This window comes from Carboxylicivirga litoralis (genome assembly GCF_025499605.1).
Lineage (GTDB): Bacteria > Bacteroidota > Bacteroidia > Bacteroidales > Marinilabiliaceae > Carboxylicivirga > Carboxylicivirga litoralis.
In genome coordinates, this window is the sequence record NZ_JAFMVC010000003.1 from 115,344 (window position 1) to 230,686 (window position 115,343).

Below are 115,343 nucleotides of genomic sequence, written 5' to 3' on the forward strand. Positions count from 1 at the left end.
TATCGGAGAAGGATTTTCAGGCATTTAGTGATTTTATCTATAGTGAATATGGCATTAAGATGCCACCCGTTAAGCGCGTTATGCTGCAGGGACGTTTACTAAAACGTATTCGTGAGCTGAACATGAAATCATACAGCGAATACAAAGAGTATTTTTTTAGCAAAGACGGGCAAAAGAAAGAAATATTTAATTTTCTGAATGTAGTAACGACTAACAAAACAGATTTCTTTCGCGAACCGGTTCATTTCGATTTTCTACGGGATGAAGTGTTGCCTCAACATAATGGAAACGGTTTTTTTAAGGTGTGGAGCGCTGGTTGCTCAAGTGGTGAAGAACCTTACACGATATCTATCGTGTTGAATGAATACAAACGAATGTCGTCAGGTTTTAATTTCTCCATTCATGGTTCAGACATCTCAAACAAGGTGCTGACCAAAGCCGCCAAAGGTGTTTACGCCGAAAATAAAATAACCTTGCTTCCTCTTGAGATGAAGAAGCGCTATTTCCTGAAAAGCAAAGATCGACTGAACCCAACCGTTCGTGTGAAGCCCGAGTTGCAAAAGAACATCGTGCTGAAGCATGTTAATTTAATGGATGGTCATTACGATATGAATGAGACCTTTGATGTTATATTTTGTCGTAATGTGCTGATTTATTTCGATAGAGCTACACAAGAAAAAGTCATTGGGAAACTGTGTAACTATCTGAAACCCGGAGGGATCTTCTTTATTGGTCACTCCGAATCATTATCAGGAATGGATGTGCCGTTGGAGCATATAAAGCCAACAATTTTTAGAAAAGTATAATTAGTCCGGAATATAAAAATTTAATTATGAGCAATTTATCTGACAAGCAACTTTTACGAGAACTCAGGTTACGACTTGAAGAAAGGAAAAAGTTAGATAATGAGATGAAAGAACTGTCAAAAGACTTCCAAAGTGTAACAAAAAAGCTAAAGGAGTCGGAGGCATTAAAGAGCCATTTTATTTCAAATATCTCTAACGAAATAGTTAACCCATTTACATCTATCCTTGGTTTATCTAAGGCTATTCTGTCGGTTGAAAAGAACGACTGGAAAAAGGTGGTGTCGATGGTAGCTTTAATCCATAGCGAAGCGTTTAACCTCGATTTTCAGTTGCGTAATATTTTTGTTGCCGCTAAAATTGAAGCGGGTGAAATTGCTCCAAACATTACCAAAGTTAATATCCGCAGCCTGGTGCAAACTGTTGTTGATTCATTCAACATCATATCGCGCAAAATGGGCATCGATATTAAAATCGAATTTAATATTGAACACGGTTTTGGTAAGAATTTCTATTTCAAAACCGATTCAGAGAAGTTGAAGCTTATCTTAAGCAACTTGCTTAATAATGCTTTAAAATACAGTTATAAAGATAGCCAGGTGGTTCTAACAGTGTGGGTTGACGAAGATGTGCTTCATGCTGCTGTTAAAGACAATGGAACAGGTATTTCTGAAAAGAATCAGAAGATTATATTCGAGCGTTTCAAGCGTCTTGATTCTGGTATTAACTCAATCAACCGAGGACACGGACTTGGTTTGTCAATCACCAAAGCTCTATTAGATGTATTAGGCGGTGATATTGATATTAAGAGTAAAAAAGGTGAAGGTTCAGAGTTTTCAATAACACTTCCGGAGGCCCGCAATATCGTTGAAGGTTTTAGTGGCGACGGAAATGATGTGTTCTTTGATGACGATGATGAGATTTTTTAAGATGATGATAGATGGATAATAGATATTTGCAACATTTTCTATACCCCTCTTCATTGTTTGCAAGCAAAGACCCGTATGTTATCAAAACCATACTTGGTAGTTGTGTTGCCATCTGCCTGTGGGATAAGAAGCTGAAGATTGGTGGAATGAACCACTACATGCTTCCCAACTGGAATGGTAACGATTTAGCATCGCCAAAATATGGTAATATCGCCATTGATAAACTGGTAGAGCGCATGCTTTATTTAGGAAGTGATATTAAAGACATACAAGCCAAAATATTTGGCGGAGGTGAGTTGCTCGAATCAGCAACAGGTAACTCCAACATGATTGGAGAACGAAACATTCGGGTGGCGCGGTTAATGTTAGAAGAGAAAAAGATTCCGATTGTAGCGTCAAGCACAGGCGGAAGAAGGGGTAGGAAGATTATTTTTTTTAATGATACAGGCGAAGTACGCCATAAGTTTCTGGAAAAAAAGGTATATTAAACCTGTATTGAGCAGACCATGTGGTCTGTGTGTTGAGTGTGAAAAGAGTAGTTCTTTTATTAGTTGTTGAAAATGAAAGTTCTGCGTAGGAGGATGGCAAAAGTGAGAATGTGCTGTCTGAAGTGTGAAAGCGATTTAATAGGGAAATTGGGATTTCTGTTAATGAGTAAAGTTTTAACGCATGAAGAAAAAGATTCGAGTATTAGTAGTTGATGATTCTGCGGTTGTCAGGCAGAGCTTGTCTTCAATCCTTGAATCTGATCCGGGCATTGAAGTAATGGGAACGGCTGCCGATCCTATAATTGCGGTAAAGAAAATTCAGAAGGAGATTCCGGATGTGATTACACTGGATATTGAGATGCCGCGCATGGATGGATTGACCTTTCTGCGTAAAATTATGTCACAACATCCAATTCCCGTTGTCGTCATTTCCAGCTTAACAACCGAAGGTACCGAAGTGGCTATGAAAGCGCTCGAATACGGTGCCAGCGAAATAATAGGTAAACCGGCCATGAATGCGGCTCAGTTTATCAATGAATCAAAAATAATGCTTTGTGATGCTGTTAAAGCAGCTTCACAAGTAAAACTGAAGCGACGTAAGATTGCTACACCAGTGGCAACCACTGTTAAACCAAAATACTCTGCCGATGTTATTTTAAACAAGGCATCCAGCTTTAAACAAATTATTGATACTGAAAAAGTGGTTGTTTTGGGGGCTTCCACTGGAGGAACAGAAGCCATCCGTAATTTTCTGAAAGAATTACCAGCTAAAGTGCCAGGTATTGCAATTGTACAACACATGCCGGAAGGTTTTACAAAGTCGTTTGCCAACAGTTTGAATAATATTTGTGGGTTGGAAGTAAAAGAAGCGGAGAATGGCGATAAACTTTATCAGGGGCGCGTATTAATAGCACCAGGCAGTAAGCACATGCTGTTAAAGCGTGTTGGTAAAGAGTATATGGTGGAAGTGAAGGAAGGCCCGCTGGTTAACCGTCACCGCCCATCGGTCGATGTACTGTTTCGCTCTGCCGCCCGCTATGCCGGGAATAATGCTACTGGTATTTTACTTACCGGAATGGGTAACGATGGAGCCAAAGGATTGCTGGAGCTAAAAGAGTCGGGAGCGCACACCGTTGCTCAAGATGAAGCTTCTTCAGTTGTTTTTGGAATGCCGAAGGAAGCCATTAAGCTAAATGCAGCTGATAAAGTAATGCCGCTGGACAAAATGGCCAGTTATTTATTATCCCGCTTAGGATAATGGTAATAATTACTATTTTTATCGTTCGTCTATTTAAGAAAATTACATATGGCAAAGGTCAATATTAAGAATATCAAAAGCAGATATACTTTACGTGGGTTCATGCTAGGGATTATTATTTATATCCTAACCATAATATCAAGTACCAGTATTTTTGAACACCTTAACCAACCTGTTACTTTCTACAACCTCTACAGGTTTTTTCCGGGTTTGTGGTTTATTACTTTCTTACCGTTTATAACGGCTTTTGCAGGTTACGTTATAGCTGGTAATTTTGCTGTTTTTATCCGCAAGCAGCGCAAGCATATAAAGATTGAAGCGGCAAAAAGTGAGCAGGTACACGAATTTGTTGAAAACCTGCGACAAGATAACTTTGAATCTAAACTAAATATTGATAATCGTAATGATAAGTTAGGGCAGTCCTTGTTACGTCTTCGCGACTATTTGATTCAAAGTAAAAAAGACATTGAGCAACGCCGAATTGAAGAGGATCAGCGTACCTGGGTAACACAAGGATTAGCGCATTTTGGCGAGTTGCTGCGAAAAGAAAATGATAATATTGAGGACCTGAGTTATAATATCATCAGGTACCTGGTTGACTATATGAAAATCAATCAGGCGGGTTTCTATCTGTTGAATACGATTAATAACAAAGACCGTTATTTTGAGTTAACGGCTTGTGTTGCTTACGATAGAAAAAAATTTGCCGATAAACGTATAAATTGGGAAGAAGGACTAATTGGGCGTTGTGCACTTGAAAAAGAAACAATCCACCTAACCGATGTGCCCGATAACTATTTGAACATCACTTCAGGATTGGGAGATGCTAATCCGCGTTCAATATTGATTGTGCCCCTAAAAACAAATGACGAAATCTATGGAGTGCTTGAAATGGCATCCTTCAAAGATTTTGCTGAGTTTGAGGTAGAATTTGTAGAGAAGATAGCTGAGAGTATTGCATTAACGATTTCTTCGGTACAAAACACTATTCGTACAACTAAACTTCTGAAAGAAACGCAGAACCAGGCTGAACGAATGTTGCAGCAGGAAGAAGAGTTACGTCAGAATTTGGAAGAGATGCAAGCTACCCAGGAAGAGAGTGATCGTCGTGAGGTGGAAATGAAGGGTATTTTAGAAGCCATTGAACATGCCGCTATCAGCTCCGAATTTGAGACGGACGGCACACTTATCAATGTCAACCAAAATTTCTTAAGAACATTCCGTTATAATCCGGAGGAGATAGAGGGGCAGAATCTTAAGATTTTCTTCTTTAAAGACGATGCCGCCGAGATGGATCAAATACTGACTGACTTGCGTAATGGCCATAATTTTAAAGGTCGTGTGCGTCGCCGTACTAAAATGGGGGATGAAATTTACTTGTTAACAACCTATACTCCGGTTATTGATCACGAAGGCGAGATAATTAAAATTCTGAGTCTTGAAAACGATATTACCGAGCAGGTGAAGATGGAAGAAGAGCTGAAACATAGCAAAGATGAGTTAGGGGTGATGCTCGAAGAGGCGAAGAAAGAAATTACAGAGCAATTTAAAGAAGTTGAAGCAGTTAAAATACGTAACGAAAAAACTTTAGAAGGAGCGCTCGACTCTATTATTACCACGAATAAGGATGGTATTGTTGAATTCTTCAACGCTGCTGCAGAAAAGCTATGGGGCTATGAACGTAGCGAAGTACTAGGACAGCATGTTTCAATGTTGTTTTCAGAAACTACCGCTGCTAACGATGAGTTTATATCTGCTTTTGTAAATAGCGATAAGAGTAAGATAATTGGAGAGCGACGCGAAGCGCCAATTAAGAATAAAGTAGGAAGTGAAGAGCCTGTTTTATTCCTGCTTTCAGAAGCGCAGGTTGGTGAAGATCACTCGTATACAGCCTTTATTCAACAGGTAGAAGTAGAATTGTTTTAGATTATTTCTAAAGGCCACATCAATGGATTTCAAGCATTATTTACAAGTATTGAAAGACAATACGCCTTATGATTTTAGCAATTACTCTGATAATTCTATTAAAAGACGATTGCAAAAAGTAATACTGGATAATGGTTTGACGATTGATGAACTGCTTGATAAAACTCAAACTGATAAAGGTTTTGTAGAACGTTTGGTTGAAGATATTACGGTCAATACAACTGAGCTATTTCGCGATCCTGAGATATGGCCGCAGTTTTATGAAAAGCTGTATCCGGCTTTAAAAGGTAAAAAAACGTTTAATATCTGGCATGCTGGCTGTAGCTCTGGTATGGAAGTGTACTCTAATATGATCATCCTGAATGAGTTAGGGTTGTTGGAGCAAGCCAGGATTTTTGCAACTGATATTAGCCTTGGAATGGTACGTCAGTGTACAAATGGAAGTTATCGTTACGAATTCAATAAAAAGCAATTAAGCGACTTTGAAGACATCATTAAAAAGTCGCCTATTCAGGGAATATCCAAAATTGATTTTAACAAATACTTTGATTTCGATTTGGAGAATGACCGGATCAATATTAAAGATTTTCTCAAGAAAAAAGTAGAGATAAGACAGCACGATCTGGTGCAAGAAAAGGTGCCATTTTACAATAAGTTTGATGTGATTTTTTGTCGAAATGTATTGATTTATTTTAATGCAAACCTTCAGTCAAAAATCTATCAGATGTTTCATAATCAATTGTATCCAAAGGGGTCAATGATACTTGGTAATCATGAAAGTTTAACTGGGTTTTATAAAACTAAGTTCTCAAAAAACGGACCACTGTATACTAAAACCAATGTGTTTCATTTTAAATATCAATAGCATGGCATTGGGGTTTAACATCAGTGAATTAAGGGTTTTGTCTGAGCAGTTGAGCGAGAAGCTGAATTTGCCATTCAAGCAGATGACGCATTCGTTTTTTAAGCGTCGGCTTGGACAGTTCATTGAAATGAATGGCATTCGCAAAGTGGAACAGTTGATGGAACAATTGGATAATGAGGCGTTTGCTGATGAATTTTGTCATTACTTTTCCGTGGATACAACTGAATTATTCAGAGACGCTGGATTTTGGCGACATCTTAGGAAAATCATTAACGAACAATATACCGGAGCCAATTTTAAAGTTTGGTTTCCCCAAGTAAGTTCAGGTGAAGAATTGTATAGTTTGTTGATTCTGCTCGATGAATTGAAGTGTATTGATAAGGCAGAAATAACTGTGAATAGTACATCTGAGCTAGGTGTAGAAAGGATAAAAAAGGGACTCCTTGGTTCAAAAAAGATGGATGTTAACGCCTATAATTATAAGCGTTTTGAAGGTGTGAATAGTTTAGAGGATTACTTCAATGAATCGGAAGAAGGACCATGTATTGAAAGTTCTTTGCTTAAGAATGTAAGTTTTGGGCGAGTGGGTTTTGATACAGTACTGGATACTAAATGTGATTTCATAATCATGCGTAATTGCATGTTATATTACGCCCGAGATTATCATACAGAGGTTAAAAACATTATTGATTCAACCTTGCTTAGTGGTGGTTATTTATGTCTCGGTGTTAAAGAGCAACTGGCCACGCCTTTTGATGATCGTTTTGAATGCATCGATACAAAAGAAAAGATATATAAAAAGTTTAAATTTCTAAGAGACTAATGGTTAGACCAAAATATAAAGCCGTAGTAATTGGAGGTTCTGCCGGAAGCTTTTCGGTGGTATCTAAGTTGTTGTCGCAGCTTAGGGAAGATTTTCCGTTGCCGGTTATTATATGCTTGCACCGCTTAAAACATGTGCGCTCAGGTTTGGTCGAAAGTATTCGTTTAAAGTCAAAACTGGAGGTGATTGAACCCAATGACAAGGAACAGATTATGGCCGGTAAAGTTTATCTGGCACCGTCTAACTATCATATGTTTGTTGAATACGATGGTACGTTTTCCTTATCAACAGAAAAACCATTAAACCATAGTCGTCCATCCATTGATCATACACTTACTTCAGCTGCTTATGTCTATCGTAATAAATTAATTGGCATTGTGTTAACAGGTGCTAATAAAGATGGTGCAAAAGGAATGAAGGATATCGCCGACAAAAAAGGGTTGACCATTATTCAGGACCCAAAGACTTGCGAAATGGATACGATGCCCAAAAGTGTGGCGCGATTAATTAAACCCGACAAAGTATTGTCTCCCGATGAGATATCCACATTTTTAAACCAATTAGCTATTTAATTATATGAGAAAAAACAAACATATATTCCTGCTGGGAGCATTATTTTTCTTGTTTGCATTAGTTAAATATGCTTTCATGGGTGATGAGTTGCCAACTACCTTTATCGTATTTGAAATACTATCTTTTTTCGTTGTTCTATATATCATTTACTATCTTCTTAATTTTATTGAGATTTGCATGCACGGCTCGGATGATGCCAAAATGGACAAAGAATGTATAAGGCGTCAGGCCGAAATAAGCCGATTAGAAGCTAAGCTGAATCGTTTAGAGCTGGAAAAACTTGAAGACGAAACAGGTGATGGTGTTGAAAGTGAGTTGCTATTATCTAAGCTTAGAGGTAAAGTTAATAAGCTTAGCGCCGAAACGGTTGAAGAAATGATGAATGCAATAACGGAACGTTACGAAGTGATGGCAGCAGTAGGTTATTGCAGTAATGATGATAAGCAATTCGTACCAGTTAAGCTATATGGTATTGATGAGGAGATTACAATAGCGTCAATTGAATTGGAAGATGGATTGCATGCACAGGCTATTTCTGACAATAAAGCAATGGAAATTACTGATATTCCTGCCGATTATATTAAGGTTGGATCCGGATCGGGCAATGCCAAGCCATTGGTGTTGTATATTCTGCCCATAGTAAATGGAGATAGCGGTATTGTGTTGGAAGTAGCCGCATTTAAAAAGCTTGATTTAGTTGAAGTGTGGAATCAGTTGAACGAAGCACAGTAATTACAAGAGAAATACGAGATATGACTAAATTTTCAAAAAAAATAAAGCAATTAATTTCAATATCGGTCTTTAGCGAGCGCGACTGGTATTTGTTATTGCTAGGATTATTGTTCATACTGTTTTTGGTATGGTCAGGATTTATGTCGTTCGATGGATTGTATTTCTCTGCTCGAAACATTGCTGTGATCCACCGCTCGCTATTAGTGTGGGGCATCGATTTACTGGTTATCTCCATTCCAGTGGTTATTCTGGCCATTATTAACTATAATTCACAACAAAAGAAGAAACTTAGTAACGAGATTCATGATTTAAAGCAACAGCTGAATAAAAATATTTATTTGGCTGAAAAAATTGGTCGCGGTGAACTGGATGATATTGAATTAGTGGATGGTAAGCTATCTGAAACATTATACAACCTGGGAGCTAATCTGAAAAACACCAAGTCGAAAGAAGAAGCTTACAACTGGGTGTCAAAAGGGAAAGAGAAAATATCAGATATTTTACGAACTCACAATAAAGTCAACCTTCTGGCCGATGATGTCATCCGTGGTATTATTGAATACTCTGGTGGTTTGCAAGGTAGTTTGTACTTATTGAAGAATAATCAACTGGTTAATATTGCGACTTACGCGCATAATCGGAAGCGATTCGAAAGACAGATAGTGCCCATTGGTAAAGGATTGTTGGGTGATGTAGCTTATGAGAAGCAGATAATATATCGCACAGAAATCCCGGATGACTATTTTCATGTTACATCTGGTTTGTTAGGCGATCGAAAGCCTAAAAGTCTGCTGATCGTACCATTGTTGCAAGAGGAAGAATTACAAGGTGTTTTTGAAATTGGTTATTTGCAGGAAAGTCTTCCAAAGCACGTTATCAAATTTGCGGAGGAACTAAGTAGTGTGATCGGTCGTACGTTTTACAACCTGAAAATTAACGAACGAACGGAGCAGCTATTGAAGGAGTCGCAGGAGATGACCGTGACACTAAAAGAGAATGAGAAGCAGTTGCAACTGAATGCTGCTGAGATGTTAGAGGCTCAAGAAGAATTAGAGAAATCTAACAAATTACTAGAAGGCCATATACAGGAGGTTGAGCATGCACAGCAACGCCTTGAAGCATTATTAACCAATGCATCTGAGTTTATTTCTATTTATGATGAGAACCAGAAATTGGTCTTTGAGAGCCCGTCAGTTAAGCAAATTTTAGGCTATAGTCCGGAAGATGAAGTATCGGGTATGGATCCTGAGCTGATGACTCCACGCGGGTACAAAACCATCAATAATTTGTTTCAATACTTGTTGGTAACGCCGGGTGGCGAGCAAACAGCTCAATACACCTACCTGAAGAAAAGTGGAGAAAAGCTCTTTTTGGAAACGACCGGAAAGAACTTATTGCACGATCCGGCTATTAAAGGAATTATTTTCAATACGCAAGATATAACTGAACGGAAACGAGCTGAGAAAGAGGAACGCATGAAAAGTCGTATGCAGTCGCTTTCTGAGAATTCACCTGATATGATCATCCGTATTAATACTGGCGGTAAACTGGTTTATGTCAACCCAAAGGTGGCTGATTTTATTGGTGTTTCATCGAATGATTTGGTTAAGAAGCGTGTTACTGAATTAGATATTGATGAACGATTTAAACAGTATATGCTTGAATCGCTGAAGCAAATTCGTTCAGAGGAAAAACAAATTATCTCCGAAATTGAAGTGGAAGCTGCAGAACAGACACTTATTATGGAGATAAAGGCCATTCCTGAGTTGAACGAAGATAAAGATCTGGAATCGGTATTATTCGTAGCGCATGATATGACCGAGTTCAAAAAAATTGAACAGGAAATAAAAGAGAAGAATAAAAAGATATCCGATAGTATCAACTATGCACAGCGTATTCAAACTGCTATTTTGCCCGATACCAATGTGCTGCAGCAATTCTTCCCGCGATCGTTTATTTTCTATCGTCCAAAAGATGTGGTAAGTGGTGATTTTCCATGGATGTTTAAAAAAGGGAATCATTTCTATGTGGCTGCGGTTGACTGTACCGGGCATGGTGTTCCGGGAGCATTGTTGTCATTTATTGGTTACTTCCTGATGAATAACATTGTGAATGCAAGTGACAGTGTGACAGCGGCTGAATTACTTGATAAATTACACCTTGATGTGCGTCGCACACTGCGTCAGGATCAGGAAGGTTCCAACGGACGCGATGGAATGGATTTGGCGCTTGTTAAAATCGATTTGGAGTCAAATGAATTACAGTTTTCTGGTGCGCACAATCCATTGTATTACCTTAGCGATGGCGAGCTATCTGTTTATAAAGGCTCACGTAAAGGAATTGGTGGTAAACCATTAGCCAGAAAAGTGGAGAAAGACTTTGAAAACAACATTGTGCAATATAAGAAAGGCGATCAGTTCTTTATTTTCTCCGATGGATTACCTGATCAGGTGGGTGGACCAAAGGGGCGTAAGTATCAATCAAAACGTATTAGAGAGGCTTTAGAAGCTGAACCGAATCAAACAATGGCTCATTTTGAGCGTCATTTCTCCAACGATTTTTACAATTGGATGGGAGAGCTTAAGCAAGTAGATGATGTATTGTTAATAGGTATTGAGTTGTAGCCTGAGCTACAACTCAACATGTTCATTAGATTAGTTCTTTGGCAAGTTGTTTAATGTCAACACCTGAAAAATTACCGGAAGTCATAATCAATAAATTCGTATCTGTGTAATTCTGCTGTTTTAAGCAGTCAACTAATTCATTTGATTCAGTAATAACTTGCAAGCCTTTCTGGGCAAAGGCTGAGACCACATCTTCTTTATTAATTTCAGGTAGTTTTTTATGTTTTAATACCTCTGGATTGAAGAAAACGATAGCCGTATCTGCTTCAATCATCGTGTCTTTGTATTGAGGTAAGAAGTCTTTATTCAGACTGCTGAAGGTATGCAACTCCATCACGGCAATCAATTGCCTGTCTTCAAACTGCTGTTTCATGGCCGTAACGGTTGCTTTGAGCTTACTTGGTGAGTGGGCAAAATCAAGATAGATATTGCAATTATCATTTTTCTCAAGGAGTTGAAGGCGTTTGGCAGCCCCTTTAAAGCTTTGCATGGCCATTAAAAATGCCTCATCGTCAATGTCAAGTTGATTACATACCAGACGTGCTCCGTTAAGGTTCTGAAGGTTGTGGTTGCCGAATATTTCCATTGGGTAATCTTTTGTTCCCCATTGAACGACAGTTTGTCCGTTGATATTCTTGTTTTCGATAGTAGAATAAGGGATTGACTGAATATTATTTTGATTACGGGCTATAATTTCAAGTTCAACATCATCTTTAAAATAAATGAGCGTGCCTTCACTTTCAATGCTATCGGCAAATATCGTAAACTGGCTGATGTAGTTTTCCCATGTTGGGAATACATTCATATGATCCCAGGCAATACCGGTAAGCATCGCCACATGGGGCTTGTACCAATGAAATTTCGGTGTTAAGTCAATTGGAGATGATAGGTATTCGTCACCTTCAAAAACGGCAATTGGAGCCTCTTTAGTGAGTTTAACCATAGTGTCGAAACCTTCAAGTTGGGCACCAACCATGTAGTCAAAGTCCATATTCAACTTTTTAAGAACATGCATCACCATGGCTGTAGTGGTTGTTTTGCCGTGGCTACCTCCAATCACTACTCTTTTTTTATCTTTTGTCTGCTCGTAAAGGTATTCAGGGTAAGAATAAATTTTTAAGCCCAATTCTTGTGCTTTGAGTAATTCTGGATTATCCTTTCGTGCGTGCATACCTAAGATGATAGCATCGATATCCGAACCAATTAATTCGGGTTGCCAGCCTTCCTTTTGAGGCAATAAGCCATGCTTTTTCAAACGTGACTTGGAAGGTTCGAAAATTTCATCATCAGAACCACTTACGTTAAACCCTTTTAAATGGAGGGCGATGGCTAGGTTATGCATGGCACTTCCTCCTATTGCTATAAAATGAACTCTCATCTTCTTAACTTTTCCTGGATACAACCGATAAAAAATGTTTTCTTATACGTGAAGGTAAATGTAATTATTAAACCAAAAACAGAAGTTAAACTTGATGAATAATTACTTCCATATTAGTTTTAGTTATCTGAGTTCATAATTAGGTTAGTGATAAAGTCTTAAATATTTGATTGAAGATTAATGCTCAGCCATACAGTAATATAGGGTAATTCTTAATATTAAGAAAATGTTAATACTCGCTCTGTGTTATGGTTTCAAAAGCTGTTTTAAAGCATTTTGAGCTAAAAAAGAGGCAAAACCTTTATTCATTGTAAATTAAATGTTAACTTTGCGTTAACTCAATGGGGTTTTCGTACGTCATATTGATGCGAAAAAAGTATACACACAGGACTTTTGGGAATTAGTATAAACGTAAAAATTGGAGGCCTTATGAACAAGTTAGTATTAGTATTCCTAATGGTTTTCGGGGTTGTAGCTGTAGATGCACAATTAACTGAAAAAAACGGTAAATTTTACAATCAGAATAACGAATTATATTCAGGACTATATGTTGAATATTATGAATCTGGTAGTAAAAAGTTAGAGATGAATGTAGTGGAAGGGGAAAAACATGGGCTTACCACACTTTATTTCGAAAATGGGAAAACAAAAGAAATCCGTTCTTATTCAAGTAATGAGATGGATGGAACTTGGAGTACCTATGAACCAACTGGTGTAAAAACCGGTATTGCCAACTATAAAGAAGGAAAGAAACACGGTAAGTGGTTTATCTGGGATGAGAACGGTGTAAAGCGCTATGAAATGTCCTATAACGATGGAGCTAAAGATAGTACATGGACTATCTGGGATGAAACTGGTAAAGTAGTTGGAACAAAAAAGTATTAGTGTAGTTGACTAACAGCTATAAAAATAAAAGAGCGACCATATTGGTCGCTCTTTTATTTTATAATTAAATGTCTTCTACAAATCAGCCTCTAACTTGATGTCAAGGTTATTTGCTTTTTTAGTGTCAACCGAAACGACATCGTCGGTTTTGTATGATACGTAGTTGGTAGATACTGTATAGTTACCTTGTGTTATACCTGTAAACTCAAAGTTACCATCAAAATCAGTATATACAACTGTATTAAGTTCCTCCAAAACTACCTTAACTCCAACAAGGTTCTCACCTGTTGCAGCATCTGTAATTGTTCCAGAAATTGAGGTAGTTAATGTTGTAGCTGTTTCTTTAGAAATCTCTTCCTTCTCCGCATTACTATTTGAAACGCCTGCAAATAATAAAGCAACCAATATAATAACCTGTGTCTTCATAATCTTATTGAATTTGTTACTGACAAAAATAGAGCGTCTATGTTACCTAATCGTTAATTAGTTTTTATTGGATAATTAAGTGTCTGTTAAGTATTTATTACTTGAACTTTTAAATCGACTTCGATATATTGTATATAAACCTGACAATATGAGTCTTACCAAAAAGTTAACAGAAGTAATATCAGCTACCGGCGAATTATTTTTTCCTCCCATTTGTATATCATGCGGAACCCATTTATTTAAAAATGAAGTGGAGATTTGCCAGATGTGTATTCGTCGATTGCCTCGTACACATTTTGAAAACAGACCACACGATAATCAAATTTCCATTATGATGTGGGGACGCTGTAAAATCGAATTAGCCTTCGTATTGTTCTTTTATCGTAAAGGAGAACGTGTTCAATATTTGTTGCATGAAATTAAATATCGAGGCAATCAATTATTGGGAGAAGAGCTTGGTCGTCAATTAGGAGTGAGTATTAAAAAGTCGGATGTATGTGAATTTGACTTTATAGTGCCTATTCCCCTGCATCCTAAAAAACTAGCTAAGCGAGGATATAACCAGGCCGAAGTCATTGCAAAAGGCATATCCGAAATATTGAAAGTTCCCCTCGATGTTGATTCAGTAATCCGTAACATTCATACCTCATCACAGACACGTAAGGGACGATTTGAACGTTGGCAGAATGTGGAGGAAATTTTCAAGATGACAGATATGGAACGACTAAAAAACAAACATATTCTTTTAATAGATGATGTGATAACAACTGGTTCTACAATGGAAGCTTGTATTAATCAATTAACAACAATTGAAGGATTAAAAGTAAGTGTAGCATCAATTGCTTGTGCTGCCTTGTAGTAGTTTATTGAATGAATAATAAGCTGTTACAACAAAGTTATTATTGTATTGGCCTGGTTTTCGACTTATCCAGTGTGGACGAGGGTTGTAGATGTCGATATCGCCATCGTATGGAATGCGAATGCGATTGATAGAATAAAGCCAGCGAGCATTTATCCATAAGCGATCGGTAATATGATAGTTTAGGCCAAATACGGTCGCCCACTCTACATTCTGAAATGGAATCGGGTTAAAATTATCATCCTCATCAACAGGTATGCCGTCATATTCTTCTTCACTATTTAATAAAGCACCAACTGAAATGCCAGCTTCCCCGGAAAATTGCTTATAACGGTAACGGGCAACCAATGGAAACTGTATATACGACAGGGCTATTTTGTATTCGAATATACGTTTCTCAGCATCTTGTGGTTCATGGCTTCCCTTTTGGATATAGGCAATGTCTAATTGAATGTCCCATTGTTCAGATATTTGGCGGCTAACGAATGCACCCAGGTTCAAACCAACCTTGTTATAACCTACAAAGCTGTCACCATCAACCTGTGAAAAAGACATGCCAAGTAGTGGACCTGCTCTGAATTCCTGGGCGGTTGATGATAGAACAGGAAGTATGAATAATAGGGTTAGGATGTATTTAAGCATGAGTTTAGTTTGTTAGTAGTTTAATTAATTGAGGTATTCCTTCTGTGCCTTTTTCCTGAATAAAAGTGATATTTTTTGAAGGTGTAAAAGCAGGATGATGTGGGTCGATTATGTAAATAGGTGTCCTGGAAGGCACATAGTTGAGCAGGCCTGCTGCCGGGTACACATTTAACGAGGTGCCAACAACTACAAAAATATCAGCTTGGGCAGATATTTCGATGGCTGTTTCAATAGCAGGAACGGCTTCGCCAAACCAAACAATATGAGGTCGTAATTGTGACCCTTTTTCACAGGTGTCGCCCCAATTTAATTCCCAGCCTTCAAGGTCGTACACTAATGATTCATCTTTGGTGCTCCTTACCTTTTTAAGTTCACCATGTAAGTGAAGCACATCAGAACTACCTGCCTGCTCATGTAAGTCATCGATATTTTGAGTGATAATACTGACGTCGAAATGCTTTTCCAACTCCGCCAGACCAAAATGTCCGGCATTGGGTTGGCATTCGTAGAGCTGTTTGCGTCGCTGATTGTAAAAGTCAAGAACAAGATGAGGATTGCGAGCCCAACCTTCAGGACTGGCAACCTCTGTTACATCATGGTTTTCCCACAAACCATTATTATCTCTAAATGTTTTAATGCCACTCTCGGCGCTAATGCCAGCACCAGTTAGTACAACCAACTTCTTTTTGCTCATGAATCAATCGTTTATTCAATAGATAAAAGTAAATCAAATCGTTGACTATTCAAATACAAAAAAAGGCTCTGTAGGTAGTGTTCGGTGCTTGGAAATTACAAGTGAGAATTTTAACTGTCATTCATCGAACATCTTCAATCAAACATCACAAAATCGCTTATTTTTCTATCTTTGTAGACCGCGAAAAATTTAATAGAATTCCTTTAAATGATAGACCAGGTTACAGTAGATAAAGTGTTGGAGACAGCCAATAGTCAGATAGTTGAGGTGGTATCCGATTATGTAACCTTGCGCCGAAGAGGGATTAATTACCTCGGGAATTGTCCGTTTCATAATGAGAAGACACCTTCATTTACCGTTTCACCTCATAAGGGGATATTCAAATGTTTTGGTTGTGGTGAGGGAGGTAACGCGCTCAATTTTGTGATGAAACACGACCAGTTGTCGTTTGTTGATGCCATTAAATATCTGGGTAAGAAATTTAATATCCACATTGAAGAAGAGGAGTATTCGCCAGAACAGCTGAAGCAAAAGAATGAGCGCGAGAGTATGATGGTGCTCAGCGAGTTTGCCGGTCATTTTTTTGGGAAGAACCTAACAGAAACCGATGAAGGCAAGTCAGTTGGATTATCCTATTTCCGAAGCCGTGGTTTTCGCGACGATATCATTGAGAAGTTCCAGCTGGGATATTCGCCTGAGCAGCGCGATGCTTTCACTAAAGAAGCACTGAAGCAAGGCTATAAACTGGAGTATCTCGAAAAAACGGGTTTAACCATAGTGCGCGATAATTACCAGGCTGACCGTTTTCGTGGACGTGTCATGTTCCCCATTCATAGTTTGGCGGGAAAGGTCATCGCCTTTGGTGGACGAATACTTAAAAACGATAAGAAGACAGCCAAATATCTGAACTCGCCTGAATCGGACATCTACCATAAGAGCCGTGTTTTATACGGTATCTACCATGCCAAGCAAGAGATTACTCGTCAAGACCGTTGTTACCTGGTGGAAGGTTATACCGACGTCTTGTCGTTTCATCAGGCTGGTATTAATAATGTGGTGGCCTCATCGGGTACGGCTTTAACATCGGATCAGATTCGGTTAATTGCCCGTTTTACCAAGAACATCACCATTATTTATGATGGCGATCCGGCCGGATTAAAAGCCTCTTTACGGGGTATTGACCTGGTGCTGGCCGAAGGTATGAATGTGAAGATTCTGCTTCTGCCCGATGGTGAAGATCCGGATACTTTTGCCAAAGAACGTAACGAAGAACAGCTAACTCAATATATTGAAGAGCATCAGCAGGATTTTATCAAGTTTAAAACCTCGCTGTTGTTAGCCGATGCGCAGAATGATCCGATAAAGAAAGCACAACTTATTCAGGATATTGTGCGCAGTATTTCCATCATCCCCGATCGTATTACACAATCGGTGTATGTAAAAGAATGTAGTACGCTTTTGAAGGTTGATGAGCGGGTGTTAATGCAGGAGACTGGTAAACTGCAAAAGAAGAAACTGGAGGAAGAGTTTAGGCGAAATGCGCCCAGACCTTCGAACGAGCCACCACCTGAAATATTTAATCAGCCATCATCGGCACCAACTTCACAGCAAACGCCCAATGTAGCAGTTAATCCTCTAGAGCTGGAAGAGCGCGAAATACTGCGTTTTTTGGTTAAGTTTGGTGAACGACCTGTTAATCCTGATGAAGAACAGAAAGTGTCGGTTGGGCAATACATACTTCATGAGTTGAAGCAGGATGATTTGTTAAGCGCCAATCCATCGTATAACAAAATGATGGAGGCCTATGATGCAGCAATCGGAACTTCAGATATAACAGCGCTAAAGTTCTTTGTTAATAATTCTGATCCGGAGTTGAGTAAGCTGGCATCAGACTTAATTGGTAAAGAGCACGATTTGAGCAGGATTCACAGTAAGTTCGGGGTCGTAACTCACGCCGAAGAGAAACTACCTGAACTGGTGCCCAAGATTGTGATGGAACTGAAGTGGAAAAAGGTGAAACTGGTCATCAAAGAAAAGCGTCAGCAATTGCAGCAAATGGAAGCATCGGGTAATATGGATGGTTTGATGGAGCTGATGCAGGAACTAACCACCTGGCAGCAGGTATTGGCGCATATTTCGAAAGAACTAGGCGGACGAACAATTGTATAAAATTCTATAGATAAGCTATGCAAACACTTAATCACACTGATAAAGAAGTTATTGAAGCCATTATTTTAAAAGCCAATATTTGTTTTGTTGGCGTGGTTGATCCTGACAATAAACCATATGTATTGCCAATGAATTATGGCTATAAAGACAATGTGATTTACTTGCATTCGGCACCTGAAGGGCGTTTGATTGACATTGTTAATAATAACCCTAACATCTGTATCACTTTTTCCATTGATAACGAATTGGTTTTTCAACATCCGGAAGTAGCGTGCAGTTACCGCATGACATCCAAAAGTGTGGTAGCGATGGGGAAAGTACAATGGATTGAAGATATGGATGAGAAGCGTGAGGCATTGGATATTCTGATGAAAACCTATAGCGAGAAGGCGTTTAAATACAGTGATCCGGCGGTGCGCAACGTGAAGATATGGAAAGTGCCCATCGATGAAGTGTCTTGCAAGGAGTTTGGTGCTCCGCACGATGAATACAAGCTAAAACGCAATATGGAAGAACTCAAAAAGCATCCAGGTAAAAAGTAGGCTCGAATAGAAATAAACTTTGCCTTTGCCGGAAAAATAGCGAACTATTGTATATTAGTAACTGATTACTACATTTTAATGAATAACAGAATGCAACTCTCACACTATCTTCTTCTTATTGGGTTAGTATTATCAACAATTACCAGCGCTCAAACGAATACATTCAAAGATTATAAAGTCATCTATAATCAGGGATTTAGTAAAGAAAAATCGACCAATGACTTTAGTTTTTCCGATGCCTCTAAATGGCTAATAAGTAAAAATGGTAAAACAGGTAAATCATTAAAGTGTTTAGGTGCCGGCGACTATAATAGTATGCACGAGGGGCCGACTGTTGTGGCGGTTCTAAATGATTTTGAGCTAAGCGATTTTGTGATCGAGATGGATGTGGTACAGAATGGTAAAGACTTTAGTCTGCTCGATTTCTGTATTTTCTTTGGCATTAAAGACACCGAACATTATTGTTATGCTCAGGTTGCCAGCAAGGCTGACAAGAAGAGCCATAATGTATTTATGGTTGATGGCGACAAACCAAAGCGGGTTGGTTCTGTGAATGAGAAAGGCGTTATCTGGAAAATGAAAGAGTGGCAGCGCATTCGTATGGAGCGCACATCTGCTGATAAAATGGTGAAAGTATATTTTAACGATGAGTTGGTGTTGCAATGTGCCGATGATACTTTTGATGCGGGACATATTGGATTTGGTTCTACTAATAGCGCATTGAAGATTGATAACCTAAAAATAAGTGCAGTATCTTTTGAAACAAGGTCAAAGACCTTTTTTAAGTCTTCAAACTAAAACTTGTTATTTGTGATGCGTCGTGCTATTTCAATAAAATTGGTTGATACATTAAAGAATTCGTCTCTATACTCCCGCGATAGTTATCGCGGACTCACTACTCATATCTTATAAACTATGGCCCTTAATTATCTCTGGATTGCATTTTTTCTTATTGCCTTTATGGTTGGTTTGGTACGCCTCATTTTTTTTGGCGATGTTGATGTGTTTCCTGAGATGATGAATGCCACCTTTGATAGTGCCAAAACAGGTTTCAACATTTCATTAGGGTTGACTGGAGCATTAACACTTTGGATGGGACTGATGCGCATTGGCGAAAAAGGTGGAATGATAGCGGTTATGTCGCGTCTGATAGGGCCGTTTTTCAGTCGTCTGTTTCCTGAGTTGCCCAAAAATCATCCGGCTTATGGTAGTATGATGATGAATATCGCGGCGAATATGCTGGGGCTCGATAATGCAGCTACGCCGGTTGGATTGAAAGCCATGCAAGAGTTGCAATCCACCAATAAAAGCAACGATACGGCCTCTAATGCTCAAATCATGTTTTTGGTACTCAATACCAGTGGGCTGACTATTATACCGATTAGTGTGATGGCTATTCGTGCATCGGAATTAGCGTCTAATCCATCCGATATTTTTCTACCCATCTTATTGGCCACGTTCTTTAGTACGATTGTTGGTATTATTGCGGTTTCCGTTGTTCAGCGTATCAACTTGTTCGACAAAGTGATATTGGCTTATCTGGGAGGTTTTAGTGTGCTTATCGGAGGCTTTATCTACTACCTAACAAGTCTATCCAAAGATGAAGTAAATACAGTCTCTTTACTAGGTGCTAACCTCTTATTATTTTCAGTTATTATCACTTTTATTCTTATGGCCATCCGTAAAAAAGTAAACGTATACGATGCTTTTATTGATGGGGCCAAAGAAGGATTTAATATCGCTATAAAGATTATTCCATTTCTAGTGGCCATTTTGGTTGCTGTGGGTGTTTTTAGAGCTTCCGGCACCATGGATTTTCTCCTTGAAGGAGTCAGGGCTTTTTGTGTTTTTATTGGTGTTGATACACGCTTTGTCGATGCTCTACCTACTGCCTTTATGAAACCTTTAAGCGGTGGTGCGGCGCGTGGTATGATGGTAGAGGCGATTCATACCCATGGTGTAGACTCGTTTGCCGGTCGAATGGCCAGTACCATTCAGGGTTCAACTGATACCACTTTCTATGTACTGGCGGTTTATTTTGGATCGGTCGGTATTAAAAAAACGCGTCATGCCTTGTCGTGTGGTTTAATTGCTGATTTTGCCGGTATCATTGCTTCTATTTTGTTGGCTTACCTTTTCTTTGGGTAGTTATGTAACTATTCCTGGAACTACTATTCTATTACTGATGCTTTTGGAGTATATGGTATTTGTGTTATAAGCAATTGTTGAATCAAGGTTGATTTGAAAGCTTGGTTTAATTGTATAGTTTAGTGTTTAAGTTAATCTAATCCTCATATGAACATCTACAAACTTTTTGCAATACTCGCATTCATTCTACATGCAAGTACATTTTTCGCTCAGGATGAAAATAAAAGGCTTCAAATCTTAAATATTCATGTTGGTGTAGGTGCCAGCAACCTTATTAATGCTGAAGCGCCTCATAAAATCATTAACCTTGATGATAGTTACCATTTGGTGTATTCAAATGAACCGGGGCTTAATTATCAAACATGTTTCTGGAAGGATATTAAATACAGCTTTGTTGGAGGACTTAGTTTCGAATATGCTTTGAAGTCCGATTTATCATTGCTTGCAACGCTTAATTATGAAGGCAAAGGAATTGCAATTGATTATATGTTTGAAGAAAAGCAGTTGGAAACAGAGCCCATGTGGGTGAAAAAGGAGGATTATACCTTTGATATTGCAAATCATTATATCACGATGCCCATCGGACTTCGAAAGTACCTAAATCCCAGCAGTACTTTCTATATTCAGGGAGGGTGTTATTTGGCTTACTTACTTCAATCTACAGTAGATATTAGTATGGAAGGTGCCTATGTAAGTAGCATGCTCAATGAAAGTGTTGAATTAACAAATGTTGAGGCGCAGAATTCATATTATGGTATTGAGTTAAACGACGATGACTTCGATAAGGAGCTGACTAGTCAGTTTGATTATGGTGTCTTTGTTGGTGCAGGCATCAACTATCCTATTTCTGATAAATTGTATATTAATGCTGATTTATCATTCGGCATTGGGCTCAGGAATATTGATGGTGAAAACAACAATGATTATTCAGAAGTAGCAATGCCACTTACTACAGGTTATAGCTCATCAATTAGTTCGGCTAATTATTATGGATTAAACTCAAAAGCTAAAAATATTAGTGGAGGATTGACCGTCGGAATCGGTTTTAAATTGTAAAAACATGGAGACAAATTTCTTTTATAATATCTATAACAAAAAGTCAGATGAAGAACTTAAACAGGTTGTTCACAGCAATGGGCATACTGACGATGCTAAATTGTGTGCGGTAAAAATACTGGTTGAAAGAGGGCATAAGGAGAGTGAATTTTCAAATTTAAAGCATAGCTTGGAAGAGAAAATAACCCTTAAAAGAAGTGAGATTAACTACCGGGAGCGCTATGACACCGGCTTATCCAGATTTGGTGCTTTAGTTCTTGATGGAATTATTATAAGTGTAATAGGATGGTTTTTAAAGCTTTTCTATGTTCTGGATTCTGTACTTTTAATAGCATTTATTGGAATTGTTGAATTGATAATTCCCTATGCATATTCAATTGTTATGCATGGTTGCTGTGGGCAAACAATTGGTAAGATGGCTGCTAACGTTAAAGTTTTTGATAAGTCAGAAGAAAAGGCTGTTTCATACAAACAAGCACTGTATCGGGAAATTGTCCCTTTAGGATTAATTGGTTTACTACAGATTGTTTCATTATTTGGTTTACTGGATGATACAAACTTTGTTTTATACCTAACGTTTTTAGTTTTATCTGTTTCAATCGTATGGTCAATTATGGAGATTGTAACTATGCTTTTTGATACAAAGCGTCGGGCTCTGCATGATTATATTGCTGGTACGGTTGTTCTGAAAGTTCATTCGCGTAATTGATATAAAGACAAAAGCCACCTTCCGGTGGCTTTCTCATATCTCAATACTCTATGTTCAACTCTATTTTTGTAAGGCTTCAGCACCACCAACAATCTCCAATATTTCGGTGGTAATAGCACCTTGTCGAGCTTTGTTGTATTGCAACTGAAGCTCGCTAAGCATTTCGGTGGCATTATCGGTAGCCTTATGCATTGATGTCATGCGGGCACCATGCTCTGAGGCTAATGATTCCAGGATAACACGATAAAACATGGTTTTTAAGGCATCTGGTATTACCTTTTTAATAAACGTTGGTACATCAGGTTCAATGATGTAATCATGATTGCAATCCACTTTTCCATCACACTCTGGCAGTTCCATTGGTAAAAACTGTTCAGTTCTTAAAATTTGAACTGCTGCATTTTTATATTCGTTATATACCAACACGATTTTATCGTATTTTCTGATGCTAAATGCTTCCATTAATTCCTGAGCAATATGGCTAACGTTCTCAAAATTGACATCAGAATATAGCTCGTTATGGTCATTTATAACATTGTATCCATGTGCCTTCAGTATCTTTTGTGCCTGTTTGCCAATCGTCAGTATATCTACATTATCCAGAGCATTTTGAAGTTTAAAGTCTACTTTACAAAGTCGCTCAACCTCTTTTATCACATTCGCATTAAAAGCACCACACAGACCGCGATTTGATGAAACCGGCACTAACAATATCTTATTGTCTACCCGTTCTTCTGACCACTCCAATTCAAAGTCCTCTTCCAGTGAGCCGGATAATCGGTATATAATACCTGCTAAACGACCAACGTAAGGGCGAATGTATGAAATATCGTCCTGCGCTTTTTTAAACTTAGCCGCCGACACCATTTTCATAGCACTCGTCACCTGTCTGGTGGTTTTTACCGAATTAATGCGTATACGTATGTCCTTCAAGCTTGGCATAAGCGCTTACTCTTCAATTAAATATTTGTGAGCAACATCATTGGCAATGGCATCTAACTTAGCTGTAATTTCATCGTGATAGCTGCCTTTTTTTATTTCTTGCAACAATTCCGGATGCCCCATTTCCAGGCTTTCAACAAATTCTTTTTGCCACTCTTTCACTTTATCGGCTGGAACATCTTTTAATAAGCCTTTTGTTCCGCAATAAATAAGTGCTACCTGTTCTTCTACTTTTACAGGCTGATATTGTGGTTGTTTAAGAAGCTCTACGTTTTTACGCCCTTTATCCAACACCAGCATTGTTGCCGGGTCAAGGTCGGAACCAAATTTGGCGAATGCTTCCAGTTCTCGGTACTGAGCCTGGTCGAGTTTTAAAGTACCGGCTACCTTCTTCATTGGTTTAATCTGTGCGCTACCTCCTACTCGCGATACGGAGATACCCACGTTAATAGCGGGGCGAACGCCGGAGTTAAATAAATCACTCTCCAAAAAGATCTGACCATCAGTAATCGAAATCACGTTAGTAGGTATATAGGCCGATACATCACCAGCCTGTGTTTCAATAATAGGCAAGGCTGTTAATGAACCACCTCCTTTAACCAGTGGGCGAATTGATTCAGGTAAATCGTTCATTCGGGCAGCAATCTCATCCGACTCAATGATTTTGGCAGCGCGCTCCAATAAACGGCTGTGTAAGTAAAAAACATCTCCGGGATAGGCTTCACGGCCTGGCGGTCGACGCAGTAGCAAACTTACTTCACGATAAGAAACGGCTTGCTTTGATAAATCATCATAGATAATTAAGGCAGAGCGACCTGTGTCGCGGAAATATTCGCCGATGGCTGTCCCTGAGAATGGAGCATAAAACTGCATAGCTGACGGGTCGGCTGCAGGAGCAGATACTACGATTGTGTACTCCATAGCACCGTGCTTTTCAAGTGTATTTACAATTTGTGCAACTGTACTTCCTTTTTGTCCAACAGCTACATAAATACAGTAAACCGGTTCTCCATCGTCATAGAACGAACGCTGGTTAATGATGGTATCTATGGCAATGGCAGTTTTACCCGTTTGTCGGTCACCAATAATCAGCTCCCGCTGTCCACGACCAATTGGTGTCATGGCATCAACAGCTAATAAACCGGTTTGTAAAGGTTCTTTTACGGGTTGACGGTAAATTACCTGTGGAGCTTTACGCTCCAAAGGCATTTCATATGTTTGGCCTTGAATGGGACCTTTGCCATCGATGGGGGCACCCAGGGCATTAATAACACGTCCAACCATGCCTTTGCCTACATTAATAGAAGCAATTCGCCCGGTACGTTTAACTAAATCGCCTTCCTTCACGGCCTGAGAAGAGCCAAAAAGCACTACCCCAACATTATCCTGTTCAAGGTTAAGCACCACGCCCATGCATGATTCCAACTCAACCAATTCGTTAGCCATAACATTGGTGAGGCCAAAAACACGGGCAATACCATCACCCACCTGCAAAACAGTTCCTACTTCTTCGAGGTCGGTCGACGTTTGGAAGCCTGCGATCTGTTTTTTTAACAAATCCGATACTTCAGCCGGTTTTATCGTATCCATCCGCTTATTAATTTAGTACGTTTAACTAAGCAATTGCTTTTTAATTTGTTTCAACTTTGAGCTCATACTGGCATCGGCCATTTTACCATCAACTTTTAAGATGAATCCACCCAATAATTCGGGTTTTACCTTAATGGTCAACTCAATTGGTGATTTAAACTGGTCTTTTAAAAACTGATTGAGTGTTGCTTGTTGTTTGTTATCAAACTCAATAGCTGTAAATACAGTTACTTCTTTAATACCTTTCTCATTTTTGTACAGCCAGATAAATCGCCTGTTGATATCTTCAAGCAGAACTTCGCGGTTGTTGGCTATCAGTAAATCCAACAGATTTAAAGTGCTTTGCGCTACTTTCTTATCTAAAACAGAATGAAAGGCTTGCTTTTTTTGAGTCGGCTTAATAACAGGACTATTGAGTAAGTCAGTGAATCCTTCGGCATCTTTACAGTAGGACTGTAATAGGTTTACGTCCTCATAAATGCGCTCCAACTCTTTTTGCTCTTCGGCCAATTTAAATAGAGCCTTGGCATACCTGTCTGCTATTAAACTTCTGTTCATTCCCTTTTATTCAGAATGTTGTTCAACTTGATTTTTTAATTGTGAAAATCACTAATTAAAATTCACTTCCTGCAGATATTTGTCGATGATGGCCTGCTGCTTATCGGTTGTTTGTAATTCTTCTTCCAATAACTTGCCAGCTATATCAACAGAGAATTCTGCCACTTTTTCTTTCAATTGAAGGATGGCCTCATTTTTTTCACGCTCAATCTGAAGTCGGGCCGATGCAATTATCTTGTCCGCTTCTTCCTGTGCCTTGTTTCTGGCATCATCCAACATTGATTGTTTTAATTCCCGAGCTTGTTTGATCAGTGTGTCACGCTCAGCCTTGGCATCGTTCATTATCTGAACCTTGGTAGCATTTAAATCTTCTACCTCAGCTTTGGCTTTTTCGGCTGCTGCTAATGCATATTCAATCGTCTCTTCACGAGATTTAACGGCTTGCAATATTGGTTTCCAGGCGTAACGCTTTAAAATGAAAACCAGCAGACCAAATGTTAGCGCTGACCAAAAGACTAAACCGGGATCTGGAGTTAACAATCCCATAATTGTGTCTTTTTATCCTTTCATCAAAGCAACTACAATCGCAAATAAGGCAGCACCTTCAATAAGGGCAGCAGCAATAATCATCGCCGTCTGAATTTTAGAACTAATTTCTGGCTGACGTCCCATTGCTTCCATGGCGCTCTGAGCAATTCGACCAATACCATATCCGGCTCCAATAATGATTAAGCCTAATCCGATTGTGGTTAATGATAAACCTTCCATTGTATTACCTTTTATAAATTAATTTTAATGTTCCTCGTTATGCACTGCCATGCCTATAAATAAGGCAGATAATAGTGTAAATATATAAGCTTGCAATACTGCAACTAGTAATTCCAACATAAACATCATTAGAGCCATCGGCACTGAAACGAAGCTGATATATGCACTTTTCATCACAAAAATGAGCGAGAACAGACTTAAAATGATGATGTGCCCTGCGGTGATGTTAGCTAATAAACGAATCATCAGGGCGAATGGTTTTGTGAATAAACCAATAAACTCGATCACAGATAGTAGTATTCGTATTGGCACCGGTACACCTGGCATCCAGAAAATATGACCCCAATAACTTTTCGAGCCACTAAAGTTGGTGACCAAAAAGGTGATTAATGCTAATACCATTGTCAGCGATATATTACCGGTGAGATTACTTCCTCCCGGGAAGAATGGTATTAAGCCAATCAGGTTATTTATCCAGATGAAAAAGAAGAGTGTTAGCAAAAATGGTAAAAACTTATCTGCTTTACCCTTTTCAATCTGGGCATAGGCAATGTCATCACGTACAAATAAAATTAGGGGCTCAACAAATGATTGTACACCTTTAGGAGCAGCTGGAGCTCCTTTGTATCGTTTTGCAGCTGTGGTAAATAACCAAATGATTAGAACAATACTTAACCACATAGATGCCACATTACGTGTAATGGATAAGTCGATTGGTTTTTCGTTTAGTATTTCGTGGTGCTCATCGTATTTGATACTTCCTGCTGCATCGGTTTTGTATATCTTACCGTGATACAATTTATAATACGACTGTCCTTTTTGTACTACTTCTTCGCCATGATGAAAAGCAGATGACATAAAAACATGTAGGCCATCGTCGATTAAAATAACAGGAAGAGGTAATGTAATGTGCCTTTCTTCTCCATCGCTTTTATACGAAATAACGTGCCATTCATGTGCATCTGCAATGTGATGCATAATCATCTCCATTGGGTCAAACTCATTTTCAGAACTTTGGCCAGCTGTGTTGGCGGCAAAGGTGGTTTGAGTAAAGGCCCAAAAGCCTATTAATACAATAATGAGTCGAATATTCTGCATCGAGTTATTGTGTGCTGTTTTACTTTTCTTATTTCATCAAACGAATCTTAATAGCTAAGTCTACGATTAGTAGTGCGAAATAGTTCATTAAAAACAATAGTATTTCTCTTTTGTTTTCGCCGGAAGTGGGATTTAGAAAAAGAAATAAATATCCAATAATAAAAATGAGCTTTAATAGTATTAAAATGAGGGATATAAAGCCGCTTTTTTCCGGGTGCCTTTTTTGAATGACAACGGATAGAAAATAAAAAAGAAGGTAAAGCCCGGTTAAAAAAATGAGTCCGGAACTTACCTTCTCAAATGATATCTGTAGCCATTTGCGGCACATCCATGAAGCACTTCCTAAGAAAAGAGCAACAATTATGTATGCAAATGATGAACGTATTGTTGTGATTTCGGTATTACTTTTTGGCATCTGTGTTGCCTGCAACTGTCGGCGTTACTTTATCATCCATTTTGCAAGTTCCTGTAAATATGGCACCTGGTTCAATAGATAATTTGCTTGTTTTAACATCGCCATGCAACTTGCTCGAGGCTTTTAATGATAGAAGTTCTGTTACGTTTAATTTGCCATCAAAATTACCGTAAATGTCACAATTGGTACATTTTACTTCGCCAGTAACCTGGCCGTTTTGCCCAATAAGAACTTTACCTTTTGATACTATATTACCTTCAATGGAACCATCTATTTTAATGTCGCCATTGGTTTCAATGTCCCCTTTGATTTTAGTACCCGGACCAATCATGTTGGGTAACTTATTTTCAGGTTCGAAGTTTTTAGCCATTTTCGAATTGTTAGTTTTAAGAATAAAGCAAATATACAATAGTTCATTAGTTTTTAGGCAGAAGTAGGAAAGTAAATTTCAGAATACATGAGTAAATGTACTCTTCATTTTATTTCACTAAATGAAGATGGTGTTTGTGTAAGGTGCAGAGTGTTAGTTATTGACTAATACTTTGAGTTTTTGTAATTGTCGTTCTTTATTAACTTGTCTTAACCCTCGCGCAGTAGAAGTAAAATAGGTATGGTCGGCAATGAAATCATGTTGTAATCGGTTCCATTCATCCAATGTCATTGTACCGTTGTGTTGGTTTAGCTCTTTAAATAAGTTGTCTGAAATAGAAATGAAATCAGCTCTTCCTAAATAGTCGAGGTCGGCGTCTTTAAGTATTTTCTCCAAATAGTTTTTTGGGCGATGGCCAACGCGTGTCACGTTTATTAGTTCGATCACCTGGTCAATTTGATAATCGTGGTATTGGTAGGTTGGAAGTACTTCTTTGGCAAAACGTATACTGTTATCTTCATGATTATGGTATTCGACAATAAAACCTATGTCGTGCAGAAGCGCTGCCGTTTTCAGAAGCAATAAATCTTCAGAGCTGACTTTTTCTCCTCTGGCAATGATTTCTACTTGTGTTAATACGTCTTGTGTGTGGGCTTTGTTATGATAAAACATGCCATCTTCCAGCTCGGTTTCAAGTTTATTGAGGATGAATTCTTCCAGGTCGCCAAAGCGTATGTGCTGAAGTTTAATTTCAAATTTCTTATTGGGGAAAATGCCATTTTCGTCAGTTGCTAAGTCGGCTTTAATGCGCTTAACGAAGTACATGTCGGTTTCACCTTTGTATTTAATAGGCATTTTACCTCGGTAATCACAGTCAAAAAAGTCTTTAATTAGTTCGTAGGTGACGCCGGTTATATTTATCATACCAGCTGTGCCAGAACTCTCCATACGAGAAGCAATGTTAACTGTATCGCCCCAGATATCGAATGAAACATTTTTGCGACCAATTTCTCCCGATATAACCGGTCCTGTATGAATGCCAATTCTTAATTCCCAAAAACCCAGTTCTCTATCTTGTTGCATTTTACTGTCGTACATGAATTTTTGCATTTCCAATCCAGCCAGCACCACCTCTACCGGGTTGGTTCGGTTAATAGTAGGGATGCCGCCGGCGCACATATAGGCATCGCCAATGGTTTTAATTTTTTCGATATTGTACTTTTCAACCACGCCATCAAAAAAGAAAAAGAAGCGATCCAGCTCATCAATAAGCGTCTCCGGGTTAATGTGCTCAACAATTTTTGTAAAGCCTTGAATGTCGGCAAAAAGTACAGTTACCTTTTTGTATTTACGCGAGCGGATTCGGGCTTGTGCTTTAACGGTTTGTGCATTAACACCAATATTTTTTTCTTTTGCCTTTTGTTTTATTTTAAAGGCTTTTCTGAATTCCTCTTCAATATTATGGGTTATCTTTCTAATGCGCTGTTTAAAAAGAATGACGATGAGAACAAAAGCAACAAAACTAAGGATGACAATGCCTGCAATATAAAATAATGGGTGCGTCCAAATAGGTAAAACTATCTGTATGCTTACTTCTTGAATTGTTCCATCTTGTAATTCTAGTAAAAATAGGTAAGTACCTTCCTTTAGGTTGAAGAAGGTCGCTGAATTACGGCTGCTCCAATTACTCCATTCGTTTGAGTGGGGCACCAAGCGATATCTCGTTTCGCTTGAAGGTAAGCTATCGTTGTACCAATGAAACGCAAAGGACTTGTCATTTATCTTAATGAAATTATTTTCAACATTTACTTGCTCATTTGTTGGTGTTTCGGCTATTATTTTAACGGATTCTTCTTGTGCGGATGCATTTTTTGCGAACAAAAATGAAAGGCATACGTATACAATCGCGAATAATAGGTTTTTTTTGAAAAGTAGTAAGTGTGATTCTGTTATGTTGATGGCTCCCTTCAGCATAATTTTATAGGTATCGATGCTTGCTTGCATTTAGAATCAAAAGTACTATATTTATTCCGTTAATAAAGAACATTCAGGAGAGCTTTTTATGGACACATCAAAGAACACAATTCTGGTTCCTTACGATTTTACCGAGGTAGCGAACAACGCTGTTCAGCACGCTATTAAAGTCGGTGGTGAGCTGGATGCAAACATTCATCTGTTGCACATAGCAAAAAAAGAAGAACAAATAGCTGAACTGGAGGAGCAAATAACTAAAGAAGCTGCAGCAATTAAAGAGAAGTGGGGAGTTTTGCCTTCAACATCGGTTAAAGAAGGTACTATTTTCAAGACCATTAACTCGGTCGTTGAAGAGTTGGAGTGTTTGTTGGTGGTGATGGGAACGCATGGTATGAAAGGCTTGCAAAAGCTGACAGGCAGTTGGGCTTTAAAAGTAATTGTTGGATCCAAAGTCCCTTATTTGGTTGTTCAATCGGCACCTAAGCGTGAGGATTATCAAAAAATTGTCTTTCCAATTGACTACAAATCCGAGAATAAAGAGAAGTTAAAGTGGATACAGTTTATGTATCAATTTTCGAAGCCTAAGGTATATATCTATGCTTCAGCAACTAAAGAAGGCATTATTGATAGTCGAACAAAGGCCAATGTAGTGTTTTCGAAGAAATACCTTGAAGAAAAAGGGGTAGATTATGAATTAGTGCTTTCAGAAGGTGATGCTTCATTTTCACAAGAAACAATTCAATTCTCAGAGAAGATTGATGCCGATCTTGTTTTGGTGATGACCACACGGGATATTGCATTCCACGATTATGTATTGGGTGCTTACGAGCAATATATTATTGCCAATAGTGCCAAAATGCCTGTTCTGGTTATTAATCCACGAACCGATTTGATGAAGTATGGTTACGGTGGCTTTAGTTAATGTATGATTTTTAAACTCATAATATTTAAAAGACGATCAAATGATCGTCTTTTTTTGTTTTCAATGTTTTTTACGCGCACAATTAAAATACTTTTGTAGATAGCTCGTTAAAGTAAAAGATAACAAAATCAAAGTATTCACACATGAAATTGGTTTTTGCAACAAACAATTTGCACAAGTTAGAAGAGATTCAGGCTTTGCTCGGTAATCAAATAAAAGTTTTAAGTCTTAAGAATATCAATTGTAATGAAGAGATTCCTGAAACCGGAACAACACTTGAAGCTAATGCCTTGCAGAAATCAGATTACGTTTATTCGAGGTATAAAATCAATTGTTTTGCCGACGATACAGGCCTTGAAGTTGATGCTTTGAATGGTGAACCTGGTGTTTATTCGGCACGATATGCCGGAGATGACAAGGATGCTGAGGCTAATATGCAAAAAGTACTTCAAAAGCTTGATGGGGTCGAAGATCGCAAAGCTCGATTTAGAACGGTTATTTCTTTAATTATGGATGGCAAAGAGTTTCAGTTTGAGGGACGTGTTGAAGGAGAAATCTTGAAAGAAAAATCAGGAAGTGAGGGATTTGGTTATGACCCTATTTTTAAACCTGAAGGTTTTGATGTTTCGTTTGCTGAGATGGAGTTAACGCAAAAGAACAAAATTAGCCATCGCGGAAGAGCTGTTGTTAAATTGATTGAGTTTTTAAAAAAGGAGTATGCTTAAGTCGACTTTATCTATTCTGTTTTGTTTTGTATTAATTATTAATGTATCTGCTCAGGATTCAAGGTGGCGCGATCACTTTTCGTATCGAAATGCAATGAATGTTGCAGAAAGTGACTCATATGTCGCCGCATCGGGCGAAATGGGCTTGATGCTGTTTAATAAGCTAAACAAAGAAATAGCAACATTTAGCAGAGTTAATGGTTTGAGTGATGTTGATATTACAGCGTTGCAATCTTTTAATAATGATGCATTTATTATTGGTTATGCTAACGGTAATATTGATGTTGTGTCCGAAGGTGGGGTTTATAATATACCTGATTTTAAGCTCAAGCAAATTCAAGGCTCCAAACAAATTAATCATTTCTACCGTTCAGAAGATAAGCTATACTGTAGTACTGATTATGCTTTATTGGTAATCGATATAGAAAAGAAAGAAATAAGTGACACCTATTTCCTGGGTTACAATGCCGAAAGCCTAAAAATATATGAAACCGTCATTCTTGGAGAATACATTTATGCTGCAACTGAACGAGGATTGTTGCGTTCTGAATTATCAAATCCTCTAATTGTATATGATAAAGCATGGACGCTGGTGTCAGATACTACACTCGATCATGTTGCGGTTAATGTACATAATGGACAAGTGGTATCAGTGGTTAAAAAGACAAATACCTATGATGTTTTTTATGGCCAACCGGAACAGTGGAGTAATTTAAAAACAGGTATCAACTGGTTTGAAAGTCTGGATGTTTTTGGTGGTAAAATGGTTCTATCCTACCAGTTACAAGTTGAGTTGTTTGATGAACTTTTTGTTAGAGATGAATTGATAGACAAATATTCTTTTGATGAACAATTAGCTGCTCAGGATGCTATTTATTCCGGTTTTGAAGATGCTGTATTTATCGCTGATAAAAACTTTGGGCTGGTAAAGGTAGGAAATGCCTCTGAGGATCTTAATTATGTGGCTAATGGTCCATACTCCAATAATTGCTTTGATTTGCATGCCACGAGTACTGGGGTTTATTCTACAGCAGGGGGGATAACTGCGACATATAATAACCTGAATAAAACAATTGAGTATTCTTATTTTGATTATAAAGAGTGGGGCAACTATATAAGTGGCACTAAGGCCAGTTCATCAACAAGTCGAGATTTGCTACGGATATGTTCGAGTCAAACAAGTGATACTGTCTATATGTGTTCTTGGGGAGGAGGAATATATGAAATTGAAGGAACCAAATCTATTAAACATTACGATGAAACAAATAGTGCATTAGAAGATATCTACCCTGATTCAAGAAAATATGTCAGGGTAGGAGGTATTGCAAGTGATAGTGAAGGAAATATCTGGATGTCTAATGGATATGCTGAAAAAGGTATGGTGGTAAAAACCGGAAGTAGCTGGAATCAATTAGATTATGAAGTGATGAATTATCTTCATAGCACTGGACAAATATTAATTACTAAGAATGATGAAATTTGGATTCCTGCTCCAATGTCGTGGCTCGAAGACCGACAAGGAATTATAGTCATCGATACTAATGGAACATTATTAGATAATTCAGATGATCAATATAAATGTGGATTAAGCTCTAGTGATGATCCACTATACAAAGGTCAACTACAACTCTGGGATGAAAATAGAAATGTAATAACCAAGGTTGTACTTAGTATGGCTGAGGATAAAAACGGCTATATATGGCTAGGGACCGATAAAGGTGTGTTGGTTTACTATCGCCCATGGGCCATTTTTTCTGAAGACTATCCGGTTGCGAGCCGAATTAAAGTTCCGCGCAATGATGGGAGTAATCTGGCCGATTATCTGTTGGAAGATGAACGTGTATCCTGCATTGCTGTTGATGGAGCCAATAGAAAATGGATTGGAACCGAAAATTCAGGATTGTATCTTGTTTCAGAAGATGGATTGAAGACCTATCATACTTTCAACACCAATAATAGCCCCTTACCATCCAATTCAATAACCAGTATAGCCATATTGCCTGTTACTGGAGAAGTGTTTATTGGAACAGCAAAGGGGATAGTCTCCTATAAAGCTAAAGCAATTGAAGGGGAAGGTTCTTTTAATAAGGTGTATGCTTACCCCAATCCAGTTCGAAATGATTTTATTGGAGAAATTACAATAACAGGCCTTATGGAGAATAGTATTGTGAAAATAACATCCATAAGTGGGAAATTGGTTCATGAAACTACTTCATTAGGAGGTAAGGCCTACTGGGATGGAACGAATTTTAAAGGTGAAAAAGTAAAAACGGGTGTGTATCTTGTCTATGCTAGTGGAGAAGACGCTGCTCAGTCAGCAGTGGCAAAAATATTGATTGTTAGATAAGTGTTTAAGTTCTGTCTCCTGATAACAAACCTAAAGGTTTTATTTTACTGCTTAAGTAAAAAAGTATTCCTACAAAGAATATGCTTAAAAATACTTGTGCAAAAACATTCATTATAGGGTTGGTTATAAAAAGTACTAATACCGGATATGAAAAAACCATTATTGGCGAATGGTATAAATGAAGAAGATAGGTGAAGCCACCAGTTTTCGGGAGCTGGAACTTTGTTTTGATTAATAGTGCGAATACTAAAGCAGAAAGAGGATATTTAATTGGTAAGATGTCTATCATGAATGAAAAGATGTTTAATCCAATTAGGCCTATGATGATCCACTTATTGTGGTGTTTTAGCGTAGCAAATATACTCCCCATAAAAAACATGATAACAATATCAATCCTAATAAATATTTTCCCAAAATAAGCTAATGGGAGAAGGATGATTAACATTTTTACATTCTTTTTAAATAGTAACTCTAGGAGAACGAAAAGAATAAATAAATCTCTTATAAAATAAGTAGGAGGGTTAATAGGTGGTGAATTGAGTGCTAGTAGGCCTTCTGTAAATAAAGTGTAATCATATGTTAGTCTATTTAGATAGTTGTACCCCAGGCTATTGGCTAGTAATACAGGTAATAATACTAATAAATTCGCGATGAAATATGGAACAATTAAGCTCGCAACTTTTGAGTTGAAAATGTTTTTCTTGAATCGGGTTTTTTCCCAGAAAAGAAATCCTGAGATAATAGATAATAAAGGAGTACCATATGTAGGTAATGTTTCGAAAATGAAACAAAAAGGTCCTGTTTCAATATTGTGTCGAGTATGAGTGAAGGTGATTAAAATAACTGCAATTACCCTCATTAATTCTATACTTCCCTTCATAATACGAATATGATTAATGCGACAAACATAGATAAAAACTAAAAGTCGTCTAAATTCACTTACTAATATTTGCCCGTTTAATGATACAAAACTAGTTTTGTACAACGGTATTATCCTTACATTGCATTAGTTTTTTTAACCTATCTAACGTATTGATATGAAGAAGGGCTGGGTTATTGCAACCATTTTAATTAGCTGTTTACTTTTAGTTTATATTTTAATTCAAGTTAACCGGGGAAGAAGTTATAACAACGATTCTGCATTGGCCGCCATACCTTCTGACGCCGCCGCTATTATTAAAGCGAGTGATTTAGGATACATTCATAATTCATTGTTTCAAACCATCGATTTTAAGCAGGAGATACAGCAAGCAAACGTTGTTTCGAAACTGATTGCTTTGTTTTCCGATTTAGATTCGCTTAAGAGTAACGAAGGAGTAGCAATAACAAAAGAACTCAATCAACTGCCATTCTACTGTTCAATTCATGCACAAGGAAAAGAAAGTGTTAGTCCTCTGTTTATGTTTGAAATACCAAATCGAAAAGAAGAGGCAAAAATTGAACGCTTCATAAAACATCTGAATGAATACGGCTACCAGCTTAATCAGCGTAAATACAACTCAAAGCTTATTTATGAGGTAGGCAACCATAAAAAGCAGCTCTTTATACATGTCGATAATGGGTTATTGCTGATAAGTCCGTCAAACTTACTGATTGAGTCATCAATAAGGCAACAACAACGAAAAGAAAGCTGGATTGACAATGGCGATTTTAAACAGATATACAAGACCATTGGAGCAGGCTCAAAACTCAATGTCTTTGTAAATTTTAAAGAGTTGCCACCGGTAATTAGTCCACTTGTAGAAAAGGTCGCAAAAAATCGGCTGGGTAAGCTGGCTCAACAAAGTCATTGGGCCGAATTGGATGTTGAAATTGATGAGCAGGCTGTTTTGCTTAATGGATTTATGAGTGCCAATAATCAAGGAATCATGAGTCAGCTTTTGGTCGATGCACAACCGCAACGTTCACATATGCACGATGTTCTGCCTCGTAATACAAGGGCTTATATCACTGTTTCGATGGAAAGTGGAAATGAACTAAAGCGCCGACTATCCACCTTTTATAATGGCAATGAATCGGGAAGTGAACTGGAACACAAGCTGAAGCGTATTGAGAACGAACTGGCTTTTAACTTTAAAGATGAATTGTTTAATCAGCTGACCGGAGATTTGGCCTTGGCCTATAGTGACTATAATCATTTACAGCCGAAAGCCAATGGGGCATTTGTCTTAAAGATGAAGAGCCAGTCAAGGGGTAAAGAATTGATATTGGAGATGCTTCGAAAGATGCACAAACAAAACAACGTTCCATTGTTAGCAAAAACGTATAAGCCTGATGCTGAGATGAGGTTCAATATTTACAAAGGCTTTTCTGATGATTTAATAGTGGATTTATTTGGGGCGTTGTTACCACAGGTGCCTCATGAGTATATAGGATTTTACGACGATAACATCATAATGGCCGATGCCCCGGTTTTGATTGAGCAATTTATTTATAGCAATATGCTCAACAAAACGTTAAGCAAAAGTCGGACACATCAATCTTTTTTAAGCAATTTTTCAAGTCGCGAGAATGTATTTGTCTTTTGTGAAACGGCTCATATGTCTTCCTTGCTGGGTTCGTTTTTCCAACCTCTTTTAGGCGATATTGATGAAGCTCAAAAAGAAGCATTAGGCAATTTCTACGGCATGGGTGTGCAATTGAGCGGAACGGGTAAGATGATTTATACAACTTCTTACTTGCAATATCTGCCAATGCGTGAATCTGAACCACGAACTATTTGGCAAAGTTTGCTCGATTCAACTGTGGTGATGAAACCAACCCTGGTAAAAAATCATTATACCAATGAACGAGAAGTGCTGGTTCAGGATGAAGCTAATAACCTGTATTTATTGAGTAATAGTGGCAGGGTGCTTTGGAAAAGGCCATTAGATAGTCCGGTTATGAGTGAGATAGTACAGATAGATTATTATCGAAACAATAAGCTGCAATACTTATTTAACACGCAAAATTCTATCTTTTTATTGGATAGAAATGGTAATAATGTAGCTAAGTTCCCTGTGAAGTTACCATCGCCGGCAAGCAATGGACTGGCAGTGGTTGACTATGATAACAACCGAAAATATCGCTTGTTTGTGGCTTGCGAAAACCGACATGTCTACCTGTATGATGGAAAAGGCAATAGGGTGTCGGGATGGAAATTTGGGAAAACGGATGGAAAAGTAACGTTGCCTGTTCAACATTTCCGTTCAAACGGTAAAGATTACATTGCTTTTGCAGACAATAAACGTAACTATATTTGCGATAGAAAAGGAAATATACGGGTGAAGCTGAAATCACAGTTTGTCAGAAATGCAGATTCGCCCTATTTTATAGAAAATGATAATAAGATCAACGATTGCCTGGTCACAACTGATGAAAAAGGCTTGTTGAAGAAAATCAAACTGGCTGATGGCTCGGTGATCGCTAAAGAAATGTTTGATGTTGAAAGTAAACACGCTTTTAGTGTTTTCAATATGAATGGTAAAGCGCATTATCTGTTGTCTGAACCCAAGCGGGTTGTGTGTGCCACTTCTGAAGGCAAAGAGGTGTTTGATAAAGAGTTTGATGAGGAGATAAATCTGAATATTGACAGGTATCAATTTTCGGCACAAAACATCAAGTTTGGTGTCTCTGAAAAAGACAAGGGAAAAATTTACCTGTTGAACAAGGATGGTAAGATGTATAAGGGTTTCCCTTTAAAAGGAAATTCACGTTTTAGTATCGGTTTTTTAAAGTCGTCTGCTTCGAGGTTTAATTTAATCGTGGGAGGTTCTGAGAACTATATTTATAATTATCAGGTTGATTAAGTGTTGAAAGAATGGAAAAATTAAGACTAGGTGTATTGGGGTGTTCAAACCACTTTATAAAAAGGGTGGTTTTGCCAGTTAAGAAATTAAATAGTGTTGAGTTGTATGCTCTTGCATCGCGAAATATTAAAAAGGCATCCGAAGTAGCACGTCAGTTCGAGATTGAGAAGCATTATGGTGATTATCAGGCCGTGCTTGATGATAAGGCGATTGATGCCGTGTATATTCCATTACCCAATCATATGCATTTCGAATGGGCTAAAAAAGCCGCATTGGCAGGGAAACATATCCTTTGCGAAAAGCCAATGTGTATGGATGCCGATGAGGTGCAGGAATTAGTGGAATTCTGCCAAAAGAATAATGTGGTTTTGATGGAAGCTTTTATGTATAAACATCATCCGCAGTGGATAAAAGTGAAAGATATTATCCGGACCAATAATATTGGAAAAATACAATACATCAATACCTCGTTTTCATACAATAACCCCTCTGCTTCAAATATCCGAAATATTAAAGAATATGGTGGCGGAGCGCTGCGCGATATTGGTTGTTATGCCGTTTCTGTCCCTCGGTTCCTATTGGATAAAGAACCGCAAAAAGTTATCAGCTTATTGAGTTATCATAGTGAGTTCGGAACTGATATGCTAACATCGACCATGCTTGATTTCGGAACGGTTCGTTCTACATTTAATGTATCAACATGCGCTAGTGCTTTTCAGCGGGTTGATATTGTTGGAAGCGCAGGGATGATAGTTGTTAATTTGCCTTTTAATACCTATGCCGATGTGCCAGCTAAAGTAACTGTAGAAACAGCAATTGGAACACGTGAGGTGAAAGTGGAGGCGACTGATCAATACGGCTTGATGGTGGATAGTTTTGCTCGAAAAATCATCGAAAAAGTACCGCCTTCAAACGACGAAGATGATGCTATTTGCAACCAAAAGGTGCTGGATGCTATTCTTCGCTCATCGGAATCGGAAAAGTGGGAAACGATCAGTTAATGAGATAATTTCACATTTTTTAAAAAACCTTGGCACGATAAATGCGTAACACCGGCAGGATGTTAATTAGGGTGTTATGAAGAAAAAGGTTAATTACAATATTCTGGAACTGACGAGTCGAACACATTTTATTCCGGCCAAAGGCTACGATAAAAAAATTGAGTTGGTTAAAATCAAGAAGAGTTCTGGTTTCGATTATAATTTTCCCTTGTCGGGTCAATTGTCAAATGGCTGGTGGGAACAATTATCCTGGAATAAAGACATCCTGAAAGGCTTCTTGGCATATCCTGAAGTGCACTTCTTTATAGCTTTGCACGAAGGAGAAATTATAGGGTCATTTGACCTTATCGTACTGCCCGATAGACAAGTTGAAATTAAGAACTTCGGAATTGTTAATGATTTCATCGATTTTGAGATTCGTGCCATGTTCCTTTCCAAAGCCGTTGATTATTGTTTTCAGTTTGAGCCCAAACGTATTTTCTTTCATGCCAGTGAATTTGAAAAAATGGCGGCCATATCTAATTATTTGTCACAAGGATTTAGCATTAGTTCTTTTGATAAAGAATTAGGCAATGAATGTAGTGTCAAAGAGCAAACCGATTTACAATCTAACTTCCTGATAAACCTCAATTAATATTGCCAGCTTATCACAAGTTATACCAAATGTATTACAAAATGAGCCTGAATCATTTTGCTACTTATATTGGTTAATTCCGATACATAATTAAAGTGATTTTAAAGCAAATCGCTTTAAAGCCGCCTTTTGATTAGTAAACGGTATTAACTCCTTGCATATATGTGATTAAAGCTTGTTTAATCACAAAAAAATGCCCTTTAAGGGGGACTTTACATCAATTAACGTAAAATAACAAAACAATTCTCCGTTTTTTCCGTACTAGCACTGACGTGTGACGTTAGAATTATTTCTATCTTGTCAAAGTTAAGGAGGGGTGTTGATATACTTCCTTCAAGTGATGTGAAAAACAATAGAGAGAAGTGGAATGATATTTCCATGTTCTTTCTAATTTTGCATTTCTTTATTTTGGTTAGAAAATTGATTAAAAGTAGTTAGTAAAACACACTACAGAGTATGGATATGAATAAAGAAAATCATGGGTTTTTAGACTTTGCATATCAAATGTATAAGACTATGAAAACCAATGAAATTAATTTGGTTTACGAAGGGGAAGTTACCCAGGAAATTACAAAAACCTTTACGTCAATTACCGAAAAAAGCCTTGAGAAGAGTCAAGAGTCTAATACGGTGCAGCGAAAAGTGTTTAATGTAATGGTTGAGTGCCTCCAGAACATTAGCAAACATGCCGATTCATTAGATGAGAACGAAAGTGAACGTCGAGGTATTGTGATGGTGAGTCATGGTGAAACAAGCTATAACATTATTACCGGTAATGTTATCAAAAATGACAAGGTTCCTGAGTTGAAAGCTAACCTTGAGCATGTAAATAGCCTTGATAAAAAGGGCTTATCAGAGCTTTTCAAGAAGCAAATGCGCGAAGGTAAGATTTCGGATAAAGGTGGAGCCGGACTTGGATTTATTGATATCGCCAAGAAAACAGGCAGCAAACTAACCTATGAATTTAAAAAGCTAAATGAAGAAGTTAGCTTCTTTATTTTAACATCAACAATAAAACGAAACTAATCTGACACAAATTATGGAAGTAATTAATATTGCAGGTACGGACGATACGCCTAATGTAATTCTGGATAAGGACAATAATAAGTTTGAAATTTCAGGACGTTCACTACCTGAAGATGTGAATATGTTTTATGAGCCAATCTTAAACTGGATTGACAACTATGCTGAAGCACCAGCTGAAAAAACAGAGTTCCATTTTAAATTAGAGTATTTTAATACCGCATCGTCAAAAGTTATTCTTGATATTCTTTTGAAATTTGAAGAAATCGTTGAGAATGATCACGATGTGGTGATTAAATGGCACTATCACGAAGAAGAAGAAGACATGCTCGAAGCAGGTGAAGAATATGCTGATATTGTTGAAATTCCTTTCGACTATATTTCATACACCGACTAAGACACAAATACCCAAACTAACTTTTGAAATTTAATTTATGAGTGAAGAGATTCTGAAAGCACTGATGCAACTGTTTGGTTTAATTGCCAAGCAGGATGGAGGTGTTGAAGCGAATGAAATAGAATATGTAAAAACATTCCTGAAACAGCAGTTAAATGCAGAAGCTGTAGAAGAGTACTATTCGCTATTTCTTAAATTCTCGAAAGATTCGAAGCTTGGGAAAGAAGAACCTGAAGGCAAGGTTAAGTTAACTTCGATGAAAGATTCCGTCAAAATACTCGGAATCTGTAAGAAGATTAACAAAAAGCTGAATAAAGAACAGAAGGTCGTTGTATTATTACGTTTGTATGAGCTGGTTAATGCCGACCGTAAGTTTACCGAGCAACGCATGGCCATTATCAATACGGTGGCCGATGTGTTTAAATTACCCAAAGAAGAGATTGAAGCCATCGAAACCTATACGGTAAATAACGAATTGGCAGAGCTCGATTTGGATGATGTTTTAGTTGTTAATCATCAGGCGCCTGAGCATAAGAATGCCAAGCATATTAAAACAGGTGAGCTTGATGGTCATGTGCTGATACTAAGGGTGAAAAGTGCTGGCCTGTATTTTGTCAGATATACAGGTGAGCAGGATATTTTCCTTAACGGATTGCTGATTAACAACCGTCGTATTTACCTTTTTCCAAAAGGAAGTTTTGTAAAGCTGCCAAAAGGACAACCGGTATATTATACCGATGTGGTGTCGCGCTTCATGTCCGACTCATCGGTATCTAAAATCTCCTATGAAGTAAAAGATGTAGGTTTTCAGTTCAAAACAGGCGGTATTGGATTACGAAATGTCAATATCTCTGAAGAACAAGGTAAGCTTATAGGAATTATGGGGGCCAGTGGTGCTGGTAAAACGACGTTGCTCAACGTGCTTTGTGGCAATGAAACTCCAACAAGTGGCGAAGTGCTGATTAACAGCTATAACCTGCACCACGAGCGTGATAAGGTGGAAGGTGTAATCGGTTACATCCCACAAGATGACTTGTTGATTGAGGAACTGACCGTTTACGAAAACCTTTACTACAACGCTAAGTTGTGTTTTAAAGACAAGGACGAGAAAGAAATTGAGGAGATGGTGAACAATACCCTCATGAGCCTTGGCCTTTATGAACGCAGAAACCTCAAAGTGGGTTCGCCACTGAATAAAATGATTAGTGGTGGCCAGCGAAAGCGATTGAATATCGCCCTGGAGCTGATACGTGAGCCTGGTATTTTATTTGTTGATGAGCCTACATCCGGCTTGTCGTCGCGCGATTCGGAAAACGTGATGAACCTTTTACGTGAATTGGCGCTGAAAGGTAAGCTTATTTTTGTGGTGATTCACCAGCCATCGTCCGACATCTACAAGATGTTTGATAAGATGTACATCCTCGATACAGGTGGTTATCCGGTGTATTATGGTAACCCAAGTGAATCGTTGATTTACTTTAAGCGGCTCGATGCACAAATCAATAGCGACCAGGGCGAATGTGGGACATGTGGTAATCTTAATCCGGAGCTGATTTTCAATATCATCGATGCCAATGTCATTGATGAATATGGTAATTACACCAATAAGCGGAAAACATCGCCGGAAGAGTGGCACGATCACTATAAAGAAAACATTGAACTGCCACAAGTTGAACAGGCAACATCAACGCCGCCAAAGTCGTTGAATATCCCATCGTGGTTTAAGCAGTTCTTTATCTATACACTTCGCGATTTTAAGTCAAAAATCAGTAACACACAGTATATTCTATTAAACCTGTTGGAAGCGCCGTTTCTAGGTTTTATACTGGCTTACCTGATTCGTTACATCGTTGATCCGGAATCGGATATTTACATTTTCCGCGAGAATGAAAACATCGCGCCATATATTTTTATGGGCATCATTGTTGCCCTGTTTTTTGGCTTGATTATTAGTGCAGAAGAAATCTTCAAAGACGCCAAGATATTAAAGCGGGAAAAGTTTCTAAACCTAAGTCGATCCAGTTACCTGGCATCTAAAATCCTGATATTATTTACAATGTCAGCGATTCAGATGACGCTTTTTGTGTTTGTTGCCAACACTATATTGGGTATTAAGGGTATGAACTTCGAATTTTGGCTGGCATTATTTTCAGTATCAGCCTTTGCTAATATTCTGGGACTTATATTATCAGCCTCTTTTAACTCCATTGTTACCATTTATATTTTGATACCATTGGTGATGATACCACAAATGGTATTAGGTGGAGCCATGTTTACTTTTGATAAGCTGAACAAAGATTTTACCAGCGTCGATAAGGTGCCATTGGTAGCAGAGGTGATGCCTTCGCGCTACATCTACGAAGGGCTGATTGTGCACCAGTATAAGCACAATAACTATAAGAAGAACATTTTCGATGTTGAGTTGCAACAAAGCAGTTCGGATTTTAAAAATGTTTATTACTTGCCAGAATTGGAAGAGATGGTGGAAGCGTGTCGCATTGCTGACAAATCAAGTGATGCTTATATAAATGACTTGGCTTTGTTGCATAATGAGCTGTCGAAAGAGATGATGCGAGTGCCGGATATTTCATTTAGTGCAATTGATAAACTAAACGTCGAGGGCTTTAATGAAGAGGTGGCTTTAGAGACTAAAAACTACATCGAAGGTTTAAAAAATCATTACCGCGATATCTTTAATAAGGCCGATAATACGATTAACCGATTCTTATCTGAGAATATCAGAAATAACAAAGACCGTTTTAACGCCATTAAAGATGCATATTACAACGAGAGTATTTCCGATATCGTTCGTAAGACATTTGATAAGAATAAGTTACTGCGTGATGGCGATAAGCTGATTCAGGTAGTTGACCCGATTTATCAGGTGCCTGAACCCGAAACAGCCGTGTCGTTCCGAACGCACTTTTTTGCCCCGCAAAAGCATTTTGCTGGTGTCTTCTACGATACCTTATGGTTTAATATCACAGTTGTCTGGCTGTTGACCATCATGATGTATGTGGTGCTGTATTTTGATTTACTAAAGAAAGGAATGAACTTCTTTGGGGAATTAAAACTGTTTAAAAAGTAACCTTTTACTAAATAATTGAGTATAATTGCTTCAATCGAAATTAAAAACGTACTAAAATGTTGAGAAAATTTAGTTACCTAACCTTGATGGTTGCCGGAATTTGTTTAATGTCAGCATGTTCAGGGTCATCAAAAAAGAGCAGTGAATCTGATGAGTTAACGCTTTCTGCACCAGCTGAAAGTGGGGCGCTTGAACTGTCAGAAGAAGTAATGAGCGATGTAATTCAGAATATTTCATCACCAGTTGAGATGGCTTCAATAATTAAGGCTACAGGCGTTGATTTCTCTCAAAAAATACTAAACAGCACCGATAAAGTAGATAATTATAATACCAGCTATAAGCGAGCACTTAATTTAGGCGTTTATAGTGCCGATTTAGGATATATCAATACATTCGACAAGAATAGTATTGTTGTGTCTTACCTGGTAGCCATTAAATCTTTGGCTGAAGGCATTAAAGTTGGTCAGTTCTTCGACTTCAATTCGTTGAAGCGTATGGCTACTAACAATAACAACCTGGACTCGTTAATGCAGATTTCTATCTCTAGTTTCAACCAGATGGATTCATACTTGCGCAGCCAGAAACGTAGCAATGTATCTTCGCTGATTGTTACGGGCGCCTGGATTGAAGGTTTGTACATTACAGCTAATGTGATTGAAGAAACGAACGACGAGAGCTTGATTAATCGTGTAGCAGAGCAAAAAGATATCATTGATATCATTGAAATTATTTTAAAGAATTACAGTGGCGATCCTGACTTCGCTGAATTGGCCAAAGGAATTAGCCAATTGAAGGAGGCCTATAGTGCTGTGAAGATTACCACTGAAATGGGCGAAGCGAAAACGATTGAGCAGGACGGTAAATTAATCATCGTACAGGACGAGGTTAGTCACGTAGAAATTACCCCTGAACAGGTAAGTGCTATTGTTGCTGAAATCAAGTCATTAAGAGAATTCATTGTGTCGTAAGGGAGCGTATTTGAAAAAAAAGTTATTTTTGCAAATGTTCTTTGGGACCAATTAAAATTAGAAAGATGAAAAAAATATTTTATAGCTTCCTGGTTCTTTTTATGATGAGTGCTTTTAGCGTGTCGGCTCAATGTGGCGATGATCTACTAAAGCAAGCATTGAAAGAAATGGGATCGAGCCAGTATATAAAGGATTTTACCGTTGAAATGGTAAAAGAAAAGAAAGATACCAAAACCGGCTATGTTAAATTTTCTGTTGTGCTGAATAGTAACACGCAATACAAGTTTAATATTGTTAATGGTGCTTCTAATGCTGAAAAGATGATTATGCAGCTAAAGCAAAATGAAAAGCTTATCAGTAGTAACTTTCACAATGGTAAAATGTACGATGAGTTTCAGTTTGTTTGTCGCAAAACAGGCGTATATCATTTGTATTTCTCATTTAAAGGCGGACAAGAAGGTTGTGCCAAATCAGTATTGTCGCTTGTGAAGCAGTTGTAGGAAACTAATTTCTATTAATATATAGCAAAAGCCATCTCGATAGAGGTGGCTTTTTTGTTGGTGCTAAACGATGGTATACAATAAAGAGCAACTATGCATCTCCAATGATTTTCATAAACCTGTTCTGCTTTTATTTCTTATAAAGGATAGTTATCGAACAAAAAGTTTCATGTTGTAAGGCATCACCAACAGGCATGCAAAATCACTAAATTGGTTGAATAGTTTCACAAAAAAACCGCCCCGTAAATAAGGGCGGTATATATTTAATCTAGATGGTATAACGAATGGCTTAACATTCGCATTTTGTAGAAGTGGATACTCTAAAATAATGAATAGATAACTGTTAGTCCGGACATAACAACCGAAACCATGGTCATCAACTTGATTAAAATGTTTAACGATGGACCTGATGTATCTTTAAACGGGTCGCCAACTGTATCGCCTACAACGCCTGCGTGATGGGCTACACTCCCTTTGCCGCCATAGTTGCCTTTTTCGATGTATTTTTTGGCATTATCCCATGCACCTCCTGAGTTATTTAGCATCACAGCTAGGGTAAACCCGGTGACTAATCCACCCATCAAAAGGCCGATTACACCGGCAACGCCAAATACTAATCCAACAATAATGGGTACTGCAATGGCTAAAATGGATGGCGCCATCATTTCGCGTTGAGCACCTTTGGTAGAGATGGCTACACACTTCGCATATTCAGGTTGTCCAGTGCCTTCTAATATACCTGGTATCTCTTTAAACTGTCGACGTACTTCGTCAACCATTGCACCGGCTGCGCGACCGACTGCTTTCATCGTCATGGCACAGAATACAAAGGCCATCATCGCGCCAATAAACAAACCGGCTATTAGTAGCGGATTAAACATATTGAGTTCGTAATAATCTACAAAATTCTGGATCGATGCTTTTGTTAAGCTCTCAGCCCCTGTTACTTCCAGGAATTCATTGCCCAATTCAGGTACTTTTTTCAACCATATACGGACTTCCTCCATGTAGGCCACTAATAAGGCCATGGCTGTTAAGGCCGCTGAACCAATAGCAAAACCTTTACCGGTTGCTGCTGTTGTGTTACCCAGCATGTCTAAAGCATCAGTGCGCTCACGAACTTCTTTGGGTAATTCAGCCATCTCGGCGTTACCTCCGGCGTTATCGGCAATAGGTCCAAAGGCATCTGTTGCCAAAGTAATACCTAAGGTGGATAGCATGCCTACCGCGGCAAAACCAATACCGTAAACACCTTCGCTGAAATCGGTGAACCCACCCGCAAAACCAAAAGCTGCAATAATACCAGCAACAATCGTAATCACAGGAATCCACGTTGAGTACATACCAACAGCGATACCATCGATAATGGTAGTAGCGGGTCCTTGCTGAGCTTGCTTGGCAATGCCTTGAGTTGGTTTATAGCCGTCAGAAGTATAATATTCGGTTCCCTGTCCGATGATGATACCGGCAATCAAGCCAGCTACCACGGAGCCAAAAATACCCCATCCAAACCAACCTAAATAGGCCATTACGCCAATTGCAACTAATATCAACACTGATGAACCTGCTGTTCCGACCAAAAGAGAGTTTAAAAGGCTTTTAGCTGTAGCATCTTCTTTGGTGCGTACCATAAATATACCCAGTATGGAGAAGATAATGCCAATAGCCGCAACAATCATAGGTGCAATAATGGCTTTTTCATTAAATGTTCCTGAGTTCATAGAGATAGCTGCTCCCAATGCCGCTGTAGCTAATATGGAACCACAATACGATTCGTAAAGGTCGGCACCCATTCCGGCAACATCACCTACATTGTCACCTACATTATCGGCAATGGTGGCTGGGTTACGAGGATCGTCTTCCGGAATACCCGCTTCAACCTTACCAACCAGGTCGGCACCTACATCGGCCGCCTTGGTGTAAATACCACCACCTACACGGGCAAATAGTGCTTGAGTTGAGGCTCCCATGCCGAAGGTCAACATCGTAGTTGTAATGTGTACCATTTTGGCATGTGTCCATTCTGAGTTGGCCACAAAATCAGATGTCCAGGTGCCCATCAGGCTTACTTCTTCAGCTACTTTTAAGCCAAGGCCAAATATGTTGTGGTCGTAGATGTAATTTAATAACCAGTACCAAAGAGCGATATCAATTAAGCCAAAACCAACGACTACCAATCCCATAACGGCACCACTTCTAAAGGCTACTTTTAATCCTCTGTTTAATGATTTAGAAGCACCATGAGCCGTTCGTGCTGATGCAAAGGTAGCGGTTTTCATGCCGAGGAATCCACATAATCCGGAGAAGAAGCCACCTGTTAAAAAGGCGATTGGTACAAAAGGATTTTGAACGCCGATAAAGGCTAATATGGTGAGAATGATAAGTAAAACTAAAAAAACGATACCCACAACTTTATATTGTCTTGAAAGATAGGCCATTGCTCCATCTCTGACGTGCTGGGCAATTTCTTTCATTTTATCGGTACCTTCCGATTCTTTCATCATGGATTTGAAGAATATCCATGCAAAAACCAATGCCAAAACTGAGGCAAATGGGATAAACCAAAAAATTGAATTCATAGATGTTTTGTTTTAGTTAGTAAATGAGTTAGTGACAGAGCGGTCATGGACAGGACGACATGATAAAGCTGTCGGAAAGTAGTGCTTTTTCGACTCGGTAGTATCCAGAAGTAAGTCGGTTGGTTCCGGCTTGGATATGCCATGAGTTACGTTTTTCAGGTTACACTCCTGGTGATTTCTCTCATTCTTGTATCTGTCCCCGCAACGACAAGATAATGATTTTAAGGAGCGTATTAAACTATTCAGATAAAAATATTCCTGATTTAGATCACCATCCGGCAAAGATGTTAATGCCGAATTCACCTTTTTTAAGCTGATTTTGATGAAATGGAAAGCCGTAATAGGGTTCCAGAATCATAGCGCCAAATAAGTTGATGCGGTAGGCTAGCCCACCACTAAAAACGGGTATACGCTGCTTTAGGTTGTTGGTTGTTAAACGTGCCACTGGGTAGGAGTTTTTGTTCCAGCTAACACCGGCATCAATAAAAAGAGCCAGCTCGCTAAACAAGAAGCCAGATGAGAACCAGGCTATTTCTCGAGGGCCGGTAAAGGGTATGCGCCACTCAATGTTGGAGACCAACAGTCGCGTACCTATAAGTTGGTTCATACTGATGGTGTTGGCATTAACCGATTCATCGCCATAGAAGTTACCCATGTCATAGCCCCTGACAAACCAGGGAGAGCCCAAAAAGAGCTCTGTCATACGTTTGCTGTCAGAGTCTTTGCCATAGCGCCCATAATGATAAAGGCGAAAGGCAAGGCTATATGGCTTGATAAACACATAGCGCCTGAAGTCGACCAATAAGGTTTGCATTTGCATCTTGTGCAGGTAGTGCTCCATTTGTATTCTCAGGCGTTTTCCTTCAACCGGGGAGGCCAGACCCATTTTAGCATTATCAATTACAAAAGCAGCATCCAGTATGGCCGTTCCAAAGCCGTCTGGTGCAGGCATTTTTTCTTTTTCAGATGAGTAGATTTGTGAGAAGGAATTGATGTTTTTAATCTTCTCAATTCTGTAATTATAAAATGCGTAGGAAGCACCTAGTTCAAAGCGCCTCGTTTTGTTGATAGGAATAAAAGTGAATACTGATAGTTTATCTTCAAAAGTGCGTCTGTAGAGGTAATTGAGTGAACGAGAAGTGCTGCCATCGGCCAATGAATCAATTTGGTATTGATAAGTGCCAGTACGATAGGGAATGTGTGAGAGAGCCACACCAACTTTAACCCGTTTTCGTTGATTGATAAAGGCTATCTGTCCTCCAAAATCGTAAATTTCGCCATTAATACTAAGTGCTGTATAAAGCATGTTTTTACCCAGTATATCACTAAACATGGCTTCAATACTTCCGGCCATGCCTGTGCCGAAACGACCTGTCATCACCCCAGCCGAGGCATTACCAATGTAATCAAGCTTAAAATTTTTTCTGATTTTATCTGTGAAAAAGCTATCAGCCTGCAAGGAGTATGGCTGACGGTTGAAGTAAAGGTTGGTTTCGACTTGCGAGGGAATGCTTGAATAGGGAACGATACGTGAAGCACTTTGGTCATGTTCATCGATTGAGAGGGGAAGCGCATTTTGTTTTATCTTATCTAGTGAGGTGCGGTAGATGGTATATTCGCCATCCCAAAGCATCGTATAAAGGAGTGTATCACCCGATGTGCTTAAGGCTGGTGAATAATCTGTCATGCCAGTAATGCCGGTGGGGTATTGGGTTATTTGTTCGTACGAACCATCTCTTGTGTTTAAAAGGTACAAATTGCGTCGTCCATCCCAGTTTGAAAGGAATAGGACTTCATCATTATGTTGGGTAGATGTAGGGTTCAGGTTTTTAGCCCCGTTAAATGTTGGGTAATAATGGTGTTCGTTGCCATCGAGAGAGATGCGTGCAATATTCAGACAGTTTTTATAATCTGCTTTTTTTGACAGGTTCTTATCGCTCACATAGTAGATGTATTGACCATCGTTGGTCCAGGTGGGTTGAATACACGAATGTTGATTGTTTGTTATGTTTTTTACTGAATCATCATCCAGGTTATATACGATGATATCTGATGTGCCTTCTTTTAGTGCAGAGAAGGCGATGGAGTTGGAAACAGGACTCCAGGCTGGCCAGCATATTTCGTCATATTCGTCAAGAATTATTTCCTGCACTGTTTGCTTCTTTTTGACATCAAAAACCTGGCAGGTGGCCTGTCCTTGTTTAAAGGCGATAAAGGCAAAAAAGCGACTGTTAGCTGACCAGGTTCCGGCTGTTTCTAAATAGTTGAGTGCATCTATTTCATCGTGGCTGGTGGCTGTATATAGGCGAGAAACCAGCTCGCCTGTTTTTCCGTCGGCTAAAAATAAATCAATGTCGTATAAATCTCGTTCCGAAAGGTAAACCAGGTATTTGCCATTGGGGCTAAGTGAAGGATTTAGATTGTAGCGGCCACTGTTTTTCTTCGAAATGATGCGATCGCCAATAATCGAAAAGGAGGAGTCGATGGCTGAAGTTAGCAGATGCTCCCGCAATGTTTTTTGCCAAATCACCGATAATGAATCGTCAGATAGCATCAGTACGTCACCAATGGCTTGCTCATAGCCATCATGAGCCGCAGCTTTAAATAACCGGGGTATATATTGCTCGCCATATTGATAGGCGATAAAGGCCCAAAATGCATGACCGTAGCGGTAAGGCGAATAGCGATAGCTCCGTGTCATTTCTTCCAGTGTTGGGAAGTTATTGTTTATTAACGCATCGCGCATCCATAGTGCTGTGTGGCTATTGGCGCTTCCCAATGAGAGGTATTCGGCCATGCCTTCTATCATCCATAAAGGCACATTGTTAATGGCCATCAGGTTAATCTCCTCATCGTGGGTGAGCATATGGTATTGAAAAGCATGAACCAGTTCATGTCCCAATACATGGTCGGTCTGTTGGTGGGTATAACTAACCGGCATCACCACCCGACGTTTCATGCCCTCGGTAACCCCACCGGTACCCACATCAATACGACTGCTTACAGCTGTTGTTTGTTGAAAATCGGCATGATTAGAGTAAAAAATTATTGGATTCTTAATATAAAAGGTATCTAATAAAACCTGTTGATGATAATAATACCATTTTTCGGCCTGATGTGCTAATAGCTTTATCTGTTCTTGATTGCTGAAATAATGGTAGAGCTCAAAGTTTGGTGTTTTATAGAGTTGAAAATCAAAGTTATCGTAAGAAGGTTTGTTTTGGCCAAAGTACTGCGCATGAAGTGATAAAACACTCCATCCAATCAATAACGATATGGTGAATATGACGCGCATAAAGATGGTGACTTTGCAGGTGCATTGACAATACGTAAATCAACTAATGATAGTTATAATTTAATGAATAATAGGCGAGATGGGAAGAGCTGTTTTTGATTAATCACTCTTTTTACGTAGTAAACGTAAGCTGCCAAAGCCTGCAATAATAGACATATAAAAACCAAAGTCGTACCACCAGCCTGTGTTAAACGATTCGTAAATGGTAATATCTTTATTAAAAAGGCCCAATATTAGCGAAAGTGGTGCAATCCATCCATGCCAGATGCCTGTGAAGAAGCCAGCCGGTTTTATAGGTGTATAGTTGCCACCGCCAGGTAGGCAGGATGAAGTTATCAAAGCAAGGATTAATAGTGTGAAAATAATATAAGCGTTTCGATTTTTTTTCATTGTTAAACGTATTAATGTGTATGAGTCTAAATTACAGAAGTCTAGTCAATATTACAATTCCTTTATTTAGATAAATACCTCTGAAAAGCCTTAAAATATTGGATGTTCTATTTGATAATATGAAATTGTTAACTATTTTTGCATCCGCTGAAAAGGTTACAGACCTGATAAGCCGGGCCTATAGCTCAGTTGGTTAGAGCACCTGACTCATAATCAGGGGGTCCCTGGTTCAAGCCCAGGTGGGCCCACAGAAAATCAAGCAGTTACGAATTGTCGTAACTGCTTTTTCTTTTTGATACATACGAGATACATACAAATATGCTCAAAAAGGGAAAATAAAAACAATAAAAAAACCGCCTTAAAAAAGCGGTTTCTAATTAATCTCACGATGTTTTCAGTTTAGGCTACTGTAACTGAACCTAAATACTTGCTGTTAGCAACAGAAAGCCCATCTTCGCTTATAAATGCAATAAAGCACTCAACAGAGTCACCTGAGAAATCATTAGGCACTGTTAAAGATTGTGCTCTTGTGCTTCTGGAAACACCTTCCGTAATGAAAATAGCTTCACGTTTAGCGCTATTTAAAGCTAAAATCATTGCCTTATCGGTTGTACTTGCATTACTGTCTGCAGAATTATCCTCCCAAGCAAAATCAATAGCTCCTGCGGTAGATGAAGTTATTGTTCCATTCAGTACGCCAGCTAAAGAACCTCTACTGATTAAGGCATTTTCATAATGAATAGTGAAGTTCGGATAAGACCCGGTTACACCATTCTTAAGCACATATGACATTGCACTATTAAACTCTGTCATTTTAATAGCGTAGTTTTTATAGCCGACTTTTACAAAATCTTTTAAAGGCTGTAAGAACTCCAATACCGTTGAGAATTTTGTTCTCTGGTCAACTTGACCTTCTGTTTTTGGATTTGCCACATTTGCAGGCTTTACACGCATGTAGTCAATCCCTTTCCAGTTACCACCGATAACGTTTCCAACCTTACCGCTGAACCCTCCTAAGATACCCTGATTAATTTTACCCATTTTCCCAATATTTAGTGAAACATACAAATCTTAAGCTTGGACTTGGTACGGAGTTGATACCTCTGAAACCTTGTCATTGCTTCAAGTTATTGGAATTGTTGGACAGTGAATGTGTTATGGATTTCAGTACATCGTCTTGCTTTACTTTGCTATGTTCGGCTATCTTTTCAGGTTAGTATTAGGACCTGGGATGGCTTAATTGATTGCTTAGGCAACTTTTAAGAGCAGGGGATGAAACAGACAAAAGGAAACGGAATAAATAGCGAAGCGGCTTTATGCCGTAGTCTTTTGGATGATTTCAGACCCGTAGCTTAGCTTTGCATAAGCGTTCAATTAATGCGGTTGGTTATACAGGAATCAAAGTCTGATGTCAGGCAGTTGGTGCGAATGGAAAGGTAAAGGTGGGGATTGAAGGAATGTAGTTCCTGTGAGAACAGGGACGAAATGAGTGAATGAGCCACTTTTGCGTGCGATGCTGAAGCTTATGAATGAAACGAATGCAGGAATGACGAGTGCCGAGGAATGTATAAATGAGAGCAATGAATGTGCTGCAAGCATATGGACTGAGAAGTGGATATTTAACAATCGCTATAAATCATTATCTACTACGCTACGAGACTGGAAAAACAGCCTTGAGCTAAACGGCTGGGCGATGGCTGCAATTAATGAAGCGGAGCGAAATGGGTTGCAGACAACGACCAAGCATCGCGAGCCGCCTGCGAGTGGAGCAAGGGTGATGGAAAGGGATGGTTTAAGCTAGCGATAACCCTTTACAGCATATGTGTGGAGTGAAACGGAACACACAAGGCTACCGCTTTAATAGCTAGAGCGAAGCGGAGGCAAATAAAACCTAATAGCCGCAGCCCGCAGCGACCAGCAGGCGAGCCAAACACTGGCAGCCGATGGACTACAAGCTACTGAACGAAATGAGCCGAAACGTAGCGAAGTAGTTGAGGTACGAAGCTCTGAGCAACGTGAAGGTGAAATGTAGTGAAGTGGCTTGGAGGACAAGAAAGGCTGACGTGAGGACATTGACTGAGCTGCAAGAGCTATGACAGCCTGAGCGATAGCGAACCTGTAGGGCATTTAGTTCTATTTAATACCTTTAAAGTTTATTCTAATTAAATAGTGCTGAATGGGCTGGCATTGAACTTGCCGAAGGAAAATGAACGAACACCGCTTTTCCTATCTAAAAACCAAAAACTTATAATTAGATAAGACGATTAGTGGTCGTATATGTCACCAAATTTCGTTTCTATGAAGAATATCCTAAATACTTGCTGGATAACAATACCAACAAATGGTAAATTATTACCTGTAGCTCTAAAAACATGAAGGTGCTTTACCTCAGGCGTAACGCAATTAGGTAGTTTTGGATGAATCTCACTTATAGGTATTTTTTCCATGCCAAAGCCATGACGCTGGGACTTGCGAATTTCTTTCCAGCCTAACTCAGATAATTTTTTTAAGCGTAGTAAGAATTCAATGAAAAAGTCAGAGTCTTTACAATCTTTAATAGACGTTTCACTTAAATGTTTGAAACAAAACATCGGATAATCCTCTTCAAACAACTTGTTAGTGTTGATAGAAGTTTCTGATTCAATTGGCTTAATTACAGGTTTACGAAGGTGTTTCTTTTGTTGTTTACTCATTGTAAACGCGTTTTGAAAAACGCATGCATTGTTTCTTTTGGAATAATGCTACCAACCCCAGTGTCAACAGATTGCCATGGTGATTCGGAATGAGTGCGATTCATTAAACCTATAGCAGAAAATTCACTATAAACCCTATAAACTTCGTTAAAAAGAGCCTCTTCTTCTGGGGAAAGTGTGATTACATCACCTGTATATTCAATCCCTGCATTTCCATTAATTTTGAAGTTATCATAAACGGAAGGAACAACGGGACCATACATCCAAGCTTCAATCTCTTCGTCAAAAAGAGGGGTATCAAAATATGCTAGATGAAAACCCTGCATATAATAGAGCATCTTTTGTAATTTCATATTACAAACTAGTCCATCAAACTCAGAGTCAGTTGCTCTTGCAAGAATCTTATTTGCGATATCGATTACATTATATGCCATAATTCCACTGTATTAATTGCGCAAAAGTATAAAATTAAACCAGTTTACAAGTATAATGTTTAGAATATAGCTATTAAAGACCTTAATTTAAACACAATAAAAACTATTAGCAAGAATTAATTACACTTAACTGCTTCTTTGTTATAACCGTAGTTGCTTCTTGGTTTTTTGAAGCTCCAGTTAATGGTGTCGGGGAATGATTCGATTTTGTTTTCGATGGCGTCGGGTAGTTCGTGGAAAAAGTCTATGCCGGTCATGCTTTCGATGCTGTCAACTGACACCACATAGGATTTTAATGGTAAAGGACATTTTTCATTTGGCATTAGAAATGCAATGCATTTTGTTGATTCTGCATCATGCTCCAGGATTACTTTATAGTAATAGTTAGGTACGCTGACTTTGTTATCGATGCCGATGGTTTTAATGATGTCTTTTAATACAGGACCACAAACAACATATAGCGTGCCGTTACGTTCGACCATGCTTCTTTCCAGTGCTTCGAGATGTGCCCATCTGATGCGGTTTAAGTCTTTGTGCTGTGGTGACATATTGGACATGAAGAATGTTTCGTCCATTGATTCGCAGCTAAACTGCATGTTACGTGAACAAAGCATGTGACCTGCATCGTATAGCGGAGCAGACTTATAATCACCGTATGTTGGGGTGTTAGTTTTTACTGATGGGTCAACTCTAAAATTATCTTTACGCTCTACGACTTTGTGCAACATTTCAGGTTTTAATTCATAAGCTACCCAATATGGCTGTTCGTGTTGTTCTGAATAAGAAAGTGTGTAGTAGGTATGCTTAATTAATGTATCGCCTTTCACCAAAGGGAGATAATTAAATTCCTGAGCAGAAGCAAAGGTTGTAATTAAAAATAAAACAGGGATTAAATACTTGTGCATGGCTTTGGGTTTATTTGAGTTATTTATTTTCCTCTGATTCCGTTAATGAAGGTTTCGACGTAGGACATTATTTTACCTGTAAGGCGTTCGGCTACTGCACCACGTTCTTTGAGTGAAGGGCGTTTGTTGAGCATACCGATAATGTCATCGCGCATTGGTTTTTTCTCGGTGAAGAGGTAATGGCCAATTACTTTTTCGAGTTTTGAGGCATCCAGATTTTCTTCTTCGCTAAGTTGCTTGATTGCCAACATACGTTCTTCATCGAGGAAGCTGTAGAACTCATCGGGTATATCATCTGAATCTTCAACTTGTGGCAGGTTCTCATTAATAAATTTCTCTATTAATTCTCGTTTGCTGCGTAGTTGGGTGTCACCTGATATGATTTCAAGAATTGTTTTGCGCTGCTTGTCTTGTTCTTCTTCGGTGGCATCCTTTAACTTGGAGAGTAGCTTTAGGATGTAGGTAACATTAATTTCGTCGCGATGGATGAGTTCCAACTCAAAATCGACATCGTTAAGGATGGATACTTTTTCTTTTTGAGACTGTCCTTTTGCTTTGTCGTATAAATCGAGGTACTTGCTTTTATAATCTTCAAAGGACTGCTCTTCCATTGATAAATCCTCGAATGAAAACTCGGTAAATGTATTGAGTACATTTTTAAGCCTCATTAACTCACGGAATGCCCGGATGAATTCCAGTTCTTTTTCTTCATCCTGTAAATCGTTAACGCTGTTTACCGTTGGTGTAATTTGCAGCATGGCAATAAATGCCTGATTGAATAAACCAACATATTCATCATAGGGTTGCATGATGATTTCATCCTTGGCGTTGATGTTAGAAAACAATGAGATTGCCTGGTCTGTCGCATCCTTTAGGTTTCGGAAACAGACAATGTTGCCTTGTGATTTAAGTTCATCGAGTATGCGGTTTGTTCTGGAATAGGCTTGTATTAAACCATGGTATTTCAGGTTTTTGTCAACGTAAAGGGTGTTTAAGGTTTTGCTATCGAAACCTGTCAAGAACATATTGACTACCAACAATACATCAACTTGCTTGTGCTTTACTCTTTTGGCAATATCATTGTAGTAGTTGTAAAAACTTTGACTGTCTTTTGTGGTGTAGTTGGTTTTAAATTCTTTGTTGTAATGACCGATAAAAGTTTCAAGCTGGTCGCGCGAATGCTGAGTATTGTACGTTGCAATCGGCTCCGCTGCCATGTTCATATCATCCTCGAAATCGGCTGTGGTGAAACCTACTGCATCTTTATCTTCCTCGTTGGTATTGTAGGAAAAGATGGTAGCCACCTTTAAGTTGTGTAAACCTTCCTCTTTCTTTTGGTGGAAGAGCTTGTAATATTCAATTAATGTATCGACGCTTGAAACGGCAAAAATGGACGTAAATTCTTTGTTGTGGGTTTTACGTGCATGATTGGCAATGATGTATTCTGTGACGTTATTTAAGCGCTCAGGTGCATTCATTACCTCGGCTTCGTCAATTGCTTCCACCTCAATATCCAGAATGTTGTCCTTCTTTTTAAAGGTGCTAATGTACTCCACCGAGAACTTCAATACATTTTCATCACGGATGGCATCGGTAATGACATATTTATGCAGGCAATCGCCAAATAGCATTGAAGTGGTGCGCTTGCCAAACTGGTTGGTGCCTGCGTTATCTTCAAATATTGGCGTACCTGTAAAGCCAAACATCTGGCAGTTGGTAAAGAAGTTCTTTATATCGTTGTGGGTTTTACCAAACTGGCTGCGGTGACACTCATCAAAGATGAATACAATGCGCTCTTTTTGTAAGGCTTCCATCTTACCTAAATATCGCGCCTTTGTAATGGCATTATTCAGCTTTTGTATGGTGGTAACAATGAGTTTATTGTCGCCTGATAGTTGCTTTACTAATGTTTGTGTGTTATTGGTGCCATCGATACTGCCCTTGTTGAAGCTGTTGAACTCCTTGGTTGTTTGGTAATCGAGGTCTTTACGGTCAACTACAAATACAACTTTATATACCTTCGGGTAATTGGTTAATATCTGAGCCGTTTTAAACGATGTGAGTGTTTTACCTGAACCTGTTGTGTGCCATATATAACCGTACTTCTTAGTTGTTTGAACCCGCTCAATAATTGACTCCACCGCATAAAACTGGTAGGGACGCAAGACCATTAATATTTTTTGCGACTCATTTAGTACAATGTACTTGGTTATCATTTTGGCTACGTGGCAGGGTTCCAGAAATACATCGGTAAAACTTGACAGCTGCGTAACCAACTTATTGTTCTCATCGCTCCAATAAAATGTTTGCTTAAAGGTGCGTGCCTTTACTGAATTGTTGGTGTAGTATTTTGTATTTACTCCGTTGCTGATAACAAATAGCTGAATGAACTGAAACAGACCTTGCCCAGCCCAATAGGAATGACGCTCGTAACGATTGGTTTGATTAAAGGCCTCTTTTAACTCTAAACCTCTGCGCTTTAATTCAATTTGAACCAAAGGCAGGCCATTAATGAGAATGGTAACATCGTAGCGGTTTTTGTACGACCCCTCCATAGTGACCTGCTGCGTGACCTGAAACTGATTTTGACACCAATGGATTTGATTGACTAACTCAACGGTTTTCGGTTCTCCGTTATCGTTGGTGTAGGGCACACGGTCGCGCAATACTTTTGAACGCTCAAAGATATTACCCTTGTTGATGTAGTTGATTATCTGCTTAAAATCGTTATCGGAGATGCTTGTTTTGTTATGTACCTCTAACTGTTTTTTGAAATTGGCCAGCAGGTCACTTTCATCGTTGATTACGACTTTTTTATAGCCTAAACCTTGTAGTTGCTCAATCAGATTATTCTCTAATACTTGTTCGGGTTGTATGGTCATTCGGGGAGGTTAAAGACTACATCTTCAGTTATAAGGTTAGTTACATTTATTAGGGGAACTAAAAATTTGTTAAAAGGAGTACCTTCTGTTTTGGTGTGCAGTACTCCTCTGGCCGTACCAACCGTTAGCATAGATAGGTGAGCCATTAAATTCTTAGGGAAAGAAATTTCTTTGCTTGCACAGCAACTCTCCCAAAACTCAGGTTGAATTGCAAAATGACAGCTTACCTGAATTTTGAGAAATACCTTCTCGTTTTGAGCAAATTTAAAAGTTGTAAAAACCCCTAATTGTTTGTGCTCAACACTCATTTTAAATTCCAAATCTGAACCGAAATTAACTTCTTCTGATTCAGTATAATTATCATCGAGAAGTGCGAAATTTTCGGTTTTAACAGCTAATAAATTAAATCCTATTTTAGTATTATCCATTATGCTGTAAGTGTTTCAAATTCGTATTTATCTTTTTCTTTATAATAATTCATTTTTACACTTTTAGCAGGAGCAGTGTAAGTTTGAGCATGTAAGGCTTGAGTACTTATTATATACGGTACAGAAGAAACAAGCTTTTCATTGGCTGTAATGGCGTTTTCTCTTTGGTGTTTTTCGACATAGGTGGCCAAAATAGCTATGTCCAGTATATCCTGCAACTTAACGATTGTTTCCAATGTAAGATTTTCCTTACCCTTTACAATTTTGGTAATCTGCTGAGGACTTACACCCATTTCCTGTGCAAGTCTTCGCTGTGTCCAGCCGGGCTCTTCTAACTTTTCAAGCACTTTCATTGCTATTGCCTGAGATTCACGAAGTCTTTTCCTATTTCTTATTCTTTCCTTGTTTTTATTTAAAGTATTTGTTTCCTCTTTAGAAACAAGGTTTAAGAATTTTTCTTTGTTCGTTTTCATTCTAATTCAGTTAGAAATTCAAAAAAAGAATCACTGTCAATCACATCATTCTCATTCAAGAATGCTTGTGCGCTATAGATTTTTACTTTTTCGTTTTTAGTGTCGGGATGGTCGTCCATCTTTAAACTCATTTTTATGGCACCGCCCGTAATAACAAACAAGTTTTCGTCAATTTTGATTGCATATAAGCGTAAACCATCGTATTTAGAGGTTTTACCCTTTTTGAGTGCCAATATTTTAAAGCCAGTTTCATAATCATCTAAAGCTTGAAAGTAATGGTCTAAAGGCTTACCTGATTCGGATAAATCTTCCAATAAATCCTGTATAAGTTCAGCATCTTCTAAACGGCGGTTTACGAATCGCTTAATGTCTTTTACTTTATTCTCTTTTGCATAGTTCCACAAATATTCGGTATCTGTCCACAAGTCCATTAATCTATCATACTCATTTTCCTGGTATGTGCCATCTTCATTTTGATAGACAAATGAGAATAAATGGTTTGCAAATATAGAGACTATCTTCATTATATCAACCTATAAGTTTACTTTTTGTTCATTTACACAAACATTTTTTGCAATAAGCCTTTTTTAAAGGTTACCGATTCTTCTATTTGTTGGCCTACTTTTTCAATGGATTTATCGATGGATAAAAGAAAGTTGGCTATTTTCTTTTGTTCATCTGTGGATGGGATTAATAATTTAAAGTTATTAATATCACCTTTCTGGATGTTAGGTAATCCAGAGCCAACTCGTAATCTCATTATACGATGCTCATTAAACTTTAAAGATTGATATAAGAATACATTATCAACTACATTATTTAGTTTCAATAGAGAGTAACAATGTCCACCAGACCAAAAATTTGTTTTTATAAAATTAATATATCCGCAAGAGTTACCTCCTTCACTAATCGTAATTGTATTTTCAGGAGTATTCCACTCTTCTGTATATCCTGAAGGTTCAATACCTCCGTTAATAGCAGGGAAAGAACCTCTATCAGTTAACTCTTCTTTATTCAACTGCTGACCCTTTTTAATCTCGCAAATTTCACCTAGTTTTTTCCTCTTCCAATCCGGAAAATCATTGCCGTTATCATCTTTAAAGCGGATGGTTTGGGAGAAGAGTTTTTGCATTACGCCTTTTTTGTACTGCTCTAATTCGATTTTCTTTTTTTGGAGCAGGTTAATGCGCTTATCCACTGAGGTGAGGAAGTTGGCAATTTTGGTTTGTTCATCCGTTGTAGGGAAGTAAACCTTTGTTTTTAGAATATCATCCCTAGACAGACCAGGAATCATATTCCCACTAGCCAAGGCTAAATAATGATTTTTGAAACTGAATAGTTTATGATACAGAAATCTAGAAGAAGCATCTAAAGGATTAATAGCCATTAGCTGTCTCCCCATAGTAACCTCCTTTAGTTTAAGGAACATATGAGTACCAACTCCACTTCCTTTTACTGTTATTAGAATATCTCCCTCTTTAGCAACTTTACCTTTCTTAATATTCCACTTGGTTACACAATCTTTGTTGTTTGTGAAATCAGATGGCCCCGTGAAGTATGGCAAAGAGCCATTATTTTTTTCATTAGTATATTCATCTGGGTTTAAGTGTTGGCCTGATATCAGATTAAATTTATCCTTAATGAATAGTTTACTCCATTGGTCCTTAAATTCAGGAAATCGTAATTGTGGCACATTATTTTCCATCCTCTTCAACTTTAAAAGGTGGAACAATGCCTAGTGCGTCGCAGAAACCAATAATTTCAGCGTTAACATCTTCAAGGTCATTATCTATTGCAATTAATCGATTCGAAACATCACCTAATACTATTTCTTCTTCCTCTTCGAAGGTATCGACATAGCGGGGAATATTGAGGTTGTAATCGTTATCAGCTATTTCTTCCAGAGTGGCAACGTAGCTGTATTTATCTATTGTTTCGCGCTTGCGATAGGTTTCAATGATTTTATCCACATCAGAATCGCGCAGTTCGTTTTGGTTGCCGTTTTTGATGTAATGGTTTTCGCCGCTGGCATCGATAAAAACAACGTTGTCATCAACTTCGCGACACTTTTTAAATACCAAAATACAGGTTGGTATGGATGTGCCGTAAAAGATGTTAGCTGGCAGGCCAATCACTGCATCTAAATAGTTTCGGTCTTGTATTAAGTATTTACGAATAACTCCTTCGGCAGCACCACGGAATAATACGCCATGTGGCAATACGGTTGCCATGGTTCCGTTATCGGCTAACTGGTGTATCATGTGTTGTACAAAGGCGTAATCGGCTTTTGTTTTAGGGGCTAACTTGCCATATTGGTTAAAGCGCTCGTCGGTGTTGTTTAATGGATTGGCATCGCTTTTCCAATGCGCTGAGAAAGGCGGATTAGCGACTACTGCTTCAAAACGTTTATCAAGGTGTTGCGGATTTTCCAAGGTGTCCTCCTGCTGAATATCAAACTCACGAAAGTGAACATCGTGCAGAATCATATTCATGCGTGCCAGGTTATAAGTAGTGCGGTTTAGTTCCTGACCGTAAAACTCACTAACATCGCTTACCTCGCGCGCTACACGTAACAATAAAGAACCCGAACCGCAGGTTGGGTCATATACCGATTTTAACTTGGTTTTGCCTGTGGTTACAACTTTTGCCAATATTTTACTAACCTGTTGAGGTGTGTAAAACTCACCGGCTGATTTACCTGCTCCGGCAGCGAATTTACCAATGAGGTATTCGTATGCATCGCCCAATACGTCAGAGTCTATCTCTTCGAGTTTAAAGTCGATTTTCTCTAGGTGATTGAGGATTTTTACAATGACTTCGTTACGTGCGCCTACTGTACGGCCTATTTTGGTAGACGTTAAGTCCAGGTCTTCGAACAGTGCATTGAAGTCTTCTTCCGACTCAGTACCCATTGTGCTTTGTTCAATGTGGTTCATTACGGCCTGAAGGTCTTCTATGATGTAGTTGCTTTCGCTTTCGGTGTCGGCATTGCCTTTTGCTGCCAGTTCGGAAAACAACTCTTTGGGTTGTAAAAAGTAACCTAGCTTTAAAAGCGACTCTTCTTTGATGGCTTCTAATGTTTCGGGGTCGGTTACTTTTTTATAATCGGTTACTTCTTCGCCTTCCAGTAATCCGTTGGCATAGAGGTATTGTTTTTCACTCAGGTACTTATAAAAGATAAAACCGAGAATGTAATCCCGGTAATCGTCTGCACTAATCTTCCCTCTTAATAAGTTTGCTATGCCCCAAAGCTGTGCTTCGAGTTGTTTCTTTTGGTCTTCTGACATTTTATATTTATTGTGATTGTGTTTAATTTAATAATGATTGAAGCTTTTCACGTTCAACCCAATTTATAATTTTAGATGCGGTCTGCCTCTCTAAATGGAGTAAATAATGTCCTATTTTTTCAGGGCTATAACCTAATGCGTCTGTATCCACCACTGATAATTTTTCAGCAATATGAGGTTGCATTATAGATGCTTCAGCCATTTCAAATAAAGTATTGGCTTTGAAAATACTATTTGAAAAATGAGTATTGGTACTACCCGTAATATAATTAATCAATGTTATCTTACTTGGTGAGGCAAAATATAAGGCATTGAATTTTAATTCTTTTTTATCTGGATTTAGATAGTCATTTACTTTTATCTTATAGGATGGAATAAATGATTTTAAAAAGTTATTTGCTTTTGAAGCAAAGCGTTTGACTGATTCCTTTTCTTGTTTGTTTTCGAATGCTATATCGGCTACACTTAATATATTTTGAATGAATGTTGACAGGTCAAAAACCTTAGACGGAATGTCAATAGGATTAGATGTTTTTAAATAATAATAAATGCTGCCATTGCTGGCATGCGTTTCTAAAATATTGTAAGCGTTTCTAAAGTGTTCAAGTACTTTGATAAAGCATGATTCATCACCTAATCCTTCTTCATTATAAATACCTCCACTAACCCATGCTCCATCTGAAATGATGAAGTCATTACCTTGCTTAGTAACAAATACAGAAACAAATCTATTTTGTGTTGTAGCATAAGGACAGACTATTTCTAAAGTGTCGCCACGCTGTTTATATTTCCATAAGGCATTAAACTCCCCTTTTATATTTTCAAATAGTTGTTGAAGTTTCATGGGAATGTTACATTTTGGTTTGGGTCATCATCTTTAAAGGAAAAGGCTAATTTATCTGAGGAAATTTTCACCGAGGGATAATCTTCATTATTTAGCCTTGTGTTTGACACTTGAAAGAAATGAGCAATACATAAATTAATATCTTCTAAAGCTTTACATTCCTTTTCATTAATAAGCTTATCAGTTTTAAAAGCAATCTCAACCCCATCATTGTTATACTGATGAAAATGAGGCGTTGTAATTGATTGTTCACTTAAAGGAACACCATCTATTCTATTTCTATGGGTGTCACCATCACTATCAAAGCGGAAGAATGGTTGGGGAATATATTCTTTATAACGTAGTTTAAATTGGAAGAAACGATGATTGTTATACTTAACATCCACAATTAAAACCATCTTATCAGGAATGCTTTTGTGCTTTAAAACCTCTTGTTTTGATAATGTATTCTCATTGTTCCCGGTCTCATTTATTTCAATGACTTCAGAAAATATTGATTTACGTTCTGACAGTAATGAACTGTAGAAATCATAATTCTCTTTAACCTTTTGGTTTATTTTAGAAGCCATGTGAAACGAAATGTAAGTTTGTTCGTGGTAAGGCGAATGTACAAAATATATTGTTATCATCTTTTTTGCTTCTGTTCTCAATCTTGATTTAATATTATTATCCTTTAAGATACGTTTTACTTTTACAGGTTAATTGTGCTTTAATCTGCGATTGCGTTTAGCAATAAAAAGGAAGGTGATTTTGTCGGGTAGTTGCTCAAATAGTTTACCATCTTTGAAGAAGTACTTATGTGCCTCGGGGTGGTACTTGCGTGCGTGCTTTGATTGCATAACACTGTCTTTTACTTCTTCTTTTTGTTTGCGTGTACTGATAAACTTAGCGCATTTTGCAGCAGATTTCATTTTGGATACATAGCCCGGTTTAATGTTTAGTTTCTTTGCTATGTAGTGTATGGGTAAAGAGAAGGACGGGAGGTTACCGTTCAAACTGGAACGTCCTTTTTTCATTCCGACAGCAACTGCTCTCCGTCCGTTTTCTTTGGCTAATTTAAACTCATAATGTTGTTTTTTCTTTGCAACGGTGTAAAGTGCCACGGCTTGAATAAAGCCTTTAAACTTTTTGAAATCGTAACCATCCCATAGGCCGCTGATAATGGTTGTATCATCAAGGCGGCGATGCAACACCTTAAAGCTATTAATGTGATAGCTACCTGAATTTCTATTTAATCCAATCCAACGCCATTTTAACAGGTTATTCAGCCGTTTTTTTAAGGTTAGCTTTGTTATTGCCAATTCTCTGTAAGCTTTATCTAATAACTGATTGTTGAGCTTGAAATGTCCACTACATTGCAGTTTCAGCCAGCAAAACAACTGAAGTTCATAAATGCGTTTTTTCTGTACTGCATGGCAACAGATTGAACCGGGTATACTCAGGTAGCTTGTGTTCATCGCCTGCTATAGTTATGCTTTAACAGGTTTTCGACATCTGAGGCGCGGTAATACATTTTGCCATCAATCTGTGAAAAGGGTAAGGTGCCGTTATCGCGCATGGTTTGTAGCTTGCGAGGGCTGATGTTAAGAATTGACATCACTTCCTCTTTAGTTATCCATTCCTCTTTAAGCTGTTGGCTATGTGTTTTTACAAACTTATCCAACTTGGTTTGTAAGGTTTGAATGTCGGAACGGATGGTTTTAACCAATAATAATACTTCCTGCATAATCAGCCCTCCCCGTTACCAATGGTTAAACTATTCAAGCGCTCTTCGACTGTTTGTTCTTCCTCCTGACGGTTACGCAGTAACCAGTTTTGCAGGTCTTCACGCAGGAAATAGATTTTCTTACCCTCGGGGCAAAAATGCGGAATGCGTTTTTGTGATGTTAGTTTATAGAGGTGACTTTTACTTAAATCGAGAAACGAGGCACCTTCGTTAAAGTTTAAGACTGTCTTAGTGGCTAATGCCTGTTCCGTCAGTTTTTTTTCTATGGTTTCTAAGCGTACCATAATTAATTCTTCCTGGCTCATTCTAATCTTTTTTGAAGTTAATAATGAGACTTGCGCAAGCCTTTATTTTCAAACGTTTATCCAAAAGTAGTTTGAAGCCATAAGGGCAGCAATGGAAGTATTAGATGGGTATGAGATATCTCATACATCTCATTGTTTTTGTTTAGAATTCTTTGAAGATGTTGTCAATTTTTGCCTTACCGGAAGGATTGGAAACTTTGTTTGAGTATAGATTTGACCTGCTAAGTTCATTTCCTCCATTAGTAAAAAACAGGCCTGAATGACCGATTGAAGTGGGATTTAAATTTTTAAAATAGGGTTTGAGTTTGTCAATGATATAAGCCACCCGATTGGTATAGCACCCGAAATGAATTTTAATATCCAGTTCTAAGGTGTTTTCTGCGCTTAGTACATCGTACAAATCTTGCGGTGAAGTTAAATCGGTGTTTAAAAAGTTGACATGAACCGTTAAGGCCTTAATAAGGTTCAATAATGAATTGGCAGTTGGTTTTAAGCCAAAAGTAAACTCTCTTTTCTCAGGTAGTTGTTTGGCCTGAGCCCTGGACATGCTATTTAGTATGGGTGTGAAATCAATATTTCTGAAATCATTAATGTACTGCTTTTGTGCTTCCAGACAATCCTGAAAGATTTTGGTGTATGTGTCTTCTGACTTTCTATTGATACGTCCTTCGTACCTTTTAAGTTCAATCTGGCGGATGCGTAAATCATTTAGCTTTGAACTAATGTATGCATCTTTATGGGGGATTGGACTTTTAGCCAAGTGAGCTGATAGGTTTTCAATACAGTCGAAAAATAAATCACGCATTGCTTCTTCAAGGTTGCGTTGGATGAAATCTATAGGTGTGCGATGAGATTCCAAGCTATTCGCTACTTTTTCAAACATGTTGCTAATGCGTCTGTATAAATCAACATCGAAAGGCATTGCACGAACCATCTGCATTGCCTCCATAAAGTCAAAAGAAGCTTTGCCAATCATACTAATTTGAACCTTGCCTGTAAGGTCACCCCATTCAGACCAAAAATGCTCCAAGCACTCATTAATCACCCATGCTTTGGTAAAATGCTCAATGTGTCTGTCTGGTTGGTTACTCATAAAGGCATTAGTGAAGAGAAAGTATTTCACTACAGACTCATTGTAAATGACCTGATAGTAGTCTTGAAATAGTCCTTCTTCATTTAATTCATGGCGCAAACCTTCTAAAATGTCATACAGGCGTTGTTTTTTATCATTAACTGATAAGCGAGAAAAACCCTTTGAAAGCGTCCTTATTTTCTTCTCGGCAAGTTGTTCCGCATTTTGGCAAGTAGAGGTGAAAATATCTTCTAGATTAGGCGCTTCAATGGGTTGAAAGAAGTTGCCAGAATCAAGCGCATCATCTACCCAGAGCATTACTTTATTTATGGAATAAAACAAAGTGTAGGCCGGGGTAAATGCAGCCGTAGGGTTTTGTTCCATAATGGCTTTAATCTGTTTTATGTTTGGAGGTGTTATTTGTCCCCAATAAATAATATTTTCAGAGAACTTAATGAAATTAGCCAGCGCAGAAGGCTGATTTAATTTCGAAAAGTCGCAACCTTTCATAAAAGGGAGCTTTTTTAATTGGCTGACCAGGTCTTCCGCATCTTCAAATAACTGTCCTTCAATTCTCGATTCATAGAATTGTTTCAGTTTGTTTAAATAATCCTGTGGGCGCAACTCGCTTTCCAATTCCTTTTGCAAAAGGGTGATTAGTATTTGAGACTCGTATGAAACAACATCAATAAATTTATCAACCTGCCATATCTTAATGGCGTAGTAATCCTCTTTGCTTATGTGGTATAGGTAATCGAGCTCCAAAAAATATGGGTCGTGTTTACCGTTTAGAAAATCCTGATATGTGTATGGGGGTATTTTCTTCTTAGCCTCACTTAGTAAGTCAACAACTTTAGATTTTATGATGCTGAAATAGATGCTATCCCAAAGGATTTCACTTTCGTCAATCCTTAAAATGAATGAACGTGAGGCAAAGGTCTTGAGCAGTGCATCTGTGTTGTCGTAGCCTTCCGTATAGAAAGGATTTAGGTCATCAACTTTTTCGTCCAGCCAGTTGTACTTCTCTGATAAGAATTTGTATTGCTCAAGCAGATGTTTGCCTTCTATTTCCTTAAGGTAATTTTCTTTAAAATCACGTTCCGCTTTGTCGGCAGCTTCGTTGTATATCGAATAAAACTTTTCCTCAACAACGCCTTCAATGGTACTATACTGCATAGGATTAGGTTATTGTCTTTAGGGCTAAGTTAAAAATTTAATAGCTTTTTCTGGAATGATTCTTTAAAGTCATCATCAAAACTATCTAAATAGTGTTCGGTTGTTTTTAAATCCTTGTGCCCCAGGCTTTCTTTGATAAACTCGGTGGGCGCACCGGAGCGTTTTAAAACAGTTGCAAATGAGTGGCGTGCAAAATAGGTTGTAGGCTTAAAGGGTAATCCTATATTTTTACCTATGCGGTCCATGAATTTGTTAATCGATTTTATGGCACTTTTGACTTTTGCCAGTTCCTGTTCGGGCGTATCGTCTTTACTTATTATACCAAAGATATAAGTGTCGGATTCAATAGGTTTAACACCCCATTTATCAATTATCTTTTCGATTTCAGGAAGTAAAACAACCGTAATTTCTTGTAAATCGTGCTTTGAGGTTCTCTCAGTTTTAGCCCTATAGAAGTGTATTTTATTGTTGCTGATGCTGCTGTATTTTAAACGCGCAATATCCTTCACATTTACACCATTGCATAAATAGCTAAATAACCATAAATCACGCGCCTTAGCCTCGTACTTGTTCTGTGGCTCATACTTCACAAGCTGTCCAATCTGCTCAATGGTTAAGGCTTTTTTCTTATTGTTGGAGGCTGGTATTTGATATTTTCTTTTCCCAAAAGGATATGATTCGCGGTCGAGATGACCTTCGGCAATGGCATTGTTTAATATTGTGCGTAAGCTTCTAAGGTAAATGCCGATGGTTGTGCGGGATTTTCCTTCGGCAACCATCCATTTTTCATATTCTTTCAGCCAATCTGGTGTAACATCCCAGAAGTTAAGCTTCTTTCTTCTTTTGGCTTCCTGACGCTTTTTAAGGGAGTTCAACGCACACAGATAGCTTTCTGATGTGCTTGCTCTTCCTTCTTTTAATAAGTCATCTATATAGGACTGAAAGGCTGAAAATACATCGATTGAAGAGCGTGGTGCCTGATTGAATTTCTTTTCAAATGCAGTAAAAGTAAAAGGGTGGATTTCTTTTACTACTGCCCGGGCCTTAAGCTCAACCTCGTTGAAATATAGCAGATGGTCTTTATAGGTTTTGCGTGGTTTTTCTGAATGTACCTTTTCCCATTCGTCAACTGTTAAGAACACATTAATAGGATAATATTTTTGAATCCGGTTGTGTGTAACCCTCAGTTTAACTGCATAGGTCTTGTCTTTTTTCTGTATTCTTTTGTCTAAAATTACAGATGTTGTTACGCCGTTCATAGTGTATGTGTCTGTAAATGGGTATGATATAAATTTTAATTCTACATACAAGATACATACAAATGCATACAAAAACAACAAATAAGAGTTAAAAAGAATAATAAATAACTATATAAAGTACAGATATACAGGCTATAAGAAAACTTTAGAAAGAAAGAGAAGGTAAATAGAAATGACTCATAATCAGGGGGTCCCTGGTTCAAGCCCAGGTGGGCCCACCCCTTAAAAGAAAGCCACTTACATCTTTTTGTAAGTGGCTTTTGTTTTGTTTCGCAAATGTAATTTGCATGCAACTGTCAATTTAGGACTAATAGATTTATCGTAGAAGAAATAGCATCAAAATTGAATATCTCAGTGAATACGGTCAAAACCCAAAAGTTAAGGGCGAAGGAGATGTTGAGAACCTGCATGGCAGATGACTATTTAGCTTTAAGTTTGCTGATTACATTTTATCTATCTAATTCCTAAAGCGTTTTTAGCAATCACTTTACATGTGAATAAGAAGATTTACCTCTGGCTTTGTCAAGGTCTATACTTACAGAGTACCTTTGATTGGGTAAACTCAAAGTAAAGTCATAGTTAACTCATACTAAACTCATATTAAATTCGATCTTTATTGAGTTTAATATGACTGATATATGTATTAAGTATAGCTTTATGGTATCTTAGTTATTAGCGCGGTGTGTTGATTGTTGTAAGGCGGGTGTGTTGAGGGAAGTTTATCCATAGATCCAGAATTTATTTCTGATCTGCATTTTAGGTGCGCCCCGTTTTGTTATGTTATTGTACAAAAAAAAGCCTCAGCTATTTCTAACTGAGGCTTTTGGGTGGAAGACCGGTTTCGAACCGGCGACCTCTGGAACCACAATCCAGCGCTCTAACCAGCTGAGCTACAACCACCATTTTTGTTTTTGCGATTGCAAAGATAGTATTTGTGTTTTAATATTTGCAAGAACCAACTAAAAAAATCAAAAAAAACTTTTCCTTTGTATCTGTTTATTTATGGTAGATATGAGGTTTTTTGTTGAAAATCAGAAGATAGAAAAAGAAATGAGTTGGGTGCAGGCTCAGCTAAGATTACACATGAATGGTGCTACTACTGAACAAATGGAAAGGAGTGGCATAGATTACAGGATTAATTACGGGGTTGGTATACCACATTTAAAACAATTAGCCAAACGCATACCTGTCAGTTTTGAAGTGGCCGAGCGCATGTGGTTCTCTGAAGTGCGGGAAATGATGTTACTGGCTGCTTTAATTGTCCCGACAGAGAATATGACTCTGGATTTTTGCAGAGATTGGGCGAAGCAAATTAATAACAAAGATTTGGTAGAGCGGACATCCATGTTTTTATGGACGCGAGTTCATAATATTGAGAACATTATTTTAGAATGGTTGGCCGGAGAGAATAAGCATTTGTTAGCTACAGCTTTCTATACGGTGGGGCGCTTATTGCAGACACGAGCCGATGTTAAAAGTATTAATGTGTCTGAATTAGTAAATGCTTTGAGAAGTAGTGAAGACTTATTTATTATGAAGGCGTTATCGTTTGCTTTGCGTATGAAATTACGTCATTGTCCTCAAGAGAAGGAAGAAATAAAAGCGTTTGCTCAATCCTTAAATAGTTCAGGTGAAATGAACAAGCAAATGTTGGCTGAGGAGCTGTTTAATGAGCTTGATTTTATGGCTAATAGTTAGCATTTGGGTTTCGTTTGAAGGGGTGTTATTTGGTGAAAAATCATGTTTTTATTCATGGTATAATATATATATTTGTGAAGTTACGAGTGTTTCGTGTTCTTTAACGTTCTGTTGGAGAGAATAGTAATTTAAATAGAGGTTTTCATGAGTACATTGGAGAAGCATTTTGAGAAGTATAGAAAAAATACCATTGGGTGGGATGCGACCATCCAAACACCGTATGGTGAAAAACCTTTGATTTATGCTGATTGGATTGCCAGTGGTCGATTATACGAACCTATTGAAGAGCTGATGAAGGATAAGATTGGTCCGATGGTGGCCAATACGCATTCCGAGTCGAGTGACACGGGTATGATTATGACCAATATTTATAAGCACTCGCACCAGATTATCAAACGCCATGTTAATGCGGGGATAGATGATTTAATTATCACGGCCGGCTTTGGAATGACCAATGTGATTAATAAACTACAACGTATCTTGGGTATGCGTGTGCCTGAGCAAGCTCAGCGTTTTTGTTCTATTCCGGTTGATCAACGCCCTGTTGTGTTTCTCACGCATCTGGAGCACCACTCTAATCATACCTCATGGTTAGAAACCAATGCCGACGTGGTGGTCATTGAGCCCGATGATCAGTTGTTGGTTAATCCTGATGCTTTGAGGCGGGAAGTAGAAAAATATAAAAACAGAACGCTTAAAATTGGTTCGTTTAGTGCTTGCTCCAATGTTACGGGGGTTCGAACGCCATACCACCAGCTGGCACGTATTATGCACGAAAATGGAGGGTTTTGTTTTGTTGATTTTGCAGCTTCTGCTCCATACGATACAATTAATATGCATCCGGGCGATCCTTTGGAAAGCCTTGATGCCATCTTTTTCTCGCCACACAAATTCTTAGGTGGACCGGGAAGCTCAGGTGTTATGGTGTTTAACCGGGCTTTGTACCACAATTCGTCACCTGATAATTCAGGAGGTGGTACGGTTGACTGGACCAACCGCTGGGGTAAATACCGCTATATTGATGATATTGAAGCACGCGAAGATGGTGGTACACCAGGGTTTTTGCAGTCAATAAAAGCTGCCATGGTGATTAAGCTAAAAGAAGAAATGGGTATAGATAATATCCATGCTCGCGAGAATGAGATTATTGCAAAAATATTCAAAGAATTCCGACAAATACCGGGTATGAATATTTTGGCCGATAATGTAGAGCAGCGACTGGGAGCTATCTCTTTTTATATCGATAATTTGCATTTCAACCTGGCCGTTCGTTTGTTGAATGACCATTATGGTATTCAGGTACGTGGTGGTTGCTCTTGTGCTGGTACCTATGGACATTATTTGTTACACGTAGATTATTACACATCCAATAAGATTACCAGTAAGATTAATAAAGGTGATTTATCCGAAAAACCCGGTTGGATTCGTATGTCTATCCACCCAACTATGACAGGTGAGGAGGTGGACTACTTAATCAAATCGGTAAGAGAAGTGGCCGAAAAATGGCGTGTTATGGAGGGCGACTACAATTATGTACCTGCACACAATGAATATTTTCATAAAGCGGTGCCACATAAAAAGCCTGAAGACTACGACACTTGGTTCTCGTTTTAGAAAGAGGTTTTAAAAAGTATTAGAAGAGCGAATCGTTATGGTTCGCTCTTTTTTGTTTTGTACTAATTACTGTTGACCTTTTTGTTAAAAAGGGTGAACTTTATTTTGACTAAATAATAATCTCGCTTGATAATCTTATTCAGATAACGTTTCTGTTATGGGCTGTATCACAGCTGAAATCAAATAAATGATATGCCTCATCAAAAGAGTGCTTAATTAAATGATATTTTATGTATATTGACAGCTAGTACTTACCAACAGTTATTAAAACTGAGGGTGAACCTTAAACAAACCTAAACAATGAATTTGACAAGAATAATACCTTTATTATTGTTCCTGCTCTTATCAGGGGCTTCGTATGCGCAGTCTGCAGATTTTACCACCGATTTATTAAACAATGAAAGTTGTGGTTCGAAAACAGTCACTTTTTCAATTACTAATCCCGTAAATGGTTCAAGCTATGAGTGGAACTTTGGAAACGGAGAACCGGTAGTTACCGGCACTATTAGTGATACCAACGATGGAACAGCCTCAACTACGTATATTGATGCCGGCATCTACAGTGCACAATTAACCATTAATGGTGATGATTCAAAGGTGGCTGCAATTACCATCCATGCTTTACCAGAGCCTAATTTTGAAGTGATAGATGGAACGGGTTGTTTTGAGCGATCCAAGGATGTTAGCTTTCATTATACTGGTGTTGTGCCCGAGTATGGCGCGAGTATTTCCACCTGGGAATGGAATTTTGGCGATGGTAAAGAAGACGTCACCCTAACAGGTTCCGGAAGCACCACCTATACGTATACCGATTATGGAACCTATAATGTTTTGGTAGATGTAACGGATGATAACGGCTGTACCGCCTCTTATTTTGAGCCAAGTGCAGTGGTTCTGTACTCTACTCCGGAGGCTGATTTTGATATTGACTACGATGCCACCTGTAATTTCCCTTTAGATATAGAACTAACAGATCAATCAACAGATGGACAAAACAGCATTGACCGATATAACTGGTCGATAGATAAACAAGGTGGGAGTAATATTGATATGAGTTCGGAGCAAAGCCCAACTTTCACTATTGCTTCAGGGGGTACCTACGAAATTACACTAACTGTAACTACGGCCCCTGGCGGTTGTTTGGATCAAATGACACAAGTGATTTCGTTTGAGGATAATACGGTTGACTTTCTGCCCAACACACCTCAGGAAGTATGCCAGGGCGAAGAGATAACTTTTACAGATGCTTCTGTAGATGGTAATGGCGGTGAAGTAGTTAGTTATTTATGGGATTTTGGAGATGGTACTACCAGTGATAAGCAAAACCCTAAACACGCTTATAACGATCATAGTGGCAGTCCTTATACCGTTACCTTATTTGTGACTTTTAGTAATGGTTGTCAGTCGAGTAAAGTCATGAGTGATTTTATAACGGTGAATGAAGGTTCGGCACCTGAAATTACTGTTGACATCAATCAAAGCTGTCAGGATTACACAGCCACTTTTACCGCCACAGAAGGGTCTGTGCTTTATGAGTGGGATTTGGATTACGATGGTGAGACGCCCAACTATACGGTTTCAGGTACTGAGAATATTGTTAGTCACACTTATACAGGGGCACGCGACTCCATTGTTGTTTATCTTCAGGCAACAACAGAGGCGGGATGTGTTTTGCATTCTACTTATGAGTACATCGATATTATTTATCCGCATGCCGAGTTTACAGTTTCAACCGGCGTGGAAGGCTGTTTTGCTGCTACAGCTCAGTTTGATGCCAGCGCTTCTTCTAACTATTTGCCCGATGGGTCGAATGACATCATTAATTATAGTTGGGATTTTGAAAACGATGGAGTGATCGATTTTGAATCTACAGAACCGTTAGCCTCGCATGAATACAGTGATGAAGGTCGGTACAGTGTAAAACTTACCATTGAAACAGCAACAGGATGTATCAAAGATACCATTATTTCAGCTGCTGTTCAGCGGGGCTATCCACCAACAGCCTCTTTCACGATTGATCAGAGTGATGTATGTCGCCGTTCGCCTGTGCAATTTGTTAATACATCAATTCCAAGTGAAACAGGCACGGCTCCTATTGATAGCTTAATCTGGGATTTTGGAGATGGTACTGGCTTATCGGGCAACCCGATTCTTAATCCAATGTTAAATAATCCCTCACACGAATATCTGGATGATACAGAAGATACAGGAACACCTTATACGGTAACACTACGTGTATATAGTAATGGGTGCGAATCTAATATTTTTGAGGAACAACTAGAAATTGGTTATCCGGTGGCGCGCTTTGAGTTGCCAGAGGAATCTGATTGTGGTTTGGCTGATGAAGTGACTTTTACTGCCAATGATGCGTCCAACCCGGGGCGCTTGAGTGAAGGTGTTGACGAATATCGCTGGGAGTTTGGTGATGGCAGGTACTATCCCGGTCCTAGTAGTTCAGAATGGGCAACAGGCAGCGATCCAACACGAACACATCGATACCTTGACCTGGGTGTTTTTACAGCAACTTTATATGTGCGTAATAATACAACTGGTTGCATCGATGTGATGTCACAAACATTGCAAGTAGCAAGAGGTAAAGTTGATTTTGAAGCCGATAAGACATTGATTTGTCATAGCGCTCTTGTTGATAGGGTAACATTTACAAACACATCTCTTTCAACAGCACCAGATTTAGTTTACACCTGGGATTTTGGAGAAGGGGCTGAGCCGGCTACTTACGAAGGGCCTAATCCGCCTGCGGTATTGTATTCAACGGTGGGCTTAAAAACTGTTACTCTTTCTATGGATGAAGGTTTTGGCTGTTTTAAGCAGGTTGTCAAAGAAGATTATATTGATGTGCGCGGACCAGTTGCTGATTTTACCTGGTTAACAACCAATGTCAATGATACCATTCAGTGTTTAGAGCCGACACAAACCGTTACTTTTACAAGTACAACTAATTTGCATCCTAACCCCAATGAAAATGTAGGGTTTGAGTGGACCTTTGGTTTTGGAGCAGATCCATTGGAAGCTACACGAACCAGTGAAACGCCCGTTGAGGTTAATTACACAACTGCTGGCGATAAAACGGTGACGTTAAAAGTAACCGATAGTCAGGGGTGTTCCAATACATTGAGCCAGCCTGCACTAATATCAGTACCCAATCCAAAAGCCGACTTTAAGGTGGATGCACAGGAAAATTTCTGTATTGATGAGGGCATCAATTTTACGGATCAATCAAAAGATAATGACCCATTTACCATAGAAGACTGGCAATGGAGTTTTGGAGCCGATGCTACACCTGCCACTTTTAGTGGAGCAAATCCACCGGCTGTGAGCTATTCAACCACGGGAACGAAAACCATTACACTAAGCGTCACCAATAATACAGGTTGTACAAGTGTTCATACTACCGATATTTCCATTTATGAAGCCAATGCCTCGTTTACTGTTCCTTCAGAAGTGGGTTGTGCGCCTGTTGATGTTACTTTTACCGATACCTCGGTTGATGTAGTCGCTTGGTTTTGGGAATTTAATGATGGTTATGGCTCTACTTCTAACCGTCAGGATCCATCGCAGCTTTATTTATATCCCGGTGTGTATGATATTACCTTAACCACTACCAGCAAGGGAGGTTGTAAAGCAACTGTGACACAACCAGCCGCCTTAACCGTTGATGGTTCTTATTATGATGATTTTACAGCTACCACCGAACCTAACCACTGTTTGGATAGTCCGGATGATCCGATTACTACCTTTGTAGTGACAGGGCTGGTAGATACGAAATATCTGCAGCTCGATTTTGGAGATGGAAGTCCTTCCTATAAACATACTTTTGGCGGAGAATCTGAAACAACACATATCATTGAACATCAATATGATTTAGTTGGTTCTTTTCAACCTAAGCTGACCTTAGAAGATCACCGTGGTCCTGAAGCCTGTGGGCCATTCGTGTATATACCGGATATTGAACCAATTGTAATAAGCGACAAGCCGGTGCCGGCTTTTGAAGCTCAATTGGATAATAACATTGGCTGCCAGGATAGAAATATAAATTTTAAGGATAAGACCGAAGAAACAGGTGGTATTATTGATAGTCGCTTCGATATTGTAGGTTGGCTATGGGAGTTTGGCGATGCTGCCAATTCCACATCTACAGCTCAAAATCCATCCTTTACATATAATGCTCCGGGTAGTTATACGGTAACCATGACTGTTACTACCGAGATAGGTTGTCAGGCTTCAGTGAGTCAGGAGATTGTTGTAACTGACCCAATTTCTGATACAACCGAAGGAGGAGTGATAACCACTTGCGATGCTGAACCTCCGTTGCTTGATGCAGCAACCCCTACTGGCGGTTGGGAAACGGAGTATATTTATAAATGGCAGGAAAGTACAGATAAAAGCAGCTGGAGCAATGCGCCAGGTGATTATCAGCAGGAAGATTACCAGGTGGAAGCCAAGGCCAACACCACCCAACAAACTTATTATTACCGCCGCCAGATTCATTCGGGTCATTGTAGTGTGACATCGCCGTTGTTTGAAGTCACTATCGATCCTGTTACTGATGCCGGCACATTAGATGGTAATTATACCGAGTGCTATGCTGATAACAATCGTCAATTAACCTTGAATAACTATATCGGCGATATTATAGAATGGCAATCATCACTAACAACTGATTTTACAACTTACACATCCATTGCTAATACCACAGATGAATACACGCCTGTGAATATAGTTGAAACAACTTATTACCGGGTGTTGGTACAGAGTGGCGTCTGTGATCCGGAATACTCAAATGTAGTTGAGTTGATTATATTGCCTGAGATTACGGGCAATAAGATTGGTGAAGATCAGGCTATTTGTTCAGATGAATTACCGGCCTTGTTAACGGCTTCAGCGCCTGCTGGTGGTGAAGGTAATTTTACTTACCAATGGCAGAGCAGCCTGGATAATACTACATTTAATGATATCAGTGGAGCAACTGATGCTACCTATCAGCCTCCATTGTTGAATCAAACAACGTATTATCGAAGAGCCGTTACCTCTAATAGTAATTGTGAAGTCATCAGCGAAAGCCTGGAGGTGTTTGTGACAAAAGCACCGGATTTAACTTTACCAATTGATGTTGATTATACTTGTGAGGATCAGGATGCACTGATTATCATCAGGGATTCGGAAGTTGAAATGACCTACTATGTGTTGGATGTCGAGAACGGTAATGCAGTTGTGGCAACGGCCAATGGAACCGGTAACGACTTGTCTATTACCATCCCTAACAGCGTGCTGCCTGCCGGTGGCAACGATTTCTTATTTCAGGTGGGGGTTGACAATGCCGGTTTTTGCTACCGCGTATGGCCCGAAACACCTGTCGCCATTCGTATCGATAAAATGCCAGCGACCTCACTGACCGTCACCGACGCAGGTAATGTTTGTTTTGGTACGGACGGGCTGATTACCATTACAGGCAGTGAGTTGGATTATATATATACGATTGTTGATATAAACAGCAATGACGAAGTGGCAAGTGCTGTTGGTACTGGTAGCGATTTGGACATTGTTTGTCCTTCGGCCAATCTGCCTGATGCCGGTTTGTTTGAATACCGGGTTGATGTGCAAAATGGAGCGTGCTCGCACACCATGGATCAGGATGGTTCATTTGAGGTGATAGGCGTACCGGATATCACATTCACCTTGTCCGATCCTAAAATATGTGCCGAAGCTCCGGAGCCTAATACCGTCATTACGTTATCAGGTAGTGAATTAAATGTAAGTTATCAATTACGCTTGGATAGTGATAAAACCATTATTGGTTCACCGGTAGTAGGAACAGGAAGTGCTATTAACTTTACCATTACCACACCAATTACTACAAGAACCTATGATGTACTGGCACAGCCACTTGTGGCCAATGGCGATGGCAATGCGTGTGCACCTGTCGAAATAACAGATCGATCAGTTGTTAGCATTGTGCCTGTTCCAACCACTACTAATCCGGTGAGTGACCCTATTGTTTGTGCCGGTGATGATGCAACTATTGTGGTAAGCAATGCCGAGCTGGATGTCACTTACACACTTCGACAAGGGGGTGTGGATGTGCAAACGGGAACAGGAACAGGTGGTGATTTATCATTTGTTTTGTCACCAACTCCAAACACTAACACTACTTATCAGGTATTTGCCAATACTTCGTTGAATGAAATTTGTGCCGTTGTACAATTAACCGATGAAGCAGTGGTAACCATCATACAGGTACCGGCCACTGATGCTATTGTTAGTGATCCTGATGTTTGTCAGAGTGGAAGTGACTTTACTATAACAATTAACCCAACTGAGATTGGTGTATCTTATGAATTGCGCGAGCAGGGAGGTAGTTATACTGAAACACTCTCAGGTACAGGGGCAGAGCTTAATTTTATTGTGCCTGAACCATCGGCTAATGCCATTTACGAGGTATATGCCACACCTGAATTGTTAAATTCAGAAGGAGTTGCCTGTAATACTGTTAAATTGACCGATGAAGCCATTGTTACTTTTGCACCAGCACCTGATACATCTATTCCGGTGAATGGTGATATTATTTGTGAAGGTAATAGAGGGATTATCTCTATTGATGATTCTGAGCTTAACGTCAACTACCAGTTGAAAGATGATGTGGGTGTCAATATTGGCAGCGCGATTGCCGGTACGGGCGGAACGATTCAATTCCTGCCTCAATTGCCACGTATCACTACCACCTATGAAGTTACCGCGAGCAGCACCATTTTAAACTGTCCTGAGGTATTGGTTGCCAGTCCTATTATACAGGTGATACCTTCACCAAATCTAAATCTTGGTGTTGCAGCAATTCCAACAATTGTTTGTAGTGGTGAGGCTTCAACTATCACTGTTTCAGGAACTGAAAATAATGTGTTGTATCAGTTGCGTATTGACGATGTTTTAACGGGGCAGGAGTTTACCGGCAATGGAGCCGACCAGTCCTTTATCGTTACACCGCTTGACGCAACAACATATAATATTATAGCAACGCCCGTAAATGCGGATGCTTCAGGGACCAATTGTAATGCGAACCAATTAGCAGCTGAAGTAACGGTTGCAGTAGAAGGGCCTATAACCATTACGCAGCAACCACTCGATGCGCATGTGTGTAATACGCAAACGGCCTTCTTTGAAGTAATTGCTAATGCGGGTGCTGGCGGTACATTAACTTACCAGTGGCAAATGAATGGCGTTGATTTAGTGGATGATCCGGGTCTTATTTCCGGGGCAACCAGCGAAACGCTGACATTAATAGATTTAACGGCTTTTGCAGCCGCTAATCCCGCTTTTGGTTATGGAAGAGGAGTCGATGGAGCTGCCTTTACAGTCATCATCTCAACTGGGGAATGTGCCAGTGTGACCTCCGATGCTGCGCATTTGCATAGTTCAACGCCTCCTTCAGGAGATGATTTTGCGATATCAGTCGATAATTTGTGTGCCGGTAACGATGCGGTTGTGAATTATACCAGCATGCTATCTGTGAATACAGATGTTGGTTATACTGATTATAAATTTACCTATAATCTATTTGGCGATAATGCAGCAACCGGATTAACGGCTATTGCCCGCTTAAGTTCGGCAGATGGAACAGGCACCTTTACCATACCGGCAGCTCAGATACCCAATGGTGGTTCGACTGGGATAACCGTTGTGCAGATTGATTATGCTTATGGTAATAACTGTTCAACATCCGGACTGGCAGCCTCAGATGTATTTGATGTAGAGGAAGTGCCAGATGCCAGTGATTTAACAGTATCGGTTGATAATATCTGTGAAGGAAATGATGCTTCTGTGTTGGTGGAAAGCACTACTCTTTCAACCAATATTTATGATGTGACTTATGACTTATCAGGAGCCAATGCCGCCACCGGACTAATTGGAGAATTAGTGTTTGAGAGTCAGCAAGGAACGATTGAGATACCTGCCGGTAATTTAACAACAGTTGGAGTGACATCTGTTAACGTCACTTCCATTGAACGTGTGGATGGTGAAATGTGCGGAACAGTGATTGAGAAGCCTGCTGTTGACTTTACTGTGGAACCAGCGCCTGAAGTAACAGGGTTATCAGCCACAATCGATAATATTTGTGAAGGTCATTCTGCAGTGGTTGTCCTCACAAGTAATATGGATGACGGTGACTATGAAGTGGTATATAACCTGACCGGAGTCAATAATTCGAATGTAAATGTTGCTGCTTTATCTATTACAAGTGGTGATGGCTCGGGCCAATTTGAGATTCCGGCAGACCATTTGGTAGCTGTTGGCATGGAGAATCTGGAGATAACAGGGCTTGCAAGTGCAATTGGTCAGTTGTGCAGCCAAGCAGGACTTTCGGTTGAAGCATCGTTTGAAATTGAGCCGGTGCCAGTTGTTGGTGAGCTTAAGGTGTTTGTTGAAGATGAGTGTGAAACAAATGATGTAGTGGTTTACCTGACAAGTAATCTGCCAGATGGTGATTATCGTTTCTATTATCAGGTTAATGGATCTAATAATATCTATGACCAGGTGCAGGAGATTAGTTTCACAACAGGTGACGGTAATGCCCTGTTTACGATTCCGGCCAGTGTGTTGGTCAATCCGGGTATGAATACCATTACTATGCTGCGGGTTGAGGATATAAATTCATCCCAAAACTGTACGGCAATATCATTAGCCCAAACCAGCTTCTACATTGAGGCTTTACCGTTAACCAATGGTATGGCAATAGAAGCATCCAACACCTGTGTGGGGCAATCCTCAACGGTGACTATCACTAGTAATTTATTACCGGGTGTTTATCAAATCAAATATGATTTTAGCGGAGCTCGTAGTTTACGAGATCTGGCTTCATTAGTGCGGATAGACGAAGAAGGACAAGGTAGTTTTAATATTCCGGGTTATGATTTAAATGTGGCAGGCAACTATTCGGTCATTATATCTGAAGTGAAATCCACCACTGAATTGGCTTGTGGTGTTTCTGGCTTGACGATTACCGATGATTTTGAAGTGGAAGGTTTACCTAATATTACTGATTTTACCGTTGAAGTTGACAATGCCTGTTTATATGATCAGGCCGATGTCAATATTTCCAGTTCCTTAATAGATGGTGAGTATGAATTGACCTACGAGCTGTTGGGTAGTAATATGAAGCTGCCCGAAACAGAAATTGTGACAGTTACAGGTGGTGCAGCGAACTTTGTATTAGATGCTGCTGATTTGGGTAATGTGGGTGCTATTGTTGTTCATATCTTCTCCATTCGCTCATTAAATGGTGAGATGTGTGAGGTATCTGAGGATGTTTCCCTGAAAGGAGAGTTTGAAGTGACTCCACTTCCTGTGGTTGATGGCTTAAATATTTTTGCCAGCAATGCATGCGAAGGAAACGATATACTGGTTGAGGTAGTAAGTAACCTGCTGGATGATAGTTATGAGTTGCAATACCAGATAACAGGTAAGAACAATGTAGCAACGCAAATAATTACTGTTAATGTTAATTCAGGAGATGGTAATTTCAGCTTCCTAATACCGGGTTCTTTAGTGCCAAATGTGGGAAGTAGTACCCTATGGCTGACGAATGTCAAATACCTGTCGGGACAACAATGTGAAATAGCTGCTGTAGCCAAAGACAATTTTACCATTTCACGCCTGCCCAATATTACCAACCTGCAAATTTTACCTGCCAATATTTGTCAGGGGCAGGATCAGGTGGTTTCTGTAACATCAAATATTTTAAATGGTTTATATACCATCGTAATGGATATAACAGGTGCGAACCCTATTGCTCATTACGAGACAGAATTATTGTTGTCCAATGGCGATGGCTCAGGTACTTTTGTTATTCCATCGAGCCTGTTACCTAATTTTGGTAGTCATAACATTAGCGTGTTAGAGGTAATTGATGCTATTGGTGCTCAATGTGGTTCGCCGGTTATTGATGTTGAATCTGACTTTGAGATAGAACCAATACCGATTGTGGATGAGTTGCGTATTAATGTGGCGAGCACCTGTAGTGGTCGGGATGCAACCGTTGAAATTCAGAGTCAATTAAAAGACGGTAATTATTTATTTACTTATACTCTGGAAGGTGCTAATGTAACAGATGAGCCTGTTGTTGAGTTGGTTCTGGTTGGTTCCAGAGATGGAAGTGCTTCGTTTACTATTTCAAGTGATTTACTGCCTAATCCAGGTAGTACAGATATTGTACTTCATAATGTTTCTTATAAAACTGGAATAGGCTGTGGTGTGCCATTGAATATTCGGGATGATTTTAATATTGTCGAAGTCGAAGGCAGTGTAACCGGTACGTTTGAAGTTGCTAATATTTGTAAAGGAGAAGATGCTCTTGCTGAGTTAACTGCAACACTTCCGAATAGTGAATTGGTGTTCTATTATAATTTGAGTGGAGCAAATAATGCAAACGATCTTACAGCAAATGGTACAGTAGTAAATGGTATAGCAAGTTTCACTATTCCGGCTAGCCAGTTGGTTAACGGTGGCGAACAGGAAATAACAGTGACTGATATTACTATTATCCACGATGCAGGCACCTGTAACACATCTGGGTTGAATATAATGCGTGTATTCGACATTGAAGGTCCACTTGAAATCATTGAACAACCTGAACCTAACAATTTATGTTCGGGCGAGTCGGCTAGCTTTACATCCTTGGCAGACAACCTGGGAGCAGGTATAGTTGAGTTCCAGTGGATGGTATCTGAAGATAACGGAGCCTCTTACAATCCATTGAGCGATCAGGGTGTTTATTCGGGTAGTAATACCGAAACTCTGACTATCAACGATAATACCTTGTATGATGGTAACTTGTATAAGTTGCTGGCCTTTACCAGCGAGTGTGCTGCCATTGAAAGTGATACCGTTAGGTTGATAGTTTTGGAAGGTTCAATCTGCGGTGAAGGCTTGGAAAATCTGCCGGATGCCTTTACACCAAATGGTGATGGGGTCAACGATTTCTGGTACATCGAAGGTGCTGAAAACTATCCGAATAACAAGGTGCAGGTATTTAATCGATGGGGTGGGAAAATATACGAATCCCGTGGATATAATAATGCCGATATTCGATTTGATGGCAAAGGCAATCAGAGTTCATCGAAAGAAGTGGCCGATGGTACCTACTTCTACATCATTAATCTGGGTGATGGTACCGACATCCTTAAAGGTTATCTGGTTATTAATCGCTAATTATTAAGAGGAAATGAAGAAGATTATCAACATACAATTCATCTTACTGGGAATGATACTATTGTTTTGTGGTGCTGGTAAAGCCCAGCAGCAAGCAATGTTTACCCAATACATGTTTAACACCTTGGCCATCAACCCGGCCTATGCCGGTACGCATGAGACATTGAGTGCAACAGCACATTTTCGTTCGCAATGGGCCGGATTTGATGGTGCACCCAAGACACAATCGTTTAGTGCACATGGGCCATTGCGCAAAGATAATGTAGCATTAGGATTAATGATTTTGCACGATAAAGTGGGAGTAACTTCGGTGACCACTTTCTCTCCATCATATGCCTACCGCATCCACCATGGGAGTAAAGGCATCTTATCATTGGGTTTGCAGGCTAACCTGACCAATGCCCGTTCAAAGTTTAGTGAGTTAAGCCCCACTGAAGGTAATGACGTCGCCCTGAATCAGGATGTGAATAAATGGTATCCGAATTTTGGAGTTGGAGCCTATTGGTATACCCAGAAGTACTATGCCGGTATTTCCATGCCAATGATTTTAAAGAATGACTTTAGCACGGATGCTGATATTGATGGTGATGACGCTGGTGCTGGTGAAATGCGTCCTTATTTTGCCCTCACAGGTGGTTATTTGTTCGAGATAAGCGACAACTTTGTGTTGAAGCCGAGTATGATGATGCGCACCAATTATGGAGCACCCATGACAGTAGATTTAAATGCGAATGCTTATTTTATTGAAGCCTTGGGCATAGGTGTTTCCTACCGTTGGAAAGAAAGTGTTGCAGCAATAGCTGAAATATTTCTGACTGAAGACATCCGGATTGGCTACTCCTATGACATCATTCTGAATGATATCAACGAGGCGGCAACCGGCAGTCATGAAATCATGATTAACTATAAGTTCCCATTCTCCAAAAAACGTATTGTTACACCTAGATATTTCTAGTGAATATGAAACACACATTATATATATTGCTAATTCTGTGGCTTCTGCCTTCCTTACTATTGGGGCAGGAAAATGTTAAGCCAAATAAATACAATGCTAATTTTGAACTAGGTGAGCAGTATTACAAACGTTATGCCTACCGTATTGCTATTAAGCACTTCAAAAATGCCTATGAAGAAGACACTATCTCCAGTGCTATTAAGTTAAGATTGGCACAGTGCTATTATAAGATGCGCGATTTGAAAGATGCCGAATATTGGGCTAAGAAGTTAGTAAGTGGAGGGTATGTACTAAATAGTAATCAGATGTATTTCTTTGTGGAGATTCTGGCTTCTAATCAGCAATATGATGAAGCGAGTTATTGGTTTTCTCAGTATTTGAATGAGAGTGTGATGAATAATAGTCGCATTTCACGAATGAAACAGTTTATGAGTGCGCCAGATTTTACCAAGGAAGGGGCTAATTATCAGGTTAACCGGGCGGCTTTCAATTCAGGATATCGTGATTTTTCACCAACCTATTATCAGAATGGAGTGGTATTTGTTTCTTCGCGGGTTAATGGTCCCAATATTAAACGGTGGTTTAAGAGTGATGAGATCAATTATTTAAACCTCTATTATTCGGAGCCAATAGATAGTGTTACTTATACCAAACCAGAGAAATTTAACGGTCTTAAAACACGATATCATGAAGGGCCATTAGCATTTTATGACAATGATACAAAAGTAATATTCACCAGAAGCAATATTCAAGAAAGGAGTCTGTTGGGTAAAAAAGCTGGTCAGAGTGCTGAGGGGACAACCGTTTTGAAATTATTTATGGCAGATATTGTCAATGGTGATATTGTCAATGAACGGGAGTTCCCGTATAACAGTGATGAGTTCTCAACCGGGCACCCAACGGTTTCTGAAGATGGTAAAACACTTGTTTTTGTAGCCAATCGACCCGACGGTTATGGTGGGTCAGATCTTTATTTGTCTCATCGGGTTGCTGACTCTTGGACACCGCCGGTCAATTTGGGACCGGAAATCAATACCTCAGAACAGGAATTATTTCCTTATTTAAATGATAACATTCTTTATTTTGCTTCTGATGGTCGGCCAGGCATTGGAGGCTTAGACGTGTACCACACCACATTAATAAAAGATAAACCTACTGAAATAACTAGCTTTACTTACCCTATTAACTCACCGGCCGATGATTTTGGCTTTGCTACGCAAGGCGATCAACGGGGCTACATTTCCTCAAATAGAGAAGATCCTTTAAACGATGATATTTATATATGGGTCGATGTAAAGCCCGAACCTGAATTCTGTGCAGAAGTGTCGGTCTATGATTCAAAAACAAATATAACGCTTCCAGAGCCAGATGTTGAGATGATTGATACAATATCTGGGGATTATCTGGTGGCCATAGAAATTATGAACGACAGCGTATTTAAATATGTAATCGAACCTGATCGAACCTATAAAGCGATTGTAAGTCATAGTGGTTATTTTACTTCAAATGCACATTTTTCAACAGAAGGCTTAGAAAAAGCATGTGTTAACTGGCGGATCCCGATTCAAAAAATTGAGAAAGGAACATCGGTTGAGTTGGAGGAGATTTATTACGACTTTGATAAGGCGTCCTTACGCGATACCTCATTGGTGCAGCTTAATTATATTATTAAATGGCTGGAGGATAATCCATCTATCAATATTGAAGTAAGTGCGCATACCGATAACCGGGGGCGTGCAGCTTACAATATGCGCTTATCTGAGCGAAGAGCTCAATCTGTAGTGGATTACTTTGTGGAATCAGGTATTGATTCAACTCGCCTGGTTGCTAAAGGATATGGCGAAACAAAACCCATTGTGCCTTGTCCAAATCCCGCCGATTGTTCGGAGGAAGAGCATCAACGTAATCGACGAACGGAATTAAAGGTGATTGGAGAAGATTGACCCCGAGCCTGCTAAAATTGTTTCTGCAACGGAGCCAGCGGACGTGGTGCCAATACTTAATCGGGAGGTAGAAGAAAGAACTTCTGTTGGCAGGAGTTAACAGGACGAAGGGTATGAAATTGCGATTGCAACCTGATGTGTTAGGAAAATTCATTAAATCGTATAATTTTGTGGTGAGTCGTAAGGCTCACCATTTTATTAATCACCGATTGAATGAGAATACTTGAAGTTACAGATAAGCCAAGCGAGAGACTGTTTTTAGATGTGGTTGATACCATCTACAAAGATGACGATGCTTATGTGCGTCCATTGGATGGGATGATCGATGAAGTGTTTGATAGCTCTCAAAACAGTTACTGGGGACATGGAAAAGCTATTCGTTTTATTTTGCTTGATAACAACGAACAAGTCATAGGACGTGTTGCTGCCTTCATTAACTATAAAAAAGCCGAAGGATTTGAGCAGCCAACCGGAGGTATGGGTTTCTTTGAATGTATCAATGACCAGGAGGCTGCTTTTAAACTGTTTGACACGGCACAGGAATGGTTAAAAGAAAATAAGATGGAGGCCATGGATGGTCCCATTAATTTTGGTGAGAACGATAATTTCTGGGGGTGCCTGGTGGAAGGATTTTCACAGCCGGGTTTTGGTATGCAATACAACCCACCCTACTATAAGAACTTTTTTGAAGCCTACGGTTTCTCCACCTATTTTGAGCAAGTCACCAATCACCTGGATTTGACGGTGCCATTCCCTGAACGCTTCTGGAAGATTGCCGGTTGGGTGGTTAAAAAAGAAGGGTTTTCGTTTAAGCACTTTAAGATTAAAGAAGCCGATCGCTTTATTGATGATTTCGAAACCGTTTATAACGATGCCTGGCGTTTTCACGAAAATTTCACGCCAATAGATAAAAAGGTGTTGAAGGCCACCATGATGAAAGCCAAACCTTTTATGATGGAAGACTTAATTTGGTATGCTTATCATGAGGGTAAACCCATTGGTTTTATTGTGTTATTCCCTGATGTGAATCAGATTTTAAAATATTTTAATGGTAAAATGAATCTTTGGAATAAGCTCCGTTTTCTATATATGAAACGGAATAAATACATGACGCGGGCGCGTGTCGTTATTTTAGGCGTAGTACCAAAGTTTCAACGTTCAGGCATTGAGTCGGGCCTATTCTGGCATTTAAAAGGAGCGGTTGATAAAAATCCACACCTCAAAGAGTTGGAGCTGTCGTGGGTGGGAGATTTCAATCCAAAAATGCGTGTTTTGCAAGAGTCAATGGGTGCTACTTTTGGAAAAAAGCACATAACATATCGCTATCTTTTTAATAACAAAAAAAAGGCTCAAGTGCGTGCCACAGCAATACCTGTAGACACAAAGTATAATGCGCAAAGTGAAAAAGAATGATAAATTTCAGAGATTAAATACATTAAAAGCTTTGCAGGTTAAAATTTATAATTTACCTTTGCAGCCCGATACGAACTAGAAAATTAAAGAATAAAATTATATAGCAATGAAACAGGGCATTCATCCAGACAATTACAGATTGGTAGCTTTTACCGACATGTCAAATGGGGATACGTTCATCACTCGTTCTACTGTTAACACTAAAGATACTGTTGAAATCGACGGAGTTGAATATCCTCAGGTTAAATTAGAAATTTCAAGTACTTCTCACCCATTTTATACAGGTAAGATGAAACTTGTTGATACTGCAGGACGTGTAGATAAGTTCATGAGCAGATACCAAAAGCATTTCGATAAGCGTAAATAATTAACGCTTGGAGACAAAAATATAAAGCTTCGGAATTTCCGAAGCTTTTTTTTTACAATAATCGTAAATTGCTTTCTTGAATATTCGTAATTGTGCATAAGTATGATGATAAAGCATTTTGCAAACGCAAAACTTAACACAGAGACGCAGAGTTTTCTAATATGACTCAAAAATAACTCTGCGCCTTTGCGCCTCGGTGCTTATCTTTTATGCTTATTATTGAATAAAATCGCATCCAATGAATTTAATACTCTTTGATAATCAATATCGTGAAGGTATGCTGCCTTTGTGTTTCACGCGACCTCAGGCTGCTATTCGCATTGGTATTTTAAGTATAAAAGAAAAGTGGGAACACTGGCTCAATGGAATTGGTAGTTACCTAACATCAGGAAAGCTGGCCAATAAGTTTGAGCTTATCCTGGCTGAAGACAACCTGTATATATCGGCATCGACTCTACCGAACCAGAAATTGGTGGAGGCTGTTAAAAAGCTGGATGTTGGTCAGGCATTGTTTCAAAAAGGAGAGTTAATAGCCGCGCGTGGTGGTGCCGATTTAAAAGAGGTTATTACCTCAGGTGATTATGCACCAATTGCTGTTGTTGAATATGAAGGTGATTTTACGTTGATTGATAAAATCTATAAGCTCATTCCGCATAACCAGGATGAGATTAAGCAAGATTTTAAGTTAATTACTAAAGGCAGGCAATCGCAGCCTATTGATGAAACGGTGACGGTTGTGGGGGCTCATAAAAATCCACAAATCACCGAACAGATATTTATCGAAGAAGGTGCAGAAGTGGAGTATTGCTATCTGAATCCACAAGATGGGCCAATTTATATTGGTAAAAATGCCAAAATACTGGAAGGGGCCATGATGCGTGGTCCGATTGCCGTTTGTGAGTCATCGCAGATTAGCATGGGTGCTAAAATATTGCCAGGAGCTACTATTGGCCCTTGGTCAAAAGTTGGAGGAGAGGTAAGTAATACAGTCATAACCGGGTATTCCAATAAAGTGCACGATGGCTACTTAGGTGATTCGGTATTGGGTGAATGGTGTAACCTCGGAGCTGATACCAACACATCAAATTTGAAGAATGACTTTGCCATGGTGAAGTTGTGGGATTACTCAACGGAGCGTTTTGGAAAAACAGGACTTCAGTTTTGTGGCTTGGTAATGGGTGATTATTCGCGCTGCGCCATTAACACATCTTTTAACTCAGGAACGGTTGTCGGGGTTGGAAGCAATATCTTCGGCAGTGGATTTCCACGTAACTTTGTGCCGTCATTTGTAATTGGAGGGCCTCAGGGTTATAAGGTTAATCAACTGAAAGCCGTTGAAAAAACAGGACGAATGGCCATGGCACGACGTCATGTTGAATTAAAAGAAGAAGACGTGCAGGTGTTGGAAGAAGTCTTTAATTTTACTCAAAAATACCGAGCGTCGTTGCGCTAACTTTTTGGCACGCCAATTGACTATAAGGGAAGCGGTAAGTTTCGTATTGAATTGCCGACATTTTGTCATTTAATGACAGTGATATAGAGAATTAAGATATGGATAATAATAAATTTGGTTTAGATAAAGTGTTGATGTCTGATGTTTTTGAATCTGATGCTGAGTTTATTCCGATTGTAACGGATGAAGATGAACAAAATGTCAGTGCTTTTGAAGTGCCTGACATCTTGCCAATTTTACCACTACGAAATACGGTCTTATTTCCGGGAGTAATCATTCCTATTTCTATTGGGCGTGAGAAATCTTTGAAATTAATACGTGAAATACAAAAATCGAAAGGTGTTTTTGGAGCCATTGCCCAAAAAGATGTGAAGGTTGATAATCCTGAGCGAGAAGATTTATTTGAGATAGGAACGGTTGCTAAGGTTATCAAAGTGTTGGAAATGCCTGATAACTCTACTTCGGTTATTATTCAGGGTAAAAAGCGCTTTCAGCTTGAAGAAATGGTTACTGATGAGCCCTACCACATGGCTAAGGTGAAAGGTCTTGAGGACGAGAAGGACGAAAAGCAACGCAATGAATTTGAGGCGGTTGTTAGTTCTATCAAAGATTTATCACTTCGTGTGATTAAGGCTAATTCTAATGTGCCACCCGAAGCATCGTTTGCTGTTAAGAATATTGAAAATGATGGTTTCCTGATTAATTTCGTTTGCTCTAATTCAGAAATTAGTGTGGATGAAAAACAGGAATTATTAGATAAGAATAGCCTGTTTGACAGGGGAATGTTATTGCTTGAGCATTTGGCACGTGAGGTGCAGATGCAAGAGTTGAAGAGCGACATCCAGAGCAAAGTAAAGCTGGATATTGATCAGCAGCAGCGCGAATACATGTTGCAGCAGCAAATCAAAACCATCCAGGATGAATTAGGCTCAAGTCCTATCGAGCAGGAAATAATAGACCTGAAAGAAAAGGCTAAAAAGAAAAAGTGGAGCAAAGAGGTAAAGGATTTATTCAAGAAAGAGTTGGATAAATTGCAGCGCCTGAACCCTGCCGCCGGCGAGTACTCTGTGCAGCACAATTATTTGCAGACACTAATTGATTTACCATGGAACGAATACACCAAGGATAACTACGATTTAAATCGTGCTGAGCGTATTTTAGACCGTGACCATTACGGTTTAGATAAAGTGAAAGAGCGCATACTTGAGCACTTGGCCGTTTTAAAGTTAAAGGGTGAGTTAAAATCGCCAATCGTTTGTTTATATGGCCCTCCGGGAGTTGGTAAAACATCATTGGGTAAATCCATTGCCGAGTCGTTGGGGCGTAAGTATGTTCGTATGTCTTTAGGGGGTGTGCACGATGAGGCAGAGATTCGTGGTCACCGAAAAACATATATTGGCGCTATGCCTGGTCGTATTATCCAAAGTATTAAAAAGGCAGGTGCAGCTAACCCGGTTTTTATCCTGGATGAGATTGATAAAGTTAATTCAAGTGCACATGGCGATCCTTCAGCAGCGTTGTTAGAGGTGTTAGATCCTGAGCAGAATGAGCATTTCCACGATAACTTCCTGGAAGTCGATTTCGACCTGTCGAAAACCATGTTTGTGGCTACAGCCAACACATTAGGAAGCATTTCACAGCCATTGCTTGACCGTATGGAGTTAATCAATGTAAGTGGTTATATCCTTGAAGAGAAAACAGAGATTGCTAAGCGCCATTTGTTACCAAAACAGATGGAGAATCATGGTATTCCGAAAGGCACCATCTCTGTCAGCAAAAAGGTGTTGTCATATATCGTTGAGTCGTATACACGTGAATCAGGTGTTCGGGAGCTGGATAAAGTGTTGGCTAAGTTGTTTCGTAAGATTGCCTTAAAGATTGCCAAGGATGAGGAGTTGAAGAAGACATTAGCGGTTAAAGATGTAGCTGAATATCTGGGAATAGCTCGCTTCTCAAAAGACAAATGGCAGGATAACTCTACGGCTGGTGTTGTTACCGGCTTGGCCTGGACGGCAGTAGGAGGTGAGATTCTGTTTGTGGAGACCAGCTTGAGTAAAGGAAAAGGAAAATTAACCTTAACTGGTAACTTAGGCGATGTGATGAAGGAGTCAGCTTTATTAGCGCTTGAGTACCTGCGTGCCAATGCTGATAAGCTGGGCATTAAAACCGAGGCCTTTGACGAATGGAATGTACACGTTCATGTACCTGAAGGAGCTATTCCAAAAGATGGTCCATCGGCTGGAGTAACCATGGTCACATCTTTGGCATCAGCGTTTACACAACGTAAAGTGCGCGCTCGTCTAGCTATGACTGGTGAAATTACTTTACGCGGAAAGGTGTTGCCGGTAGGAGGTATTAAAGAGAAAATTTTAGCGGCTAAACGGGCCGGTATTACTGATATTATTCTTTCGCAGGAAAACGAGAAAGATATTCATGAAATCAACAATATCTATTTGGAAGGATTGGAGTTTCACTTTGTTAAAGAAGTGTCAGATGTATTAAAGCTGGCGTTGCTGGATGAGAAAGTGAAGAATCCGTTAGAGATTTCTTAAAACGAAATAGACGATAAAAAAAGGCACCAAGTTCAATAGCTTGGTGCCTTTTGTTGTTTATAATAATTGTCAAAAAACAATTGGGTATTAGTGAAAATTAATTTGTATTTCTTTCTTCTGGAAAAGTAGATTAGAGCAGTATTTATCTTCAAACGTTTTAAGCGAATTATCTAATTCTGGAGACAAACGCGATAACGATTTACGAATAATTGATTTCGGAATGTGCTTATAATAAGCTTGTGCTACAGCGCCTGCTATGCCAGCTAACGTATTACTTGGTCCATCAAGCCAGATAGCTCGCCGAATGGCTTCTTCGAAACTTTCGGAAGTCAGTACAGCCATAATTGCACATGGAACAGGTGATTGGTATTTTTCGGTTAAACTACAATCCTTTGATAATGTTTCAGGTAGCTGGTATCCCATTTTAGTAACCAGAAAATCTCGTATTTGCGTTTTTTTATGACCTGTTTTGGCCAGGTAAATAGCTCCGCAAAGTGCTTGAGAAGCTTTTACTTTAGCTTCATCAGGGTGTGTGATGGTGGTTGCTTTTTGAGCTTCGTTCAGGGCTTCATCTAATGATTGTGCGGCAAAGCCAATAGGGCTAACTCTTCGCGCAGCACCATCGCCAGTGCTATGGTATGTTTCATTTATTTTATTGGATAAGGCCCATTCCAAAAATTGCGGTTGATAACCGGCTCTGGGGTATGCACGTGTCCATTCTTTTAAAGTATCGCAGTAGGGTTTACCTTTTAAAATTGCATCTGCTGTTGAGATGGTTAATACAGTATCGTCGGTATAAGCCGAGAATGGTTTTAATAGTTGAAAATTTATTGCCGGTTGTGGCGAATCGATAAAAGCCGAGCCTATGATATCGCCTACAATTGCTCCTCTCATATGTAATTCGTTAGGTGTTGGAGTGGTAAAAATAGTGTTTACATCGTGGCTTATGATATCATCGACTTTATCTTATGGTTAATGTATGGTTAATGGTGATAAACGAATCGATTTATTTGACTAATTGCTGGATTATTTCGGTCTGTAAGCTTGATTTTACTAGATTATTTCACGTGCTTATATATCAGTAAGCTGTAAAAATGGGAGAACGACTAAAATATATCATCTGGCTCGTTGTTGCAACATTATCAATTCTGTTGATTTGGTATTTTAGAGCTGTTGTATCTTTTTTGATTGTATCGGCTGTTTTGTCGTTAGTTGCTCGCCCCATCTTTGATATTATCAAAAAAATCAGGATACGAAAGTGGCATCCATCAAATACCTTAGGAGCCTTAATAACAGTTTTGACTTTATGGGTTTTTATACTGTTTTTTTTTCGAGTGAGTGTGCCGTTTATTGTAAAGGAAGTTCACTTCTTATCTAATGTCGATCTCGACGCTGTGTTCGACACGGCTGAACGGTTACTGGGCTCATTAATTAGCCCTTTAAAACAAACAGAGTTTGGCAAGGCAGGGCTTGAAGTGGTGCAAGATCAGATTAAAGAAACAGCTCTAACATTCTTCGATTTTTCTCGCTTACGTGATTTGGCTGCCTCTCTGGCAAGCTTCCTTGGTGGAGTTTTTATATTCGCTTTTAGCGTTTCGTTTATTACATTTTTCTTTTTAAAAGAAGAATGGCTGATCGTACAAGGACTACTGCTATTTATACCAAACCAGTATGAGGAAGGTATTAAGCATGCTTTGGCATCTATTAAAACACTGCTTCGTCGTTATTTTATTGGTATCATCATTCAGATAACGCTAATCAGTTTATTTGTTACCCTGGGATTGGCGTTGGTAGGTATGGAACTTCAGCATGCTGTTATCATCGGTTTGTTTGCCGGTTTTGTTAATGTTATTCCTTACATGGGACCATTGATTGGGGCATTCTTTGGTTTTTTGGTCGCTCTGGTTGTTTATGTACAAATGCCAGTAGCGCCCGACTTTCTGCCATATATGTTTGGTGTTTTTATTGTCTTTCTAATTGTACAGCTCTTGGACAATATTATTTTTCAGCCTTTTATTTTTTCGGCCAGTGTGCGTGCTCATCCGCTTGAAATATTCATTCTAATTCTGGCCGCTGGCTATATGTCTGGTATAATAGGTATGTTTTTAGCTATTCCTGTTTACACTATTATTCGGGTGATTGCCAAGGAATTTTTCTTTAATTATAAGTTGGTGCAAAAACTTACTGAAAAAATAAGAGAATAAAAGGTCTCAAATAATATGATTATCCACTAAACAATTTTACCACTGAATCGTTATCAATGTTTGAAGACTGAAGTGTTAAAAAATAACAATAAAGTTTAAAAAGGATTTGAGGAGCGCAGGGCGTTAAATTCCTCTTTAAGTATTCTCAATGATAAATATTGGCAAATTATGGTAGAGACTTTATCCAGGTCCCATGGAAAAAAAATCTTAAATTTTTTCGCGTTGTTCTTTATGCTGCAGTTTTTTGCGGGCATAGCAACAATGCATGCAAAAGGTAATGGACCTGAACCAGATGTTAAAGTTGGAGAGCGACTTTTTTATGGTTTAATTCCGACCGGTGACGGTTCAAATTCTTGTGTGTCTTGTCACACGATGTATTCAGCTGATACTATGAATTGGAACCCCTCGGCTGTTGAAATGGCTAAAGTGGCTGCAGAAATGGATCTGGCAACCTTTAAAGAACATTTACTAACACCTTCGGGTGCAATGCGCGAAAAAGTGCATGTTAAGTATCAGTTGGATGATGAACAACTTTTTCATTTGCAGGGTTATTTAAAGCAATTGGCAGATACGGGTATCGAAGATGAGCCTTTATCTATTAATAAACTTTTAATCTTCTTGCTTTTTGGTGGTTTAATGACTTTTGCACTGGTGGACTTATTTTTCACCAAGAAGATTCCTTACAAAGCAATTCATGTTTTGATTATCATTTTTGGTCTTGCATTTCAGCTAAAGATTGTCGCACATGAGACCATTGATCTTGGGCGTAGTGAAGGTTATATGCCCGACCAGCCAATCAAATTCTCCCATAAGGTACATGCTGGCGATAATAAAATCGATTGTTTGTATTGTCACTCCAATGCCGATGAAGGCAAGTCAGCGGGGCTTCCAAGTGCCGGTTTATGTATGAATTGTCATCAGGTGGTGCGAAATGGTTCTCACTCAGGACAGTTCGAAATTGCCAAGGTGGTGGATGCCTACGAGAACAATAAAGACATTGAATGGGTGCGCATTCATAACTTACCCGATCATGTATTCTTCAGCCATGCACAACATGTTAACGTGGGAAAACGGGAGTGTCAGGAGTGTCACGGTGCCGTGGAAGAAATGCACATTCTTAAGCAGGAGCATGATTTGTCGATGGGCTGGTGTCTCGATTGTCATAAAGAAACCAATGTGAATTTTAAAGGAAACGACTATTACAAAACCTTCGAAGCTTTACATAAAGACTTGGCTGAAGGTGTTCGAGACTCTATTCAGGCAGCTGATATTGGCGCTAACGATTGTATGAAATGTCACCATTAATAAATAAAGAGATTTAACCCCGATAGCTATCGGGGCAAATAAAAGATACAAGACGTAAAATAATCTTGATACCATTGTCTTGAGTCTTAATACTAAAAAAAGTAATATGAAAGAATACTGGAGAAGCCTTGAAGACTTATTGCCTGCTGAAGAAGCTCCGCAAGAGAAAAAGTCTTCGGTGGTACTTTCTGATACAGATTCGTCTAAAAATACCCGACGTGACTTTTTAAAGTATTTCGGTTTCAGTATTGCATCGGCAGCCGTATTAGCTGGATGTGAACGACCTGTCAAGAAAGCCATCCCCTATTTGATACAACCTGAGGAAGTAAAGCCCGGAACAGCTAATTATTACGCATCAACCTTTTACGATGGAGCCGAAATGGTGCCAATCCTTGTTAAAGTGCGCGATGGCCGACCTATAAAAATAGAAGGAAATGACCTTTGCCAGATGACGGGTGGTTCTGCTTCGGCACGTGTGCAGGCTTCCTTATTAAATTTATATGATGAGTCGCGTCCGGCGCAGCCTACATTAGACGGCAACCCCATTCGATGGGAAGATGTGGATGCGCAATTAACCGAGACCTTAACCAACTGGGATGCCTCCAAAGAATTTGTCATTGTCACTTCAAGTGTTATCAGCCCTTCGACCAAAAAGCTGATCGCTGATTTTATCGCTAAGTACCCGTTTGTGGTTCACGAAACCTTTGATGCTTATTCGTATTCGGCTTTACGCGAAGCTTATAAACAAGGTTTTGGAGAAGCCATTCTACCATCGTTCCGATTTGATAAAGCGAAGTTGGTGGTTGGATTCAATGCTGATTTCCTGGGAACCTGGTTACAGCCAACAGTTTTTGGTCGTCAGTATGCAGCGGCTCGAAAATTAACTGGAGGGCAGCGCGAAATGATGCGTCATATTCAGTTTGAACCAATCATGACTTTAACCGGCTCTAATGCAGATGAGCGGGTACCAATGCCGGCAGTTGACGAAGCGTATTACCTCGCTGCTCTGTATTCCGAATTAGCACAAAAGGTGGGACTCAGTGTTCCGGCGGTGAAAGCACCTGAAGCCATTGCGAAAGTGGCTGATGAGTTGGCAGCTGCCAAAGGGCAATCGTTGGTGGTTTCCGGTACCAATAATATTGATATCCAAACCCTGGTGGTTGAAATCAATCATTTGCTACAAAATATTGGGCAGACGGTTTTGGTTGATCAACCTGTTAATTTATATCAGGGCAACGACAAAGCTTACGAGGCTTTATTGACGCGCATGGAATCTGACAAGGTTGGTGCCGTTCTATTCTGGGAAACCAATCCGGTGTATCATGCGCCACTTCAGGGTCGAACAGAGGAAGCCATTAAGAAAGTGCCGCTTCGCATCGCCGTTCAATCGCAACAAACCGAAACAGCCTTGTTTTGTAATTATCAGTTGCCGGCGCCACATTTTTTGGAGCGCTGGGATGATACGGAGTTAGTCAAAGGCGTTTACACCCTAATGCAGCCCGCTATTCGACCGTTGTTTAAAACGCGTACTGCACAAGAGAATCTGATGGCCTGGGCTGGTTTCGACGGAACTTATTACGATTACCTTAAACTCTTCTGGAAAGAGAATATTTATACCGCTGAATTAGCTAAAGGTAAGCAGTTTGAAACCTTTTGGAAAGTGAGCCTGCGCGATGGTATTGTGGCCGACGCTGGCAAGGCTTCTGAAAGTGTTAGTTATATTGGAGCTGATGTGGCGTCTGTTCTTAAGGTCAATAGTACCAGTCAATCGGGCAACGACCTCGAACTGGTATTGTATCAGAATGTACCTGTGGGCGATGGCACATTGGCCAATAATCCTTGGTTACAAGAGTTACCCGAACCTGTTTCCCGCGTTTGCTGGGACAACTATGTGTCGGTTTCACCTGCTTTTGCTGCGCTCCGCGGATGGACACAAGGCGATGTGGTGGAGGTCAATGGTGTTGAACTGCCTGTGTTAGTTCAGCCTGGTCAGGGACGCAACACGTTGGCTGTTGCTGTTGGTTACGGGCGCTCCAATGCAGGGCGCGTGGCCAGCGATTTGGGTCAAAATGTGTATCCTTTTGTTACCTTAAACAATGGGCATCGTTCTTATCTAGTGCCAAAAGTAGAGGCCACTGCAACCAGTTCAACATATGAGTTGGCGGCCACACAGTCGCACCACTCGATGGAAGGCCGCGCTTTAGTGCGGGAGACAACCATTGCCGAGTACCTGGAAAATCCGGCATCAGGCAACGAGATGCACGAAAAAGTTGAAAAACTACATACCTCTTTATATCACGAGCATGAGTACAAAGGCCATCATTGGGGAATGGTGATTGACCTGAATTCGTGTATTGGCTGTAATGCCTGTGTGGTCGCTTGCTCGGCTGAAAACAATGTGCCTGTGGTTGGACGCAACGAAGTACGTCGTTCACATGAGATGCACTGGATTCGTTTAGACCGCTATTATTCAGGTGATACAGATAATCCGGAGGTAGTTCGCCAACCGGTGATGTGTCAGCATTGCGATAATGCACCTTGTGAAAACGTGTGTCCTGTAGCGGCTACTAACCATAGCTCCGAAGGTATCAACCAGATGGCTTATAACCGTTGTATCGGGACACGTTATTGTAATAACAACTGTCCGTATAAGGTGCGTCGATTCAACTGGTACGATTATACAGGAGCTGATACCATTCCTAATAATCGTGTTGATGTGGCAGGTATGACTTTGGATCTGAAACGCATGGTGTTGAATCCTGATGTAACGGTTCGTGCCAAGGGGGTGATTGAAAAATGCTCGATGTGTATTCAGCGTATTCAGGATAAGAAACTGACTGCCAAGAAAGATGGTCGCCAGTTGGCGGATGGTGAAATTAAAACGGCATGTCAGCAAACCTGCCCGACCGATGCCATCACTTTTGGCGATATGAATGATCCAAACAGCAAAGTATCTCAATTATTGAAGGATGCTCGTCAATATGGATTGTTAGAAGAGTTGCACACCTTGCCATCAGTGGTCTACCTATCGAAAGTAAGAAATAAAGACAAAAATAAAACGCTAAGCTAATGTACGTATCACCAGTAAGAGAGCCGCTCATTAGCGGAGAAAAAAGCTACACAAAAGTTACCGAGGATATATACGCCCCGATGACCGGTAAGCCTGGCAAACTATGGTTTGGTGGCTTAACACTAGCATTGATTGCACTGGGATTCGGACTGTTCTCCATCTTTATCACCGTATGGGATGGAATTGGAACCTGGGGGTTGGACAGAACCATCGGTTGGGGATGGGGCATCACCAACTTTGTATGGTGGGTAGGTATTGGTCACGCCGGTACTTTTATCTCAGCCATCCTGTTATTGTTCCGCCAGAAATGGCGTACCTCCATTAACCGCAGCGCTGAGGCCATGACCATTTTTGCTGTAATGTGTGCCGGTTTGTTCCCCTTGATTCACATGGGACGATTGCCTTTGGGGTTCTTTATCTTTCCCTATCCAAACACACGCGATGTATGGGTGAACTTTAACTCGCCCTTGTTATGGGATGTGTTTGCTATCTCAACCTATTTGACCGTTTCATTATTGTTTTGGTACATGGGTTTGATTCCGGATATCGGCACCATTCGCGACCGCCTGAAGGAAGGTATTAAAAAGAAAATCTATTGGTTCCTGAGCTTTGGGTGGACAGGTTCAGCCCGTCACTGGGCTCGTCACGAATCCATGAGTTTAATATTGGCCGGATTGGCTGCTCCTCTTGTTTTGTCGGTGCACACCATCGTAAGTTTTGACTTTGCTACCTCGGTGATACCTGGCTGGCACACCACTATCTTCCCGCCCTACTTTGTGTCGGGTGCGGTATTCTCAGGTTTTGCCATGGTATTAACGCTGATGATCATTACACGCAAGGCCATCAACCTGGAAGATTATATTACCAAGTCGCATTTGGAATCGATGAATAAGATTATCATCGCCACCGGATCGATTGTTGGTATAGCTTACATTACCGAGCTGTTTATTGCCTGGTACTCAGGTGTGGTTTACGAGCAGTATGCTTTTGTTAACCGGGCATTCGGACCTTATTGGTGGGCCTACTGGATTATGATGACCTGTAATGTGATTACGCCGCAGCTATTCTGGTTTAAAAAGATACGCCGCAGCTTCGCCGCCACCTTCGTTATTTCCATTTTTGTGAATATTGGTATGTGGTTTGAACGCTTCGTTATTATCGTCACGTCACTGCATCGCGACTTCCTGCCATCGAGCTGGAGCATGTATTCACCAACATGGGTAGAAGTTGGTATCTATATTGGAACCTTCGGATTATTCTTTACCCTGTTCTTCTTGTTTATTCGTTTCTTCCCTGTGATAGCTATCGCCGAGGTGAAGAGCGTCTTAAAAACATCAACCGAAAAGTTTATTAAGAAAGGAAAGTAATTATGGCAGAGAAAGCTTTTGTTTCAGGTTATTATCTGGATGATAAGGATTTGGTTGATGGAATCAAGGCCTTACAGGAAAAAAATATTGAGATTGCCGATGTGCGCACGCCTTTCCCGGTTCATGGACTGGACAAGGTGTTGAAGATGCGTCGTTCGCGCTTACCCCGTGCCGGATTTATTGCAGGCGTGGTTGGGGCCGCTATTGGTTTTGGTTTTCAGGCCTGGGTTTTTACCGAAGCCTGGCCCTTGAACTTTGGCGGTAAACCCTATTTATCGGTGCCTTCATTTATACCAGTAACATTTGAGTTGACCGTGTTGATGGCTGCTTTTGCGCTGGTGTTTGGTTTTCTGATTAGCAGTAAGCTGGGGCCGGGGGCCGATACTATTATATTCGATGAAGAAGTGACCAACGACCGTTTTCAGATTTTGCTTGAAGTAAAGGGAGGCAACAGTGAAGCGCTTCAATCCGAATTACAGGCAGCTGGTGCTGAAGGGGTGAAACATCATGAAGTTTAAATAAGATATAAGTAACAAGACAAACGACACAAGACTTTTATGTTTTAAAATCTTGATACTTGATACTCGAATCTTGATACTAATTATTTGAAATATGTATAAGTCATTTGAATTTTCAAAAAAGATAAAATCCTTTTTAATCGCGATGATGGTCATTGGTGCAGTGTTAGCCGTGGCTGGCGTGGCGATGAATTTGGACCATACACATCGAATCTGGGCTAATGTGTTGCTTAATGGCTTTTTCTTTATTGCCATTGCCATGAGTGCCGGATTCTTTGTCATTGTGCACGTGCTGGGCGAATCAGGTTGGCACACTGCGGTGCAGCGCATTCCCGAAGCCATGTCCATGTATGTGCCAGTTGGTGGTGTGTTGATGCTATTGGTGTTGGTGGGCATGCACGATATTTATCACTGGAGTCATACTGAGCATCTGGATGAGATTCTGCAAGGGAAAGCCCCTTACCTCAATCCAATATTCTTTAGTATCCGGACAGTCGCTTATATCGTCATTTGGAGTTTATTGGTTATTTGGTTCCGTAAAACATCGCTTAAAACGGATAGCAATGATGATATCCGATTATTCAATAAACAACGGACTATTGCTGGTATATTCATAGTTATCTTCGCAGTAACAAGTTCTACATCGGCCTGGGACTGGATTATGTCCATTGATTCGCATTGGTTCAGTACATTGTTCGGCTGGTACATGTTCATTAGTACGTTTGTGTCTGCGGTAGCGATTATCATCGTTCTCTTGTTTGTGCTAAAGCGCATGGGCTATATGGAACATGTTAACGACGAACATTTACACGATTTAGGAAAGTACCTGTTTGGATTCAGTATTTTTTGGGCCTACCTCTGGGTGTCGCAATACCTGCTAATCTGGTACAGTAATATCCCCGAAGAAACCATCTATTATGTGAAGCGCATCCAGGACTTTGAAGCGTTGTTTTATGGTAATGTCATCATTAACTTCCTGGCGCCATTCCTTATTCTGATGGCGCGTGGCACCAAACGCCGGTTAAACTGGTTGATTGCCGCCGCCGCCATTGTATTTATTGGTCACTGGATTGATGTGTATTTAGCCATTATGCCTGGTGCAATAGGCCATGCCGAGTTTGGTATACTGGAAATTGGCATGACTGTTTTAGTAGCTGGTATTTTCTTGTATGTTTTCTTTACGAACTTTGCCAAAGCGCCTGTTGTTCCTGAAAACCATCCATTCTTTAAAGAGAGTTTTGATTATGACAATATTCGATAAAACGTATTTACGACCGATTAAATACCTGGGTTTATCAGCCGTGTTGCTGGTATTGGTTACAAGTTGTGATAAGAATAGAAACAAGCCAGGGTATAGTTATTTTCCTGATATGGAGCAATCGCAGGCTTACGAGACCTATACCTCAAACCCTAACTGGGAGAATGGCCGTACTAATCAGTTGCCGGTTGAAGGCACGGTGCCTCGTGAAATGATACCGTATGATTTTGAAAAAACAGATGTGAACCGAACCTGGGCAGGTCAGGAGCTGGACAATCCTTATGCTGGTGATGCTTCTGTTTTAGATGAAGGTAAGCAACTGTATGATATTTACTGTTTGCATTGTCATGGTGACATGGGCGATGGTAAAGGGCATTTATATACCTCACAAAAATACTTGTATTTGCCTGCCGATTTAAATTCAGAAAAGATAAGGACCAACCCGGATGGCGAAATTTTCCAGGTGATAACTGTTGGTTATGGTGTAATGGGCGCTCACGGTGCTCAAATATTACCGGATGAACGTTGGAAAATTGTGTCATACATCCGTGAGGAATTGCATACAAAAGCCGATGAAGCTGCTCAAAAAGCTGCAGCGGAAGCTAGTGCTGAAACTGATGTGAGCGAAGATGTTGCAGAAACAGTGACTGATGAAGAAAAGTCATAACTAAAATTGACTCTAAAAGAAAGCCCAATTGATTAAATTTCAATTGGGCTTTTCTTTTTCTCCTGCTATACCCTGTCTCCCTTATTGAGCCATTAGCTCAAAACGTTCATCATTGGCTTCTATAAAGCCTTTGTCAGCTTCTTTATTAGTAGTTATAAGTTTTGGACGCATGGCTAATGCATTCTCTAATTTGATGCGGTATCCATTTTTAAATGACATAATATGTGCCTGCTCAAAGCCCATATGTTGCATAATAGTCAGAAATTCCTGGGCTTCTTCATAGTCAATGAATTCGCCTAAAGTAAATTGGTTGATACTGTCGTAAGTATCTTGTTTCAAACCCAACATGTTGTCTTTGTAGGCACTCAAATCTAAATCTTTATAAGCACCAATTTGAATGGCAAATAAAATGCCATCATAATCATCTTTAGGCAGTGCTGCCTTATGCGTGTTATAGGTAATCTTTTCCAGAGAATCAATGTTGATTGCTTTTTCGATGTAAACCGTATCCACCAATGGCATTAATTGACTGGAAGTTTGCTGGCCAGGTATGCTTATAAATCCTTGCAGGAATAAGATTGAGAATAAGGCTAAAGAAAAAACAGATGTGAAATAAAACCACAGGCGCAAATTACCAATTTTGGTTGTTTGTTTTTGTGATATTTCCCGTTGTCGGGATAATTCATTGTTTAATTCGTCCACACGAAGCTGCAGCTTGTGCTCAGGTGATGTATTTTCCGGTAACGACATTATTTGGGTATTTAATGTTGTTACGAATTTAAACGATTGTTACAACGATGTAAATGATTGAATGCTAATATTAACTAACAAGATATTAACAGGATGAGAATTGTTGATTTGCAGATTCGTTAATTTGTTGAGTCGACTCCGAAAGGATGTCATCTTTAATTGTGTTCTGCCCAAGAAAGATGACATCCGTATTTCTTGAGGATAAAACGAAATTTGGAACCCCAAACGCTAAACTGGGAAACCGGCTTTTTCAAATACTTCCAATATGGATGGATAAGTGCTTTGGTACACTTTCGTCAAGTCTTTTTCCTTCATCCATTCAGCCGAAGCTATGTTTTCCTCAGTTTGTGGAATAGGTTGCTCAAAGCCAAAATAATCCATAAAAAACCAGGCTGTTTCTTTCAGATAATGCACTCCCTTTTGTTCGTATGTATGAAAGGTGGAAAGTAGTGGGTGGCGAATCACGAGATTGTCTAAACCGCATTCTTCTTCCACTTCACGAATGGCTGTTTTCCGGAATGTTTCACCTGGCTCGCACTTGCCTTTGGGTAAGTCATAAACGCCTAATCGGTGGATGACAAGAAATTCATTATTAGGATTAACAACTAAGCCACCCGCTGCAGTTATAAATTTATAGCACTTCTTTAGCGCATCCAGTAAAAAATCTTTCTTACGACCATAGACATATCCTGCCTTTAAATGTTCGTTTTGCTCAAAGGTTTCGATAAATTGTTGCAACTCATGATGAGAAGTATACTTGTGCAGGGCATCAAAGTTTTCGGAGAGGTCTGAAGTCAGATTATCAGTCAAAAAAAGAGTTCTATCCTTGAAAAAAACTTTATACATTTGCGGTATGGAAAAATTAGCGGAAATTGTAGCCAAACAGCTGTTGCAAATTAAGGCAATTAAATTGCAACCTGCAAACCCGTTTACATGGGCATCGGGGTGGAACTCACCTATCTATTGTGATAATCGTAAAACGCTTTCGTACCCTGAAGTACGCGACTTTATCAAGTTGGAATTTGCGCGTTTAGTATTGGAAAAATATCCTGAAGTAGACGTGGTTGCCGGTGTGGCAACAGGTGCTATTGCTCAGGGCGCTTTGGTGGCTGACTCCATCAACAAGCCTTTTATTTATGTGCGTTCGGCAGCTAAAGGTCATGGTTTAACCAACCTGATTGAAGGTGATTTAAAACCTGGACAAAAAGTAGTGGTGATTGAGGATTTGATTTCGACAGGTGGCAGTAGTTTGAAAGCTGTTGAAGCCATTCGCGAAGCCGGTGCCGAAGTGTTGGGTATGTTGGCCATTTTTACTTATGGATTTCCTGTAGCTACTGAAGCATTTGAGAAAGTCGGTGTTGAGTTGACAACATTAAGTTCTTACCAGGAAATGATTCCTTTTGCCAGCGAATCAGGTTATGTTTCAGCCGAAGATGTAGCCACGCTTCAGGAATGGCGCAAAGACCCGGCCAGCTGGAAGAAATGATGAAGCTTATAGCTGATAGCTTCTGGCTGCCAGCTTAAAATATTAATTCTGAGCAGGTCTTCATTTAGACTTGCTCTTTTTTTCTTAAAGTTCTGTAAATAGTCTTGTGTCTATTGTCTTAAATCTAATATCTATAATTTATGACAACTTTTGAAAGCGATATAAAGAAAGCCGCTTACCCGGCTGAAACCATGTTTAATTTTTTATCGGACTTCGACCATTTTGGCGAAGTGATTCCCAAGGATAAAATCAACAACTGGCAATCGTTTGGCGATAGCTGCCGTTTTTCCATTGACCCGGTTGGTGAAGTTGGTTTGCGCATTGTGGATAAAGAATCGCCTAAAGTGATTAAATACACGGCCGAAGGTAAAACACCGTTCAACTTCTTTTTATGGATTCAACTGGTTGAAAAGGCCGAAGACGATACACGTGTGAAGCTGACCATCAAAGCCGATATGAATCCGATGATTAAAATGATGGCCAGCAAACCCGTCAAAAAGTTTCTGGAAGTATTAAGCGATGCCATAGCTAATCATCAGTATTAAAAGATGGTCGTAAGCTGTCAGCTTGCCTCGACAACTTTCGGAGCTGATGGCTTGTAGTAATGTTTATTTGTTAAACTGATAAAACTGTCAAACTGTTTGTAGTTAATTACTTATTCTGAAGGGGGTAAATCCAAACCCAGAACCCGAAACCCAGAACTCACCTCGCATATCTCTTCTCTAAACACACTCTGCGCCTCAGTGTCTCCGTGTTTAGTTTTAGCATTCATCCTTTACTTCTTACCTCTTCTGACTCAAATCACAAAACTAACCTCCTTAAATGCATATTCCCGTTGTTTGCCACTTTTATCCACTAAAGTCAACAAGCCCATTTCGTTGATGGTATCTATGCATGCTTCAAATTCACCCTTTTCATCTCTAAATGCATGGTAGCCATTTTTTCGGTATATGGCATTAAAGTAGTCGTTATTAATCAAGTCCAGTCGGTTGATTTCCAATTGGTGATAGCGTTGTTCAATGTTTTCAAGTAATTGCTCAAGAACTAATTCAAGGTTAAAATCCTTGCTCGTTAGTTGTTTAAGCGAAATAGGATTCGGAGCATCTGATGTAAAATGCTCCTGACTAACATTAAGTCCGATACCGGCAATGCAATAATCCAGCTGTGAACCCAAAATCGAGTTTTCGATTAAAATGCCACATATTTTTGAATCATTGACATAAATATCGTTGGGCCATTTAATGCAAGCCTCTATCTCAGCCACTTGCTTAATCGTATCAACAATGGCTAAAGAAATAATTTTGGAAATATAAAATTGGAGGTGAGGTTCCAAAAATGTTGGTCTCAACAATAAGCTAAAGGTCAGATTCTTGTTTAATTCGCTTTCCCAACCATTGCCTACCTGTCCTCGTCCTGCTGTTTGATGAGGTGTGATAACCACACTATATTCGGGTAGTTTTTTTTCGTTAAGAAGCCTTTTTAGCTCAGTATTGGTGGATTCCAGTTCAGGATAAACTAAAAACGCTGGAGCAGAATATGTCATCATTACAGTTTATTGTGAAAAATTGGCAGCTAAAGCGGCTCTTTGTCTATTTGGCAAAAATAGGTGTTTAAAATTTTTTAAAAGTAGTATCTTTGAGCAAAAGTATGCCTTTGGGTGTTTTCTTTGTAAAACGCGTGTAACCTATAGCTGGTATGCTTTTAATCCAAACAATATAACTGCAAACAAAGCAACAGATAAGAGACGATTGCGAATGAATGAAGAGAATTACTCTGCAAAACAATTAGCAGATGCCATTGTTGAAGGAATTCAGGAGAAGAAGGGCACAAATATTGCTATCTTGGATTTGTCGAAATTAGATAACACTATCTGTCAGTATTTTGTGATTTGTGAAGGCGAAAGTACAACGCAAGTTGATGCCATTGCTGATGGAGTTGAAGAGTATGTACGAAAGCAACTGGGGGATAAGCCGAATCACGTTGAAGGTAAAGAAAATGCACTTTGGGTGCTGCTCGATTATTTTGATGTGGTGGTTCATGTTTTTCATAAAGAAGAGCGTGGCTTTTATAACCTCGAAGGGCTGTGGGCCGATGCCAAACGTACTGATATAGAAAACCTATTTTAACTAGAAAGTAAACAGATGTCAAACGAAAAACCAAATACACCGGGCAACGATAAAGAAAAGTCGAAGTTTCCGAAGTTCAATCTTTATTGGGCCTATGGTTTAATTGCTGTTGCATTGATTTTGGTCAGCCGAATGGATTTTGGACAAGGACCGCATAAAATATCATACAGCGAGTTTAAGAAGGAGATTTTGACGGGTGGGGATATTAAGAACATATTTGTCGTTCGAAATGAAGGTGTTGCCGAGGTAACCATTAAAGAAGAACAACTGGACAAGTATAAGCATCTCTTTAATGAAAATCTGACGAACTCAGGACCATCTGCTGAAGGACCGCATTTTACATTTAAGTATTCAAGTTTAGATAAACTTGATGAGGCTTTAGAATTAGCAGAAGAAGAGACTGGAAGCGATATACCGGTAGAGCTTGATGACAGAACAGATTTTTTGGGTGATTTCTTTACCTTCATGTGGCCTTTACTTTTGTTAATAGCCATTTGGGTATTCATTTTCCGTCGTATGGGAGCTCAAGGCGGTGCTGGTGGTGCCGGTAATATCTTTAATGTAGGTAAATCAAAGGCTCAAATGTTTGATAAGGAGTCAAATATCAATGTGAATTTTAAAGATGTAGCTGGCCTGGTTGAAGCCAAACAGGAGTTAGAAGAGATTGTTTCTTTCTTAAAGAAGCCTGAAAAGTATACCAATCTTGGTGGTAAAATTCCAAAAGGTGCCTTACTTGTGGGACCTCCGGGGACTGGTAAAACATTATTGGCGAAAGCCGTTGCAGGTGAGGCCAACGTGCCATTTTTTAGTATGTCAGGTTCCGATTTTGTGGAGATGTTTGTTGGTGTAGGCGCCAGCCGAGTGCGTGATTTATTTAAGAAAGCCAAAGAAAAATCACCTTGTATTGTTTTTATCGATGAGATTGATGCCATTGGCCGCGCTCGTGGTAAGAGTCCTAACATGGGTGCTAACGATGAACGTGAAAATACGCTTAACCAGCTCTTAACTGAGATGGACGGTTTTGGAACCAATAGTGGTGTTATCATTTTAGCTGCTACCAACCGAGCTGATATTCTGGATCGTGCCTTGATGCGTGCTGGTCGTTTTGACCGTCAGATTCAAGTGGAATTACCTGATTTGAAAGAACGTAAGGCTATTTTTGAAGTTCACCTGCGTCCATTGAAATTAAATGAGGATGTGGAGAGTGATTTCCTGGCCAAGCAAACACCAGGTTTCTCAGGTGCAGATATTGCCAATGTATGTAATGAAGCGGCCCTAATTGCGGCTCGTAACGATAAAAAGATTGTTGAGAAAGAAGATTTCTTAAGTGCGGTTGACCGTATCGTTGGTGGATTAGAGAAGAAAAACAAAATTATTTCTAAAGACGAGAAAAAGGCTATTGCTTATCACGAAGCCGGTCATGCTACCATAAGTTGGTTGTTAGAACATGCTCATCCTTTGGTAAAAGTAACCATTGTGCCGCGTGGGAAAGCGTTAGGTGCTGCCTGGTATCTTCCCGAGGAGCGTCAGTTGACTACCACAGAGCAGATTTTGGACGAAATGTGTTCAACATTAGGTGGTCGGGCTGCTGAAGAAATCATGTTTGGTAAGATTAGTACCGGGGCTTTAAACGATTTAGAGAAAGTGACGAAGCAGGCCTATGCCATGGTATCGTATTATGGGATGAGTGACAAAGTTGGTAACATCAGTTATTATGATTCATCAGGTCAGTCTGATTATTCGTTTAGCAAACCTTATAGTGAGAAAACAGCTGAGTTAATGGATCAAGAAGTTGGCTTGATTGTTGATGAGCAGTACAAACGAGCAAAGCAAATTTTGGTTGAAAACCATGAAAAGCACACTAAGCTAGCTGAATTATTACTTGAGCGTGAAGTGATTTTTAGCGAAGATCTGGAGAAGATTTTTGGTAAAAGGAAGTTATCGGAACATGTTATTGAAGAAGAAGTAGAGGAAGATAAGAAAGAGGTGTCAGCAGAAGCTAATCAACCAGAAGAGAAAAAAAGTGAAGAAAGTTCATCGGAAGAGAATGGACAAGACGCATAAAGATAAATCAGATAAAGCACGAGAGCGGATTCTAAGTCGTTTAAAAGGTGCTTGTGAAAATACGAACGGACTAACTCCAGATGCGAGTTGGTCCGTTCGTGTTTTTCCGCAACCAATGAATTTATTAGAAACCTTTATTGAAGAGTTTAAAAAGGTGAGCGGGCATGTGTTTGTTTGTGAAGATACAATGGAGCTTGCGCAAACGCTTGATGAATTACGAGCAAAGAATGCATGGAAGTATATCTTTTGCGTTGATGATGAATTAAAAACAATGCTAAATGGCAATTTTCCTCTAATAGATAAAAGTGACTTTGTGAATGTCGAAGTAAGCATTACCCGATGTGAGTATCTGATTGCACGCTCAGGTTCTGTATTAGTTAGTTCGGCCCAGCAATCAGGACGACGTGCTAATGTGTTTCCTCCGATACATGTTGTTATTGCCAGACAAAATCAACTGGTGCCTTTTCTTGAAGATGCCATTCATCAATTCAAAGAAAAGTATAGTGAAGATTTACCTTCGCAAGCCACGGTAATAACAGGACCAAGTAGGACCGCCGATATTGAAAAAACACTGGTAATGGGAGCCCATGGACCCAAAGAATTGTTTGTGTTAATTCACAAATAAAGGTGATTTTCTTTTTTAGCAGGATATATTAACTTTGCAGCACTAAAGACGATAAATGAATAATTTCTTACAGCGCACATTAACAGGTATCTTGTTCGTAGGGGCAGTTGCCGGATCGATATTTATACATCCTATAGCTTTCTTTCTGGTTTGTATTGTAGTAGCTGTAATAGGCATGTTGGAGTTAGGACGTTTACTGGAGCGTAAATATGGTAAACTAAATATCTTCGCTGCCCTTTTGTTAGGTATAAGCTTTCAAATTTTGGTATTTCTCGACACGCAGGGATATATTGAACGAAGCTGGTATGTAATACTGATGCCGCTTGTTTGGCTGCCCTTTGTTTATGAGCTGTTTAAAGGAGGAGAAAATCCATTTCAACGCGTTGCACTTACTTTGTTATTACCGGTATATGTGTCATTACCATTATCATTCTTATTTTTAACTGGTTGTATTAATGGTGAATTTCAGGCTGCCATACTACTTGGCTTCTTTATATTGGTTTGGTGTAACGATAGTGGAGCTTATGTCGTAGGAGTGACGATTGGTAAGCATAAATTGTTTGAGCGAATTTCACCCAAGAAGACCTGGGAAGGTTTTATCGGGGGAATTGTTTTTACCGTTATTGCGGGCATTGTTATATTTTCAATGACAGGGATTGCTTCGTTAGCGGTTTGGATTGCCGCAGCGCTTTTAGTATCTGTTTTTGGTACCATTGGCGATTTAGTTGAATCAATGTTAAAGCGCAACGTTGATATTAAAGATTCAGGTTCGATACTGCCGGGCCATGGAGGAGTGCTTGATCGCTTTGATGCTGTATTATTTGCTGCTCCAATGATTTTTGCGCTGTTTGTTTTATTTGGATAATTTAGTTTTAAAATACAATGACAATACACAAGGAAGGATTCGGAACAATATTAGTGGTGCTTGCGTTTTTGTTGGCAGTTAATACCGGTATTTATTTTTTAGCGGGTGTTGAGGTAACAAAATTTACAAGCCTGGCATCGTTTATTGTTTTTGCTTTGGTACTTAACTTCTTTCGTAACCCAAAGCGTGATGCAATAATTCAGGATGGGGCAATTGTTGCACCTGCCGATGGTAAAGTTGTTGCCATTGAAGAAGTAGAGGAAGACGAATATTTGAAGACAAAATGCCTGCAGGTATCAATTTTTATGTCGGTTTTTAATGTGCATATTAACTGGTTTCCGATTAAAGGTATTGTAAAATATTTCCGTCATCATAATGGCCGTTTTATGGCTGCTTATCTGCCTAAATCGTCAACCGAAAATGAGCGAACAAGTGTTGTGATTGAAAATGAAAAAGGGACCCAGATTTTAGTTCGTCAAGTTGCTGGAGCAATGGCACGACGCATTGTTTGTTATGCCGAGGAAGAAACCAATATTTCGCAGGGTCAGCAAATGGGTTTTATCAAATTCGGTTCTCGCGTTGACTTATATCTACCGCTCGATACACGTATTGATGTAAAATTGGAACAGAAAGTAACTGGTCGTCAAACCATCTTAGGATGGCTTAAGTAGAAATTAATCTCATCATATATAAGGAGCTGTCAGTAATGGCAGCTCCTTTTTTATATTCTCGTTATAGAACTTCTTTGGTATTCGATTGTTAATATCAGTCAGAGGGGCGAATGAACAAAATTTAGCTACCGAAGTAGTAGGACTATTCCTCTCTGAATTCTTTAACAAATTCGAAATACTATGAGTCAAACATTATCTATGACTGGAAATTTATCTAAATCAAAAGAAGCGGGTTTACACGGTGTGTGGCTCTTTATCTTTATTGAATTACTCCTGTTTGCTGGTTTATTTTTGCTCTATGCCGTCTATCGATATAAAAATGCTGTCGCCTTTGATTTGGCAGCTACAGAACTAAGTATAACATCGGGAGTGCTAAATACCATTATTATTTTATCAGGAAGTCTGGTGATGGCTTTTGCATCCATTGCTATTCGAAAAGGTAATAAAATGGCAGCTTTATTTTGGTTGCTTACCACCTTGTTTATTGGTTTTATGTTTCTGACTAATCGGTATTTTGAATGGAAAGGGCGCATCGATTTTGGATTGTTTCCTGGAAGTGAAGAATTAGCCCGATTAGGACATGGAGATGTGTTATTTTTTGGTCTTTATTTCTTTATGACCGGCTTGCACGCGCTTCATCTCATAGCCGGATTTGTTGTGCTTATTTATATTACAAGCCAGGTTAACAACAATAGCTTAAATGCATCTAACCATTCGTCACTAGAGAAAGCCGGCGTTTATTGGCATTTAGCAACACTTATTTGGGTGTTAGTTTTTCCTTTGTTCTATTTATTGTAGTTATTATTTAAAACGAAAGACATGGATAATCAAAATACAGTATCGGCTAAAACCTATTTATTTGTTTTCATTGGTTTGGTGCTCATAACACTCGTCTCAACGGGCTTAAGTACAATAAACCTAGGTTATTTAAATCCAATTATTGCCATTGGATTAGCCACCTTAAGTGCAGCAGTAGTTTTAAATGTATTTATGAAAATAAGGCTCGATGGCAGCTTTGCCCGTCTGTTGCTTGCAGGCATTTTGGTATTGGCTCTGCTCATCTTCTTTGTGGGTTTTGTGGGGTAATTATCAGTAATGTAATAATATAAGGGCGATGTTTATCTATAAGCATCGTCTTTTTTTATCTTCAAAATACACTGACAATAGTTTTTCTCAATTTTTGCTCTTTTTCCTATCTTGCGCCAAAAATTTAAAATCATGCACGACGATTTAAAACAAGCTATTGAAGTCTTACGAAATGGTGGCATCATTTTGTATCCGACCGACACTATATGGGGTATTGGGTGCGACGCTACCAATGCTGATGCTGTGAAGCGGATTTATGAATTAAAGCAGCGTGCTGATTCAAAAAGCATGCTGGTGTTGCTTGATAATACGGCTAAGTTGGGAGGTTATGTGAATGACATTCCTGAGGTGGCTTATGATATGGCAGAGTTGACCACCAAACCATTGACGATTATTTATGATGATGCGAAAAATTTAGCTTCTAACCTTTTGGCGGAAGATGGAAGTGTAGGTATTCGAATTACTGAGGAGGAATTCTCTAATCAATTGTGTGCCCGTTTTAAAAAGCCAATTGTGTCAACATCGGCTAATATAAGTGGCGAGCCATCGCCGCAACATTTTGGTGAGGTTAGCGAGGCTGTTAAAGCCGGAGTAGATTACATCGTTAATTTCCGACAAGAGGAAACGAAGAATCCGGCACCATCCAGTATTATTAAATTAGCCAAAGATGGTCAGGTTACGATAATCAGAGAATAACACAATGGAAAATATACAATTTAATCATAGCACACCGGTTCAGATTCGTTTTAACGATGTGGATGGCTTAGGACATATCAATAATACCACTATTCAGGAGTATTTTGACCTGGGTCGTATGTATTACCTTAACGAAGTGTTTGGCGATACAGTCTTTAAGGGAAATGAAACAGTTATCCTGGTGAATATTAATACTGATTTTTATACACCTGTTTATCTCAGAGATAATATGGAAGTGAAAACTGCCATTATTGGATTGGGAACCAAAAGTTTAAAGATGGTACAACAAGTGGTTTGCAAAGAGACAGGTGCTGTAAAGGCCAGTTGTAAATCGGTAATGGTTGGTTTTAATAAAGTTACTGAAGAATCATTAGAATTATTGCCCGCGTGGCGAGAAGCTATTAGTCGTTGGGAAAATACATCGTTCTAGAAAGATACAACCATATGCTGTTGTAACGTTTCTAATGTTATAGAAATCATTCTTCCCTTTTTGCTTGAGCAAAAGGGGAAGTACCGCGCCTAAGGTGTGGGGATGGGGTGCAATAGTCTACTTTCTAAATATTAATCAGCCCTTCTGGTAAATCAAACATCACCAGTTGTTGCTCGTCGTCAATGCCAGCAATAAAATGCTCAACAATTGGGATTAACAATTCTACGCCATCATTGTCTATTTCAAATAATGGATTCTTCGAAATATCGCGGATAGCAACAATTTCACCAATTGGGCCATGGCCAACTGCCTGGCATTGGTAACCTACTAATTGATAAGCTGAAAAATCCTCAGAGATATTAGCTTCAGTATCTTCTTCAGATTTTTTTGCATAAACAGGGGCATCGATCAGGTTTAGTGCGGCGTTGTCGCTTTGAACCTGTTCGAATTTCACTAATACATCCGATTGATTTTTTTCGCGCGCCTCATCCAGTGAGAAGGGTACCAGACCTCCATCCAAATCCAAAAATAGAAATTCGGCATCCATGTCGTCAATCGAAAACTCTTCGAATAATCGGACAACCATTTCTCCGGCAATACCATGGGTTTTTACAATCACGCCAATTTGGCGACAGCTGTGCTTATCAATCATCGTTCATAACTTTAGCTGACAAAGGTAAAATAAAAGCGTTGAACTTATACCAATTGTATTTTAAGATGTGCCTTCAGTGTAATTTTAAAACTACAATAGCCTGTCCTGATTATTCGGGAGTAAATGCCGAAACAGAATTTTTATCAATCGTTTTGATTCGTAATCGGGTATTACTTTCCGCGGTTGTATAAAAACGACTTCCATCGTTCTTCTGGTAGATGGGCTTCTTCCATCGCGGCCCTTGACAAGCTAAAAAATAAATCCGATAAACGATTGATGAAAAATAAGATAGAGCGTTCAACAGGATATGTTCGATGTAATGATGTTAATTTGCGTTCTCCTTTTCTTAATTGTGAACGAACGACGTGACATAAGGCCGATACTTCATTGCCACCAGGTAAGATAAAGTGGTCGGAACGACTGCTGAGGTTTGATTCAATCTCATCAATCCATTGCTCGCAAAATTTGTCCATATTATCAGGCAATGGCATGGTGTTTTTATCTTTAAACTCAGTTGGAGTGGCCAGGTGGCTCATGGTGTTCATCAACTCCACCTGAATGTGATGCAGTTTTTCCTGCCACTGGTGTTTGGCGTCTAATTTGGCTCTTAATAGGCCGATAAATGAATTGACTTCATCAAAAGTACCGTAAGCATCCACCCTAATGTCGTCTTTATTAACCCGTACTCCACCAAGCAAGTCAGTTTGTCCGCGATCGCCTGTTTTCGTATATATTTTCATATCTATTGTTTCAATCAGTTAATGTTCGTGTGAGAAAAGTAAACAAGGCTTATGATAAAAAGTTTGATTGAAGTTTAATTTTCATTCATATGAGGTAAACAAAAAAAATAACCGCTTGTTTTGTCTTTACTCAACGCAATAATTTATGAAACATCTGGCCGAT

General features: G+C 39.3%; 99 protein-coding genes and 2 tRNA genes (2 of these 101 cut by a window edge). 60 read left to right on the plus strand and 41 right to left on the minus strand.

Going from position 1 to position 115,343, the window contains the following annotated elements:
* The 10 genes from J1N10_RS04275 to J1N10_RS04320 all read left to right on the plus strand — a co-directional run.
* On the plus strand, positions 1-806 hold the 3' portion of the coding sequence (locus tag J1N10_RS04275; protein WP_262325438.1) for a CheR family methyltransferase. The gene continues 58 nt to the left of window position 1, outside the view; 806 of the gene's 864 nt are visible here — the last part of the coding sequence; the start codon falls outside the window, past its left edge; the stop codon is at positions 804-806.
* A 26-nt stretch (positions 807-832) separates the two neighbouring features.
* On the plus strand, positions 833-1,732 hold the full coding sequence (locus J1N10_RS04280) for a sensor histidine kinase (protein ID WP_262325439.1): 900 nt from the start codon (positions 833-835) through the stop codon (positions 1,730-1,732).
* Positions 1,733-1,743: 11 nt separating this feature from the next.
* Positions 1,744-2,220: a chemotaxis protein CheD gene (locus J1N10_RS04285; protein WP_262325440.1), complete on the plus strand. Its 477-nt coding sequence runs from the start codon at positions 1,744-1,746 to the stop codon at positions 2,218-2,220.
* 181 nt (positions 2,221-2,401) lie between these two features.
* On the plus strand, positions 2,402-3,478 hold the full coding sequence (locus J1N10_RS04290) for a protein-glutamate methylesterase/protein-glutamine glutaminase (protein WP_262325441.1): 1,077 nt from the start codon (positions 2,402-2,404) through the stop codon (positions 3,476-3,478).
* 48 nt (positions 3,479-3,526) lie between these two features.
* On the plus strand, positions 3,527-5,404 hold the full coding sequence (locus tag J1N10_RS04295; RefSeq protein ID WP_262325442.1) for a PAS domain S-box protein: 1,878 nt from the start codon (positions 3,527-3,529) through the stop codon (positions 5,402-5,404).
* Between the two features lie 22 nt (positions 5,405-5,426).
* On the plus strand, positions 5,427-6,269 hold the full coding sequence (locus tag J1N10_RS04300) for a CheR family methyltransferase (RefSeq protein ID WP_262325443.1): 843 nt from the start codon (positions 5,427-5,429) through the stop codon (positions 6,267-6,269).
* Between the two features lies 1 nt (position 6,270).
* Complete coding sequence (locus tag J1N10_RS04305; RefSeq protein ID WP_262325444.1) at positions 6,271-7,092, plus strand: CheR family methyltransferase; 822 nt, start codon at positions 6,271-6,273, stop codon at positions 7,090-7,092.
* Positions 7,092-7,664 carry a chemotaxis protein CheB gene (locus J1N10_RS04310; protein WP_262325445.1) on the plus strand — a complete coding sequence of 191 codons (573 nt, stop codon included), beginning with the start codon at positions 7,092-7,094 and terminating at the stop codon, positions 7,662-7,664. The genes J1N10_RS04305 and J1N10_RS04310 overlap by 1 nt, the downstream gene beginning before the upstream one ends.
* Before the next feature lie 4 nt (positions 7,665-7,668).
* Positions 7,669-8,397, plus strand: coding sequence for a GAF domain-containing protein (locus J1N10_RS04315; protein WP_262325446.1), 729 nt, complete (start codon positions 7,669-7,671; stop codon positions 8,395-8,397).
* Between the two features lie 20 nt (positions 8,398-8,417).
* Positions 8,418-11,021 (plus strand): PAS domain S-box protein, encoded by a 2,604-nt coding sequence (locus tag J1N10_RS04320; RefSeq protein ID WP_262325447.1) that lies wholly within the window; start codon positions 8,418-8,420, stop codon positions 11,019-11,021.
* 25 nt (positions 11,022-11,046) lie between these two features.
* Here the strand turns inward: J1N10_RS04320 and J1N10_RS04325 are convergent, their stop codons facing one another.
* Positions 11,047-12,399: a UDP-N-acetylmuramate--L-alanine ligase gene (locus J1N10_RS04325; protein ID WP_262325448.1), complete on the minus strand. Its 1,353-nt coding sequence runs from the start codon at positions 12,397-12,399 to the stop codon at positions 11,047-11,049.
* Between the two features lie 429 nt (positions 12,400-12,828).
* On the opposite strand from J1N10_RS04325, the gene J1N10_RS04330 reads away from it, so the two are divergent.
* A complete protein-coding gene (locus J1N10_RS04330; RefSeq protein WP_262325449.1) occupies positions 12,829-13,284 on the plus strand; it encodes a toxin-antitoxin system YwqK family antitoxin in 456 nt (151 codons plus the stop codon).
* Positions 13,285-13,359: 75 nt separating this feature from the next.
* On the opposite strand, the gene J1N10_RS04335 is transcribed toward J1N10_RS04330, so the two are convergent.
* Entirely contained in the window at positions 13,360-13,710 is a 351-nt protein-coding gene (locus J1N10_RS04335; protein WP_262325450.1) for a carboxypeptidase-like regulatory domain-containing protein, read from the minus strand.
* Positions 13,711-13,858: 148 nt separating this feature from the next.
* On the opposite strand from J1N10_RS04335, the gene J1N10_RS04340 reads away from it, so the two are divergent.
* A complete protein-coding gene (locus J1N10_RS04340) occupies positions 13,859-14,569 on the plus strand; it encodes a ComF family protein (RefSeq protein ID WP_262325451.1) in 711 nt (236 codons plus the stop codon).
* Here J1N10_RS04340 and J1N10_RS04345 read toward each other — a convergent pair.
* Positions 14,546-15,211, minus strand: coding sequence for a porin family protein (locus J1N10_RS04345; protein WP_262325452.1), 666 nt, complete (start codon positions 15,209-15,211; stop codon positions 14,546-14,548). The genes J1N10_RS04340 and J1N10_RS04345 overlap by 24 nt on opposite strands.
* A 4-nt stretch (positions 15,212-15,215) precedes the next feature.
* Complete coding sequence (locus J1N10_RS04350) at positions 15,216-15,905, minus strand: SIR2 family NAD-dependent protein deacylase (protein WP_262325453.1); 690 nt, start codon at positions 15,903-15,905, stop codon at positions 15,216-15,218.
* A 207-nt stretch (positions 15,906-16,112) separates the two neighbouring features.
* On the opposite strand from J1N10_RS04350, the gene dnaG reads away from it, so the two are divergent.
* From dnaG to J1N10_RS04380, 6 genes are all read left to right on the plus strand, one after another.
* Positions 16,113-18,074, plus strand: coding sequence for a DNA primase (gene dnaG / locus J1N10_RS04355; protein ID WP_262325454.1), 1,962 nt, complete (start codon positions 16,113-16,115; stop codon positions 18,072-18,074).
* A 17-nt stretch (positions 18,075-18,091) separates the two neighbouring features.
* On the plus strand, positions 18,092-18,616 hold the full coding sequence (locus tag J1N10_RS04360; protein WP_262325455.1) for a pyridoxamine 5'-phosphate oxidase family protein: 525 nt from the start codon (positions 18,092-18,094) through the stop codon (positions 18,614-18,616).
* Positions 18,617-18,694: 78 nt separating this feature from the next.
* On the plus strand, positions 18,695-19,414 hold the full coding sequence (locus J1N10_RS04365) for a hypothetical protein (protein ID WP_262325456.1): 720 nt from the start codon (positions 18,695-18,697) through the stop codon (positions 19,412-19,414).
* Positions 19,415-19,531: 117 nt separating this feature from the next.
* The gene (locus J1N10_RS04370) at positions 19,532-20,764 is read left to right on the plus strand and encodes a nucleoside recognition domain-containing protein (RefSeq protein ID WP_262325457.1); all 1,233 of its coding nucleotides are present in this window, start codon (positions 19,532-19,534) and stop codon (positions 20,762-20,764) included.
* Positions 20,765-20,911: 147 nt separating this feature from the next.
* The gene (locus J1N10_RS04375) at positions 20,912-21,820 is read left to right on the plus strand and encodes a porin family protein (protein ID WP_262325458.1); all 909 of its coding nucleotides are present in this window, start codon (positions 20,912-20,914) and stop codon (positions 21,818-21,820) included.
* A gap of 4 nt (positions 21,821-21,824) precedes the next feature.
* Positions 21,825-22,529 (plus strand): RDD family protein, encoded by a 705-nt coding sequence (locus J1N10_RS04380; RefSeq protein WP_262325459.1) that lies wholly within the window; start codon positions 21,825-21,827, stop codon positions 22,527-22,529.
* Between the two features lie 60 nt (positions 22,530-22,589).
* On the opposite strand, the gene atpG is transcribed toward J1N10_RS04380, so the two are convergent.
* From atpG to J1N10_RS04420, 8 genes are all read right to left on the minus strand, one after another.
* Positions 22,590-23,471 carry an ATP synthase F1 subunit gamma gene (gene atpG, locus J1N10_RS04385; RefSeq protein ID WP_262325460.1) on the minus strand — a complete coding sequence of 294 codons (882 nt, stop codon included), beginning with the start codon at positions 23,469-23,471 and terminating at the stop codon, positions 22,590-22,592.
* Between the two features lie 6 nt (positions 23,472-23,477).
* Positions 23,478-25,061 carry a F0F1 ATP synthase subunit alpha gene (gene atpA, locus J1N10_RS04390; protein WP_262325461.1) on the minus strand — a complete coding sequence of 528 codons (1,584 nt, stop codon included), beginning with the start codon at positions 25,059-25,061 and terminating at the stop codon, positions 23,478-23,480.
* Positions 25,062-25,082: 21 nt separating this feature from the next.
* The gene (atpH, locus tag J1N10_RS04395; protein ID WP_262325462.1) at positions 25,083-25,619 is read right to left on the minus strand and encodes an ATP synthase F1 subunit delta; all 537 of its coding nucleotides are present in this window, start codon (positions 25,617-25,619) and stop codon (positions 25,083-25,085) included.
* A 51-nt stretch (positions 25,620-25,670) separates the two neighbouring features.
* Entirely contained in the window at positions 25,671-26,165 is a 495-nt protein-coding gene (gene atpF / locus J1N10_RS04400; protein WP_262325463.1) for a F0F1 ATP synthase subunit B, read from the minus strand.
* Between the two features lie 12 nt (positions 26,166-26,177).
* Positions 26,178-26,387, minus strand: coding sequence for an ATP synthase F0 subunit C (gene atpE, locus J1N10_RS04405; RefSeq protein WP_143301005.1), 210 nt, complete (start codon positions 26,385-26,387; stop codon positions 26,178-26,180).
* A gap of 24 nt (positions 26,388-26,411) precedes the next feature.
* Positions 26,412-27,485, minus strand: coding sequence for a F0F1 ATP synthase subunit A (gene atpB / locus J1N10_RS04410; protein WP_262325464.1), 1,074 nt, complete (start codon positions 27,483-27,485; stop codon positions 26,412-26,414).
* A gap of 401 nt (positions 27,486-27,886) precedes the next feature.
* Positions 27,887-28,270, minus strand: a complete 384-nt coding sequence (locus J1N10_RS04415) for a bactofilin family protein (RefSeq protein WP_262325465.1) — start codon at positions 28,268-28,270, stop codon at positions 27,887-27,889.
* 153 nt (positions 28,271-28,423) lie between these two features.
* The gene (locus J1N10_RS04420; RefSeq protein ID WP_262325466.1) at positions 28,424-30,151 is read right to left on the minus strand and encodes an adenylate/guanylate cyclase domain-containing protein; all 1,728 of its coding nucleotides are present in this window, start codon (positions 30,149-30,151) and stop codon (positions 28,424-28,426) included.
* A gap of 181 nt (positions 30,152-30,332) precedes the next feature.
* Here J1N10_RS04420 and J1N10_RS04425 point away from each other — a divergent pair, with 181 nt between their 5' ends.
* The 3 genes from J1N10_RS04425 to porZ all read left to right on the plus strand — a co-directional run bounded on the left by J1N10_RS04425 (position 30,333) and on the right by porZ (position 34,238).
* Complete coding sequence (locus J1N10_RS04425) at positions 30,333-31,166, plus strand: universal stress protein (protein ID WP_262325467.1); 834 nt, start codon at positions 30,333-30,335, stop codon at positions 31,164-31,166.
* Between the two features lie 143 nt (positions 31,167-31,309).
* Positions 31,310-31,891: a non-canonical purine NTP diphosphatase gene (locus J1N10_RS04430; RefSeq protein ID WP_262325468.1), complete on the plus strand. Its 582-nt coding sequence runs from the start codon at positions 31,310-31,312 to the stop codon at positions 31,889-31,891.
* Positions 31,884-34,238, plus strand: a complete 2,355-nt coding sequence (gene porZ / locus J1N10_RS04435; RefSeq protein WP_262325469.1) for a type IX secretion system anionic LPS delivery protein PorZ — start codon at positions 31,884-31,886, stop codon at positions 34,236-34,238. Before J1N10_RS04430 ends, porZ begins: the two co-directional genes overlap by 8 nt.
* 4 nt (positions 34,239-34,242) lie before the next feature.
* On the opposite strand, the gene J1N10_RS04440 is transcribed toward porZ, so the two are convergent.
* Complete coding sequence (locus J1N10_RS04440) at positions 34,243-35,118, minus strand: acyltransferase family protein (protein ID WP_262325470.1); 876 nt, start codon at positions 35,116-35,118, stop codon at positions 34,243-34,245.
* Positions 35,119-35,275: 157 nt separating this feature from the next.
* Here J1N10_RS04440 and J1N10_RS04445 point away from each other — a divergent pair, with 157 nt between their 5' ends.
* The 8 genes from J1N10_RS04445 to J1N10_RS04480 all read left to right on the plus strand — a co-directional run bounded on the left by J1N10_RS04445 (position 35,276) and on the right by J1N10_RS04480 (position 45,637).
* Positions 35,276-38,026 carry a DUF3352 domain-containing protein gene (locus J1N10_RS04445; protein ID WP_262325471.1) on the plus strand — a complete coding sequence of 917 codons (2,751 nt, stop codon included), beginning with the start codon at positions 35,276-35,278 and terminating at the stop codon, positions 38,024-38,026.
* Between the two features lie 11 nt (positions 38,027-38,037).
* The gene (locus tag J1N10_RS04450) at positions 38,038-39,027 is read left to right on the plus strand and encodes a Gfo/Idh/MocA family protein (protein ID WP_262325472.1); all 990 of its coding nucleotides are present in this window, start codon (positions 38,038-38,040) and stop codon (positions 39,025-39,027) included.
* 76 nt (positions 39,028-39,103) lie between these two features.
* The gene (locus J1N10_RS04455; protein WP_262325473.1) at positions 39,104-39,661 is read left to right on the plus strand and encodes a GNAT family N-acetyltransferase; all 558 of its coding nucleotides are present in this window, start codon (positions 39,104-39,106) and stop codon (positions 39,659-39,661) included.
* Between the two features lie 504 nt (positions 39,662-40,165).
* Entirely contained in the window at positions 40,166-40,687 is a 522-nt protein-coding gene (locus J1N10_RS04460; RefSeq protein WP_262325620.1) for a SiaB family protein kinase, read from the plus strand.
* A 13-nt stretch (positions 40,688-40,700) separates the two neighbouring features.
* Positions 40,701-41,081 carry a DUF1987 domain-containing protein gene (locus J1N10_RS04465; RefSeq protein ID WP_262325474.1) on the plus strand — a complete coding sequence of 127 codons (381 nt, stop codon included), beginning with the start codon at positions 40,701-40,703 and terminating at the stop codon, positions 41,079-41,081.
* A gap of 37 nt (positions 41,082-41,118) precedes the next feature.
* Positions 41,119-44,169: an ATP-binding cassette domain-containing protein gene (locus J1N10_RS04470; RefSeq protein ID WP_262325475.1), complete on the plus strand. Its 3,051-nt coding sequence runs from the start codon at positions 41,119-41,121 to the stop codon at positions 44,167-44,169.
* A 56-nt stretch (positions 44,170-44,225) separates the two neighbouring features.
* The gene (locus tag J1N10_RS04475; protein ID WP_262325476.1) at positions 44,226-45,137 is read left to right on the plus strand and encodes a hypothetical protein; all 912 of its coding nucleotides are present in this window, start codon (positions 44,226-44,228) and stop codon (positions 45,135-45,137) included.
* A 65-nt stretch (positions 45,138-45,202) separates the two neighbouring features.
* Positions 45,203-45,637, plus strand: a complete 435-nt coding sequence (locus J1N10_RS04480) for a hypothetical protein (protein WP_262325477.1) — start codon at positions 45,203-45,205, stop codon at positions 45,635-45,637.
* A 320-nt stretch (positions 45,638-45,957) separates the two neighbouring features.
* Here J1N10_RS04480 and J1N10_RS04485 read toward each other — a convergent pair whose 3' ends face one another.
* The 3 genes from J1N10_RS04485 to J1N10_RS04495 all read right to left on the minus strand — a co-directional run bounded on the left by J1N10_RS04485 (position 45,958) and on the right by J1N10_RS04495 (position 51,901).
* Entirely contained in the window at positions 45,958-48,216 is a 2,259-nt protein-coding gene (locus tag J1N10_RS04485) for a sodium-translocating pyrophosphatase (RefSeq protein WP_262325478.1), read from the minus strand.
* A gap of 268 nt (positions 48,217-48,484) precedes the next feature.
* Positions 48,485-51,511, minus strand: a complete 3,027-nt coding sequence (locus J1N10_RS04490; protein WP_262325479.1) for a basic secretory protein-like protein — start codon at positions 51,509-51,511, stop codon at positions 48,485-48,487.
* 99 nt (positions 51,512-51,610) lie between these two features.
* Positions 51,611-51,901, minus strand: a complete 291-nt coding sequence (locus tag J1N10_RS04495) for a hypothetical protein (RefSeq protein ID WP_262325480.1) — start codon at positions 51,899-51,901, stop codon at positions 51,611-51,613.
* A 174-nt stretch (positions 51,902-52,075) separates the two neighbouring features.
* On the opposite strand from J1N10_RS04495, the gene J1N10_RS04500 reads away from it, so the two are divergent.
* Positions 52,076-52,149, plus strand: a tRNA-Ile gene (locus J1N10_RS04500).
* Positions 52,150-52,300: 151 nt separating this feature from the next.
* Here the strand turns inward: J1N10_RS04500 and J1N10_RS04505 are convergent.
* A complete protein-coding gene (locus J1N10_RS04505; RefSeq protein WP_262325481.1) occupies positions 52,301-52,942 on the minus strand; it encodes a DUF6266 family protein in 642 nt (213 codons plus the stop codon).
* A gap of 484 nt (positions 52,943-53,426) precedes the next feature.
* On the opposite strand from J1N10_RS04505, the gene J1N10_RS04510 reads away from it, so the two are divergent.
* Complete coding sequence (locus tag J1N10_RS04510) at positions 53,427-53,702, plus strand: hypothetical protein (RefSeq protein WP_262325482.1); 276 nt, start codon at positions 53,427-53,429, stop codon at positions 53,700-53,702.
* Between the two features lie 56 nt (positions 53,703-53,758).
* On the opposite strand, the gene J1N10_RS04515 is transcribed toward J1N10_RS04510, so the two are convergent.
* From J1N10_RS04515 to J1N10_RS04595, 17 genes are all read right to left on the minus strand, one after another.
* Complete coding sequence (locus J1N10_RS04515; protein ID WP_262325483.1) at positions 53,759-54,028, minus strand: hypothetical protein; 270 nt, start codon at positions 54,026-54,028, stop codon at positions 53,759-53,761.
* A gap of 137 nt (positions 54,029-54,165) precedes the next feature.
* Positions 54,166-54,594, minus strand: a complete 429-nt coding sequence (locus J1N10_RS04520) for a hypothetical protein (RefSeq protein ID WP_262325484.1) — start codon at positions 54,592-54,594, stop codon at positions 54,166-54,168.
* Positions 54,591-55,028, minus strand: a complete 438-nt coding sequence (locus tag J1N10_RS04525; RefSeq protein WP_262325485.1) for a Panacea domain-containing protein — start codon at positions 55,026-55,028, stop codon at positions 54,591-54,593. The genes J1N10_RS04520 and J1N10_RS04525 overlap by 4 nt, the downstream gene beginning before the upstream one ends.
* 116 nt (positions 55,029-55,144) lie before the next feature.
* Positions 55,145-55,933, minus strand: a complete 789-nt coding sequence (locus tag J1N10_RS04530; RefSeq protein ID WP_262325486.1) for a DNA/RNA non-specific endonuclease — start codon at positions 55,931-55,933, stop codon at positions 55,145-55,147.
* A 23-nt stretch (positions 55,934-55,956) separates the two neighbouring features.
* Positions 55,957-58,815 (minus strand): type I restriction endonuclease subunit R, encoded by a 2,859-nt coding sequence (locus J1N10_RS04535; RefSeq protein WP_262325487.1) that lies wholly within the window; start codon positions 58,813-58,815, stop codon positions 55,957-55,959.
* Positions 58,812-59,243, minus strand: coding sequence for a hypothetical protein (locus J1N10_RS04540; RefSeq protein ID WP_262325488.1), 432 nt, complete (start codon positions 59,241-59,243; stop codon positions 58,812-58,814). Before J1N10_RS04540 ends, J1N10_RS04535 begins: the two co-directional genes overlap by 4 nt.
* Positions 59,243-59,716, minus strand: a complete 474-nt coding sequence (locus tag J1N10_RS04545) for a helix-turn-helix transcriptional regulator (protein ID WP_262325489.1) — start codon at positions 59,714-59,716, stop codon at positions 59,243-59,245. Before J1N10_RS04545 ends, J1N10_RS04540 begins: the two co-directional genes overlap by 1 nt.
* Positions 59,713-60,240, minus strand: coding sequence for a hypothetical protein (locus tag J1N10_RS04550; protein WP_262325490.1), 528 nt, complete (start codon positions 60,238-60,240; stop codon positions 59,713-59,715). The genes J1N10_RS04545 and J1N10_RS04550 overlap by 4 nt, the downstream gene beginning before the upstream one ends.
* 32 nt (positions 60,241-60,272) lie before the next feature.
* On the minus strand, positions 60,273-61,421 hold the full coding sequence (locus J1N10_RS04555; protein WP_262325491.1) for a restriction endonuclease subunit S: 1,149 nt from the start codon (positions 61,419-61,421) through the stop codon (positions 60,273-60,275).
* Entirely contained in the window at positions 61,411-63,003 is a 1,593-nt protein-coding gene (locus tag J1N10_RS04560; protein ID WP_262325492.1) for a type I restriction-modification system subunit M, read from the minus strand. Before J1N10_RS04560 ends, J1N10_RS04555 begins: the two co-directional genes overlap by 11 nt.
* 22 nt (positions 63,004-63,025) lie before the next feature.
* Positions 63,026-63,847, minus strand: coding sequence for a hypothetical protein (locus tag J1N10_RS04565; RefSeq protein ID WP_262325493.1), 822 nt, complete (start codon positions 63,845-63,847; stop codon positions 63,026-63,028).
* Complete coding sequence (locus J1N10_RS04570; protein ID WP_262325494.1) at positions 63,844-64,416, minus strand: hypothetical protein; 573 nt, start codon at positions 64,414-64,416, stop codon at positions 63,844-63,846. The genes J1N10_RS04565 and J1N10_RS04570 overlap by 4 nt, the downstream gene beginning before the upstream one ends.
* Before the next feature lie 129 nt (positions 64,417-64,545).
* On the minus strand, positions 64,546-65,304 hold the full coding sequence (locus tag J1N10_RS04575) for a hypothetical protein (RefSeq protein WP_262325495.1): 759 nt from the start codon (positions 65,302-65,304) through the stop codon (positions 64,546-64,548).
* The gene (locus J1N10_RS04580) at positions 65,301-65,573 is read right to left on the minus strand and encodes a helix-turn-helix domain-containing protein (RefSeq protein ID WP_262325496.1); all 273 of its coding nucleotides are present in this window, start codon (positions 65,571-65,573) and stop codon (positions 65,301-65,303) included. Before J1N10_RS04580 ends, J1N10_RS04575 begins: the two co-directional genes overlap by 4 nt.
* Before the next feature lie 2 nt (positions 65,574-65,575).
* Entirely contained in the window at positions 65,576-65,878 is a 303-nt protein-coding gene (locus J1N10_RS04585; RefSeq protein ID WP_262325497.1) for a helix-turn-helix domain-containing protein, read from the minus strand.
* Positions 65,879-66,020: 142 nt separating this feature from the next.
* Positions 66,021-68,126, minus strand: a complete 2,106-nt coding sequence (locus J1N10_RS04590) for a DUF6617 family protein (RefSeq protein WP_262325498.1) — start codon at positions 68,124-68,126, stop codon at positions 66,021-66,023.
* Between the two features lie 29 nt (positions 68,127-68,155).
* Complete coding sequence (locus J1N10_RS04595; RefSeq protein ID WP_262325499.1) at positions 68,156-69,385, minus strand: site-specific integrase; 1,230 nt, start codon at positions 69,383-69,385, stop codon at positions 68,156-68,158.
* Between the two features lie 330 nt (positions 69,386-69,715).
* On the opposite strand from J1N10_RS04595, the gene J1N10_RS21285 reads away from it, so the two are divergent.
* A complete protein-coding gene (locus J1N10_RS21285) occupies positions 69,716-69,853 on the plus strand; it encodes a hypothetical protein (protein WP_410053434.1) in 138 nt (45 codons plus the stop codon).
* A 357-nt stretch (positions 69,854-70,210) separates the two neighbouring features.
* On the opposite strand, the gene J1N10_RS04600 is transcribed toward J1N10_RS21285, so the two are convergent.
* Positions 70,211-70,286: transfer RNA gene (locus tag J1N10_RS04600), tRNA-His, on the minus strand.
* Positions 70,287-70,396: 110 nt separating this feature from the next.
* Here J1N10_RS04600 and J1N10_RS04605 point away from each other — a divergent pair.
* From J1N10_RS04605 to lon, 9 genes are all read left to right on the plus strand, one after another.
* The gene (locus J1N10_RS04605; RefSeq protein ID WP_262325500.1) at positions 70,397-71,083 is read left to right on the plus strand and encodes a DNA alkylation repair protein; all 687 of its coding nucleotides are present in this window, start codon (positions 70,397-70,399) and stop codon (positions 71,081-71,083) included.
* Between the two features lie 144 nt (positions 71,084-71,227).
* Positions 71,228-72,697, plus strand: coding sequence for an aminotransferase class V-fold PLP-dependent enzyme (locus J1N10_RS04610; protein WP_262325501.1), 1,470 nt, complete (start codon positions 71,228-71,230; stop codon positions 72,695-72,697).
* A 300-nt stretch (positions 72,698-72,997) separates the two neighbouring features.
* Positions 72,998-83,917: a PKD domain-containing protein gene (locus J1N10_RS04615; protein WP_262325502.1), complete on the plus strand. Its 10,920-nt coding sequence runs from the start codon at positions 72,998-73,000 to the stop codon at positions 83,915-83,917.
* Positions 83,918-83,930: 13 nt separating this feature from the next.
* The gene (locus J1N10_RS04620; RefSeq protein WP_262325503.1) at positions 83,931-84,872 is read left to right on the plus strand and encodes a PorP/SprF family type IX secretion system membrane protein; all 942 of its coding nucleotides are present in this window, start codon (positions 83,931-83,933) and stop codon (positions 84,870-84,872) included.
* A 5-nt stretch (positions 84,873-84,877) separates the two neighbouring features.
* Positions 84,878-86,815, plus strand: coding sequence for an OmpA family protein (locus J1N10_RS04625; RefSeq protein WP_262325504.1), 1,938 nt, complete (start codon positions 84,878-84,880; stop codon positions 86,813-86,815).
* Between the two features lie 213 nt (positions 86,816-87,028).
* The gene (locus J1N10_RS04630) at positions 87,029-88,228 is read left to right on the plus strand and encodes a GNAT family N-acetyltransferase (RefSeq protein ID WP_262325505.1); all 1,200 of its coding nucleotides are present in this window, start codon (positions 87,029-87,031) and stop codon (positions 88,226-88,228) included.
* A 106-nt stretch (positions 88,229-88,334) separates the two neighbouring features.
* Entirely contained in the window at positions 88,335-88,595 is a 261-nt protein-coding gene (locus J1N10_RS04635; RefSeq protein WP_200464468.1) for a type B 50S ribosomal protein L31, read from the plus strand.
* Positions 88,596-88,833: 238 nt separating this feature from the next.
* Positions 88,834-90,048, plus strand: coding sequence for a putative sugar nucleotidyl transferase (locus tag J1N10_RS04640; RefSeq protein ID WP_262325506.1), 1,215 nt, complete (start codon positions 88,834-88,836; stop codon positions 90,046-90,048).
* 98 nt (positions 90,049-90,146) lie between these two features.
* Complete coding sequence (gene lon, locus J1N10_RS04645) at positions 90,147-92,600, plus strand: endopeptidase La (RefSeq protein WP_262325507.1); 2,454 nt, start codon at positions 90,147-90,149, stop codon at positions 92,598-92,600.
* A gap of 87 nt (positions 92,601-92,687) precedes the next feature.
* On the opposite strand, the gene J1N10_RS04650 is transcribed toward lon, so the two are convergent.
* Positions 92,688-93,494 (minus strand): ADP-ribosylglycohydrolase family protein, encoded by an 807-nt coding sequence (locus J1N10_RS04650; protein ID WP_262325508.1) that lies wholly within the window; start codon positions 93,492-93,494, stop codon positions 92,688-92,690.
* Positions 93,495-93,694: 200 nt separating this feature from the next.
* On the opposite strand from J1N10_RS04650, the gene J1N10_RS04655 reads away from it, so the two are divergent.
* The 7 genes from J1N10_RS04655 to J1N10_RS04685 all read left to right on the plus strand — a co-directional run bounded on the left by J1N10_RS04655 (position 93,695) and on the right by J1N10_RS04685 (position 102,989).
* Positions 93,695-94,804 carry an AI-2E family transporter gene (locus J1N10_RS04655; protein WP_262325509.1) on the plus strand — a complete coding sequence of 370 codons (1,110 nt, stop codon included), beginning with the start codon at positions 93,695-93,697 and terminating at the stop codon, positions 94,802-94,804.
* Between the two features lie 390 nt (positions 94,805-95,194).
* The gene (locus J1N10_RS04660) at positions 95,195-96,109 is read left to right on the plus strand and encodes a cytochrome c3 family protein (RefSeq protein ID WP_262325510.1); all 915 of its coding nucleotides are present in this window, start codon (positions 95,195-95,197) and stop codon (positions 96,107-96,109) included.
* A 106-nt stretch (positions 96,110-96,215) separates the two neighbouring features.
* Positions 96,216-99,179: a Fe-S-cluster-containing hydrogenase gene (locus J1N10_RS04665; protein WP_262325511.1), complete on the plus strand. Its 2,964-nt coding sequence runs from the start codon at positions 96,216-96,218 to the stop codon at positions 99,177-99,179.
* A complete protein-coding gene (gene nrfD / locus J1N10_RS04670; protein ID WP_262325512.1) occupies positions 99,179-100,546 on the plus strand; it encodes an NrfD/PsrC family molybdoenzyme membrane anchor subunit in 1,368 nt (455 codons plus the stop codon). The genes J1N10_RS04665 and nrfD overlap by 1 nt, the downstream gene beginning before the upstream one ends.
* Before the next feature lie 2 nt (positions 100,547-100,548).
* On the plus strand, positions 100,549-101,064 hold the full coding sequence (locus J1N10_RS04675; RefSeq protein WP_262325513.1) for a DUF3341 domain-containing protein: 516 nt from the start codon (positions 100,549-100,551) through the stop codon (positions 101,062-101,064).
* A gap of 94 nt (positions 101,065-101,158) precedes the next feature.
* Complete coding sequence (locus tag J1N10_RS04680; protein ID WP_262325514.1) at positions 101,159-102,325, plus strand: envelope fusion protein; 1,167 nt, start codon at positions 101,159-101,161, stop codon at positions 102,323-102,325.
* Positions 102,309-102,989, plus strand: coding sequence for a c-type cytochrome (locus tag J1N10_RS04685; RefSeq protein ID WP_262325515.1), 681 nt, complete (start codon positions 102,309-102,311; stop codon positions 102,987-102,989). The genes J1N10_RS04680 and J1N10_RS04685 overlap by 17 nt, the downstream gene beginning before the upstream one ends.
* 81 nt (positions 102,990-103,070) lie before the next feature.
* Here J1N10_RS04685 and J1N10_RS04690 read toward each other — a convergent pair whose 3' ends face one another.
* Both J1N10_RS04690 and J1N10_RS04695 read right to left on the minus strand, forming a co-directional pair.
* Positions 103,071-103,739, minus strand: a complete 669-nt coding sequence (locus tag J1N10_RS04690) for a hypothetical protein (RefSeq protein ID WP_262325516.1) — start codon at positions 103,737-103,739, stop codon at positions 103,071-103,073.
* 228 nt (positions 103,740-103,967) lie between these two features.
* Positions 103,968-104,549: an NUDIX hydrolase gene (locus tag J1N10_RS04695; RefSeq protein WP_262325517.1), complete on the minus strand. Its 582-nt coding sequence runs from the start codon at positions 104,547-104,549 to the stop codon at positions 103,968-103,970.
* 43 nt (positions 104,550-104,592) lie between these two features.
* On the opposite strand from J1N10_RS04695, the gene pyrE reads away from it, so the two are divergent.
* Both pyrE and J1N10_RS04705 read left to right on the plus strand, forming a co-directional pair.
* The gene (pyrE, locus tag J1N10_RS04700; protein WP_262325518.1) at positions 104,593-105,225 is read left to right on the plus strand and encodes an orotate phosphoribosyltransferase; all 633 of its coding nucleotides are present in this window, start codon (positions 104,593-104,595) and stop codon (positions 105,223-105,225) included.
* 140 nt (positions 105,226-105,365) lie between these two features.
* Positions 105,366-105,770, plus strand: coding sequence for an SRPBCC family protein (locus tag J1N10_RS04705; RefSeq protein ID WP_262325519.1), 405 nt, complete (start codon positions 105,366-105,368; stop codon positions 105,768-105,770).
* Positions 105,771-106,021: 251 nt separating this feature from the next.
* Here J1N10_RS04705 and J1N10_RS04710 read toward each other — a convergent pair whose 3' ends face one another.
* The gene (locus J1N10_RS04710) at positions 106,022-106,771 is read right to left on the minus strand and encodes a biotin--[acetyl-CoA-carboxylase] ligase (protein ID WP_262325520.1); all 750 of its coding nucleotides are present in this window, start codon (positions 106,769-106,771) and stop codon (positions 106,022-106,024) included.
* 208 nt (positions 106,772-106,979) lie between these two features.
* Here J1N10_RS04710 and rsfS point away from each other — a divergent pair, with 208 nt between their 5' ends.
* The 9 genes from rsfS to J1N10_RS04755 all read left to right on the plus strand — a co-directional run bounded on the left by rsfS (position 106,980) and on the right by J1N10_RS04755 (position 113,788).
* On the plus strand, positions 106,980-107,351 hold the full coding sequence (gene rsfS, locus J1N10_RS04715; protein ID WP_262325521.1) for a ribosome silencing factor: 372 nt from the start codon (positions 106,980-106,982) through the stop codon (positions 107,349-107,351).
* Between the two features lie 15 nt (positions 107,352-107,366).
* A complete protein-coding gene (gene ftsH / locus J1N10_RS04720) occupies positions 107,367-109,415 on the plus strand; it encodes an ATP-dependent zinc metalloprotease FtsH (protein ID WP_262325522.1) in 2,049 nt (682 codons plus the stop codon).
* Positions 109,399-110,040 carry a LutC/YkgG family protein gene (locus tag J1N10_RS04725; RefSeq protein WP_262325523.1) on the plus strand — a complete coding sequence of 214 codons (642 nt, stop codon included), beginning with the start codon at positions 109,399-109,401 and terminating at the stop codon, positions 110,038-110,040. Before ftsH ends, J1N10_RS04725 begins: the two co-directional genes overlap by 17 nt.
* A 55-nt stretch (positions 110,041-110,095) precedes the next feature.
* Positions 110,096-110,905 (plus strand): phosphatidate cytidylyltransferase, encoded by an 810-nt coding sequence (locus J1N10_RS04730; protein WP_262325524.1) that lies wholly within the window; start codon positions 110,096-110,098, stop codon positions 110,903-110,905.
* Positions 110,906-110,922: 17 nt separating this feature from the next.
* Positions 110,923-111,576, plus strand: a complete 654-nt coding sequence (locus tag J1N10_RS04735; RefSeq protein WP_262325525.1) for a phosphatidylserine decarboxylase family protein — start codon at positions 110,923-110,925, stop codon at positions 111,574-111,576.
* Positions 111,577-111,774: 198 nt separating this feature from the next.
* A complete protein-coding gene (locus tag J1N10_RS04740) occupies positions 111,775-112,374 on the plus strand; it encodes a cytochrome c oxidase subunit 3 (RefSeq protein WP_262325526.1) in 600 nt (199 codons plus the stop codon).
* A gap of 21 nt (positions 112,375-112,395) precedes the next feature.
* Positions 112,396-112,662: a hypothetical protein gene (locus J1N10_RS04745; protein WP_262325527.1), complete on the plus strand. Its 267-nt coding sequence runs from the start codon at positions 112,396-112,398 to the stop codon at positions 112,660-112,662.
* A gap of 132 nt (positions 112,663-112,794) precedes the next feature.
* Complete coding sequence (locus J1N10_RS04750; protein WP_262325528.1) at positions 112,795-113,358, plus strand: L-threonylcarbamoyladenylate synthase; 564 nt, start codon at positions 112,795-112,797, stop codon at positions 113,356-113,358.
* 4 nt (positions 113,359-113,362) lie between these two features.
* Positions 113,363-113,788: an acyl-CoA thioesterase gene (locus tag J1N10_RS04755; protein ID WP_262325529.1), complete on the plus strand. Its 426-nt coding sequence runs from the start codon at positions 113,363-113,365 to the stop codon at positions 113,786-113,788.
* 124 nt (positions 113,789-113,912) lie between these two features.
* On the opposite strand, the gene rimM is transcribed toward J1N10_RS04755, so the two are convergent.
* Both rimM and J1N10_RS04765 read right to left on the minus strand, forming a co-directional pair.
* Positions 113,913-114,440, minus strand: coding sequence for a ribosome maturation factor RimM (rimM, locus tag J1N10_RS04760; RefSeq protein ID WP_262325530.1), 528 nt, complete (start codon positions 114,438-114,440; stop codon positions 113,913-113,915).
* 170 nt (positions 114,441-114,610) lie between these two features.
* Complete coding sequence (locus tag J1N10_RS04765; RefSeq protein WP_262325531.1) at positions 114,611-115,180, minus strand: cob(I)yrinic acid a,c-diamide adenosyltransferase; 570 nt, start codon at positions 115,178-115,180, stop codon at positions 114,611-114,613.
* A 145-nt stretch (positions 115,181-115,325) separates the two neighbouring features.
* On the opposite strand from J1N10_RS04765, the gene pdxH reads away from it, so the two are divergent.
* Positions 115,326-115,343: the start of a pyridoxamine 5'-phosphate oxidase gene (gene pdxH / locus J1N10_RS04770; protein ID WP_262325532.1), read on the plus strand. 621 nt of this gene lie beyond the right edge of the window; only the first 18 of its 639 coding nucleotides appear in the window; it begins with the start codon at positions 115,326-115,328; its stop codon lies off the right edge, out of view.

Coding starts and splice junctions, on each gene's coding strand:
- J1N10_RS04280 (WP_262325439.1), top strand. CDS start 833: ATGAGCAATTTATCTGACAAGCAACTTTTACGAGAACTCAGGTTACGA.
- J1N10_RS04285 (WP_262325440.1), top strand. CDS start 1,744: ATGGATAATAGATATTTGCAACATTTTCTATACCCCTCTTCATTGTTT.
- J1N10_RS04290 (WP_262325441.1), top strand. CDS start 2,402: ATGAAGAAAAAGATTCGAGTATTAGTAGTTGATGATTCTGCGGTTGTC.
- J1N10_RS04295 (WP_262325442.1), top strand. CDS start 3,527: ATGGCAAAGGTCAATATTAAGAATATCAAAAGCAGATATACTTTACGT.
- J1N10_RS04300 (WP_262325443.1), top strand. CDS start 5,427: ATGGATTTCAAGCATTATTTACAAGTATTGAAAGACAATACGCCTTAT.
- J1N10_RS04305 (WP_262325444.1), top strand. CDS start 6,271: ATGGCATTGGGGTTTAACATCAGTGAATTAAGGGTTTTGTCTGAGCAG.
- J1N10_RS04310 (WP_262325445.1), top strand. CDS start 7,092: ATGGTTAGACCAAAATATAAAGCCGTAGTAATTGGAGGTTCTGCCGGA.
- J1N10_RS04315 (WP_262325446.1), top strand. CDS start 7,669: ATGAGAAAAAACAAACATATATTCCTGCTGGGAGCATTATTTTTCTTG.
- J1N10_RS04320 (WP_262325447.1), top strand. CDS start 8,418: ATGACTAAATTTTCAAAAAAAATAAAGCAATTAATTTCAATATCGGTC.
- J1N10_RS04325 (WP_262325448.1), bottom strand. CDS start 12,399: ATGAGAGTTCATTTTATAGCAATAGGAGGAAGTGCCATGCATAACCTA.
- J1N10_RS04330 (WP_262325449.1), top strand. CDS start 12,829: ATGAACAAGTTAGTATTAGTATTCCTAATGGTTTTCGGGGTTGTAGCT.
- J1N10_RS04335 (WP_262325450.1), bottom strand. CDS start 13,710: ATGAAGACACAGGTTATTATATTGGTTGCTTTATTATTTGCAGGCGTT.
- J1N10_RS04340 (WP_262325451.1), top strand. CDS start 13,859: ATGAGTCTTACCAAAAAGTTAACAGAAGTAATATCAGCTACCGGCGAA.
- J1N10_RS04345 (WP_262325452.1), bottom strand. CDS start 15,211: ATGCTTAAATACATCCTAACCCTATTATTCATACTTCCTGTTCTATCA.
- J1N10_RS04350 (WP_262325453.1), bottom strand. CDS start 15,905: ATGAGCAAAAAGAAGTTGGTTGTACTAACTGGTGCTGGCATTAGCGCC.
- dnaG (WP_262325454.1), top strand. CDS start 16,113: ATGATAGACCAGGTTACAGTAGATAAAGTGTTGGAGACAGCCAATAGT.
- J1N10_RS04360 (WP_262325455.1), top strand. CDS start 18,092: ATGCAAACACTTAATCACACTGATAAAGAAGTTATTGAAGCCATTATT.
- J1N10_RS04365 (WP_262325456.1), top strand. CDS start 18,695: ATGAATAACAGAATGCAACTCTCACACTATCTTCTTCTTATTGGGTTA.
- J1N10_RS04370 (WP_262325457.1), top strand. CDS start 19,532: ATGGCCCTTAATTATCTCTGGATTGCATTTTTTCTTATTGCCTTTATG.
- J1N10_RS04375 (WP_262325458.1), top strand. CDS start 20,912: ATGAACATCTACAAACTTTTTGCAATACTCGCATTCATTCTACATGCA.
- J1N10_RS04380 (WP_262325459.1), top strand. CDS start 21,825: ATGGAGACAAATTTCTTTTATAATATCTATAACAAAAAGTCAGATGAA.
- atpG (WP_262325460.1), bottom strand. CDS start 23,471: ATGCCAAGCTTGAAGGACATACGTATACGCATTAATTCGGTAAAAACC.
- atpA (WP_262325461.1), bottom strand. CDS start 25,061: ATGGATACGATAAAACCGGCTGAAGTATCGGATTTGTTAAAAAAACAG.
- atpH (WP_262325462.1), bottom strand. CDS start 25,619: ATGAACAGAAGTTTAATAGCAGACAGGTATGCCAAGGCTCTATTTAAA.
- atpF (WP_262325463.1), bottom strand. CDS start 26,165: ATGGGATTGTTAACTCCAGATCCCGGTTTAGTCTTTTGGTCAGCGCTA.
- atpE (WP_143301005.1), bottom strand. CDS start 26,387: ATGGAAGGTTTATCATTAACCACAATCGGATTAGGCTTAATCATTATT.
- atpB (WP_262325464.1), bottom strand. CDS start 27,485: ATGCAGAATATTCGACTCATTATTGTATTAATAGGCTTTTGGGCCTTT.
- J1N10_RS04415 (WP_262325465.1), bottom strand. CDS start 28,270: ATGGCTAAAAACTTCGAACCTGAAAATAAGTTACCCAACATGATTGGT.
- J1N10_RS04425 (WP_262325467.1), top strand. CDS start 30,333: ATGGACACATCAAAGAACACAATTCTGGTTCCTTACGATTTTACCGAG.
- J1N10_RS04430 (WP_262325468.1), top strand. CDS start 31,310: ATGAAATTGGTTTTTGCAACAAACAATTTGCACAAGTTAGAAGAGATT.
- porZ (WP_262325469.1), top strand. CDS start 31,884: ATGCTTAAGTCGACTTTATCTATTCTGTTTTGTTTTGTATTAATTATT.
- J1N10_RS04440 (WP_262325470.1), bottom strand. CDS start 35,118: ATGAAGGGAAGTATAGAATTAATGAGGGTAATTGCAGTTATTTTAATC.
- J1N10_RS04445 (WP_262325471.1), top strand. CDS start 35,276: ATGAAGAAGGGCTGGGTTATTGCAACCATTTTAATTAGCTGTTTACTT.
- J1N10_RS04450 (WP_262325472.1), top strand. CDS start 38,038: ATGGAAAAATTAAGACTAGGTGTATTGGGGTGTTCAAACCACTTTATA.
- J1N10_RS04455 (WP_262325473.1), top strand. CDS start 39,104: ATGAAGAAAAAGGTTAATTACAATATTCTGGAACTGACGAGTCGAACA.
- J1N10_RS04460 (WP_262325620.1), top strand. CDS start 40,166: ATGTATAAGACTATGAAAACCAATGAAATTAATTTGGTTTACGAAGGG.
- J1N10_RS04465 (WP_262325474.1), top strand. CDS start 40,701: ATGGAAGTAATTAATATTGCAGGTACGGACGATACGCCTAATGTAATT.
- J1N10_RS04470 (WP_262325475.1), top strand. CDS start 41,119: ATGAGTGAAGAGATTCTGAAAGCACTGATGCAACTGTTTGGTTTAATT.
- J1N10_RS04475 (WP_262325476.1), top strand. CDS start 44,226: ATGTTGAGAAAATTTAGTTACCTAACCTTGATGGTTGCCGGAATTTGT.
- J1N10_RS04480 (WP_262325477.1), top strand. CDS start 45,203: ATGAAAAAAATATTTTATAGCTTCCTGGTTCTTTTTATGATGAGTGCT.
- J1N10_RS04485 (WP_262325478.1), bottom strand. CDS start 48,216: ATGAATTCAATTTTTTGGTTTATCCCATTTGCCTCAGTTTTGGCATTG.
- J1N10_RS04490 (WP_262325479.1), bottom strand. CDS start 51,511: ATGCGCGTCATATTCACCATATCGTTATTGATTGGATGGAGTGTTTTA.
- J1N10_RS04495 (WP_262325480.1), bottom strand. CDS start 51,901: ATGAAAAAAAATCGAAACGCTTATATTATTTTCACACTATTAATCCTT.
- J1N10_RS04505 (WP_262325481.1), bottom strand. CDS start 52,942: ATGGGTAAAATTAATCAGGGTATCTTAGGAGGGTTCAGCGGTAAGGTT.
- J1N10_RS04510 (WP_262325482.1), top strand. CDS start 53,427: ATGAATGAAACGAATGCAGGAATGACGAGTGCCGAGGAATGTATAAAT.
- J1N10_RS04515 (WP_262325483.1), bottom strand. CDS start 54,028: ATGCCCTACAGGTTCGCTATCGCTCAGGCTGTCATAGCTCTTGCAGCT.
- J1N10_RS04520 (WP_262325484.1), bottom strand. CDS start 54,594: ATGAGTAAACAACAAAAGAAACACCTTCGTAAACCTGTAATTAAGCCA.
- J1N10_RS04525 (WP_262325485.1), bottom strand. CDS start 55,028: ATGGCATATAATGTAATCGATATCGCAAATAAGATTCTTGCAAGAGCA.
- J1N10_RS04530 (WP_262325486.1), bottom strand. CDS start 55,933: ATGCACAAGTATTTAATCCCTGTTTTATTTTTAATTACAACCTTTGCT.
- J1N10_RS04535 (WP_262325487.1), bottom strand. CDS start 58,815: ATGACCATACAACCCGAACAAGTATTAGAGAATAATCTGATTGAGCAA.
- J1N10_RS04540 (WP_262325488.1), bottom strand. CDS start 59,243: ATGGATAATACTAAAATAGGATTTAATTTATTAGCTGTTAAAACCGAA.
- J1N10_RS04545 (WP_262325489.1), bottom strand. CDS start 59,716: ATGAAAACGAACAAAGAAAAATTCTTAAACCTTGTTTCTAAAGAGGAA.
- J1N10_RS04550 (WP_262325490.1), bottom strand. CDS start 60,240: ATGAAGATAGTCTCTATATTTGCAAACCATTTATTCTCATTTGTCTAT.
- J1N10_RS04555 (WP_262325491.1), bottom strand. CDS start 61,421: ATGGAAAATAATGTGCCACAATTACGATTTCCTGAATTTAAGGACCAA.
- J1N10_RS04560 (WP_262325492.1), bottom strand. CDS start 63,003: ATGTCAGAAGACCAAAAGAAACAACTCGAAGCACAGCTTTGGGGCATA.
- J1N10_RS04565 (WP_262325493.1), bottom strand. CDS start 63,847: ATGAAACTTCAACAACTATTTGAAAATATAAAAGGGGAGTTTAATGCC.
- J1N10_RS04570 (WP_262325494.1), bottom strand. CDS start 64,416: ATGGCTTCTAAAATAAACCAAAAGGTTAAAGAGAATTATGATTTCTAC.
- J1N10_RS04575 (WP_262325495.1), bottom strand. CDS start 65,304: ATGAACACAAGCTACCTGAGTATACCCGGTTCAATCTGTTGCCATGCA.
- J1N10_RS04580 (WP_262325496.1), bottom strand. CDS start 65,573: ATGCAGGAAGTATTATTATTGGTTAAAACCATCCGTTCCGACATTCAA.
- J1N10_RS04585 (WP_262325497.1), bottom strand. CDS start 65,878: ATGAGCCAGGAAGAATTAATTATGGTACGCTTAGAAACCATAGAAAAA.
- J1N10_RS04590 (WP_262325498.1), bottom strand. CDS start 68,126: ATGCAGTATAGTACCATTGAAGGCGTTGTTGAGGAAAAGTTTTATTCG.
- J1N10_RS04595 (WP_262325499.1), bottom strand. CDS start 69,385: ATGAACGGCGTAACAACATCTGTAATTTTAGACAAAAGAATACAGAAA.
- J1N10_RS04605 (WP_262325500.1), top strand. CDS start 70,397: ATGAGGTTTTTTGTTGAAAATCAGAAGATAGAAAAAGAAATGAGTTGG.
- J1N10_RS04610 (WP_262325501.1), top strand. CDS start 71,228: ATGAGTACATTGGAGAAGCATTTTGAGAAGTATAGAAAAAATACCATT.
- J1N10_RS04615 (WP_262325502.1), top strand. CDS start 72,998: ATGAATTTGACAAGAATAATACCTTTATTATTGTTCCTGCTCTTATCA.
- J1N10_RS04620 (WP_262325503.1), top strand. CDS start 83,931: ATGAAGAAGATTATCAACATACAATTCATCTTACTGGGAATGATACTA.
- J1N10_RS04625 (WP_262325504.1), top strand. CDS start 84,878: ATGAAACACACATTATATATATTGCTAATTCTGTGGCTTCTGCCTTCC.
- J1N10_RS04630 (WP_262325505.1), top strand. CDS start 87,029: ATGAGAATACTTGAAGTTACAGATAAGCCAAGCGAGAGACTGTTTTTA.
- J1N10_RS04635 (WP_200464468.1), top strand. CDS start 88,335: ATGAAACAGGGCATTCATCCAGACAATTACAGATTGGTAGCTTTTACC.
- J1N10_RS04640 (WP_262325506.1), top strand. CDS start 88,834: ATGAATTTAATACTCTTTGATAATCAATATCGTGAAGGTATGCTGCCT.
- lon (WP_262325507.1), top strand. CDS start 90,147: ATGGATAATAATAAATTTGGTTTAGATAAAGTGTTGATGTCTGATGTT.
- J1N10_RS04650 (WP_262325508.1), bottom strand. CDS start 93,494: ATGAGAGGAGCAATTGTAGGCGATATCATAGGCTCGGCTTTTATCGAT.
- J1N10_RS04655 (WP_262325509.1), top strand. CDS start 93,695: ATGGGAGAACGACTAAAATATATCATCTGGCTCGTTGTTGCAACATTA.
- J1N10_RS04660 (WP_262325510.1), top strand. CDS start 95,195: ATGAATTGGAACCCCTCGGCTGTTGAAATGGCTAAAGTGGCTGCAGAA.
- J1N10_RS04665 (WP_262325511.1), top strand. CDS start 96,216: ATGAAAGAATACTGGAGAAGCCTTGAAGACTTATTGCCTGCTGAAGAA.
- nrfD (WP_262325512.1), top strand. CDS start 99,179: ATGTACGTATCACCAGTAAGAGAGCCGCTCATTAGCGGAGAAAAAAGC.
- J1N10_RS04675 (WP_262325513.1), top strand. CDS start 100,549: ATGGCAGAGAAAGCTTTTGTTTCAGGTTATTATCTGGATGATAAGGAT.
- J1N10_RS04680 (WP_262325514.1), top strand. CDS start 101,159: ATGTATAAGTCATTTGAATTTTCAAAAAAGATAAAATCCTTTTTAATC.
- J1N10_RS04685 (WP_262325515.1), top strand. CDS start 102,309: ATGACAATATTCGATAAAACGTATTTACGACCGATTAAATACCTGGGT.
- J1N10_RS04690 (WP_262325516.1), bottom strand. CDS start 103,739: ATGTCGTTACCGGAAAATACATCACCTGAGCACAAGCTGCAGCTTCGT.
- pyrE (WP_262325518.1), top strand. CDS start 104,593: ATGGAAAAATTAGCGGAAATTGTAGCCAAACAGCTGTTGCAAATTAAG.
- J1N10_RS04705 (WP_262325519.1), top strand. CDS start 105,366: ATGACAACTTTTGAAAGCGATATAAAGAAAGCCGCTTACCCGGCTGAA.
- J1N10_RS04710 (WP_262325520.1), bottom strand. CDS start 106,771: ATGATGACATATTCTGCTCCAGCGTTTTTAGTTTATCCTGAACTGGAA.
- rsfS (WP_262325521.1), top strand. CDS start 106,980: ATGAATGAAGAGAATTACTCTGCAAAACAATTAGCAGATGCCATTGTT.
- ftsH (WP_262325522.1), top strand. CDS start 107,367: ATGTCAAACGAAAAACCAAATACACCGGGCAACGATAAAGAAAAGTCG.
- J1N10_RS04725 (WP_262325523.1), top strand. CDS start 109,399: ATGGACAAGACGCATAAAGATAAATCAGATAAAGCACGAGAGCGGATT.
- J1N10_RS04730 (WP_262325524.1), top strand. CDS start 110,096: ATGAATAATTTCTTACAGCGCACATTAACAGGTATCTTGTTCGTAGGG.
- J1N10_RS04735 (WP_262325525.1), top strand. CDS start 110,923: ATGACAATACACAAGGAAGGATTCGGAACAATATTAGTGGTGCTTGCG.
- J1N10_RS04740 (WP_262325526.1), top strand. CDS start 111,775: ATGACTGGAAATTTATCTAAATCAAAAGAAGCGGGTTTACACGGTGTG.
- J1N10_RS04745 (WP_262325527.1), top strand. CDS start 112,396: ATGGATAATCAAAATACAGTATCGGCTAAAACCTATTTATTTGTTTTC.
- J1N10_RS04750 (WP_262325528.1), top strand. CDS start 112,795: ATGCACGACGATTTAAAACAAGCTATTGAAGTCTTACGAAATGGTGGC.
- J1N10_RS04755 (WP_262325529.1), top strand. CDS start 113,363: ATGGAAAATATACAATTTAATCATAGCACACCGGTTCAGATTCGTTTT.
- rimM (WP_262325530.1), bottom strand. CDS start 114,440: ATGATTGATAAGCACAGCTGTCGCCAAATTGGCGTGATTGTAAAAACC.
- J1N10_RS04765 (WP_262325531.1), bottom strand. CDS start 115,180: ATGAAAATATATACGAAAACAGGCGATCGCGGACAAACTGACTTGCTT.